The following is a 113,847-nucleotide window of genomic DNA, read 5'->3' as shown; positions in this document are numbered from 1 at the left end:
TCGGCAGCGCCTGTAGCGGGATCGTGGTTCCCGTAGGCGCTGCCACCGGCGGCGATCTTTTTCCCCGTTAACCTTAAGTTACAAAACCTCCCTGCGATTTGAGCTATACAGAGATGGCGCCGGATAGTGGCTATCTGCTGTCGCTCGCGCCTGCCAAATAAAAACAAGAAAAACCAAGGGAGACTTCCAGTGAAGAGCTTGCTCTATCCCGCCGTCTCGCTGATGAACCGCCTGAGCTTCGGCATGAAGTTCAGTCTGATCAGCGTGCTGTTCCTGGTGCCGATGCTGGTGACCAATTTCTATCTGGTGCGCGATTCCTACCGCGAATTCCAGGCCACCCGGATCGAACTGCAGAGCCTCGATCTGCTGGGCAGCAGCCTGACGCTGCGCCGCGATCTGGAAACCCTGAACAATCTGGTGCAGATCAACGTCACCCTCGGCCAGTCCGGCAAGGCCGGCAATGTCGAAGCCAGTATCGGCAGCCTCGAGCAGAGCGTGCTGGCGCGTCTGCAAGGATTGACGGCGATGACCGACGACCCGGAGCAGATCAAGGTGTTCGACGGCAAGCGCGACGAGATGATCGCAGCCTTCCAGACCCAGCAAGCGGAGAACTCCCTGCAAAGCAAAAGTGCGCTGATCGGCAAACTGCTGGGCAACGCGCAGATCTTCAGCCAGATCATCGTCAGCCAGGCCGGCCTGAGCCGCGACAACCAGGGCGACATGCGCCAGCTCAGCGAATTGATCACCAGCATCACCCCGGTGGTCACCCAGGCCCTCGGGGAAGGCCGGGCCATGGGTTCGTACTCGCTGGGGCAGGGGTTTCTCAACAGTTCCTCCAGCACCCGTTTCGACGAGTTGCTCGGCCAGATCGAAAAACTGCAGGCCGAATACGCGCTGAAACTGCACGATGCCCTCGAGTTGAGTGCCGCGGCGCGGCAATCGCTCAGCGCGCCGGCCGACGCCAGCAAGGCTTCGCTGAAGCAGGCCAGCGAATTGATCGAGGCGCAGGTGGTGATGGCCGAAACGCTGGAGGCGCCGTGGCAGGCGTTCTATGACCAGATGACCGGCCTGATGGACAAGACCTACCAGCTCAACGACGCCACGTTGCAGTTTCTCGACAACCAATTGCAGCAACGTCTGACCCAGAACCGCACGCACATGATCCTGCAGGCGGTGGCGCTGACGGTGGTGTTCGTGCTGATTTTCTACCTGTATGGCGGCTTCTACGCCTCGACCCGCACCACCCTCAAGCGCCTCGGCGCGATGATGGACAAGGTCGCGGCGGGTGACATGACGGTCAACTTCGTCGCGCAAAGTCGCGATGAGCTTGGCGAGTTGGGCGAGGTGTTCAACGGCACCGTGCGCAAAATCCACGACCTGATCGAGCGCGTCGGCGACACCGTCAGCGAGGTCGAGCGTCAGGCCGGGCAGGTGGAAAGCGTCTCGGCGCAGAGCAATCAGGCGGTCGCCGGGCAGCGTACGCAGATCGAACAGGTGGCGACGGCGATGAACCAGATGTCGGCAACGTCGCTGGAGGTCGCGCGCAGTGCGGCAGCGGCGGTCAGCAGCGCGCACAGCGTGAATGACGAAACCATCAGCGGGCGTGGCCTGGTCGAGTCGCAGCAGGGCAGTATCGCGGCGCTGGCCGGCGAGATCGATCAGTCGGTGCTGGTCATCAATCAGCTGGCCAGTGACAGCCAGGCGATCAGTCGCGTGCTGGAAGTGATCAAGAGCATCGCCGAGCAGACCAACCTGCTGGCGCTCAACGCGGCGATCGAAGCGGCACGGGCCGGTGAACAGGGGCGCGGTTTTGCCGTGGTGGCGGACGAAGTGCGCACCCTCGCCAAGCGCACCCAGCAATCGACCGAAGAAATCGAACAGATGATCGCCAGGCTGCAGGGCGGCGTCGGCGCGGCGGTGAAGGCCATGGGCGTCAGTCATCAGATGGCCAGCGGTACGGTCGGGCAGTCGGAAAAGGTCCAGCAAGCCCTGGAAAACATTCTCGGCGCCGTCGGCATGATCGTTGACCAGAATCAGCAGATTGCCGCCGCCGTGGAGCAGCAGACCGCCGTCGCCCACGACATCGACCAGAACATCGTCGAGATCAATCGCGCCGGCGAGCGCACCGCCCAGGGCGCGCACCAGACCGAAGATGCCAGCCGCGCCCTGTCGGCGCAGGTGGTGGAGCTCAAGCAGCTGATCAGCGCGTTCCGCGTCTGAGGTTGGCGCCAGGGGACCCGGGGGGCGTGCGTCCGCTCCCCGGGTCTCGCAGGCTTTATCTGCGCAGCTTGTAGTACTTCTTTACCGCCTTGTGTAAGCCAAGTCCTTATTTCCTGCGCGGACTGGAATTCTGCCTTCAATCAACCAAGATCCTTGTCACTCGATCGCTTGGAGGAGACCGCTCATGTCTGTCGCAACCCTGGGAATCCAGGGCCGCTGTGCCCACTGTCAGGCCACGCTGCTGCTCAAGCCCTGGCAACTCAACGCCATCGCGATCAACGAAGCGTTCACCTGCAGCCACTGCCAGAAAGCCTTGGAGCTGCGCTGCCCGCAGCAGATCAAACGCTTCAAGTCGCTCGATTCGCTGGCGCTGGTGCGCGCCAGTGCGATGGTCACGCTGTGCACCGCGTTGCTGGTGGCGTTGGTGATGGAGTGGATCGGGCTGATCAGTGTCACTGAGCAGTTGAATTTTTCCCTGATCGCGGTGTTCGGGTTTTTTGCCCTGATCGACCATGTGCGGCGGCGTCAGCATCTGACGCTGGTGCTGGAGGCCGCCCGCGTGCACGCGGACTGATTACCAGCCGAACACTGCGCAGCTGTTGGCCGTGCTCGCCGCCGCCAGTTGTTGTGGCGTTACCGCCATCAGTCCGGCGAGGGCCGTGCAGATCGCCGGCAAGTGTGCCGGGCTGTTGCGTTCGCCGGGGAACATCGCGGGCGCCATGTCCGGTGAATCGGTTTCCAGCACCACTGCTGTCAATGGCAGGTCGGCCAGCACGCGGTGCATGCGCAACGCCTGGGGCCAGGTCGGCGCACCGCCGAGGCCGAGCTTGAACCCCAGCCTGATGTATTCCCGCGCTTCCTCGCGACTGCCGGCAAAGGCATGGATGATCCCGGCGCGCTGGAGCTTGAAACGCTTGAGCGTGGCGATCACCGCCGCATGGCTGCGGCGCACGTGGATCAACGCGGGCAGCTGGAAGTCCGCCGCCAGTTGCAGCTGCGCCTCGAATAGCGCCTGCTGGCGCTCGCGGTCGAGGGTTTCGATGAAGTAGTCGAGGCCGATCTCGCCGACCGCGCACAATTGCCGATGGCCGCGCAGGCGTGTCAGCCAGTCGCCCAGGGTCTGCACATCCTGCGGGCGGTGCTGATCGAGGTAGACCGGGTGCAGGCCGAACGCTGCGTACAGGTCGGCATCGCTTTGTACCAGGTCCCACACGCGCTGCCAGTTGCCCTCATGCACCCCCAGCACCACCATCCGCCGTACCCCAAGGGCGCGGCTTTCGGCCAGCAACGCCGGGCGATCGGCGTCGAAGTCGGGAAAATCTAGGTGGGTGTGGCTGTCGATCAGTTCCACGACTCAGTCCCGATAGATACGCTGCTTGAAGGTCCGCGGGATGGCCTGTACGCCCGGCTGATAATCGGCCTGCTCGACGGCGGCCAGCGCCAGTTCCAGGGCCTTGTCGGCGATCAACTGGTGCTGCTGGGCCATGGCGTTGACCGGCAGCGGCAGGAAATCCAGCAACTGGGTGTCGCCGAATGTACCGAGGCGCAGCGGGCGCGACTTCAGCGGAAAATCATGCAGCGCATCGAATACGCCCTGCAGCAGCACGTAGGACGTCGTCACCAGGGCGTCGGGCAAATGCCCCAGGCGTTGCAGGAGTTCTTCCATCAACTGCTTGCCGCACTCGCGGCTGAACGACTCGGCGTGCTCGATCAGCACCTCGCCCTGGAAGCCGGCGAGCGCCTGCCTGAAGCCGGCGGCGCGCTCCTGGCTGATACTCAGTTCGGGTCGGGCGCCGAGCAGCACGATCTGCCGTGGCTGTGGTTCGAGCAGGCTTTCGGTCAGGTGCAGGCTGGCCTCGCGGTCGTCGCTGATCACCGAACAGAAATGCTCGGGTTCCATCACCCGGTCGATGGCGATGATCGGCAGGCCCTTGGCCTGCAACTGGCGGTAGCTGTCATCGCCGGCCGGCAGGCAACTGGCGACGATCAGCGCGTCGCAGCGGCGGGCGCGGAACAATTGCAGCAATTGCCGTTCGCTGTCCGGAGCATCGTCGGAGCTGGCGATCAGCAGTTGATAACCACGCGCCCGCGCGCCTTGTTCGAGCAGTTTGGCGATCCGCGCATAACTGGGGTTTTCCAGGTCCGGCAGGATGAAGCCGAGGGTCCGCGTGTGCCGGCTGCGCAGCCCGGCTGCCTGCGGATTGGGCGTAAAGCCGTGCAGGTCGACCACCGCGCGCACTCGCTCGACGGTCGCGTTGCTGATGCGCTGCTGTTCGGCCTTGCCGTTGATGACGTAGCTGGCGGTGGTCACGGACACTCCGGCCAACCGCGCGATATCACTGAGTTTCAACCGGGGTTTCCTTGTTTTTCGGCTGACATTTGCGCCAATCCTACCCGATTCGGGCAGGCGACCATTGTCGCAACGCAACCGACACGTTGCACTTCAAGAATGGGACATTATCGAGTAACGTGCCGAACAATCTAGATTAAACGTTTCAGCAGGCGTATTTTCTACGTTTTAGACGCTTTTTGCCGGTTCTGCCGTGAAACCGCCAAAACTGCCCCTGAAAAGGAAGCCGACAAGCGCCTAAGCTGCAACCATTCAAAACAATACCTGGCCCCTTCATGGGCCAAAAAGGAGATCGCATGCTCGAGCTCACTGTTGAGCAGATATCCATGGGCCAGACGGCTGTGGATAAACCCGCCGCCCTGCAATTGCTGGCTCATCACCTGGTCGCCGATGGCCTGGTGGCCGACGGATATCTCGCCGGGTTGCAGGCCCGGGAAGCCCAGGGCTCGACCTTTCTCGGTCAAGGTATTGCCATCCCCCACGGTACTCCGCAAACCCGCGACCAAGTGTTCGCCACCGGCGTGCGGCTGATGCAGTTTCCCGACGGCGTCGATTGGGGCGACGGCCAGATCGTCTATCTGGCGATCGGCATTGCCGCCAAATCCGACGAACACCTGCGGCTGTTGCAATTGCTGACCCGCGCCCTCGGCGAGACCGATCTCGGTCAGGCCCTGCGTCGCGCCAGTTCCCCCGAAGCGCTGCTGAAACTGCTGCAGGGCGCGCCTCAGGAACTGGCCCTGGATGCGCAGATGATCGGCCTCGGCGTTTCCGCCGACGATTTCGAAGAACTGGTCTGGCGTGGGGCACGGCTGCTGCGTCAGGCCGATTGCGTGAGCAACGGTTTCGCCGGGGTGTTGCAGCAGGTCGAAGCGCTGCCGCTCGGCGATGGTCTGTGGTGGCTGCACAGCGAGCAAACGGTGAAGCGCCCGGGCCTGGCTTTCGTCACCCCGGACAAACCGATGCGCTACCTCGGCCAGCCGCTCAGCGGTCTGTTTTGCCTGGCCAGCCTCGGCGAGGCGCATCAGGCGTTGCTCGAGCGTTTGTGCGCGCTGCTGATCGAAGGTCGCGGCCACGAACTGGGCCGCGCCACCAGCAGCCGCAAAGTCCTCGAAGTGCTGGGCGGCGAGCTGCCGGCGGACTGGCCGAGTGCGCGCATTGCCCTGGCCAACGCCCACGGCTTGCACGCGCGGCCGGCGAAGATCCTTGCGCAACTGGCGAAAAGTTTTGCCGGTGAAATCCGCGTGCGCATTGTCGACGGCCAGGACAGTGCGGTGTCGGTGAAGAGCCTGAGCAAGCTGCTCAGCCTCGGCGCGCGCCGCGGCCAGGTGCTGGAGCTGATTGCCGAACCGAGCATCGCCGCCGACGCCTTGCCGGCATTGCTCGCCGCGATCGAGGAAGGGCTCGGCGAAGAAGTCGAGCCGCTGCCCGCCGTCAGCGAATCGCGCGAAGCAGTCGCCGACATCGCCGAAGTCGTGATCGCCCCGGCCTCCGGCAGCCTGTTGCAGGCGATTGCCGCCGCACCGGGGATCGCCATCGGCCCGGCGCATATCCAGGTTCAGCAACATTTCGATTACCCGTTGCGCGGTGAATCCGCCGCCATCGAGCGCGAGCGCCTCAAGCAAGCGCTGGCCGACGTGCGCGGCGATATCCAGAACCTGATCGAGCGCAGCCAGGCCAAGGCGATCCGCGAGATCTTCATCACCCACCAGGAAATGCTCGACGACCCGGAACTCACCGACGAAGTCGACACTCGCCTCAAGCAGGGCGAGAGCGCCGAAGCGGCGTGGATGGCGGTGATCGAAGCCGCGGCGAAACAACAGGAGACGTTGCAGGACGCCTTGCTCGCCGAGCGCGCCGCCGACCTGCGTGATATCGGCCGCCGGGTGCTGGCGCAACTGTGCGGCGTGCAGTCGGCCAGTGAGCCGGAGCAACCGTACATTCTGGTGATGGATGAGGTCGGCCCGTCCGATGTGGCGCGGCTCGATCCGGTACGGGTGGCGGGGATTCTCACCGCCCGCGGCGGCGCCACCGCGCACAGCGCGATTGTCGCCCGTGCCCTGGGTATCCCGGCACTGGTGGGGGCGGGTGCTGCGGTGTTGCTGCTGGAACCGGGCACGCCGTTGCTGCTCGACGGCCAGCGCGGCCGCCTGCACGTCGACGCTGATGCTGCGACCCTGCAACGCGCCGCCGAAGAACGCGACAGCCGCGAGCAGCGTCTCAAGGCTGCCGCCGAACAACGTCATCAACCGGCGCACACCACGGACGGTCACGCCGTCGAGGTGTTCGCCAACATCGGTGAAAGCGCCGGGGTCAGCGCTGCAGTGGAGCAGGGCGCCGAAGGCATTGGCCTGTTGCGCACCGAACTGATTTTCATGGCTCACCCGCAGGCGCCGGACGAAGCGACTCAGGAAGCGGAATACCGCCTCGTCCTCGACGGTCTGGCCGGCCGGCCGCTGGTGGTGCGTACGCTGGATGTCGGCGGAGACAAGCCGCTGCCGTACTGGCCGATCGCCAAGGAAGAAAACCCGTTCCTCGGCGTGCGCGGCATTCGCCTGACCCTGCAGCGTCCGCAGATCATGGAAGCGCAGTTGCGCGCCTTGCTGCGCTCGGCGGACAACCGCCCGTTGCGGATCATGTTCCCGATGGTCGGCAGCGTCGAAGAGTGGCGTCAGGCCCGCGCCATGACCGAGCGTCTGCGCGTGGAGATCCCGGTCGCCGACCTGCAACTGGGGATCATGATCGAAGTGCCGTCCGCGGCATTGCTGGCGCCGGTGCTGGCCAGGGAAGTCGACTTCTTCAGCGTCGGCACCAACGACCTGACCCAGTACACCCTGGCCATCGACCGTGGTCACCCGACGCTGTCCGCCCAGGCGGACGGCCTGCACCCGGCGGTGCTGCAACTGATCGACATCACCGTGCGCGCGGCCCATGCCCATGGCAAATGGGTCGGCGTGTGCGGCGAGCTGGCGGCCGATCCACTGGCGGTGCCGGTGTTGGTCGGTCTCGGTGTGGATGAGCTGAGCATGTCCGGGCGCAGCATCGCCGAGGTCAAGGCACGCATCCGCGAACTCAGCCTGACTCAGGCGCAAACCCTTGCTCAACAAGCCCTCACCGTGGGCAGCGCCAATGAAGTGCGCGCATTAGTGGAGGCCCTGTAATGGCCAGGATTCTCACCCTGACCCTCAACCCGGCGCTGGACCTGACGGTGCAATTGCCGCGTCTGGATGCCGGGCAGGTCAATCGCAGCGACGAGATGCATACCCATGCAGCCGGCAAGGGCGTGAACGTCGCGCAGGTGCTGGCCGACCTCGGTCATCAACTGACGGTCAGCGGTTTTCTCGGCGCGGACAACCTGCAAGCGTTCGAAAGTCTGTTTGCCCGACGCGGTTTCGTCGACGCCTTCATCCGCGTACCGGGCGAAACCCGCAGCAACATCAAGATCGCCGAGCATGACGGCCGTATCACCGACATCAACGGCCCGGGGCCGGTGGTCGGGGCGGCGGCGCAGCAGGCGTTGCTCGAGCGCCTGCTGCAGATCGCCCCTGGGCATGACGCCGTGGTGGTCGCCGGCAGCCTGCCGCGCGGCGTCACGGCGCAGTGGTTGCGTGAGTTGCTCGAGCAATTGACCCAGCTCGGCCTGAAAGTCGCACTGGACACCAGTGGCGAGGCGCTGCGCGCTGCGCTGCAGGCCGGCCCGTGGCTGATCAAGCCGAACACCGAGGAGCTGGCCGACGCGCTCGGCTGCGCGGTGGTTTCCCAGGCAGCTCAAGCGCAGGCTGCCAGTCGGCTGCATGCGCAGGGCATCGAGCATGTGGTGATTTCCCAGGGCGCCGACGGGGTCAACTGGTTCAGCGTCGGCTCGGCGCTGCATGCCTCGCCGCCGAAGGTCAGCGTCGCCAGTACGGTCGGCGCTGGCGATTCGCTGCTGGCCGGCATGCTTCACGGCTTGCTCAGCGCCGATACGCCCGAGCAGACCCTGCGCACGGCCACGGCGATTGCCGCGCAAGCGGTGACGCAGATCGGTTTCGGCATTCACGACGCGGCGCAGCTGGCGTCGCTCGAACAGGGTGTGCGCGTGCGCCCCCTGACAGAACAATAAGAGGGTTTGTCATGAAGTTAGCCATTGTCACGGCCTGCCCGAACGGCATGGTCACCAGTGTGCTGTGCGCTCGCCTGCTGGATGCCGCGGCCCAGCGGCAGGGCTGGAGCACCAGCGTCGAAGTGGTGGATGCCGCGCATCCGGAACGCCAGTTGTCGGCCGCGACCATCGAAGCCGCGGAGTGGGTGTTGCTGGTGACCACCGGGTTGGTGGACATGAGCCGCTTCGTCGGCAAGCGGGTGTTCCAGATTGCTCCGGCGCAAGCCTTGCAGGATGTCGAGGACGTGTTGCGCCGTGGTGCCAGCGAGGCGCAGGTGTATGTCGCGAGTGAACCTGCCCCCGTGGTCGACAGCGCCCAGGTTCCGCGCCTGGTGGCGGTCACCGCGTGCCCGACCGGCGTTGCCCACACCTTCATGGCTGCCGAGGCCTTGCAGCAGGCCGCCAAGCGCCTGGGCTACGAGCTGCAGGTGGAAACCCAGGGCTCGGTCGGTGCGCGCAATCCGTTGAGCGCGACGGCGATTGCCGAGGCGGACGTGGTGCTGCTGGCGGCGGACATCGAAGTCGCCACCGAGCGTTTCGCCGGCAAGAAAATCTATCGCTGTGGCACCGGCGTCGCCCTCAAGCACGCCGAAGCCACGCTGCAAAAAGCCCTCGCCGAAGGCCAGCAGGAAAGCGCTGGCGGCGCCGGCAAGGTAACCGCCAAGCCAGAGAAAACCGGGGTCTACAAACACCTGCTGACCGGTGTGTCGTTCATGCTGCCGATGGTGGTGGCGGGCGGTCTGATGATCGCGCTGTCGTTCGTCTTCGGCATCACCGCGTTCAAGGAGGAGGGCACGCTGGCGGCGGCGCTGATGCAGATCGGCGGCGAAACCGCGTTCAAGCTGATGGTGCCGCTGCTGGCAGGTTACATCGCCTACTCGATCGCCGACCGTCCGGGCCTCGCGCCGGGGATGATCGGCGGCCTGCTGGCGAGCACCCTCGGTGCGGGGTTCATTGGCGGGATCGTCGCCGGGTTCATCGCCGGTTACGCAGCCAAGTTGATCAGTCGCTACGTGGCCCTGCCGCAGAGCCTCGAAGCGCTGAAACCGATCCTGATCATCCCGCTGTTCGCCAGCCTGATCACCGGTCTGGTGATGATCTACGTGGTCGGCAAACCGGTCGCCGGCATGCTCGCGGCGCTGACGCAGTTCCTCGACAGCATGGGCACCACCAACGCGATCCTGCTCGGTGTGCTGCTCGGCGGCATGATGTGCGTCGACCTCGGCGGGCCGATCAACAAGGCTGCGTATGCGTTCTCGGTCGGCCTGCTGGCGTCGCAGAGCTACGCGCCGATGGCGGCGACCATGGCGGCCGGCATGGTCCCGCCGATTGGCCTGGGGATCGCCACCTTCATCGCCCGGCGCAAGTTCGCCCAGACCGAGCGCGAGGCCGGCAAGGCCGCGCTGGTACTGGGGCTGTGCTTTATCTCCGAAGGGGCGATTCCGTTTGCCGCGAAAGACCCGCTGCGGGTGATTCCGGCGAGCATTGCCGGCGGCGCGCTGACCGGGGCGTTGTCGATGTACTTCGGTTGCAAGCTGATGGCGCCGCACGGTGGCCTGTTCGTGCTGGCGATTCCCAACGCGATCAACCATGCGCTGTTGTACCTGCTCGCCATCGTCGCCGGCAGTCTGCTGACAGCGTTGGTGTATGCGTTGGTCAAGCGTTCGGAAGCCGTGGAGCTGGCGCTGGAACCCGCGAAGGCGTGACACCGCGAAAACGTGTGGGAGCGAGCTTGCTCGCGAATGCGCTTTGACCTTCAACACCTGTGTTGACTGATCCGACGCTTTCGCGAGCAAGCTCGCTGCCACAGAAGATAGGTTGTCATCCCCGATTCATGATCGCGTGCTTAAGTTTTCCTTTTTGCAGGGAGAACAGCATGAGCGATTTCAACATCGGTCGGCGCCGGGTCATGCAAGTGGTCGGCGCCGGGCTGCTGATGCCGGGGCTGGCGCCGGCGGTGATCGCCTCGGTCAAGGATCGTCCGCAGCTCACCGATGGCGTGCAGTCCGGCGATCTGCTGGGGGATCGCGCGATGATCTGGAGTCGCAGCGATCGTCCCGCGCACATGGTGGTCGAGTGGGACACTCGCAGCCAGTTTCGCAATCCGCGTCGACTGACCTCGGCGCTGGCCGATGCGCGCAGCGACTTCACCGCCCGGGTCGAACTCCGCGGGCTGCCCGCCGATCAGGCGATTTTCTATCGCGTGTATTTCAAGGATGCGCAGACCGGCGTCGCCAGCGAGCCGTGGCTCGGGCACCTGCGTAGCGTGCCGAAGGCGCGGCGCGACATTCGTTTTGTGTGGAGTGGCGACACCGTCGGCCAGGGTTTCGGGATCAACCCGGACATCGGCGGCATGCGCATCTACGAAGCCATGCGCCTGCGCCTGCCGGACTTCTTTATCCACAGCGGCGACACCATCTACGCCGATGGCCCGGTGCCGGCGCAACTGACCACCGAGGGTGGCCGCGTGTGGCGCAACATCACCAGCGAAGCCAAGAGCAAGGTCGCCCAGACCCTGGACGATTACCGTGGCAATTATCGCTACAACCTGATGGACGAAAACATTCGCCGCTTCAACGCCGAGGTGCCGCAGATCTGGCAATGGGACGACCACGAAGTGGTCAACAACTGGTCGCCGGGCAAGCAGCTCGACGAGCGTTATCAGGAAAAGGATATCCACACCCTGGTCGGGCGTGCGCGCAAGGCCTGGCTGGAATATTCCCCCATGCGCCTGCAGGCCGCCGATGGTGGCGGGCGGATTTATCGCAAGCTCGGTTACGGGCCGCTGCTCGATGTATTCGTGCTCGACATGCGCAGTTATCGCGGCGCCAACGACGACAACCTGGGCGCGGCCAAACCGTTTCTGGGGCGTGAGCAACTGGATTGGCTCAAGCGTGGGTTGAAGCATTCCAGGGCGCAGTGGAAGGTGATCGCCGCCGACATGCCGATTGGCCTCGGTGTGCCGGATGGCGAGGTCAGTCCTGGCGTCGCGCGCTGGGAGGCCGTGGCCAATGGCGATCCCGGCCCGGCCCAGGGACGCGAGGTGGAAATCGCCGAGCTGCTGGGTTTCCTGCGGGCGCAGCAGGTGCGCAATTTCGTCTTCCTCACCGCAGACGTGCATTACTGCGCGGCGCATCACTACCACCCGGATCGCGCGGCCTTTCAGGATTTCGAGCCGTTCTGGGAGTTCGTCGCCGGGCCTTTGAATGCCGGCAGCTTCGGCCCCAATCCACTGGATAAGACCTTCGGCCCGCAGGTGGTATTCGAGAAGGCACCGGCGGTACAGAACGCCTCGCCGTTTGCCGGGTTTCAGTTCTTTGGCGAGGTGAATATCGATGGGCGCAGCGGCGAGATGAGTGTGGTGTTGCGCGATCTCAATGGCGTAGCGGTGTTCGAGCAGAAGCTGCAGCCGGTCTGAGCAGGCCGGCAAAACCAACAGCCCCTCACCCCAGCCCATCTGAAACGTCGGACCGCCCCCTTTTAGGCGGTCCGATGTTTCGGCAGGGTTAGGGTGAGGGGCTCTTTGGCGTCATCAATAAACGTCGCGACGGTAGCGGCCCTGCTCGATCAGGCGTTCCACTTCGGCTGCGCCGAGCACGTCGTTGAGCACCTGGTCCACCCCTGACGCCATGCCTTGCAAGCTGCCACAGATGTAGATCACCGCGCCGTCCGCCAGCCACTGCTTCAGCTCGGCGGCGGATTCGCGCAGAAGATCCTGCACGTAGATTTTCTGTGCCTGATCGCGCGAGAACGCCAGGTCCAGGCGCGCCAGATCGCCATTGATCAACCACTCCTCCAGCTTTGCGCGGCAGAGGAAGTCGTGCTCGCGGTTGCGTTCGCCGAACAGCAGCCAGTGCCGTTGCTGGCCATCGGCAATCCGCGCCTTGAGCAGACTGCGCAACCCGGCCAGGCCGGTGCCGTTACCCAGCAGGATCATCGGCACCGGCGCGTTGGGCAGGTGGAAGCCGCTGTTGCGGCGCACGCGCAGGCTGATGCTGCCGCCCACCGGTGCGTGTTCGGTCAGCCAGCCCGAGCCGATGCCGAGGCTGCCGTCGCTGTGCAGTTCCTGGCGCACGATCAGCTCCAGCACGCCGTCGGCGGCAATCGAGGCGATCGAGTATTCGCGCATCGCCAGCGGCACCATGGCATCGACCAGCGCCTGGGCATGCAGGCCGACCAGGTGGGCACGATGCTCCGGCAACTGACGGCTGGCCAGGGCCACTTCCAGCGGTTCCTGCAGGCCGTTGATCGTCACCGGTGTCTCGCCACGAATGCCGAGGCCGTCGAGGAAATGCTCGATGGCCCAGGCGCAGTTGCGCGGCAGCACTTCCACCAGGTCGCCGGCCAGCCAACTGCTGGTGCTCGGCGCCGTCAGGCCCAGCAGGTACACCGGCGAGCCACTGCTGTCGGGGTTCATCAGTTCACGCCGCCGCAGCGTCCAGTTGTCGTAGCTCGGCGCCTCCCACGTGTCGACCGGTGCCTGTCCGGTGAGCAGGCCGAGCTGGGTCTGCCAGTGACGCAGGGCGTACGGATCGCCGCTGTCGACTTCCACCGGGGCAAACAGGGTCTTGCCGCCGTGCTCGCCGAGCCACTGGTGCAGGCGCCGGGCGAAACCGCAGAAGTGCTGGTATTGCCGATCGCCAAGACCGAGCACCGCGTAGTTCAGGCTGTCGAGTCGTGACGCGCTGCTCAACACCTTGCGCTCGAAACCACGGGCGCTGTCCGGTGCTTCACCGTCGCCGAAGGTGCTGACCACGAACAGCGCATGGTGCGATTCACGCAGGTCCTGCGCGCTGACATTCGCCAGTGGCTGCACCTTCACCGGCAGGCCGGCCGCCTGCAACTGGCCGGCCGTCTGCCAGGCCAGTTGCTCGGCAAAACCGCTCTGGCTGGCGAAACCGATCAGCCACGCCGGTGCATCGCCGGCCGGTTGTTCGAGGCCCTGGCGGGCGTTCCTGATGTGCTGTTTCTTGCGGCGGCGATCGAGGTACAGCAGCCAGCCGGTAATGAAGAACAGCGGCATGCACAGCGCGGCGACGGTGACGATGATCCGTCCGGCCAGGCCGAAATAACTGCCGACGTGCAGCGCGTAGATGCTGGTCAGCAACTGCGCCTTGAAGCTCTTGTCGGCGTAGCGGTCGACCCGTTTGACGATACCGGTGGCCGGGTCGAGGGTAATCTGGTTCAACGCGCGATCATGTGGCGAGCTGTCGAGCAGGTAGAACACCGTCGCCGGTTGCCCGGCCACGGGCGGCATGCGGATGTTGTAGGCGGACAGGCCCGGGCCCGCCGCGCTGTAGATGCTGCTCCACATCGCCGCGTAATCGGCGCTCGGTGCCGGACCTTCCGGCGCCGGGCCGCGACCGCCGCGCACGCGTTCGTTCTGCGGCGCATCGGAGAGCAGGCGGGTCAGGCCTTTGTTGTACCACTCGTAGGACCACGACAACCCGGTCAACGCCAGCAGCAGGTACACCAGCAGGCACCAGGTACCGGCCACCGAGTGCAGGTCCCAGTTGAAACTGCGGCCCTTTTTCTGCCAGTCCAGGGTCAGCCACACGCGCCAGTTCTGCCACTGGCGCGGCCAGCGCAGGTACAGGCCGGACAGGCAGAAGAACAGCAGCATCAGGGTGCAGGCGCCGGTGATGTTGCGCCCGGTGTCGCCCATGGCGAGGAAACGGTGCAATTGCAGCATCAGGCCAAAGAAGTCCTGGCCGGTGGCATCGCCCATGAACTCGGCGGTGTACGGATCGAAGTAGCGCATTTCGCCGCGACGCTCGCCTTTGGGCGGCGTGAAGAACACCCGCGCGGCATTGCCACTGTCGGTCTCGACCCAGAGCATCGAGACTTTCTTGCCGGCCGCGGCTTCGATGCGCTCGACCAGTTCGGCGGGCGGCAGGACGCCGGCGACCTGTTTCTCCACCTGCAGCACCGACGGGTTGAGCGCGCGCAGGATTTCGTCCTGAAACGAATACGCAGCCCCGGTGATGCCCATCAGGGCCAGCACCAGGCCGGCGGTGATGCCAAAAAACCAGTGCAACTGGAACAGGGTTTTCTTCAACACGTCGCTCGCCTTGTCCGTACGAAAATTGTCATCACGGCGCGCATTATGCCGTGGGTTATCGAGAAGCGTTCTTTATTACGCACAAAAGCCCCGCTCAAATGAATGAACGGGGCCCGAGGCTTTCCTCTTCGATCAGAAGTGGAAGTTGGTGCTCAGCAATGCCGTACGGCCCGCCGCCTGGTTGGCGAAGTGAGTCGAGAAGGCCTTGTCGTAGTAGATCTCGTTGGTCAGGTTCTGCACGTTCAGTTGCAGGTCGACGTTCTTGCTCAGCTTGTAGGCGGCCATCGCGTCGTAACGCACATAGGAATCGACCATGGTGGTGTTGGCCACGCTGCCGAAAACGTCGTCGACATAGAACGCACCACCACCGATGGTCAGCTTCGGCGTGACCTGATAGGTCGTCCACAGGCTGGCGCTGTTTTTCGGCGTGTTGGGCAGCTCGTTGCCGTTGTTGGCCTTGTTGGCCGGCAGGTCACCACCGTCAACCTGTTCGCTGTCCATGTAGGCGTAACCGGCGAACACTTGCCACTTGTCGGTGATCTTGCCGCTGGCGGACAACTCGATACCTTGTACACGAGTCTTGCCGGCGTTTTCGTACGAGGTGGTATCAACCTGGACACGAGCGTTTTCTTTCTCGGTGCGGAAGATGTCGGCGGTCAGCGACAGGCGATCGTTCAGCAGATCCCACTTGGTACCGATTTCGTAGTTCTTGGTGGTTTCCGGCTCCATGTCGCTCTTGAGCAGGTTGCCGTTACGATCCGGCGTGCCGCCCAGCGGGTTGCCTTCCTGACCTTCACCCAGGGTGTTGCCCGGCGGTGTGGCGGAGGTGGCATAGGACGCATAGATGCTGCCGTTTTCCGCCGGCTTGTAGACGATGCCGAACTGACCGGTGACGAACTCGCTGGTGTCCGAACCTCTGGAGGTGGTGGTGCCAGCGTTGGTGTAAGTCTTGTAGCCGGTTTCGAAGTGGTCGTAACGCAAGCCCATGTTCACCAGCCATTGCTCGGACAGCTCCAGGGTGTCGAACGCATACAGCGCGTAGGTATCGGACTGGGTGTCGGTGCCGGCGTAGTTGCGCGAGATCGCGCCGTTCCACGGATCGTTCGGGTTCGGGTTTGCCAGCGAGGTGCAGTTGTAGCCGCTCGAGGCGCCGATCATCGACGGTGTGCAGTTGGTGGTCGCGGCGCTGGTGCGCGGCGTGGTGTCGGTGTTGACGTTGTACGAAGATTTGCTGCTTTCCTCGCGGGTGTACTCGACACCGGTGGAGAAGCTGTTCTTGAAACCGCCGAGGTAGAAGGTGCCGAACAGGTCGGTCTGGTTGGTGGTGGTTTCGGTGTTGCTCACCCGCGTGTTCGCACGACGCCACACTGTGCCGTTGTTGACGTTGCCTTTGCTGTCGTCCGGCTGGGTCAGGATGTAGTCCTGCATGCTGGTGCCGTGACGCAGGGTGTTCTTGATGGTCAGCGAGTCGCTCAGGTCATGCTCGATGGCGAAGGTCGCGGTGTCGGTACGGCCCTTGCGGAAGTCGCGATCCAGACCGTAGAAGTTGCTGTGATCGCCGCCGGCGTACGGCTTGTCCGGGTTGGACTTGGTGCGCGCAGCCGAACCACCGGCAGGAATCGTGTAAGGGATGCCCGAATCCGGCGTGTCATTGCTTTCGAGATGGTAGTAATCGAGGTTGACGCGGGTGTCGGTGCCCAGGCCGAAGGCCAGGGACGGCGCGATGCCCCAACGGTCGTAGTCGACCTTGTCGCGACCGGCGACGTTGCTCTCGTGGCTCATCAGGTTGAGACGGCCAGCGGCGGTGTCGCTGAACTGGTAGTTGCCATCCATCGTGTAACGCTGGGTCTGGTCGGAGCCCCAGGTGAAGCCACCGTCGAACGAGTTGCCCAGGTGCGCTTTCTTGCTCACCAGGTTGATGCTGCCGCCAGCTGCGCCGCGACCGCCGATGGCCGAGTTCGGGCCCTTGCTGACTTCGATGTTTTCCACGGCGAAGATTTCGCGGCTCTGCGAACCGGTGTCGCGCACGCCGTCGAGGTAAGTGTCGCCCTGGGCGTCGAAGCCGCGGATGAACGGCCGGTCGCCCTGCGGGTTGCCACCCTCACCGGCACCGAAGGTGATGCCTGGCACGGTGCGCAGCGCGTCCTGCATGTTCAGGGCGCCGGTGTCTTTGAGCACTTGTTGCGGAATGACGGTGACCGAGCGCGGGGTGTCGACCAGCGGCGCGGTGTACTTGGGCGAGGAGGCTTTCTCGACCTGGTAGGACGTCGAGTCCTGGGCTTCGCCGGTGATGGCGGTGGCGTCCAGGGCGATGGCATTGCCGGAGGCTTTGCTGTCGGTCTTTTCAGCGGCGAACACCATGTGGCCTGCGGAGCCGGCGGTGATGGCCATGCCGATTGCAGAGGCGAGCAGACGTGGTGAACTGACCGGCAATTGTACGGGTTGACGTGACATTGGATTCCCCTCCCCAAGGATTTGAGGTCGCGGAATATAGGGTAAACAGGTATTCGTATCAATTGCGAAACATTGCTATCTGCATTGAATTTACATTCTTTACAATTTGTCCTTACGGTTTTTGCCGTTTCATTCGTCACGCGGGTTTTACACAGTCAATAAGAATCAATACCATTGCCGCCTCTTTGCCATCAGGTGACTTTGCCATGCTGCTGCACATTCCCGCGCTGTTCGAGAAAGACGAAGTGCAGCGCATCCGCCAGGCGCTGGAGCAGGCTGACTGGGCCGATGGCAAGATCACCGCCGGCTATCAATCGGCCAAGGCCAAGCACAATCTGCAACTGCCGGAAGGTCATCCGCTGGCCAAGGAAATCGGTGCGGCGATGCTCGAACGGCTGTGGAACAACCCGCTGTTCATGTCCGCCGCGCTGCCGCACAAGGTGTTCCCGCCGTTGCTCAACTGCTACACGGCGGGCGGCAGTTTCGATTTCCACGTCGACAACGCCGTGCGCCAGCCCAAGGGCAGCATCGAGCGGGTGCGCACCGATCTGTCGGCCACGCTGTTTTTCAGCGAGCCCGAGGATTACGACGGCGGCGAACTGGAGATCCAGGACACCTTCGGCACCCAGCGGGTGAAACTGCCCGCCGGCGATATGGTGCTGTACCCCGGCACCAGCCTGCACAAAGTCAACGCGGTCACCCGTGGCGCGCGTTATGCCTCGTTCTTCTGGACGCAGAGCCTGGTGCGCGAAGACAGCCAGCGTGCCTTGCTATTCGAGATGGACGGGGCGATTCAGCAACTGACGCAAGACCTGCCGGATCACCCTTCGCTGATCCGCCTCACCGGCACCTATCACAACCTGCTGCGGCGCTGGGTCGAGGTATGAGTTTCCAACTGCGTCGCGAGGAAGTCCTCAGCGTCGAGCAACTTCGCGCCATGCTCGCAGAAAGCCCCGCGCGCGCGGCCCAGGCGATTCTGCTGGCGGCGGGTGAGGGCGAAATCGAAGCGCAGGCGTTGCTTGGACAGATCCTGCTCGACGGCCACGGCATCGCCCAGGATCAACCGCTGGCGCTGCGCTGGTTCGGCATCGCGGCCGGGCGCGGGCATCGGATGGCGCGCAACATGCTCGGACGTTGTCATGAACATGGCTGGGGATGCGCGGCGGATGCCTCGCGTGCTGCCGAGCATTATCGAGTCGCCGCCGAGGCAGGGCTGGACTGGGCGATGTACAACCTGGCCAATCTGCTGGCGACCGGGCGCGGGGTGGCGGTGGATCATCGGCAGGCGCTGGCGCTGTATCGGCGCGCGGCTGAATCGGGCCATGCGAAGTCGATGAACCTGCTGGGGCGCTATCTGGAAGAAGGGCAGGCGTGCCCGGCGGATCCGGTCGCGGCGCGTCAGTGGTATCGGCGTTCGGCCGAGGGCGGCGACTTTCGTGGGCAGTTCAGTTTTGCGGCGGTGTTGGCGGCCGAGGGACGGATTGATGAGGCCGTCGATTGGCTTGAAAAAGCCCTTGTCGGCGGCAACCTGAATTTCCTGCGGGTGGCGAGTCAAACACTGCTCAGTGCGGCAGATTGCAGAATTCAGGGGATGGCATGCAGATATCAGCTTCGCGCCGATGAGTTAAGCCACACTGCATAGACCCCTGTGGGAGCGGGCTTGCTCGCGAAGGCGTTGTGTCAGTTATCATCCGCACTTGCCCACCGAATTCGTGAGCAAGCGCTGCCACAATGGATTGCATCGACATATAAAAAAGCCCATGACTCGTCATGGGCTTTTTGCGTTACGGCCGCAGCATTTACACGTAGAACGACTTCAGCGGCGGGAAGCCATTGAACTCGACGGCGCTGTAGCTGGTGGTGTATGCACCGGTCGACAGCCAGTACAGGCGATCACCGATCGCCAGGTTCAGCGGCAGGCCGTACTTGTAGTTCTCGTACATGATGTCGGCGCTGTCGCAGGTCGGACCGGCGATCACTACTTCTTCCATCTCGCCTTTCTTCTCGGTCCAGATCGGGAACTTGATCGCTTCGTCCATGGTTTCGATCAGGCCGGAGAACTTGCCCACGTCGGTGTACACCCAGCGCTCGACCGCGGTGCGCGATTTGCGCGCGACCAGCACCACTTCACTGACCAGGATGCCGGCGTTGGCGATCAGCGAACGGCCCGGCTCGAGGATGATTTCCGGCAGGTCGTCACCGAAGTCTTCCTTGAGGAAACGGATGATTTCCTCGGCATAGGTTTCCAGGCTGTTGGTGCGGGTGATGTAGTTGGCCGGGAAGCCACCGCCCATGTTGATCAGCTTGAGGTGGATGCCGTCTTCTTCCTTCAGGCGCTCGAAGATCACTTTGACCTTGGCGATCGCCGCGTCCCAGACGCTGATGTCGCGCTGCTGCGAACCGACGTGGAACGAGATGCCGTACGGTACCAGGCCCAGGTCACGGGCGAGGATCAGCAGGTCCATGGCCATGTCGGTCTGGCAGCCGAACTTGCGCGACAGTGGCCAGTCGGCAGTGGTCGAGCCTTCGGTGAGGATGCGCACGTAGACTTTGGCGCCCGGTGCCGCCTTGGCGATGTTGCGCAGGTCGGCTTCCGAGTCGGTGGCGAACAGGCGCACGCCCTTCTCGTAGAAGTAGCGGATGTCCTTGGATTTCTTGATGGTGTTGCCGTAGCTGATCTGATCCGGGCTGACGCCACGGCTGAGGACTTTGTCCAGCTCATAGATCGAGGCGATGTCGAAGCTCGAGCCCTTTTCTTTGAGCAGGTCGATGATCTCGACGGCCGGGTTGGCCTTGACCGCGTAGTAGACCTTGGCGAATTCGAAACCGGCGCGCAGGTCATCGTAGGCCTGGGCGATCATCGCAGTGTCGATCACCACGAACGGGGTTTCCTGTTTGTCGGCGAACGCCTTCATTTTCTGAAAGGTGTCGCGCGCGAAATAATCTTCGACCTGGATCGACATACTTGGGAGCTCCTATGGGCAAACTCGTAAAAACAATGGGTGCAAATGAACGTCCTCCGTATCCCCACTTTGGTTCGCCTACTTCCCAAGGCATGTCGCCGAAAGCAAAAAGGCCATGGGCGGCGGCGCTGCCCTTGGCCTTGCTGTCTCGTCGTCAGTACTTGAGCCGGATGGATCGTTTCCAGCATGGACGTTCGGCGCGAACTTTAGGGCGTGAGGGGCGCGAGATCAACTAAAAATGTCGCGTTTTTGCACGCTTCCGTCGTGCGGTAGCGTTCAGTCACTGATGTAACCGACCGACATGACAGGCTGATGTTCCCCCAGCCGAGATTTTGCCGGTGAGTGGCCGCGCCACTGCGCTGAAATAACTGCACGCTTTTTAATTTCGAATCAGTATCGAGAAGCCCCTGCGGACTGTAATTTCTGACAGGTGCCAAGCAGCGGACGGCTGATTAAGGTAATCCTGGTGGCGAATCCTGGAAGTTGCAGACCATAGGCCCGATTGAACGTGATCGCGTTGCGCAGACGCATCGCTTGTTCATCGCGGCCTGGGCCGGGCTTTGCCTTTTTTTCAGGTAAAGCCGAACGCTCGGGAGTCAAAGGCGATGAACAGATGGTTGATGTTATTGATTGCGTTACTGGTATCCGGCTGTGCAACTGAGCAAGCGCCGCCGCCCGTACTATCGTCCGTCGAGTCCGCGGCACCCAGGCACAAGCTCAACGCCAGCGGGCCGGAAGTCGCCGGGTACCTGACGGAAACCTATAACAACACCATCGCCATGTGCCGGGCCAACCCGGGCGCGCCGCCGTTCCTGTGCAGCGGTGTGTTGTTGCGGGCGACCCAGCATTCCACGCAGTTCCATTTCTGGAATCCCAATCCGACGTCCACTGGGGTTTCTTTTTCCTATTTGCGCAAAGATGCCAAGTTCAGCAAGTTGGTATTCGGTTACAACAATGGCTTCATCTTTCATCCGTACTTCTATGCCCCTGACGGAACGCTTGAACCGGAAATCCTCTGTTTCTTTCCGGTCGATGGCGCAACCACTTCTCGCGACAACAAGGGCTGCGGGCAATCGGCAGGCGTGCCCAGCAGCGTGCCGTGTCAGTCCCAGGGAATAACGACAGCCGCGCAATACCTGGTCCACTACAACCAGCAACCGGGGAAATATGGAAATCTGTGTGGATTCGATGTGCGCGACGTGTTGAATCAGGGCGCGACCACGGCTTTCAACGAAGGGCTCAAGGCCCAGGGGCAGGGCGGCGCGTTTGCCTTCTCCACGCAGAACGAATTCCGTCTGGAGAAGTGGGGCCAGGATCTGGGCAAAGTGCTGCCGATCGAAGCGGTGTTCTACATCAATGACACCGGCAAGACTGCCGCGCAGTATGACCAGGTGGATTTCAAGACGCAGACCGGCCTGTGGATTCCGGCCATTCGCATCACCTTGCCGAAAACCACCGCGGAGGAGGTGAAGTTCGAATTCATCGCCGCCGACCAGGGCGTGGCTTCCTGAACGCAGACGGGCGGTGCCCTGGCAGGCACCGCCCGTGGGTTATCGCGCCCGGATCAGGCCAGGGCCGTTTCCGCTGGCGAGACGATGCTGGTCTTCATCCCGCGCGAGCGCCCCGAACTCAGGTACGCCGCGATCGACTCCTGCGTCACCTCGCCGAGGAACACCCGCTCGGCATCCATCACCGGCAACCACGCTCGATTGAACTCGTACATGCGCGACAGCAGGATGCGCAAGTGCTCGTCGTACGCCGCCGTGGCGTTGAACTCGCGCAGGTACTGCGCGCAGGTGCCGACCTGGCGATGCAGGTCGCGCCGGCGCACATAACCCAGCGCCTTGTTCGCGCCGTCGGTGACGACGACGTAGCGGCGGTCATGTTCGTCCATCAATTCCAGGGCATCGGCCACCGGGGTTTCCGGACTCACCGACGGCGCGTTATCCGCCGCGTCTTCGGCCTTCACCAGCAGCAGGCGTTTGAGGGTGCTGTCCTGGCCGACGAAGTTGCTGACGAAGTCGTCCGCGGGGTGCGCGAGCAGGGTGTCCGGGTGATCGATCTGCAGCAGTTTGCCGGCGCGGAAAATCGCGATCTTGTCGCCGAGCTTGATCGCTTCGTCGATGTCGTGGCTGACCATGATCACGGTCTTGTTCAGCGCCCGCTGCATCTCGAAGAACTCGTTCTGGATCATCTCGCGGTTGATCGGATCGACCGCACCGAACGGCTCGTCCATCAACAGCAGCGGCGCATCGGCGGCCAAAGCGCGGATCACGCCGATACGCTGTTGCTGGCCACCGGACAGCTCGCGCGGATAACGGTGCAGATACTGCTTGGGCTCGAGCTTGATCATGCTCATCAGCTCGCGGGCGCGGTCGTGGCATTTCTGTTTGTCCCAGCCGAGCAGTTTCGGCACCACGACGATGTTCTCTTCGATGGTCATGTTGGGGAACAGGCCGATCTGCTGGATCACGTAGCCGATGTTGCGACGCAGGGTCACTTCGTCGAGGTCGGTGGTGTCTTCGCCGTTGATCAGGATCTTGCCCGAGGTCGGTTTGATCAGGCGGTTGATCATTTTCAGCGTGGTGCTTTTGCCACAGCCCGATGGCCCGAGGAACACACAGATTTCGCCTTCATTGACGGTCAGGCTCACCGAGTCCACGGCTTTGACATCTTTGCCGTTGCTTTGGAACGTTTTGCTGAGGTTTTGAAGTTCGATCATTTGAGCAGTCCTTTTGGAGTCAACGAGCGTTGCAGCCATTGCAGAATCAGGTCAGCGAAAATCGCCAGGAGACTGACCAGCAGTGCGCCGACGATGAGCATCGACATGTCACTGCGGCTGATGGAAGCGAGGATCAACACGCCGAGGCCGCCGGCGCCGATGGTGGCGGCGATGGTCATCACACCGATGTTCATCACCACCGCGGTGCGCACGCCGGCGAGGATCACTGGCACCGCAATGGGCAGCTCGACCATGCGCAGGCGCTGGCCGAAGGTCATGCCGATGCCGCGCGCGGCTTCGCGGATACCCGGCTCGACGCCGGTCAGCGCCAGGTAGGTGTTGCGCATGATCGGCAACAGTGAATAAAGGAACACCGCGGTGATCGCCGGCATTGGCCCCAGGCCCTGGCCGAACTTGGAGTAGAACGGCAGCAGCAGGCCGAACAGGGCAATCGACGGTACGGTCAGCAGCACCGTGGCACTGGCCTGCAACGGTCCGGCAAGGCTGGGGAAGCGCGTCATCAGGATGCCCAGCGGCACACCGATGAGGATCGCCAGACTGACGGCGATGCCGACCAGGGTGATGTGCTGCCAGGTCAGGTGCATCACCTGCTGCCAGTCGAGATGGGAAAAGGCGTTCAGAAATTCCATGACTTCTCCTCTCTTAATTCAGTGGGTGCTGGCGCAGGAAGTCGGCAGCGACTTTCGACGGGCTCTCGTGATCGACGTCGACCCGCGCATTGAGCTGGCGCATGGTTTCGTCGTCGAACAGTTCGGCCAGCGGCTTGAGCTGTTCAGCCAGTTGCGGGTGCGCGTCGAGATAGGCCTGACGCACCACCGGCGCGGCGGTGTAGTCGGGGAAATAGTGCTTGTCGTCCGCCAGCAACTTGAGGCCGAAGGCATTCAGGCGGCCGTCGGTGGTGTAGACCAGACCGGCGAACACCTGACCGTTGCGCAGCGCGGTGTAGACCAGGCCGGCATCCATCTGGCGGATGTTCTCGCGGGTCAGGTTCATGTCGTACAGCTTGACCATACCGTCGAGACCGTCGGAGCGGTTGGCGAACTCGGTGTCGAGCGCCACCAGGTGGTTGGTCTGCGCTTCATCGCGCAGCACCTTGTTCAGGTCGCTGATGCTGTTGATCTGCGGATACGCCTCGGCAACTTTTTTCGGTAGGGCGAGGGCGTAGGTGTTGCTGAATTTCGACGGGGTCAGCCAGACCAGGCCTTTTTTCGCGTCGAGTTCTTTCACCCGGGCGTAGGACTGTTGGCTGTCGAGTTTCTCGGTGACATGGTTGTAGGCCACCAGCGACACGCCGGTGTATTCCCAGAGCATGTCCAGTTGCCCGCTTTCGTGGGCGCTGCGGGCGAGGTTGCTGCCCAGGCCGCCGGTGATCTGCGCGTCGTAGCCTTTGCTGCGCAGGTATTGCGCGGTGATTTCGGCGAGCAGGGTCTGTTCGGTGAACACCCGGGCGCCGAGGCGGATGAGCGGTTTTTCCGCGGCTTGCGCCAATCCTGCGAACAGCAGAGCGCTACTCAGGAGCAGGCCCGAGATCAAGCTGAGTCGTTTCATAAATATTCCTTCGCAAGAGCCTTAAGACGGGCGCAGACCGCGTTCCAGCCAGAGACGGCTGGCGAGGGTGACCACGCCATCGAGCAGCAGAGCCAGCAGCGCGGTGCACGCGGCGCCGAGCAGCAGTTGCGGCTGATTGTTCAGGGCGATGCCGGGGAAGATCAGGCTGCCGAGGCTGTTGGCGCCGATCAGGAAGGCCAGCGGCGCGGTGCCGACGTTGATCGCCAGGGCCACACGCACGCCACCGACGATGATCGGTACGGCGTTGGGCAGTTCGACTTTCCACAGCACCTGGCGCGGGGTCATGCCGATGCCGACGGCCGCCTCTTTGAGCGAACCCTGGACGTTTTTCAGGCCTTCATAGGTGTTGCGCACAATCGGCAAAAGCGAGGCGAGGAACAAAGCGAAGATCGCCGGACCGCTGCCGATGCCGAGAATCCCCAGGGCAATCGCGAGCACGGCCAGCGGCGGTACGGTGTTGCCGATATTGAAGATCTGCATGAAGCGTTCGGCGCGGCCGACCATGGTCGGGCGGCTGAGGAAGATACCGGCGGGGATACCCACGACAAGGGCGGCCAGCATTGAAGCGAGGACGAGAATCAGATGAGCTTGCAGGTAAAACAACAAATCGTCGCGGTAGTGTTCGATCGTGTTGATGCCGATCCAGTGGACCAGCAGGGCCAGGAGCGCGATGACCACCGCACCTCCCATCAGCCCTTTGCCATAGCGGATAGCCACAGGCGGACTCCTTTTCTTGTAGTCGGCGCACGCTGTCCCGAGTGGCATGCCAAGCCTTGGCTGCCGGGAATGAGCGTTCGCGAGAAGCAGCTCCCTCAGCACCGGCAACAAGCGGTCTGAAAGCGAGCCATGAGCGCAGCCTCGTCAGGCTAACTTGCTGATTTTTCAGCCCCTGACGAAATAGCGTGACAGGGGATGGACGTCTCCGGGCTTTAAAAGGTTCCCATCTGCGGCAGCAGTTGGCCACCCTTAATGTGCTCAACGGTTCGGTTATTGCCTCGAGTTGGGCTATAATCGCGGCCCTTTTTTGAATCACCGCCAGGCGATTTCCCATGACCAACCAGGCCGCCGAAGTCGCGAAACGCCGCACTTTCGCCATTATTTCCCACCCCGATGCCGGTAAAACCACGATCACCGAAAAGCTCCTGTTGATGGGCAAGGCGATTGCGGTGGCCGGTACGGTGAAATCCCGTAAATCCGATCGCCATGCGACATCCGACTGGATGGAGATGGAGAAGCAGCGGGGTATTTCCATTACCACGTCGGTCATGCAGTTCCCGTATCGCGAACACATGATCAACCTGCTCGACACTCCGGGTCACGAAGACTTCTCCGAAGACACCTACCGCACCCTGACCGCGGTGGACTCGGCGCTGATGGTGCTCGACGGCGGTAAGGGTGTAGAACCACGGACCATCGCCCTGATGGACGTCTGCCGTCTGCGTGACACGCCGATCGTCAGCTTCATCAACAAACTCGACCGTGACATCCGCGACCCGATCGAACTGCTCGACGAGATCGAGGCGGTGCTGAAGATCAAGGCCGCGCCGATCACCTGGCCGATCGGTTGCTACCGCGACTTCAAGGGTGTGTACCACCTGGCCGACGACTACATCATTGTCTACACCGCCGGTCACGGTCACGAACGCACCGAAACCAAGATCATCGAAAAACTCGACTCCGACGAGGCGCGCGCGCACCTGGGCGATGAGTACGAGCGTTTCCTCGAACAGCTTGAGCTGGTGCAGGGCGCCTGCCACGAGTTCAACCAGCAGGAGTTCATCGACGGTCAGCTGACCCCGGTGTTCTTCGGTACCGCGCTGGGCAACTTCGGGGTCGATCACGTCCTCGACGCCGTAGTCGACTGGGCCCCGCGTCCGCTGCCACGGGTGGCCAACGAGCGTACCGTGGAGCCGGTGGAAGAGAAGTTCTCCGGCTTCATCTTCAAGATCCAGGCAAACATGGACCCGAAACACCGCGACCGCATCGCCTTCATGCGTATCTGCTCCGGCAAGTACGAGAAAGGCATGAAGATGCGCCACGTGCGGACTGGCAAGGACGTGCGCATCGGCGACGCCCTGACCTTCTTCTCTTCCGAGCGCGAGCAACTGGAAGAGGCCTACGCCGGCGACATCATCGGTCTGCACAACCACGGCACGATCCAGATCGGCGACACCTTCAGTGAAGGCGAAACCCTCGGTTTCACCGGCATCCCGCACTTCGCCCCGGAGCTGTTCCGCCGTGTGCGTCTGCGCGACCCGCTGAAATCCAAGCAACTGCGCCAGGGCCTGCAACAGCTCGCCGAAGAAGGCGCGACCCAGGTGTTCTTCCCCGAACGCAGCAACGACATCATCCTCGGCGCCGTCGGTGTGCTGCAGTTCGATGTGGTCGCCAGCCGCCTCAAAGAGGAATACAAGGTCGAGTGCTCGTACGAGCCGATCACCGTGTACTCCGCGCGCTGGATCGAATGCAGCGACAACAAGAAGCTTGAGGAATTCTCCAACAAGGCGGTGGAAAACCTCGCGCTGGACGGCGGCGGTCACCTGACCTACCTCGCGCCGACCCGGGTCAACCTGGCGCTGATGGAAGAGCGCTGGCCGGACGTGAAATTCCGTGCGACCCGCGAGCATCACTGATTCCCGCGCAATAAAAAAAACGAAGCTTCGGCTTCGTTTTTTTTTGAGCTTTTTCGGCATAACCGTTATCGCCAACCATTCTGTACTTTCGTGGCAATTAGCGGACGCCGTCAGCGTCCTAACTGGTGAGCCCGGCTGATCGCAACTAGATTTGACTGAGCGCCAGTCAGGCATTTGTGTTTCATCTGCAGAAGGATGCAATCGCTATGAAGAACAGGTTGCTACGGATGTTGCTGTTGTTGAAAGTGATGGTGATGCTGTCCCTCGGCACCGCGACGGCCTGGGCCGAGTGCGAGGATCACGATACCCAGGCCTCCAGCGGGCAGGTGGGGCACAGCGCGCTGATGCTGGCCAAGTCCGAGTCCGAGCCGGGCGATCAGGATCAGGGCGGTAGCGCCAACGATGATGACTCGACCACCGACGAACCGGACACCGACGATCCGGACGACGAAGGCGACAGCCAGACGTAGATCGCCGGCAAAAGAAAACCCCTTCTGCCTCGACTGATGCGCAATCGAGGTGGAAGGGGTTGGGTCAACTCACAACAACCCGCCCCGGCAACAGGGCGGGTTTTTTCATGCCGCGCCGTCGAGGAACTGCTCGGCGTAGTGGCACGCCACCTGACGATTGTCGAGCGGGCGCAGGGCCGGCTCTTCGGTACTGCAACGCGCGGTCGCATACGGGCAGCGCTTGTGGAACGCGCAGCCCGGTGGCGGGTTCAACGGGTTGGGCAGCTCGCCGACGATCTTGATTTTCGGCTTGTCCGGATCCGGATGGATGGTCGGCGTCGCCGACAGCAGCGCCTGGGTGTATGGGTGCAGAGGACGGGTATAGATGTCCTCTTTCGGGCCCATTTCCACCGGCCGGCCGAGGTACATCACCAGCACCGAATCGGCGACATGCCGCACCACCGCGAGGTTGTGCGAGATGAACACGTAGGCGGTGTTGAATTCCTGCTGCAGGTCCATGAACAGGTTCAGCACCTGCGCCTGGATCGACACGTCCAGCGCCGAGGTCGGTTCGTCCGCCACCAGCACTTTCGGTTGCAGCATCATCGCCCGGGCCAGGGCGATACGCTGGCGCTGACCGCCGGAGAACATGTGCGGATAACGCTGGTAGTGCTCGGGACGCAAGCCGACCTGCTTCATCATCGCCTGGACTTTCTCGCGCCGTTCGGTGGCCGACAGGTTGGTGTTGATCAGCAATGGCTCGGCCAGTTGATCGCCGATCTTCTGCCGCGGGTTCAACGACGCGTACGGGCTCTGGAACACCATCTGCACGTCTTTGCGCAGTTGCTTGCGCTGCGCCTTGTCGGCGCCGGCGACTTCCTGGCCGGCGATTTTCAGCGAGCCGGACGACGGCTCCTCGATCAGGGTCAGGGCGCGGGCCAGGGTGGACTTGCCGCAGCCCGATTCACCGACGACGGCGAGGGTCTTGCCGGCTTCCAGTTCGAACGACACGCCGTTGAGGGCGCGCACGGTCGCGTGGCCCTTGAACAGGCCCCGGGAGACTTCGTAGTGACGGGTCAGGTCGCGGGCGGTAAGTACGACGGCCATTACGCCACCTCCTGGTTCAGCGGGTAGAAGCAGCGGGCGAGGCTGTTGCTTTTCGGGTCAAGGCTCGGACGCTGCGCGCGGCAGTTGTCCTGCACATACGGGCAGCGCGGCGACAGCAGGCAACCCTGCGGCCGGTCGTAGCGCCCCGGAACGATGCCGGGCAGCGTTGCCAGGCGCTCGGCGCCCAGACTGTGCTCGGGGATCGCCTTGAGCAGCGCTTCGCTGTACGGATGCGCGGGGATGTCGAACAGTTGCGGCACCTGGCCGACTTCAACCGCCTGGCCGGCGTACATCACGCACACGCGCTGGGCGGTTTCGGCGACGACGGCGAGGTCGTGGGTGATCAGCACCAGGCCCATGTTCTGCTCTTTCTGCAACGCCAGCAGCAGGTCCATGATCTGCGCCTGGATCGTTACGTCCAGCGCCGTGGTCGGTTCGTCGGCGATCAGCAGTTTCGGCTCGCCGGCAATCGCCATGGCAATCGCAACGCGCTGGCTCATACCGCCGGAGAGTTGATGCGGGTAGGCGTCCATACGGCTGGCGGCGCCCGGGATTTCGACTTTTTCCAGCAGCTCGATGGCGCGTTTGCGCGCTTGCTTGCCGGACATTTTCAGGTGCAGGCGCAGCACTTCTTCGATCTGGAAACCGACCGTGTAGCTCGGGTTGAGCGCGGTCATCGGGTCCTGGAAGACCATCGCCAGGTCTTTGCCGACGATCTGCCGGCGCTGGCGGTTGCTCAGCTTGAGCATGTTCTTGCCATCGAAGCTCAGGGCGTCGGCGGTGACGATCCCCGGGTGCTCGATCAGGCCCATCAGCGCCATCATGGTCACCGATTTGCCCGAACCGGACTCGCCGACGATGGCCAGGACTTCGCCTTTGTCGACTTTCAGGTCGAGACCGTCGACCACCGGCACGGCGGTCTTGTCGCCGAAACGAACGTTGAGATTCTTGATTTCTAGCAGTGACATGGGAATCTCCTCAGGCGGCGTTCTTGAGTTTCGGGTCCAGCGCATCGCGCAGGCCGTCGCCCATCAGGTTGATTGCCAGCACGCTGAGCAAAATGGTCAGGCCAGGCAGGCTCACCACCCACCAGGCGCGTTCGATGTAGTCGCGGGCCGAGGCCAGCATGGTGCCCCACTCAGGGGTTGGCGGCTGGACGCCGAGGCCGAGGAAGCCCAGGGCGGCGGCGTCGAGGATCGCCGAGGAGAAGCTCAGGGTCGCCTGCACGATCAGCGGCGCCATGCAGTTGGGCAGCACGGTGATGAACATCAGGCGCGGCAGGCCGGCACCGGCCAGGCGCGCGGCGGTCACGTAGTCGCGGTTCAGCTCGCCCATCACGGCAGCCCGGGTCAGGCGCACGTAGGATGGCAGCGATACCACGGCAATGGCGATCACGGTGTTGATCAGGCCAGGGCCGAGGATGGCGACGATCGCCACGGCCAGCAGCAGCGACGGCAGGGCCAGCATGATGTCCATCAGACGCATGATGGTCGGGCCGACGACTTTCGGGAAGAAACCGGCGAACAGGCCCAGCAGAATGCCCGGGATCAGCGACATCACCACCGACGACAGGCCGATCAGCAGCGACAGGCGCGAGCCCTGGATCAGTCGCGACAGCAGGTCGCGACCCAGCTCATCGGTGCCGAGCAGGAATTGCATCTGCCCGCCTTCCAGCCACGCCGGCGGCGTCAGCAGGAAGTCACGGTATTGCTCGCTCGGGCTATGCGGGGCGACCCACGGCGCGAAGATCGCGCAGAAGATCACCAGCAGCATGAACAGCAGGCCGGCGACGGCGCCCTTGTTCTTCGAGAAGGCTTGCCAGAACTCTTTGTACGGCGACGGGTACAGCAGGCTTTGATCCACGGCGGACGTGGCGTTGACTACTGAGGATGTTGGAGTGCTCATGGGTATTGACCTCAGCGCTGATGACGGATGCGTGGGTTGGCAAAGCCGTAGAGGATGTCCACCACGAAGTTGACCAGAATCACCAGGCAGGCGATTAACAGGATGCCGTTTTGTACGACCGGGTAGTCGCGGGCGCCGATGGCTTCGATCAGCCACTTGCCGATGCCCGGCCAGGAGAAGATGGTTTCGGTCAGGACCGCACCGGCCAGCAGGGTGCCGACTTGCAGGCCGACCACGGTCAGCACCGGAATCAGCGCGTTGCGCAGGCCATGCACGAACACCACGCGCGACGGCGACAGGCCCTTGGCCTTGGCAGTGCGGATGTAGTCTTCACGCAGCACTTCGAGCATCGACGAACGGGTCATCCGCGCGATCACCGCCAGCGGAATGGTGCCGAGCACGATGGCCGGCAGGATCAGGTGATGCAGGGCGTCGAGGAACGCGCCGACGTCATCGGCCAGCAGCGTGTCGATCAGCATGAAGCCGGTGCGCGGCTCGATGTCGTAGAGCAGGTCGATCCGCCCGGATACCGGCGTCCAGCCCAGGCTCACCGAGAAGAACATGATCAGTATCAGGCCCCACCAAAAGATCGGCATCGAGTACCCCGCCAGGGAGATACCCATCACCCCATGGTCGAACAGGGATCCTCGCTTGAGTGCCGCGATCACCCCGGCCAGCAGGCCGAGGATGCCGGCGAACAGCAGGGCGGCCATGGACAGTTCCAGGGTCGCCGGGAAGAGGGAGGTGAACTCGGTCCAGACGCTCTCGCGAGTCCGCAGGGATTCGCCGAGGTCGCCGTGGGCCAGTTTGCCGATGTAGTCCAGGTACTGGGCATACAGCGGCTTGTTCAGACCTAGGCGTTCCATTGCCTGAGCGTGCATTTCGGGGTCGACCCGGCGTTCGCCCATCATCACTTCCACGGGGTCGCCGGGAATCATGCGAATCAACGCGAAGGTCAGCAAGGTGATGCCGAAAAACGTGGGGATCAACAACCCCAGTCGGCGGGCAATAAAACTAAACATCTTGTGTGGTACCTCATCAGCCGGTTAGGCGTGCCCGGCCTGCCTGGGGTCAGGAAGGCCGGGAGTTTCTTATCTACTTCACCTGGGTGGTGGCGAAGTTATTGGTGGTCAGAGGGCTGATGTAATAACCCTCTACGTTGTTGCGCATTGCGGTGAACATGCGGGTGTGGGCCATGGTGATCCACGGTTGGTCCTGATTAAACAGCACCTGAGCCTGCTCGTAGAGCCTGGCGCGTTCGGCCGGATCTACTTTAGCCCGTGCTTCGTCGAGCAGCGCCTGGAATTTCTCGTTGCACCAGCGCGCGTAGTTTTCGCCGTTCCTGGCGGCCTCGCAACTGAGCATAGGCGTCAGGAAGTTATCCGGGTCGCCGTTGTCGCCCGCCCATCCGGCCGACACCATATCGTGTTCGCCGGCCTTGGCGCGCTTGAGCATCTCGCCCCATTCCATCACGCGGATGTCGATCTTGATCCCGACTTTCGCCAGGTCGGCCTGCATCATCTGCGCGCCGAGCATCGGGTTGGGGTTGGTCGGGCCGCCGCCGTTGCGGGTGAACAGGGTGAACACGGTACCTTCCGGCACTCCGGCTTCCTTGAGCAGCGCACGTGCCTTGTCGAGGTCGCGGGGCGGGTTTTTCAGCGTGTGGTTGTAGCCCAGCAGGGTGGCCGGGTACGGGTTGACCGCGACACTGGCGTTGCCCGCGCCGAACAAGGCGTTGACGTAGGCTTCCTTGTCGAAGGCGATGTCGATCGCCTTGCGCACGCGGACATCGCTGAGGTACTTGTGCTGGGTGTTCATGGCGACGTACGAGACGGTCATCGCATCCAGCTCGTCGACCTTCAGCTTGCTGTCTTTCTTGATGCTCGGGATGTCATCCGGTTTCGGATACAGCGCCACTTGGCATTCGTTGGCCTTGAGCTTCTGCAGGCGCACGTTGTTGTCGATGGTGATGGCCAGGATCAGCGCGTCGGCCGGCGGCTTGCCACGGAAGTAGTCCGGGTTGGCCTTGAAGCGCACCTGGGCATCCTTGGCGTAGCGCTGGAAGACGAACGGGCCGGTGCCGACCGGTTTGTTGTTGAGGTCGCCGGTCTTGCCGGCCTTGAGCAACTGGTCGGCGTACTCGGCCGAGTAGATCGAGGAGAACGCCATGGCGATGTCGGCCAGGAACGGCGCTTCGCGACGGGTCAGGGTGAACTTGACCGTGTTGTCGTCGACTTTCTCGACGCTCTTGAGCAGTTCCTTGAAGCCCATGCTTTCAAAGTACGGGAAGCCCACGCTCGACAGCTTGTGCCACGGGTGATTCGGGTCCAGCTGACGCTGGAAGCTCCAGACCACGTCGTCGGCGTTCATGTCGCGGGTCGGCTTGAAGTATTCGGTGGTGTGAAACTTGACGCCCTTGCGCAGGTGGAACGTGTAGGTCAGGCCGTCGTCGCTGATGTCCCAGGATTCGGCCAGTGCCGGTACCACCTCGGTGGTGCCGGGCTTGAAGTCCGCCAGACGGTTGAAGACCGTTTCAGCCGTCGCATCGGCTGTGACTGCAGTCGTGTACTGGGTGATATCGAAGCCTTCCGGACTGGCTTCGGTGCAGACCACCAAGGGTTTGGCCGAGACGCCGATGGCGGCACTCAGCAACGCGGCAGCCACGGCCGCACGTAGGGGAAGCATTTTCATCAAGAACCCTCTGCAATCGGTTGAAGACAAACAGCCGAACGGCCGACTCGTCACTGAGTCAGCCGTCGGCCGGCGTTATTACAGGATGTTGAACGGGATGGTGGTGACCAGGCGGAACTCGTTGATGTTGCCGTCAGCCTGGTGCTCGCTCGCACGGTGAGTGGTGTAGGTCGCGCGAATGGCGGTGGCCTTGAGCGGGCCGCTCTGGACCGCGTAGGACGCGCCCACGCCGTATTCGTAGTGGCTTTCGCCGTCCATCAGGCTCAGGTCGCCGCGCTTGGCGCCCGGATCGGTGTAGGCCGTGCCGGTGTAGTGAGTACCGTCGATGCCCCAGCCGCGGGCCTGGTAGATGTTGAACTTCAGGCCCGGCACGCCGTACTCGGCCATGTTGATGCCGTAGGCGATCTGGAAGGACTTCTCGTTCGGACCGTTGAAGTCCGACAGCAGGGAGTTGGCCAGGTAGATGCCGTTGGTTTCGTGCAGGTAGTCGAAGTACTCGTTACCGTTCACTTGCTGGTAGGAGAAGGTCAGGCTGTGCGCCTGGTGGGTCAGGCCGAACGACAGCGAGTAGGTATCGTTGTCGATGTTGCCCATCAACTTCTTGCCTTCGTCGACGGTCTTGTAATAGTTCAGGCCGGTGGTCAGGCTCAGGACCTGGCTGTCACCCAGTTCGTGGGTGCCGCCGAAGTAGTACTGGTTCCAGAAGTCTTCGACGTTGGCGACGTAGAGGCTGGTTTTCAGGCTCTTGAGCGGCTGGTAGTTGACGCCGGCGGTGTAGACCTTGTCGGTCTCCACGCCTGTGGCCGAGTACTCGGAGCGGAACTTCGACAGGCTCTGTTCGGTACGTGGCGAAACGCGGTCGAAACCGGCCAGGTCGAACGACAGGTTGTTGAATTCTTCACTGTGCAGGCTGATCCCTTCGAAGCTCGAAGGCAGCGGACGGTTGCCGATGACATCGACGATCGGCGTGCTGAAGTTCTGGCGGCCGGCGGTCAGGGTGGTGTTCGACACGCGGAACTTGACGTTGGCCAGGCCCAGTTTGCTCCACTGGTCGACGGCGTCGCCGTCGGAGTGCGCCAGGGTACGGTTGGAGCCGCCGGCGATGTCCTTGCGGTCGCGGTCGAGCACGATGGCGTTGTAGGCGGCGACTTCAGTGCTGACGCCAACGGTGCCCTGGGTGAAGCCCGAGGTGTAGTTGACGATGGTGCCCTGAACCCAGTTGATCCGACGCGGGGTCGGTGTCTTGACCACTGGCGAGGTGTTCTTGTCGCTGTTTTTCACGTAGCTGAAACGGTCGTCGCGACGCTTCAGTTCGTTGGCGTACCAGTTACGCGTGGTGCCGCCCAGGCTTTGTCCATCGATAAAGCCTTTGGCCTCGCTTTGGGCGCTGCTGCCGGCCAGAGTGGTCGGGACGAATTCCTGGCTGGCGTTCTCAGCGTAGGCGGTCGCGGTGATGCTGCTAATGGCCAGGGCCAGTATCGCGGTGCTGCTCAGTTTCATGGGTGAAGCTCCTTTACTTTCTTTTTATACCGGTCTTTTTTTGGTCGTCCGGCTATTTGGTTTAGAACTCATTCACACATCGCAAACGTTTGCAAAATGCCGGTTTGGCGAATTTCGGCAAAGCGCTTGCGTGAGGGGATAGACAGCTCCCCTCAGCGTTGCGGCTAATCGGTTGGGTTAATCGATGCTGACACCCGAGAATACGTTGCGGCCGAAGGGGCTCACCTTGAACCCTTCGACCCTGGCGCTCAGCGGCTGGTTGACCGTCGAGTGGGCGACAGGCGTGATCGGCACTTGCTGCTTGAGCAACTGCTGGGCCTGTTGGTAGAGCGCGGTGCGCTGGTCGCGGTCGGTGACGACCTTGGCCTGCTTGATCAGCTTGTCGTAAGCTGGGTCGCACCACATGGAGTAGTTGTTGCCGCCAATGGCGTCGCAGCTGTACAGCGTGCCGAGCCAGTTGTCCGGATCACCGTTGTCACCGGTCCAGCCGATCAGGCTGATGTCGTGCTCGCCGTTCTTGGTGCGCTTGATGTACTCGCCCCATTCGTAGCTGACGATTTTCACTTTCAGGCCGATCTTGGCCCAGTCGGCCTGCAGCATTTCGGCCATCAGTTTGGCGTTGGGGTTGTACGGGCGCTGCACCGGCATCGCCCACAGGGTGATCTCGGTGCCTTCCTTGACGCCGGCAGCCTTGAGCAGCTCGCGGGCCTTTTCCGGGTTGTAGGCGGCGTCCTTGATGCTCTCGTCGTAGGACCACTGGGTCGGCGGCATGGCGTTGACCGCCAGTTGCCCGGCCCCTTGGTAGACGGCGTTGAGAATGCCTTGTTTGTTCACCGCCATGTCCAGCGCCTGGCGCACTTCGAGCTGGTCGAACGGTTTGTGACGGACGTTGTAGGCGATGTAGCCGAGGTTGAACCCCGGCTTGGAGATCAGCTGCAGTTTCGGATCGGACTTCAGTGCGTCGACATCGGCCGGACGTGGGTGCAGGGTGACCTGGCACTCGTTGGCCTTGAGCTTCTGCACCCGCACCGAGGCGTCGGTGTTGATGGCGAAAATCAGGTTCTTCAGCTTGACCCGGCTCGGGTCCCAGTAATGCGGGTTGCCGGTGTAGCGAATGTTCGAGTCTTTCTGGTAGCTCTTGAACACGAACGGCCCGGTGCCGATCGGTTTCTGATTGATGTCGCTGGGCTTGCCTTCGGCCAGCAGCTGGTCGGCGTACTCGGCGGACAGGATGGCGGCGAAGCTCATGGCGAGGTTCTGGATGAACGCGGCGTCGACGCTGTTGAGCGTCATGACCACGGTCAGCGGCCCGGTCTTTTCGACCTTGGCAATGTTCTTGTTCAGGCTCATCCCGTTGAAATACGGAAATTCGGTCGGGTAGGCCTTACGGAAGGGCTGTTGCGCATCGAGCATGCGGTTAAACGTGAACAGCACGTCGTCGGCGTTGAAGTCGCGCGTAGGCTTGAAGTACGGCGTTGTATGAAATTTCACCCCTTCACGCAGGTGAAAGGTGTACGTGAGGCCATCCTCGGAAATATCCCAACTGGTTGCCAGACCCGGTACGACACTGGTCGCGCCTTTTTCGAATTCCACCAGCCGGTTGTACAGCGGCTCGGCGGCATCGTTGTCGGTCGCCGTGGTGTATTGCGCGGTATCGAAGCCCGCCGGGCTGCCTTCGGAGCAGAACACCAGGCTGTTGCCGGCGGCGTAGCTGGCGGACGATGCGGCCAACAGGCCGGCGCCCAGCAATGCGGAAAAAATCAAGGTATGGCGCATGACGCTCCCTCTTTTTGTCGTGTTAATCGATGCGCCGCGGTCCCATCCAGGGACGTGGTGGCTGCATCGAGCTCAAACCAATACGGACAGCAAAACCGTCAGCCCGCGCAGTCACTGGTCAGAACCTGACGGTAGGGGCCGCAGGTCTGGCAGTAAATGCGTTGAGTCCTAAAGACTCGTAGGAAAAGGCAACACGTCCTAACCCGCCCAGGTAAGACCTGGAGGAAAAGGATGTAGGCAAATTCCTAGCCGATCGGCAGAAAAAAACAGCGGCGACGCTGAAAACGTCGCCGCTGCCTGTTTTACTTGCTGACGCTGACGCCGTAGAAGGAGTTCAGGCCGAATGGGCTGATCTTGAAATCCTGCACGTTGGCGCGCATGGGTTGATACACCGTCGAGTGAGCGATAGGTGTCATGGGGACTGCATCTTTGAGGACGTGTTGCGCCTCTTTGTAGAGTTCGGTGCGCTTGGCCTGATCGGTGGTGCGCTTGGCTTCCTTGACGAGGCCGTCGAACTTCTTGTCGCACCATTTGGAGAAGTTGTTGCCACTCAGCGAGTCGCAACCGAACAGCACGTTGAGCCAGTTGTCCGGGTCACCGTTGTCACCGCTCCAGCCAATGATCATGGCCTGGTTCTCGCCACCTTTGGAGCGCTTGATGTACTCGCCCCACTCGTAACTGGTGATCTTCACGTTCAGACCGATCTTCTTCCAGTCGGACTGGAGCATTTCTGCCATCAGCTTGGCGTTCGGGTTGTACGGACGCTGCACCGGCATGGCCCACAGCACGATCTCGGTACCTTCCTTGACGCCAGCTTCCTTGAGCAGCTCCTTGGCTTTCTCAGGGTCGTACTTGGCATCCTTGATGGTGGTGTCGTAGGACCACTGGGTCGGCGGCATGGCGTTGACGGCCAGTTGGCCCGCGCCCTGGTAAACCGAGTCGATGATCTGTGGCTTGTTCACCGCCATGTCCAGCGCCTGGCGCACCTTGAGGTTGGCCAGCGGGTTCGGCTCGTTGCTGCCCTTGACCTTGTCCATCACGTTGTAGGCGATGTAGCCCAGGTTGAAACCGGCCTGGTCAGGCATCTTCAACGCAGGATCGGCTTTCAGTGCGGCGAGGTCGGCCGGACGCGGGAACAGGGTGACCTGGCACTCGTTCTTTTTCAGCTTCTGGATGCGCACCGACGGGTCGGTGGTGATGGCGAAGATCAGGTTGTCGATCTTCACGTCGTCCGGCTTCCAGTAATCCTTGTTGCCGGTGTAACGGATGTTCGAGTCTTTCTGGTAGCTCTTGAACACGAACGGACCAGTGCCGATCGGCTTCTGGTTGATGTCGGCAGCCTTGCCTTCCTTGAGCAGCTGGGCAGCGTACTCGGCAGACTGCACCGAAGCGAAGCTCATGGCCATGTTCTGGATGAACGCGGCGTCGACTTCTTTCAGCGTGAACTTGACGGTGTGGTCGTCGACTTTATCGATCTTGGTGATGTTGGTGTCCATCCCCATGTCGGTGAAGTACGGGAATTCGGTCGGGTACGCCTTACGGAACGGGTCATCCTTGTTGATCATGCGATTGAAGGTGAACAGCACGTCGTCGGCGTTGAACTCACGAGTCGGCTTGAAATACGGGGTGGTGTGGAACTTGACGCCTTCACGCAGGTGGAAGGTGTAGGTCAGGCCATCCGGAGAAATGTCCCAGCTGGTCGCCAGCCCAGGAATCACGGCGGTGCCGCCACGCTCGAACTGGGTCAGACGGTTGAACATGGTTTCGGCAGAGGCGTCGAAGTCGGTTCCGGTGGTGTACTGGCCTGGGTCGAAACCGGCCGGGCTGCCTTCGGAGCAGAACACCAGGTTAGTCGCAGCGGTGGCGAAAGGTGCGGAGGCTAACAAGCCTGCGCCGACTAAAAACGGAATGACCGCGTGTTTAAGCATGTTGGCCTCATGATTTGTTGTCATTTTTTAATAGTGAGGTACGACCTCGTGAGTCGTGCCTGCGGATACTTATGCAGGGCCCATACCCAATGCAAGATCCAGAGCGACCGCCAGCCTCAAACGGTGGCACGAACGTACCTTAATGTCGCATCTGTATAACTTCTGACGCATTTGACCGTTTGCGGGTGGTTTTTACGGTGCAAATGGAGCCCCAAAACGGTGCGTCGGTCACGATGTGCGCGCCGCCTTGGGGCCTGGTGTTACTTATTTATACCCACGCCGTAGAAGGGGGTTAGACCGAACGGGCTGATGCGGAAGTCGCTGACTTCCTTGCGCATCGGCTGGAACACCGTGGAGTTGGCAATCGGGGTGATCGGCACCTGCTGTTTAAGGATCAGTTGCGCCTGTTGATACAGTTTTACCCGCTCTGCCTTGTCAGTGGACACCTTGGCCTGCTGCACCCGTTTGTCGTAATCGGGATTGCACCATTTGGCGTAGTTGCTGCCTTTCACCGCCGCGCAGCTGTAGAGCACGCCGAGCCAGTTGTCCGGGTCGCCGTTGTCACCGGTCCAGCCATAGATCATCGCGTCGTGTTCGCCGTTTTTCGCGCGCTTGATGTACTCGCCCCATTCATAGCTGACGATGTTGGCCTTGATGCCGATCTTCTCCCAGTCCTGCTGAATCATCTGCGCCGACATGCGCGCATTCGGGTTGGAAGCACGCTGCACGGTCATGGCCCAGAGGTTGATGGTTGTACCCGGCGCAACCCCAGCCTCCTTGAGTAGCGCCTTGGCTTTCACCGGGTCGTAGGGGGCGTCCTTGATATTCGGATCGTACGACCATTGCGCCGGCGGCAAGGCGTTTTGCGCCAGTTGCCCGGCACTCTGGTAAACGGCCTTGATGATCGCCGGTTTATCGATGGCCATGTCCAGGGCTTGGCGCACCTTGAGCTGGTCCAGCGGCGGATGGGTGGTGTTGTAGGCGAGGAAGCCCAGGTTGAACCCGGCCTGCTTCAACACCCGCAGATTCGGGTCTTTTTCCATCACGTCGATATCCGCCGGGCGCGGATAGCCACTGACCTGGCACTCGCCGGCCTTGAGCTTCTGCAGACGCACCGCGGCATCGGGGGTGATCGAGAACACCAGGTTGTCGATTTTGACGTCCTCGGGTTTCCAGTAGGCCGTGTTCGCCACGTAGCGGATCTGCGCGTCCTTCTGGTAACGCTTGAACACAAACGGGCCGGTGCCGACCGGTTTCTGGTTGAGGTCGGCGGCCTTGCCTTCCTTGAGCAGCTGCGCGGCGTACTCGGCCGACTGCACCGAGGCGAAACTCATCGCGAGGTTCTGCACGAACGCGGCGTCGACGTTGTTCAGGTTGAAGCGCACCGTGTGCTCGTCGAGTTTTTCCACCGATTTGATCGTGGTGTTCAGGCCCATGTCGGTGAAGTACGGCGACTCGGCGGGATAGGCCTTGCGGAAGGCGTTTTCCGGGTCGAGCAGGCGCTGGAAGGTGAACAGCACGTCGTCGGCGTTGAAGTCGCGGGTTGGGGTGAAGTATTCGGTGGTGTGGAATTTCACCCCTTGGCGCAGGTGGAAGGTGTACTGCAGGCCGTCGCTGGAGACGTCCCAGGTGGTCGCCAGGCCCGGTTCGATGTCGGTGCCGCCGCGCTTGAACTGGGTCAGGCGGTTGAAGACGGTTTCCGCCGAAGCGTCGAAATCGGTGCCGCTGGTGTACTGGCTGGGGTCGAAGCCGGCCGGGCTGGCTTCGGAGCAGTAGACCAGGGTGGTGGCGGCGTTGGCGATGGGGGCCAGGGTGCTGAGGGCGAAGGCGATGAACAGTGGCTTGAGGGTGAATCGATCCATGGAGTCCCCGGGGAGAGTGGAGGTGGCTGTTGCTGGAGGTTAGCGGGATTGCAGCGGCCTGCGGAAATATCGATTTTCTCGGGCGCGCGTCTATCTCGGTATATCCAGCGAGGGCAGCGGTCCGGTGACACGCAATCCAGGCAGAAAAAAACCGGCGATCGATGACCAATCGCCGGTTTTTCATTCAGCCCGATTCAGCTCACTGCATCAGCACTTCAATCGAGCCATCGGCCGTCATGCTGACCTGGCTGGTGCCCGCTTCGACCTCGGGCGTCACCGGGGCCGCGTCCATGCCGGCGGCTTTCATCATCATCGGCGCGCGCAGGTACGGTTGTGGATAACCGTTGCTGTTGAGGTTCAGATTGACGATTTTGTAGCCCTTGCCGCCGAGGGCGTCGGTGGCCAGTTGGGCTCGGGCCTTGAAGGCGGTCACGGCTTCCTTGAGCAGCGCGTCTTCGCTGGATTTGCGGGTCGGATCAGCAATGGCGAAATCCATGCCGCCCATTTTCAGGTCGCCGAGCAGCTCGCCGGTGAGCTTGGACAGCGCGGCGAAGTCAGCGCTTTCCAGGCGCAGTTCGGCACGTTCGCGCCAGCCGGTGATCTTCTGGCCCTTGGTGTCGTAGATCGGGTAGCTGTTGCGGCTGCCCTGGCGCAGGGTGATGTCCTTGACCTGCTTGGCCTGGGCCAGCGCCTTGTTCAGGGTGGTACTGACATCGGCGGCGAGTTTGGCCGGGTCGGTGTTCTGTTCTTCGGTGTACAGGGTCACGATCATCAGGTCGCGGGCCACTTCCTGGCTGACTTCGGCGCGCAGGGAAATCTGGTTGTAGTTCAGCGCATCGGCGGCCAGGGCCGGAAGGCTGGCGACGCTGCCGACGGTCAGGGCGAGAAGGGCGGCGCTGCGGCGGAATGTGTGCATGAAGGCTCCTTGATGAGGGCGCAGGTGATGATTCGGCGGCCTGCGTGAAACCATCAGACTCTAGCTTCTGCCCTCCGGTTCGCCCAGTTACAACTTCTATACAGACCGGCGCAGTATCGGCGTTTTTTATCGAGGGAGCACCTGTCAGTTCTGACAGTAGAAATGCGCCGGCACCTGGTTGAGCATGGTCGTCAGCCAGTCGCCACGGCTTTGCCGCTCGGTGACTGTGCTCGATGCACTGACCACTCCTACGAGGACATCGCCATGAACGCTCAAGAGAAAAATGAAGCGAAAGCCCAGGGTTACAACGTGTTCCAGACGTCCGGATACGCCGACGCGCAATGGTGGGGCGTCTACAAGGACGGCACGTCCCTGGAGGTCAAGTTCGGCACTGAGGACGAGGCATGGAACTACGTGCAGACCCTCAAGAGCGCCGACGGCTACAACCACTGAGTCACTTGCCGCGCGTGACGGTCGCACGGCCGGCGCAGGCGCGGCGTCGATGAAGCGGATAAACCGGCGCTCGGCCCCTCGATCGCCGGTTTTTTCCCGGCAAGCGGATCATCCCCCACAACGCCAGGGAAGCTGGCGCAACGGCGTGCTTATAGCCGCACGCGGACATTGCGCCATGTGGTCGTTTGCCGCACTTTCGCCTCTCAGGCGCGCGGCTTGGTTATACTCCGTGCGATCCGCCTGGAGCGCTCATCAGGAGAGCTCATGCTCGCCCCCGTACAACTGACTTCCGCCACTCGCCAGAACCTCTGGCGGCTGACGTTCATTCGCACCTTGGTACTGGCCGCCCAGGCCGGTTCCGTGGGCCTGGCCTACTGGCTGAATCTGTTGCCGTTGCCCTGGGTGCAACTGGTGATGACCCTCGGCTGTTCGATTCTGCTCTGTGTGTTCACCGCCGTGCGCCTGCGCACATCGTGGCCGGTGACCGAGCTGGAATACGCGCTGCAACTGGCCTGCGATCTGGTTATCCACAGTGCCTTGCTGTATTTCTCCGGCGGTTCGACCAACCCGTTCGTGTCCTATTACCTGGTGCCGTTGACCATTGCCGCGGTGACGTTGCCATGGCGTTATTCAGTGGTGCTCTCGGGCATTGCACTGGCTTTGTACACCCTGATGCTGACGCACTTCTATCCGCTGGAAACCCTGCCGGTGGCGCGCGAAAACCTGCAGATCTACGGCATGTGGCTGAGCTTTGCCCTCGCCGCGGCGGTGATTACGTTCTTCGCCGCGCGGATGGCCGAAGAGTTGCGTCGTCAGGAAGAGTTGCGCGCGATCCGCCGCGAGGAAGGCCTGCGCGATCAGCAATTGCTTGCGGTCGCCACCCAGGCGGCCGGTGCGGCGCACGAACTCGGCACGCCGCTGGCGACCATGAGTGTGTTGCTCAAGGAGATGCAGCAGGATCATCCCGACCCGTCGCTGCAGGATGATCTGAAGGTGCTGCAGGATCAGGTCAAGTTGTGCAAGGAAACCCTGCAGCAACTGGTGCGCGCCGCCGAAGCCAACCGGCGCCTGGCGGTGGAAATGCAGGACGTCACCGTCTGGCTCGACGAAGCCCTCAACCGCTGGCACCTGATGCGCCCCGAGGCCAGTTACCGCTTCCAGCGGCTCGGCCAGGGCCCGGTGCCACGCATGGCACCGCCGCCGGACCTGACCCAGGCGCTGTTGAATCTGCTCAACAACGCTGCCGACGCCTGCCCAGAGAATCTCCAGGTGACCCTGGACTGGACCGCCGAAGACCTGACCATCAGCATTCGCGACCACGGCGCCGGTGTGCCGCTGGCGATTGCCGAACAGATCGGCAAACCGTTTTTTACCACCAAGGGCAAAGGTTTCGGCCTGGGCCTGTTTTTGAGCAAGGCCAGCGTGACACGCGCCGGCGGCTCAGTGAAACTCTATAGTCATGAGGAAGGCGGCACGCTCACCGAGCTGCGCCTGCCCCACGGCGCCCGAGGAGACCAACATGAGTGACGAAATCCAAGTCGAAGGCGAAGAACTGCCGCATTTGCTGCTGGTCGACGACGACGCGACCTTCACCCGGGTAATGGCCCGCGCCATGGCCCGCCGCGGCTTTCGTGTCAGCACCGCCGGTTCCGCCGAAGAGGGCCTGGCGCTGGCCCAGGCCGACCTGCCGGACTATGCCGCGCTCGACCTGAAAATGGACGGCGACTCCGGCCTGGTGCTGTTGCCGAAACTGCTGGAGCTGGATCCGGAAATGCGCGTAGTGATCCTCACCGGTTACTCGAGCATCGCCACCGCGGTCGAAGCGATCAAGCGTGGCGCCTGCAACTACCTGTGCAAACCGGCCGACGCCGACGATGTACTGGCCGCGTTGCTCTCCGAACACGCCGACCTCGACAGCCTGGTGCCGGAAAACCCGATGTCGGTGGATCGCCTGCAATGGGAGCACATCCAGCGCGTGCTCACCGAGCACGAAGGCAACATTTCCGCCACCGCCCGCGCCCTGGGCATGCATCGCCGTACCCTGCAGCGCAAATTGCAGAAGCGCCCGGTGCGTCGCTGAACCTGCGCTGAACGGCCATCGCCAGCCCTCGCGATAAAGCGCACCGATCATCTATGATCGGTGCGTGTCTGTTTTTTTCTTTATCGAGCCTTATCCATGAATCAGAACGCTGAATATTCCGCGGTCAACGATGCTGTGCGCGGGCAGTTTTTTCGCAAAGTGTGGGCGATCATCACGCCTTATTGGCGCAGTGAAGAGAAGGTCAAGGCCTGGACGCTGCTGATTGCCGTGATCGCGCTCTCGTTGCTCAGCGTGGGCATCTCCGTGTGGTTCAACACCTGGTACAAGGATTTCTACAACGCGCTGCAGAAGAAAGATGAAGCGGCGTTCTGGCAACTGATCCTGTATTTCTGCGCGATTGCCGCGGTGGCGATCGTCGGTGCGGTGTATCGGCTCTACCTGACCCAGATGCTGACGATCCGCTGGCGGGCCTGGCTCACCGAAAAGCACTTTTCCCGTTGGCTCGCCGACAAGAATTACTACCAGCTGGAGCAGGGCGGCTACACCGATAACCCGGACCAGCGGATTTCCGAAGACCTCAACAACTTCACCTCCAACACCCTCGAACTGGGGATCGGCCTGCTGCGCAATATCGTCAGCCTGGTGTCGTTCTCGATCATTCTGTGGGGCGTGTCGGGCAGCATCGAAGTCTACGGCATCACCATTCCCGGCTACATGTTCTGGTGTGTGCTGGTTTACGCGGTGGTGGGCAGTTGGCTGACGCATTTGATCGGTCGTCGTCTGATCGGCCTCAACAACCAACAACAACGCTTCGAAGCCGACCTGCGTTTTTCCATGGTGCGGATTCGCGAGAACGCCGAGAGCATCGCCTTGTACAACGGCGAGCCGAACGAAAATCGCCGCCTGAGCGCGCGCTTCGGCAATGTCTGGCATAACTTCTGGGACATCATGAAAGTGTCCAAGCGCCTGACATTCTTCACCGCCGGTTACAGCCAGGCCGCCATTATCTTCCCGTTCATCGTCGCCTCGCCGCGTTATCTGGCCGGCAAGATCGAGCTGGGTGAGCTGATGCAGATCAGCTCGGCATTCGGCAATGTCCAGGAAAGCTTCAGCTGGTTCATCAGTGCCTACCAGAGCCTCGCTTCCTGGCGCGCCACCTGTGATCGTCTGCTGAGTTTCCGTCAGGCCATGGCCGACAATGAACAGCGCAAACCGGCCATCGATGTGCAGAATCAGGGCAGCGAGTTGCACGTGCACGACCTGGGTCTGGATCTGGCCGATGGCCGTCATCTGCTGACCAGCGCCGACATGACCGTCGAGGCCGGTGAGCGGGTGATGCTCAGCGGCCGCTCCGGCAGCGGCAAGTCGACGTTGCTGCGGGCGATGGGGCACCTGTGGCCGGCGGGCCACGGCAACATCCGCTTGCCGGCGGCACGCTATCTGTTCCTGCCGCAGAAGCCCTACCTGCCGATTGGCACCTTGCGCGAAGCCTTGAGTTATCCACAGCCGGCTGACGTCTACGCGCCGGAACGTTATGCGCAAGTGCTGGAAACCTGTCGCCTGCCGCATCTGGTGGCGCGGCTGGACGAGGCCAACCACTGGCAGCGCATGCTCTCGCCGGGTGAGCAGCAGCGATTGGCCTTCGCCCGGGCGCTGCTGTACGCGCCGCAATGGCTGTACATGGACGAGGCCACCTCGGCGATGGACGAAGAAGACGAAGCGACGCTGTACCAGGCGCTGATCGATCAGTTGCCCGGCCTGAGCATCGTCAGCGTCGGCCATCGCAGCAGCCTCAAGCGCTTCCATCCGCGCCATGTACGGATCGACAACGGGCACCTGGTCGAGCAGACCGTGACGGCCTGACCCGCGCAAACCGCCTGCTGGCACTGCCGTTGCTCTGCGCCGTTTGCAGACCACGGCAGCACCCGCAGGAGTCTGCCGGCCAGTGATCGTACAACCCGCTTGCGCTATGATGCCCATCAAGCCGAATTTTCGAGACAAGATGCAGACCATGGAAAACCCGATCGACACTCCGCGCCTCCCTCGCAAGCGCCGCAGCCTGGCCCAGGAACTGGTGACGGTGCTGACCGAGCAGATCCGCGACGGCTTGCTCAAGCGTGGCGACAAGTTGCCCACCGAGTCGGCGATCATGGACGCCCAGGGCGTCAGCCGCACGGTGGTGCGCGAGGCGATCTCCCGTCTGCAAGCCGCCGGCCAGGTGGAAACCCGTCACGGCATCGGCACGTTTGTCCTCGACACGCCAAGCCCGAGCGGTTTTCGGATCGATCCGGCGACCGTGGTCACCCTGCGTGACGTACTGGCGATCCTCGAGTTCCGCATCAGCCTGGAGGTCGAATCCGCCGGCCTCGCCGCGCAACGGCGCAGCGCCGAGCAACTGGCGGCGATGCGCGCCGCCCTCGATGCGCTGAACGAAAGCGTTGCCCATGCCAGCGATGCGGTGGCCTCGGACTTCCAGTTTCACCTGCACATCGCCCTGGCCACCGGCAACCGCTATTTCACCGACATCATGACCCACCTGGGCACCAGCATCATTCCGCGTACCCGACTGAATTCCGCGCGCCTGGCCCATGATGACCAACAGCACTACATGAATCGCCTCAGCCGCGAGCACGAAGAAATCTACGATGCAATCGCCCGTCAGGACGCCGATGCCGCTCGCGCGGCCATGCGCCTGCACCTGACCAACAGCCGCGAACGCCTGCGCCAGGCCCACGAAGAGGCTCAGGCGCAGGGCTGAAGATCAGGCCTCGACCGTCAGCAGCAGGGGTTCGGAACAGGGCTCCAGGCTGGATTCATCGGCGAACTTGTAGCGCAGCTCCACGCTGCGGTTCAGGTACTTTTCCAGCGCTTCCCTGGGGATGCTCAGCTCAATGGCGGTCAGACTGACCATGTCGTCGAGCAGGTCATTCCATACCCCGGTCGGCTCCGCCAGGCCGCGCCACTCCGGCTCGTCGGGGTCGCTGCCGAGGATCGGGTAGACGTCCCAGTTCGCCGGGGTGTCAGGGGCGTCGGGCACCTTGAGAATCAGATCGTCGCCGAGGCTGGCAAGGCTGACGGTGGCGCTTGCCGGCGGGTGATCGGGGCCGTGCGCGAGGGTAGGTGGGGCAAAGGTCATGTGTCGCTCTCCGTGCGAGTTGAGCCGTGATCCGTTCACGGCGGTTGTGCACAGTAAAAGCGTTTGCGGCGCTCTGCCGGAAATGTTCATTTCCAGAGTTTTCGAGCCCCCGAGGTCGCTGCCGTCATTGACGACAGCGCCTACAGGGGTGTGTCAGTTGTCCTGCAATATCGAGCGATCCACTCTTACTGCCAGTTGGCTATGAGCGGGTTTGGCATCGAACGTCGCGTAGCCCTGTTCATCGACGGTCGCCCGAGCGATCGCCACGCCGTTGGCCAGCAGTTGCAGCGGCGCGCCCTGCAGTGATTGGCCCGAGGCCAGTTGCAATTTCAATGTGATGGTCATGGTGGCTGTCCTCAGTTGACGTTGCCGGTCGGGTGGTAGTCCTTGAGCAGCAGATAAGTGCTCCAGCCCCACCAGTCGTCGACGGTGGCGCTGTCATTGAGGTTGTTGACGTCCTTGCGGCGCAACACCTTGCCGCCCTCGACGCGGAACAGCGGCGAGAAGTTGCTGCCCGAGTCCAGCACGGCAGTCAGATCCGGCAACCGCTGCAGGGCGGCAAACGTCGTTGGCGCGGGTACGTTGCCGCTGAGGTAGGCGGCGAACACTTCGTCCGCCGAGGCCTGCACCGCTTGATTGACCAGACGGCGATTGTCGGCATCGCTGCTTTCGAAATAGCGCTTGTCACCGTACGCACGCCATTGCTCGCCCTGCACATTGCGCACCTTGAGGCCGAAGCGGCTGTCCTCGTCGTGCATGAAACGGGTGAGCAGCGAGCCCAGGTCACTCGGGGTTACGACCGCCGCCATGGCCTTGCGCGGCACCCGCAGGTGGCCGGAGGAAAACAGGTCGGTGAGGTAGTGATCGGCGAACGCGTTCATCGCGTAGGCGCGCTCCAGTTGTTGCTGATCCTCTGTGGCGCCGGCGGCGGCCGCGGTTTGCAGCGCAGCGGTGTGCCCGGCGATGTACGCCAGCCTGGCCCACTCGGCAAAATGGTCGGCGTTGTTTGCCGCCAGTTTCAGGTAGCGCCCGAGCGGGAACAGCGCCGAAACGAAACTGCCGCCTCCGGTGAGGGTGTTCCACTCCTCGGACAACGTATCTCCCAGTGCGTCATAGGCTTCATGCGCTGGTCTGCCGTCCTTGATCGCCTGCCGGACGGCGTCGATCTCCTTTTGCATGACCGCAAGGATCTGCGGCGCTTCGGCCTTCGCCGCCGGCAATACCGCAAGGGAATCGAACGCGGCCTGGAACCGTTGCAGGCGCTCGGCCGGTGTCGCGCCTTCATTGATCGGCCGATCCACCACGCCGTAGAAGTCGCCCCCCAGCGCCAGCACCTGGCCGTAGGTCAGGGCCAGGCCGTTGGGCAGGTGCAACGCTGCGTTCTGGGCGAGGACTGGCGCGGCGTTGGCGACGAAACGCAGCAGTGTGGCGTCGCCGATCGCCGTGTGTTCGGCCCCTTCGAAGCGCAGTTGCGGCTTGCCTTTGAGGGCGGTGCCGGGGAGAGCAGCGAGCGGTGCGACATCGCTGTGCGAGTCGGCGATGTGCAGCAACAACTGCGGGTTGGCGCTGCTGAAGGCAATACCGTTGCGGGTGAACAGGTCATCAAAACGGGCGACGTGCGGCTTGGGTTTTTCCTGGGGTTTTGCAGGCAGTCCGGACATTTCTTTCTCCTTGATATGTCGTCGGTCGATTTTTATTTAACTGTATGCATATACAGTTAAAGCGAGCCTAGACCAGAAATTTCCTACGTCAAGAAAGAATCTTGTCCGACAAAAAGTGCCAGCCAACGATGAAATGCAGTTGACGGTTGTCTTTTAAGTTGTACGATGACCTACAACTTCAGCGAGCGCTGAACGGTCTACTCACAATATTGCTACCCAGGGTGTTCGAATAATGAATCCACAAGAACTGAAGTCCATCCTTTCCGCCGGCCTGCTGTCCTTCCCGGTCACCGATTTCAATGCCCAGGGCGATTTCCACCGCGCCGGCTACATCAAGCGCCTGGAGTGGCTGGCCCCGTACGGTGCTTCGGCGCTGTTCGCCGCCGGTGGCACCGGTGAGTTCTTCTCCCTCGCTGCCAGCGAATATTCGGAAATCATCAAGACCGCCGTCGACACCTGCGCCAGCAGCGTGCCGATCCTCGCCGGTGTCGGTGGTTCGACCCGCCAGGCCATCGAATACGCGCAGGAAGCCGAACGCCTGGGTGCCAAAGGCCTGTTGCTGCTGCCGCACTACCTGACCGAAGCCAGCCAGGACGGCGTTGCCGCCCACGTCGAGGCCGTGTGCAAATCGGTGAATATCGGTGTGGTGGTCTACAACCGCAACGTCTGCCGCCTCAACGCGCCGCTGCTGGAACGCCTGGCCGAGCGCTGCCCGAACCTGATCGGCTACAAGGATGGTCTGGGCGATATCGAGCTGATGGTGTCGATCCGTCGTCGCCTCGGCGATCGCTTCAGCTACCTCGGCGGCCTGCCGACCGCTGAAGTCTATGCGGCGGCCTACAAGGCCCTGGGCGTGCCGGTGTACTCCTCGGCGGTGTTCAACTTCATCCCGAAAACCGCGATGGACTTCTACCACGCGATTGCCCGTGAAGATCACGCCACCGTCGGCAAGATCATCGACGATTTCTTCCTGCCGTACCTCGACATCCGCAATCGCAAGGCCGGTTACGCCGTGAGCATCGTCAAGGCAGGCGCCAAGATCGCCGGCTATGACGCCGGCCCGGTACGGGCACCGCTGACCGACCTGACCGCTGAAGAATACGAAATGCTCGCCGCGCTGATCGACAAGCAAGGCGCGCAATAACCCGTTCCTGCCGAGGCCGCTGAGCGATCAGCGGCTTTTTGCGTGAAGTCTTCCAGTTTTCGAGGGCAGTCCTGTGGCCAATGCACAGCGTTACGACAACTACATCAATGGCGAATGGGTCGCCGGCGCCGATTACTCGGCCAACATCAACCCGTCCGAACTCAGCGACACCATCGGCGACTACGCCAAGGCTGACCTGGCGCAGGTCAACGCCGCCATCGACGCCGCGCGCGCCGCGTTCCCGGCCTGGTCGACGTCGGGCATCCAGGCCCGTCACGACGCACTGGATAAAGTCGGTACGGAAATCCTCGCCCGTCGCGAGGAACTCGGCACGCTGCTGGCCCGGGAAGAGGGCAAGACCCTGCCGGAAGCCATCGGTGAGGTGACGCGCGCCGGCAACATCTTCAAGTTCTTCGCCGGTGAATGCCTGCGTCTGTCCGGCGATTACGTGCCGTCGGTGCGCCCCGGCGTCAACGTTGAAGTCACCCGCGAAGCCCTGGGCGTCGTCGGCCTGATCACTCCATGGAATTTCCCGATTGCCATTCCGTCGTGGAAAATCGCCCCGGCCCTGGCCTACGGCAACTGCGTGGTACTGAAACCGGCGGATCTGGTCCCGGGCTGCGCCTGGGCCCTGGCCGAAATCATTTCCCGCGCAGGCTTCCCGGCCGGCGTGTTCAACCTGGTGATGGGCAGCGGTCGGGTGGTGGGCGAAGCACTGGTCAACAGCCCGAAAGTCGACGGTATCAGTTTCACCGGTTCGGTCGGCGTCGGCCGGCAGATCGCGGTCAGTTGCGTGTCGCGCCAGGCCAAGGTGCAGCTGGAAATGGGCGGCAAGAACCCGCAGATCATTCTCGACGACGCCGACCTCAAGCAAGCGGTCGAGCTGTCGGTACAGAGCGCGTTCTACTCCACCGGGCAGCGTTGCACCGCGTCCAGCCGCCTGATCGTCACCGCCGGCATTCACGACAAATTCGTCGCGGCGATGGCCGAGCGCATGCAGTCGATCAAGGTCGGTCACGCGCTGAAGGCCGGCACCGATATCGGCCCGGTGGTGTCCCAGGCGCAGCTCGAACAGGATATGAAATACATCGACATCGGCCAGTCCGAAGGTGCCCGCCTGGTCAGCGGCGGGGGGCTGGTGACCTGCGACACCGAGGGCTACTTCCTCGCGCCGACGCTGTTTGCCGACAGCGAAGCGTCGATGCGCATCAGCCGCGAAGAGATCTTCGGCCCGGTGGCGAACATCGTCCGCGTCGCCGATTACGACGCTGCGCTGGCCATGGCCAATGACACCGAATTCGGTCTGTCAGCGGGGATCGCCACCACGTCGCTGAAGTACGCCAACCACTTCAAGCGGCATTCCCAGGCCGGGATGGTCATGGTCAACCTGCCGACCGCCGGCGTCGATTATCACGTTCCGTTCGGTGGCCGTAAGGGTTCATCCTATGGCTCACGTGAGCAAGGCCGCTATGCGCAAGAGTTCTACACCGTGGTGAAAACCGCCTACATCGGTTCCTGATACACGCAATACCTGTGGGAGCTGGCTTGCCAGCGATGCGGACGACGCGATAGGTCGTCGTACCGCGGTGATGCCATCGCTGGCAAGCCAGCTCCCACGAAAGACAGACCAAAGAAGATTCACCCGCGCATAAAAATAATCAGTGGGAGTACATCTACATGCAATCGTCCAAGCCGACTCACGTCCGCTATTTGATCCTGCTCATGCTGTTTCTGGTGACCACGATCAACTACGCCGACCGCGCGACCATCGCCATCGCCGGTTCCAGCCTGCAAAAAGACCTCGGGATCGACGCCGTCACCCTCGGTTATATCTTCTCCGCCTTCGGTTGGGCCTACGTTGCCGGGCAGATTCCCGGTGGCTGGCTGCTCGATCGCTTCGGTTCGAAAAAAGTCTATGCCCTGAGCATCTTCACCTGGTCGCTGTTCACCGTGCTGCAAGGCTTCGTCGGTGAGTTCGGCATGTCCACGGCCATCGTTGCGTTGTTCATGCTGCGCTTCCTGGTGGGCCTGGCCGAAGCGCCGTCGTTCCCCGGCAACGCACGCATCGTCGCAGCCTGGTTCCCCACGGCTGAACGCGGCACTGCATCGGCGATTTTCAACTCGGCGCAATACTTCGCCACCGTGCTGTTCGCTCCGCTGATGGGCTGGATCGTGTTCACCTTCGGCTGGGAGCACGTGTTCATCGTCATGGGCATTCTCGGCATCGTCTTCTCGCTGGTCTGGCTCAAGGTTATCCACAGCCCGCGCCAGCATCCGATGGCCAACGAGGCGGAAGTGCAATTCATCGCCGACAACGGCGGCATGGTCGACATGGACCAGAAGCAAGGCAAGAAGGCCGACGGTCCGAAGTGGGACTACATTCGCCAGCTGCTGACCAACCGCATGATGCTCGGCGTGTACCTGGGTCAGTACTGCATCAACGGCATCACCTATTTCTTCCTGACCTGGTTCCCGGTGTACCTGGTGCAGGAGCGCGGCATGACCATTCTCAAGGCCGGTTTCATTGCCTCGCTACCGGCGATCTGCGGTTTCATCGGTGGTGTGCTCGGCGGGGTGATTTCCGATTACCTGCTGCGCAAGGGGCACTCGCTGACCTTCGCCCGCAAGGCCCCGATCATTGCCGGCCTGCTGGTATCCAGCAGCATCGTCGCCTGCAACTATGTGGACGTGGAATGGATGGTGGTCGGCTTCATGGCCCTGGCGTTCTTCGGCAAAGGCGTGGGCGCGCTGGGCTGGGCCGTGGTTTCCGACACCTCGCCGAAACAGATCGCCGGCCTGAGCGGGGGCCTGTTCAATACTTTCGGCAACATCGCTTCGATCACCACGCCGATCGTGATTGGCTACATCATCAGCTCCACCGGTTCGTTCAAGTGGGCGCTGGTGTTCGTCGGCGCCAACGCGCTGGTGGCGGTGTTCAGCTACCTGGTGATCGTCGGCCCGATCAAGCGTGTGGTGCTCAAAGAGCCGCCAACCCACGGTGGTTCTGAAATCACCGGCAAATTGTCTCAAGCGCATTCCTGAGGAGCGGCGTCATGCAGTTGATTGAACATTCCGACTCGCCGCGCTACATCCGCCTGCACGAGCGGGACAATGTAGTGATTGTGGTCAACGACCAGGGCGTGCCGGCGGGCACCGCGTTCGCCGACGGCCTGGTCACCGTGGATTTCGTGCCGCAGAGCCACAAGGTCACCCTCGAGGACATTCCCGAGGGCGGCGAGGTGATCCGCTACGGCCAGACCATCGGCTACGCGTTGCAGCCGATTCCCCGCGGCAGTTGGGTCAAGGAAGATCAACTGCGCATGCCGACCGCGCCGCCGCTGGACAGCCTGCCGCTGGCCACCGCCGTGCCGGCCGCGCAAGCGCCGCTGGAGGGGTTCACCTTCGAGGGTTACCGCAACGCCGACGGCACTGTCGGCACGCGCAACATCCTCGGCATCACCACGACCGTGCAATGCGTCACCGGGGTGCTGGATCACGCGGTAAAGCGGATCAAGGAGGAGCTGTTGCCGAAGTACCCGAACGTCGATGACGTGGTGGCGTTGACCCACAGCTACGGCTGCGGCGTGGCGATCACCGCCACCGATGCCTACATTCCGATCCGCACCGTGCGCAATCTGGCGCGCAACCCGAACCTGGGTGGCGAGGCACTGGTGATCAGCCTCGGCTGCGAAAAACTGCAGGCCGGGCAGGTGATGCACGAGGACGATGCCTCGGTGGATCTCAGCGAGCCGTGGCTGTATCGCTTGCAGGACTCCAGTCACGGTTTCACCGAGATGATCGAGCAGATCATGGAGCTGGCGGAAATCCGCTTGAAGAAACTCGATCAGCGCCGTCGCGAAACCGTGCCGGCGTCGGAGCTGATCCTCGGCATGCAGTGCGGCGGCAGCGATGCGTTTTCCGGTATCACCGCAAACCCGGCGCTGGGGTATGCCTCAGATCTGCTGCTGCGCGCGGGGGCGACGGTGATGTTTTCCGAAGTCACCGAAGTGCGTGACGCGATTTACCTGCTGACCTCCCGGGCCCAGAGCAAAACCGTCGCCGAGGAACTGGTGCGCGAGATGGACTGGTACGACCGCTACCTGGCCAAGGGCGAGGCGGATCGCAGCGCCAACACCACGCCGGGCAACAAGAAGGGCGGGTTGTCGAACATTGTCGAGAAATCCCTGGGCTCGATCGTCAAGTCCGGCAGCAGCGCAATCAACGGCGTGCTCGGCCCGGGTGAACGTTTCAAGCAGAAAGGCCTGATCTTCTGTGCGACGCCGGCCAGCGACTTTGTCTGCGGCACCTTGCAACTGGCGGCGGGGATGAACCTGCACGTGTTCACCACCGGCCGCGGCACACCGTACGGCCTGGCGATGGCGCCGGTGGTCAAGGTCTCGACCCGTACCGAACTGGCGCAGCGCTGGCCGGATTTGATTGATATCGACGCAGGACGGATTGCCACTGGCCGCGCGACCATCGAGGAGCTGGGTTGGGAGCTATTCCACTATTACCTGGATGTCGCCAGCGGCAAACAGCAGACCTGGGCGGAGAAGCACAAGCTGCATAACGACATTACCCTGTTCAATCCGGCGCCGATTACCTAAGACTGTGGCGAGGGAGCCTGCTCCCGCTGGACTGCGTAGCAGTCCCATCTTTCGGGGCCGCTTCGCGACCCAGCGGGAGCAAGCTCCCTCGCCACAAATGATCGTTACCACACATCTTCGCGAGCAGGCTCGCTCCCACAGGAGTCTGCTTTGTTGCACACATTGTGTGCACACCAGAGATCCCTGTGGGAGCGAGCCTGCTCGCGAAGGCGATGGGACAGGCGCCGAAGGATCAGGTGGCTTATCATTAGTCCCCTGACGACGCTCATCTCCAAGGCTCCCCGGCATGCTGGCAATCTTCCTCGAAACCCTGAACATCACCGCGCCGGTGTTTGCCATGCTGTTTCTCGGGGTGCTGCTCAAGCGCATCGACTGGATCAACGACAACTTCATCCACACGGCCTCGTCGCTGGTGTTCAACGTCACCATGCCGGCGCTGCTGTTTCTCGGCATCCTGCACGCCGACCTGCACGCTGCGCTGCAACCGGCGCTGCTGATCTACTTTGCCGTCGCCACCCTGGTCAGTTTTGCCGTGGCCTGGGGCTGGGCGATTGTTCGTTGCCCGCGCGAAGATCGCGGCATCTACACCCAGGGCGCGTTTCGCGGCAACAACGGCGTGATCGGCCTGGCGCTGGCCGCGAGCATGTATGGCGACTACGGGATCTCCCTCGGGGCGATTCTCGCGGCGCTGGTGATCCTGTTCTACAACACCCTGTCGACCATCGTCCTGGCGGTGTACAGCCCGGTGATCAAGTCCGATCCATGGAGCATCTGCAAAAGCGTGTTCAGCAATCCGCTGATCATCAGCGTGATCGCGGCGGCGCCGTTTGCCTGGTTCAAGATCGGTTTGCCGGGGTGGCTGGAAACGTCCGGCCAGTACCTGGCACAGACCACGCTGCCGCTGGCACTGATCTGCATCGGCGGCACGCTGTCGCTGGCGGCCCTGCGCAAGAGCGGCAGCATGGCGCTCAGTTCCAGTCTGGTGAAGATGATCGGTCTGCCGGTGCTGGCAACCTTCGGGGCGTGGTTGTGCGGGTTTCGCGGCGCGGAACTGGGGATTCTGTTCCTGTACTTCGGCAGCCCGACCGCCGCCGCCAGTTTTGTCATGGCGCGCGCGGCGCAGGGCAACCATGAACTGGCGGCAGCGATCATCGTACTGACGACGCTGATGGCGGCGGTGACCACCAACGTCGGGATCTTTCTGTTGCAGTGGGGCGGGTGGATCTGACTGAGCGATTTTCAGTGGCTGAACAGGCCTCTTCGCGAGCAGGCTCGCTCCCACATTGCAGCGCATTTCAAATGTGGGAGCGAGCTTGCTCGCGAAGGCGTCAGTTCAGTCACTCAGGCTTTTGGTAGCTGTCGATCACTTCCTGTGCCGCGCGAAACGCATCGATGGCCGCCGGCACGCCGGCGTACACCGCGCAGTGCAGCAGTGCTTCACGGATCTCCTCGACCGTGCAGCCGTTGTTCAGCGCGCCGCGCACGTGGCCCTTCAACTCTTGCGGGCATTTGAGCGCAGTCAGTGCGGCGAGGGTAATCAGGCTGCGGGTCTTCAGCGGCAAGCCTTCGCGGTTCCACACGCCGCCCCAGGCGTGCTCGTTGACGAAGTCCTGCAACGGCTGGGTGAATTCGCTGGCGTTGCCCAAGGCGCGATCAACGAATGCATCGCCCATTACCTGACGGCGGATCTCGACCCCGGTTTTCTTCGCATCGGTCACGGTACATCCCTCTTGTGGTGTTGGCGGCGCCAGGCGCGTACGGACGTGAACAACAGCAACGCCAGCAGCGTCGGCAGCACATAAAACAGCATCAGCCGTTCGAGCTTGCCGGCCAGCGGCATCCCCGTGGTAAACGACACCACGTGCAGGCCGTAGGCCAGGTACAGGCCGAGCAGCAACAGACCTTCGGCGCGGGTCACGCGGTAGCCGGAATAGAACACCGGCAGGCACAGGGCGGCGACGCCGAGCATCACCGGCAGATCGAAATCCAGCGCGTTCGGCGACACCGACAGCGGCGTCGGCGCGATCAGCGCGGTGACGCCCAGCACGCCGAGCAGGTTGAACAGGTTGGCGCCGATCACGTTGCCCACGGCGATGTCGCGTTGTCCGCGCACGGCGGCGATCAGCGAGGTGGCCAGTTCCGGCAGCGAGGTGCCGACCGCAACCACGGTCAGGCCGATCACCCGTTCGGAGAAGCCCAGGTCCGTCGCCACCACCACGGCGGCGCCCAGCAGCAGATGGCCGGCGAACACCAGCAGCGCCAGGCCGACGACGATCATCAGCAGATTGCTGGCCCACGGCGCCCGTGGGTCCTGCGCCTGTTCGGAATGCGGACGCGTCGAATGCCGTGACTGGCGCAGCAACAGGCCCAGATACAGACCCAGGGCGGCGAGCAGCAGGACGCCGTCGAAACGGCTGATTTCCTCGTTCCAGGCGAACACGAAGACCAGCAGGCTGGCGCCGATCATCAGCGGAATGTCGAGGCGCACCAGTTGCCGTGAAACCCGCAGCGGAATGATCAGCGCCGACAGGCCGAGGGTCACCAGGATGTTGAAAATGCTGCTGCCGATCACGCTGCCGACAGCGATGTCCGGCGTGTGCGCTTGCGCGGCTTGCAGGCTGACGGCCATTTGCGGCGCGCTGCTGCCGAAGGCGACCACGGTCAGGCCGATAATCAGCGGCCGTACATGCAGGCGCGCCGCCAGGCGCACGGCGCCGCGCACCATCAGTTCGGCGCCGAGGATCAGCAGGATCAGGCCGCTGAGCAATTCGATCAGGCTGATCAGGGGTAAATCGTTCAGGCCAAAAATGGTCGCGCTCCGTCAGTCGTCGAGGGCCTGCACGCGCACCCGTGCGGTCCCGCTGCGCAGCATGCCGAGCTGCTCGGCCGCCGCCCGCGAGACATCGATCAGGCGCCCACGGGTGTGCGGCCCGCGGTCGTTGATGCGAACCACGACGGATTCATCGTTTTTCAGGTTGGTGATCTTCACCCGGGTGCCGAAGGGCAACTGGCGGTGGGCGGCGGTCAGGGAATGCTGGTTGAACGCTTCGCCGCTGGCGGTGCGTTTACCATGGTGTTTGGCTCCGTAATAGGAGGCGACGCCGGTCTGGTCGTAACCGTGCGGGTCGATGACATCGGTGCTGGCGCAACCGGCCAGTAGCGAGAGCAGGGCGCAGGCGCCGAGCAGACGTTTCATTCGAAAGTTCCCAAATAACAATGTGGGAGCGAGCTTGCTCGCGAAGAGGCCGTCACATTCAGCATTAATGTTGAATGTCACGATGCCTTCGCGGGCAAGTCGGAGCGCCGAATCGCCACTCCCACAGGGAATGGAGCCAGGCTTTGGATCTGGCTCCATTGTGGTCAGCCTTCGAGCTTGCTTTTCAGCAGTTCGTTCACTTGCTGCGGGTTGGCCTTGCCCTTGGAGGCTTTCATGGCCTGGCCGACGAAGAAACCGAACATCTTGCCGCGCTTGGCTTCATCCGCGGCACGGTATTGCTCGACCTGCTCGGCGTTGGCCGCGAGCATTTCATCCAGTACCGCCGAGATCGCGCCGGTGTCGGTGACTTGCTTGAGGCCGCGCTTGTCGATGATCTCGTCCGCGCTGCCTTCGCCGTTGGCCATCGCTTCGAACACCACTTTGGCGATCTTGCCGGAGATGGTGTTGTCCTTGATGCGCAGCAGCATGCCGCCCAGTTGCTCGGCGGAAACCGGCGAATCCTCGATGTCCAGGTTCTGCTTGTTGAGCAGGCTGCCCAACTCGACCATCACCCAGTTCGCCGCCAGCTTGGCGTCGCCGCCAATGCTCGCGACTTTCTCGAAGTAATCCGCCTGCTCACGACTGGTGGCCAGCACGTTGGCGTCGTAGGCCGACAGACCGAACTGGCTCTGGAAACGCTCGCGCTTCTGCGGTGGCAGTTCCGGCAGGGTAGCGCGCACGTCATTGAGGAACGTGTCTTCGATGACCACAGGCAGCAGGTCCGGGTCGGGGAAGTAACGGTAGTCGTTGGCTTCCTCCTTGGAGCGCATCGGCCGGGTTTCATCCTTGTTCGGATCGTACAGACGAGTCTGCTGGACGACTTTGCCGCCGTCTTCGATCAGGTCGATCTGGCGCTGGATCTCGGAGTTGATCGCCTTCTCGATGAAGCGGAACGAGTTGACGTTCTTGATCTCGCAGCGCGTGCCGAACTCGGCCTGGCCTTTCGGCCGGATCGACACGTTGCAGTCGCAACGCAGCGAGCCCTCGGCCATGTTGCCGTCGCAGATGCCCAGGTAACGCACCAGCGCGTGGATCGCCTTGACGTAGGCCACGGCTTCCTTGGCGCTGCGCATGTCCGGCTCGGAAACGATTTCCAGCAGCGGCGTGCCGGCCCGGTTCAGGTCGATGCCGGTGGCACCGCTGAATTCTTCGTGCAGGCTCTTGCCGGCGTCTTCTTCCAGGTGCGCGCGGGTGATGCCGACGCGTTTGACCGTGCCGTCTTCCAGGGCGATGTCCAGGTGGCCCTTGCCGACGATCGGCAATTCCATCTGGCTGATCTGGTAACCCTTCGGCAGGTCCGGGTAGAAGTAGTTTTTCCGCGCGAACACGTTGTGCTGGCCGATCTCGGCGTCAATCGCCAGACCGAACATCACCGCCATGCGCACCGCTTCCTGGTTGAGCACCGGCAACACGCCGGGCATGCCCAGGTCGATCAGGCTGGCCTGGGTGTTCGGCTCGGAGCCGAACTGGGTGGAACTACCGGAAAAGATTTTCGACCGGGTAGTGAGCTGAGTGTGAATCTCCAGCCCGATCACGACTTCCCATTGCATGTGTGTCTCCTCAGAAGCCGGTTGGGGTGCGAGTGTGCCAGTCAGTGTTCAACTGATACTGGTGCGCAACATTGAGCAAACGGCCTTCCTGGAAGTACGGCGCGAGCAGCTGTACGCCAACCGGCAGACCGTCGACGAAACCGGCCGGCATCGACAGGCCCGGCAGGCCGGCGAGGTTGGCGGTGATGGTGTAGACGTCTTCCAGGTAGGCAGCGACCGGGTCGCTGTTCTTGGCGCCGAGTTTCCACGCCGGGTTCGGCGTGGTCGGGCCGAGGATGATGTCGACCTCATTGAAGGCCGCCATGAAGTCGTTCTTCACCAGGCGCCGGATCTTCTGCGCTTTGAGGTAGTAGGCGTCGTAGTAGCCGGCGGACAGCGCGTAGGCACCGACCATGATCCGGCGCTGCACTTCGGCGCCGAAGCCTTCGCCACGGGAGCGCTTGTACAGGTCTTCGAGGTTCTTCGGATCCGCACAGCGATGGCCGAAACGCACGCCGTCGAAGCGCGACAGGTTCGACGAGGCTTCCGCCGGGGCGATCACGTAGTACGCCGGAATCGCGTGCTGCATGTTTGGCAGGCTGATTTCCTTGATCACCGCGCCGAGCTTCTGCAGCTCCTGCACGCTGTTGTGGATCAGCTCGGCAATGCGCGGGTCGAGGCCGGCACCGAAGTATTCCTTCGGCACGCCGATGCGCAGGCCCTGCAGCGAGCCGTTGAGGCCGGCGGCGTAGTCCGGCACCGGCTCATCGATGCTGGTGGAGTCGTTCGGATCGAACCCGGCCATGCCTTGCAGCAAAATCGCGCAGTCTTCGGCAGTGCGGGCCAGCGGGCCACCCTGGTCGAGGCTGGAGGCGTAAGCGATCATGCCCCAGCGCGAAACGCGACCGTAGGTCGGTTTCAGGCCGGTGAGGTTGGTGAACGCCGCCGGCTGACGGATCGAGCCGCCGGTGTCGGTGGCCGTCGCGGCCGGCAACAGACGAGCGGCTACCGCGGCAGCCGAACCACCGGACGAACCGCCCGGCACGTGTTCCAGGTTCCACGGGTTTTTCACCGCGCCATACCAGCTCGACTCGTTGGCCGAACCCATGGCGAATTCGTCCATGTTGGTCTTGCCCAGGGTCACGGCGCCGGCGGCAGCCAGTTTCGCGACGACGGTGGCGTCGTACGGGGCCTTGAAATTGTCGAGCATCTTCGAGCCGCAGCTGGTGCGGATGCCCTGGGTGCAGAACAGGTCCTTGTGGGCGATCGGCGCGCCGAGCAGGGCGCCGCTTTCACCGTTGGCACGGCGCGCGTCGGCGGCTTTCGCCTGCTCGAGGGCCAGCTCTTCGGTAAGGCTGATGAAGCTGTTGAGCTGCGGATCGAGCTGGGTAATGCGCGTCAGCAGGACTTTGGTCAGCTCTTCGGAGGAAAACTTCTTGTCGGCGAGACCGCGGGCGATCTCGGCCAGAGTCATTTGATGCATTGCAGGCTCTTTCCCTTTAGTCGATGACTTTCGGAACCAGATACAGGCCGTTTTCGACCGCTGGTGCGATGGACTGATAGGCCTCGCGATGATTGCTTTCGGTCACGACGTCGGCGCGCAGGCGCTGACTGGCTTCCAGCGGGTGGGCCAGCGGCTCGATACCGTCGGTATTTACAGCCTGCATTTCGTCGACCAGCCCGAGAATGCTGTTGAGGGCCGAAGTGATGTGTGGAAGATCGGCGTCATTGAGGCCAAGGCTGGCCAGATGAGCGATTTTTTCCACGTCGGAGCGTTCTAGCGCCATCGGGATTCTCCAGTGGAAAACAGGACGGACCGCGTCCGTGTGTTAGATTGTCGGAACACTACCGCACTTCTACGGTCATAAGGCCGCGATTGTGGGGCTTGGTGCACAGAAAAGCGGCCAATTTAACATATTGGCGCCTTGCCCAAAATCCCTGTCGTTGTTAGAGTTTGCCGCACTTTTTTACCCACGCGTTGCCTAGGGTCCCTTTCCCATGTTCAAGAAACTGCGTGGCATGTTTTCCAGCGATCTTTCCATTGACCTGGGCACTGCCAACACCCTTATTTACGTGCGCGAGCGCGGTATCGTCCTGAATGAGCCATCGGTTGTGGCCATTCGGACACACGGTAACCAGAAAAGTGTCGTCGCTGTCGGCACCGAGGCCAAGCGCATGCTCGGCCGTACGCCGGGCAACATTGCCGCCATTCGTCCGATGAAGGACGGCGTGATCGCTGACTTCAGCGTCTGCGAAAAGATGCTGCAGTACTTTATCAACAAGGTTCACGAAAACAGCTTCCTGCAGCCCAGCCCTCGTGTGCTGATCTGCGTTCCATGCAAGTCCACCCAGGTCGAGCGTCGCGCCATCCGTGAATCGGCCCTCGGTGCCGGTGCCCGTGAAGTGTTCCTGATCGAAGAGCCGATGGCCGCTGCGATCGGTGCCGGCCTGCCGGTCGAAGAAGCGCGCGGCTCGATGGTCGTGGATATCGGTGGTGGTACCACTGAAATCGCCCTGATCTCCCTGAACGGCGTGGTCTATGCCGAATCCGTACGCGTTGGCGGCGACCGTTTCGACGAAGCGATCATCACCTACGTGCGCCGCAACTACGGCAGCCTGATCGGCGAGTCCACCGCCGAGCGCATCAAACAGGAAATCGGTACCGCCTACCCGGGCGGCGAAGTTCGCGAAGTCGACGTGCGCGGCCGCAACCTGGCCGAAGGCGTGCCACGTGCATTCACCCTGAACTCCAACGAAGTGCTGGAAGCTCTGCAAGAGTCCCTGGCCACGATCGTTCAGGCAGTGAAAAGCGCCCTGGAGCAATCGCCGCCGGAACTGGCTTCCGACATCGCCGAACGTGGCCTGGTGCTGACCGGTGGTGGTGCGCTGCTGCGTGACCTCGACAAGCTGCTGGCCCAGGAAACCGGTCTGCCGGTGATCGTCGCCGAAGATCCGCTGACTTGCGTTGCTCGCGGCGGTGGCCGTGCATTGGAAATGATGGATAAACACACCATGGACCTGCTCTCGAGCGAATAAGTCGCCGAGTGCAATACGTGGGTGAGCGCGCAGGCAGCACTTTGCAGTGCTGCCTGTTGGCGTTTATCTTCTGTCAGTCTTCATCCAGGCCGGTTTGATGCCGTATGAATAAACAGAACATTTGCCTGGGAGGAGCGGCTTATTAAACCGCTTTTCGCCAAGGGCCCTTCATTGGGCGTCCGCCTGCTGGTGCTGGCCGTGCTGTCGGTTGCGCTGATGGTGGTCGATGCCCGTTTCAGTCTGCTCAAGCCCGCACGCAGCCAGATGTCGCTGGTGCTGATGGACGCCTACTGGATCACCGATCTGCCCGGACGGCTGTGGGAAGGTGTCGCGAGCCAGTTCGGCAGCCGCACCGAGCTTGTCGCCGAAAACGAAAAACTCAAGACCGAAAACCTGCTGCTGCAGGGGCGCCTGCAGAAGCTTGCCGCCCTGACCGAGCAGAACGTGCGGCTGCGCGAGTTGCTCAATTCCTCCGCGCTGGTCAACGAAAAGGTCGAAGTGGCCGAGTTGATCGGCATGGACCCCAACCCGTTCACTCATCGCATCATCATCAACAAGGGTGAGCGTGATGGCGTGGTCCTCGGCCAGCCGGTGCTCGATGCCCGCGGCCTGATGGGCCAGGTGGTCGAGTTGATGCCGTACACCTCGCGTGTCCTGCTGCTGACCGACACGACCCACAGCATTCCCGTGCAGGTCAACCGCAACGGCCTGCGGGCGATTGCCAGCGGCACCGGTAATCCGGAGCGCCTCGAGCTGCGCCACGTCGCCGACACGGCGGACATCAAGGAAGGCGATCTGCTGGTCAGCTCCGGTCTTGGCCAGCGCTTCCCGGCGGGCTACCCGGTGGCCACGGTCAAGGAAGTGATCCACGATTCCGGCCAGCCATTCGCCATTGTCCGTGCCGTACCGACCGCCGCGCTGAACCGCAGCCGCTACCTGTTGCTGGTGTTCAGCGACAACCGTACCGCTGAAGAACGCGCCAACGACGCGGCCCAGGCCCAGGAAAACCTCGATGCCCAGGGCGGCGGCCCGGTGATTCCGGCGACCGTACCGAAAACCGTGACGGCCCCGGCCGCCGCGGCCACTCCGGCAGCCCCTGCGGCTACCGCGGCGCCCGCAGCGACCACGCCAGCCAAACCGGTGAGCAAACCGCCGGCCACCGCGAGCAAACCGCCCGCCGCGCCGGCAGCGAGCAAACCGCCGGCTGCGCAGCCTGCCGCTGCCCGGCCAGCCGCCAAACCACCGGTCACAGCCCCTGCCGCCACTGGAGGACGAGAATAATGGTCGGTGTCAAAGCCTCCCGAAATGGCTGGATCGTCTGGCTGACGTTTGCCATCGGCATGCTGCTCAGCGTTTCGCCGCTGCCGCAGTTCATGGAAATCCTCCGTCCGCTGTGGCTGGCGCTGCTCCTGGCGTTCTGGGCGCTGTACATGCCGCAGATGGTCGGCATGGTCACCGCGTTCTGCCTGGGCCTGGCCGAGGACGTGCTGTATGGCACGTTGCTGGGGCAGAACGCCTTGATCCTGACCCTGATCACGTTCCTCGTGCTGTCGTTGCAGCAGCGCCTGCGGATGTTCCCGATGTGGCAGCAGAGCCTGGTGATCCTGGTGATCTTCGGCCTCGCCCAGTTGGTCCAATTGTGGCTCAGCGCCCTGACCGGCAACCGCCAGCCGACGCTGGCCCTGGTGCTGCCGGCTCTGGTCAGTGCCTTGCTCTGGCCATGGGTCAGCTTCGCTTTGCGTGGATTGCGCCGGCGCTACAAAATCAATTGATTCGGTCAGGCATGGGCCCGCACCGGTGCCATGAGGCAGGGCACTCAACAGGGAGATGTTTGGATGAAGTCGCTTTACCTCGCCTCGGGCTCGCCGCGTCGGCGTGAGTTGCTCACGCAGATCGGCGTGCCGTTCACCGCCATCAGTGCGGACATCGATGAAACCCCGCTATCCCATGAATCGCCATCGGCCTATGTCGAACGCCTTGCGCGTGGCAAGGCCGAGGCCGGGCGGCGCACGCTCGCCGGCGACGTCGCGGCTTGCGTGCTGGGGGCCGATACCGCTGTGGTGCTCGAGGGCAAAATTCTCGGCAAACCGGTGGACGAAGCCGACGCATGCGCCATGCTGATGATGTTGTCCGGCAAGGAACATGAAGTGCTGACCGCGATTGCCGTGCTCGACAGCGACCGTTGCGAGTCGCGCGTGGTGCGCAGTCTGGTGCGCTTTCGCCCGATCAGCCGCGAGGAAGCCGCGGCCTACTGGGCCAGCGGCGAACCCCGGGACAAGGCGGGCGGTTATGGCATTCAAGGCCTTGGTGCGGTATTTGTCGCCGGCCTCAACGGCAGTTATTCGGCCGTAGTCGGGTTGCCGGTGTGCGAAACCGCAGAACTGCTCGGCCATTTCGGCATACCCTGTTGGCAAACCCTGAACGCGCAGTAAGCGGCGTCCGGAACAAGATGCGGCCATTATCGTGAACATGCCTGAACGAGACCCTGCCATGAGTGAAGAGATTCTGATCAACATCACGCCGATGGAATCGCGCGTGGCGGTGGTCGAAAACGGTGTGCTGCAAGAAGTGCACGTCGAACGCACGCAAAAACGCGGGATCGTCGGCAACATCTACAAAGGCAAGGTGGTACGGGTGTTGCCGGGCATGCAGGCGGCCTTCATCGACATCGGCCTGGATCGCGCAGCCTTCATCCATGCCTCGGAAATCTCCCTGCGCGAAGGCCCGGCGGTGGAAAGCATCAGCGCGCTGGTGCACGAAGGCCAGAGCCTGGTGGTGCAAGTCACCAAGGACCCGATCGGCTCCAAGGGCGCGCGCCTGACCACGCAACTGTCGATTCCCTCACGCTATCTGGTGTACATGCCGCGCACCGCGCACGTCGGTATTTCCCTGAAGATCGAAGACGAAGCCGAACGCGAGCGCCTCAAGCAGGTGGTCAGCGACTGCGTGGCGAAAGAGGGCATCAAGGAGGCGGGCGGCTTTATTCTGCGCACGGCCGCCGAAGGGGCCGGCGCCGATGAGATCCTCATGGACATCCGCTACCTGCGGCGCCTGTGGGATCAGATCAGCGAACAGATCAAGACCATCGGCGCGCCGAGCGTAATCTACGAAGACCTCGGCCTGGCCCTGCGCACCCTGCGCGACCTGGTCAGCCCGAAGATCGAGAAGATCCGCATCGACTCGCGGGAAACCTTCCAGAAAACCACGCAGTTCGTCGCCGAACTGATGCCGGAAATCGCCGATCGTCTGGAACATTACCCGGGCGAACGGCCGATCTTCGATCTGTACGGCGTCGAGGACGAAATCCAGAAAGCCCTCGAGCGCAAGGTGCCGCTCAAGTCCGGCGGTTATCTGGTGGTGGACCCGGCCGAAGCCATGACCACCATCGACGTGAACACCGGCGCCTTCGTCGGCCATCGCAACCTCGAAGAAACCATCTTCAAGACCAACCTCGAGGCGGCCACCGCGATCGCCCGGCAACTGCGCCTGCGCAACCTCGGCGGGATCATCATCATCGACTTCATCGACATGGAGGACGAAGAGCACCAGCGCCAGGTGCTGCGCACTCTGGAGAAGCAGCTCGAGCGCGATCACGCCAAGACCAACATCATCGGCATCACCGAGCTGGGCCTGGTGCAGATGACCCGCAAGCGCACCCGTGAAAGTCTCGAGCAAGTGCTCTGCGAACCCTGCAGCAGCTGCCAGGGACGCGGCAAACTGAAAACTGCCGAAACCATCTGTTACGAGATTTTCCGCGAGATCCTCCGGGAGGCGCGGGCCTATCAGGCCGAAGGTTATCGCGTGCTGGCCAACCAGAAAGTGGTCGACCGCCTGCTCGATGAAGAATCCGGTAACGTCGCCGAGCTTGAAGGTTTCATCGGTCGCACCATACGTTTTCAGGTAGAAACCATGTATTCCCAGGAACAATACGACGTGGTGCTGCTCTGAAACGCTGCTACGCATCTTTCCTGAAACAGCTGGCCTCAGCGTTTCGCCGTATTTTCGCCATGGGAGCCATCTGACATGGAACGTCTGACACGCATTTTGGCCGCACTGACCCGCTGGGGTCTGGGCCTGTGCGCGTTGGTTCTGGTGTTGATGGCGTTGTACGTCAGCCTCGGCCGGGAACTCACGCCGCTGGTGGCCGAATACCGCGCCGAAGTCGAGGACAAGGCCAGCACGGCCCTCGGCATGCCGTTGCAGATCGGCGAGCTGGAAGGCAACTGGCACGGCTTCGCGCCGATTCTGCTGGCCCACGATGTGATGGTCGGCAGTGGCGCCAATGCGTTGCGCCTGGATCGGGTGCGCGTGGTGCCGGATCTGTGGGCCAGCCTGCTGGCCCGCGAAGTGCGCATCGCCCACCTCGAACTCAACGGCCTGAAGATCAGCCTCAAGGAAGGCACGGATGGTCATTGGTCGCTGGAGGGCCTGCCCGTGCAGCAGGACCAGCCGCTGGACCCCGAGCAGCTGTTCAATCGCATGCAGATGGTTCAGCAACTGTCGGTGCTCGACAGCCAGGTCACCTTGCAGCCGCAGGACCAGGCGCCGCTGACCCTGACGTATGTCGGCCTCAACCTCAAGACCGGCTCCAGTCGCCAGCGCCTCGACGCACGCCTGACCCTGCCCGACGGCCAGCCGGTGGCGCTGAGCCTGCGCACGCGGATTCGCCCCAGCCAGCTGCCGGACAGCAGCGTCGAGGGCTATGTCAGCCTGCCGCAGAGCGACTGGTCGAAATGGTTGCCCGAGCGGCTGACCCAGCAATGGAATTTCTCCCGGATCAAGGCCGGTGGCGAGCTGTGGGTCAACTGGAGCGAGGGCGCCCTGCAAAGTGCCGCGGTCCGTCTGAACGCGCCGCAACTGATCGGCGCCTACGCCGAACGCAAGCCGATCCAGATCAACAACCTGGCGCTTAACGGTTACTTCCAGCGAGGTGCCGAGGGGGCCATCGTCACCCTCGATTCCCTGGCGATGAACTTCGCCGAAACCCGTTGGGAATCACGCCTGCAAATCAAGCAGACTGCCGCCGGCGAGAACGACGAACGCTGGCACCTGCAGGCCGATCGCCTCGACCTGACGCCGCTCACTCCGTTGCTCAACGCGCTGGGTCCGTTGCCGGAAAGTGTTGCCACCGTCATCGACCATCTGAAAGTCACTGGCGGCCTGCGCAATGTGCTGCTGGATTTTCGCCCCAACGCCAGCGATGGCAGCAAATTCGGCTTCGCGGCCAATCTGGACAATGTCGGTTTCGATGCCTATCACGGCGCCCCGGCAGCCCGTAACGTCAGCGGCAGCCTGAGTGGCAACCTCGACGGCGGCGAGCTGCGCCTGGACAGCAAGGATTTCGTCCTGCACCTCGATCCGATCTTCGCCAAGCCGTGGCAATACATCCAGGCCAACGCCCGGTTGACCTGGAAGCTCGACAAGGAAGGCTTCACCCTGATTGCGCCGTACCTCAAGGTGCTCGGCGAAGAGGGCAGGATTGCCGGCGACTTCCTGATCCGCCTGCATTTCGACCACAGCCAGGAAGACTACATGGACCTGCGGGTCGGCCTGGTCGATGGCGATGGCCGCTACACCGCCAAGTACCTGCCCGAAGTCTTGAGCCCGGCCCTCGACGAGTGGCTGCGCACGGCGATTCTCAAGGGCGCGGTCGACCAGGGTTTCTTCCAGTATCAGGGCTCGCTGAACAAGAATGCCGGGGAGGCGGATCGCAGCATCAGCCTGTTCTTCAAGGTGCATGATGCCGAACTGGCGTTCCAGCCAGGCTGGCCGCATGTGAGCAAGGTCGACGGTGACGTGTTCATCGAAGACAGCGGCGTACGGATCGTTGCCAGCAAGGGCCAATTGCTCGACACACAAGTCAGCGACGTGTTCGTCAACATTCCCCACGTGCCGAGCGGGCAGCATACGCATATGTTCCTCGACGGCGCCTTTGCCGGCGGCCTGGGCGACGGGCTGAAGATTCTCCAGGAAGCGCCGATCGGCACCGGCGAAACCTTCGCCGGCTGGGAAGGCGCGGGTGACCTGCAGGGCAAGCTGAAACTGGATATCCCGCTGGACAAGGGCGGCGACCAGCCGAAAATCCTCGTCGACTTCAAGACCGCCAACGCGCGCTTGAAACTGGCCGAGCCGAAACTGGAACTGAGTCAGCTCAAGGGCGATTTCCGCTTCGACAGCGCCAAGGGCCTGAGCGGGCAGAACATCAGTGCGCGGGCCTTCGACAAACCGGTCACGGCGCAGATCTTCGCCGACGGCAGCCCTGGCAAGCTCAAGACCCGGGTCGCGGCGTCGGGGCAAGTCGAGGTGAAGAAGCTCACCGACTGGCTGGGCGTGACGCAGCCATTGCCGGTGTCCGGGACGATTCCCTATCAACTGCAACTGAACCTCGATGGCACGGACAGCCAGTTGCTGGTCAGCTCCAACCTCAAGGGTGTTGCCGTGGACCTGCCGGCGCCGTTCGGCATGGCGGCGGATGTCGGCCGCGACACGGTATTCCGCATGACCCTGCAAGGGCCGGAGCGGCGCTACTGGGTCAATTACGATCAACTGGCCAACTTCACGTTCGCGGCGCCGCCGAGCAGCTTCGCCGATGGCCGCGGCGAGTTGTTCCTCGGCGCTGGCGAAGCGGTGCTGCCCGGCAACAAGGGCCTGCGCATCCGCGGCGAGCTGTCGGAGCTGGACGTCAAACCCTGGCAGGACCTGGTCGACAAGTATGCCGGGCAGGATGCCGGCAGCAGTGCCAAGCAACTGTTGAGCAGTGCCGATTTCAAGATCGGCAAGCTGACGGCGTTCGGCACCACCCTGGATCAGGCCGCGGTGCAACTCAATCGCAAGCCCGGCGCATGGGCCCTGGCCCTCGACAGCCAGCAAGCCAAGGGCAACGTAGGCCTGCCCGACGCCAAGGGCGCGCCGATTGCGGTGAATCTGCAATACGTGCGCTTGCCCGCGCCGGACCCGACGGTGCAGGCCGATGAAAATTCACCCGATCCGCTGGCTTCCGTCGACCCGACGAAAATCCCTGCGCTGGACATCACCATCAATCAGCTGTTCCAGGGCCAGGACCTGGTCGGCGGCTGGTCGCTGAAAGTCCGGCCGACGCCCAAGGGCATCGCCCTGAACAATCTCGACCTCGGCCTCAAGGGCATCCTCTTGCAGGGCAACGGCGGCTGGGAAGGGGCACCGGGTGCCACCAGCAGTTGGTACAAGGGCCGGATCGGCGGCAAGAATCTCGCCGACGTGCTCAAGGGCTGGGGTTTCGCGCCGAGCGTGACCAGCGAAGAATTCCACATGGACGTCGACGGCCGCTGGCCGGGTTCGCCGGCGTGGCTGGCGACCAAGCGCTTCTCCGGCACCCTCGACGCATCGCTGAACAAGGGCCAGTTCGTCGAAGTCGAGGGCGGCGCGCAAGCGCTGCGGGTGTTCGGCCTGCTCAATTTCAACTCGATCGGCCGGCGTCTGCGCCTGGACTTCTCCGATCTGTTCGGCAAAGGCCTGAGCTATGACCGCGTCAAAGGCCTGCTGGTGGCGACCAACGGTGTCTACGTCACTCGTGAACCGATCGTGCTGACCGGGCCGTCGAGCAACCTCGAGCTCAACGGCACCCTCGACCTGGTCGGCGATCAGGTCGATGCCAGGTTGCTGGTGACCTTGCCGGTGACCAATAACCTGCCGATCGCTGCGCTGATCGTCGGCGCACCGGCCGTCGGCGGCGCGCTGTTCCTGATCGACAAGCTGATCGGCGACCGCGTGGCCCGCTTCGCCAGCGTCAAGTACACCGTCAAGGGGCCATGGAAAGAGCCGAAAATCACCTTCGACAAGCCTTTTTGAACAGCCAGGCCCTGAAGCGATGGAGTAGCATGGTCGCCTACCTCTTGCGGAGCGCGCCATGTCTTTAGCGGTGATTCAAATGGTCAGCCAGAGCGACGTGCTGGCCAATCTGCGCGATGCCCGGCGTTTGCTCGAGCAAGCGGCCGCCGGCGGCGCACAACTGGCGGTGCTGCCGGAAAACTTCGCCGCGATGGGCCGTCGCGACATCGCCGATATCGGCCGCGCCGAAGCACTCGGCACCGGCCCGATCTTGCCCTGGTTGAAACAGACCGCCCGCGACCTCAGGTTATGGATTGTGGCGGGCACGTTGCCGTTGCCGCCGGTCGACCAGCCGACGGCGAAGTCCAATGCCTGCTCGCTGCTGGTCAACTCATCCGGCGAAATCGTTGCGCGTTATGACAAGCTGCATCTGTTCGATGTCGATGTGGCGGACAATCGCGGCCGTTATCGCGAATCCGATGACTATGCTTATGGCAATGGCGTCGTGGTCGCGGACACGCCGGTCGGCAAGCTGGGCCTGACCGTGTGCTACGACCTGCGTTTCCCGGAGCTTTACAGCGAATTGCGCGCCGCCGGGGCCGAGCTGATCACCGCGCCGTCGGCTTTCACCGCCGTGACCGGTGCGGCGCATTGGGATGTGCTGATCCGCGCGCGCGCCATCGAGACCCAGTGTTATGTGCTGGCGGCAGCCCAGGGCGGCACTCATCCGGGGCCGCGGGAAACCTACGGTCATGCGGCGATTGTCGATCCGTGGGGCCGCGTGCTGACGCAACAGGACCAAGGTGAGGCCGTGCTGCTGGCCGAGCGCGATAGCAGCGAACAGGCGTCCATCCGGACGCGCATGCCGGTGACCCGTCATCGGCGGTTTTTTTCGCAGGGCGCACAGCGACCTGCTTCAGAACACGAATTTAAGGCGTAGAACCTATGAGCGAGTTGTTGTCCTCAGTCAGTGATCACCTGTTGGCGCCCGGCGGCGTGACGATCGAGAGCCTGCAAGGCGTGCTCGGCGACCTGGCAGGCCCGGGCATCGACGCGGCCGACCTGTATTTCCAGGGGCAGATTTCCGAGTCCTGGGCGCTGGAAGACGGCATCGTCAAGGAAGGCAGCTTCAACCTCGACCAGGGCGTCGGCGTGCGTGCGCAGTCCGGTGAGAAAACCGGTTTTGCCTACAGCAATGCGATCACCCTCGAAGCCCTTGGCGCCGCGGCCCGTGCCGCGCGTTCGATTTCCCGTGCCGGGCAGAACGGCAAGGTGCAGGCGTTCACCCGCCAGGACGTCGCCCAACTGTATGCGCCGGACAACCCGCTGGAAGTCCTCAGCCGCGCCGAAAAAGTCGAGCTGCTCAAGCGTATCGACGTCGCCACCCGTGCCCTCGATCCACGGATCCAGCAGGTCAGCGTGAGCATGGCCGGGGTCTGGGAGCGGATTCTGGTGGCGTCCACCGACGGTGGCCTGGCGGCCGATGTGCGGCCGCTGGTGCGTTTCAACGTCAGCGTCATCGTCGAGCAGAATGGCCGTCGCGAGCGTGGCGGGCATGGCGGCGGCGGGCGTACCGACTACCGTTATTTCCTCGCCGAAGACCGCGCCATGAGCTACGCCCGCGAAGCGCTGCGCCAGGCGCTGGTGAACCTCGAAGCGATTCCGGCACCGGCCGGCACCTTGCCGGTCGTGCTTGGTTCGGGCTGGTCCGGCGTGCTGCTGCACGAGGCGGTCGGCCACGGCTTGGAAGGCGACTTCAATCGCAAAGGCAGCTCCGCCTACAGCGGGCGCATGGGCGAAATGGTTGCCTCCAAGCTGTGCACCATCGTCGATGACGGCACGTTGAGTGGTCGTCGCGGCTCGCTGAGCGTCGACGACGAAGGCACCCCGACCGAGTGCACCACGCTGATCGAGAACGGCGTGCTCAAGGGCTACATGCAGGACAAGCTCAACGCGCGGTTGATGGGCGTGGCGCGCACCGGCAACGGTCGCCGCGAATCCTATGCGCACCTGCCGATGCCGCGCATGACCAACACCTACATGCTCGGCGGTCAAAGCGATCCGGCGGAAATCATCGCGTCGGTGAAGAAGGGCATCTACTGCGCCAACCTCGGCGGCGGTCAGGTCGACATCACCAGCGGCAAGTTCGTGTTCTCCACCAGCGAGGCGTACCTGATCGAGGACGGCAAGATCACCGCGCCGGTCAAGGGCGCGACGTTGATCGGCAACGGCCCCGAGGCGATGAGCCGGGTGTCGATGGTCGGTAACGATCTGGCGCTGGACAGCGGTGTAGGCACATGCGGCAAGGACGGGCAATCGGTGCCGGTGGGTGTCGGTCAGCCGACACTGAAGATCGATGCGATTACCGTGGGTGGCACGGGCGCATAAGAAGGGATGGAGCTTCGGGTGGCGCGCAGAGCGGCCACCCGGTGGCGAATATCAGCGCAGACCGCGTTGAGTCTCGTCCAGCTCACGGATGTACTTGAAGATTTTACGGCTCGAGGCAGGAGGCTTGTTTTGCGCAACCTCATGCTGGGCCTGACGGATCAGGGAGCGCAGTTGCTGGCGGTCGGCGTCCGGGTACTCGACGACGAATTTCTCCAGCACGGCATCGTCGCCGCCGATCAGGCGATCACGCCAGCGCTCGAGATTGTGGAAACGCTCGTTGTACTGACGGGTGGAGGCATCGAGTTGATCGAGCAGCAGCAGGATCGCCGCCGTGTCCTGGTCGCGCATCAGTTTGCCGATGAACTGCAGGTGGCGTTTACGCGCGATATTCGCGGTGTGCTTCGGCGCATCGGCCAGCGCCCGACGCATGGCGTCGGTCAATGGCAGTTTTGCCAGCAGATCAGGCTTGAGTGTTGTCAGGCGCTCGCCAAGGTCAACCAGAGCATGCAGCTCGCGTTTGACCTGGGATTTGCTTTTTTCTCCCGTATCGAGGGAGTCGTCGTAAGAATCAACCATGGTGGCAGTCCGCAAAGAAACGCCGCCATGATAACCAGTCGGGGGCCGCTTGTCCGGCCCGGTCGCCAGAAGACCCCCGCCGAAAGCAGAATTTGAGTGGAGATGAGCATGAGTGCAGTTGATAGCGTCGGCCCACAGGCATTGCCGGCACTGCAGGAACAGGTCGAGCAGATCATCGCCGAAGCCAAGCGTCAGGGTGCCAGTGCCTGTGAAGTGGCGGTGTCGCTGGAGCAGGGCCTGTCGACTTCGGTGCGTCAGCGCGAAGTCGAAACCGTCGAATTCAATCGCGACCAGGGTTTCGGCATCACCCTGTACGTCGGTCAGCGCAAGGGTTCGGCCAGCACCTCGGCCACCGGGCCGGAGGCCATTCGCGAAACCGTCGCGGCTGCCCTGGCCATCGCCAGGCACACCTCCGAAGATGAAGCTTCCGGGCTCGCCGATGCCGCGTTGATGGCGCGCGATGTGCAGGATTTCGACCTGTTCCACGAATGGGACATCACTCCCGAGCAAGCCATTGAAAAGGCTTTGCTCTGCGAAGCGGCGGCGTTCGACGCCGATGCGCGGATCAAGAATGCCGATGGCACCACCCTGAGCACCCATCAGGGTTGCCGCGTGTACGGCAACAGCCACGGTTTCATCGGCGGCTATGCCTCCACCCGGCACAGTCTGAGCTGTGTGATGATCGCCGAAGCCGACGGCCAGATGCAGCGCGACTACTGGTATGACGTCAATCGCCAGGGCAGCCTGCTGGCCGATCCTGTCAGTATTGGCCAGCGTGCTGCGCAACGGGCCGCGAGCCGACTGGGCGCGCGGCCGGTGCCGACCTGCGAAGTGCCGGTGCTGTTTTCCGCCGAGCTGGCGGGGGGCCTGTTCGGCAGTTTCCTCTCGGCGGTGTCCGGCGGCAGCCTGTATCGCAAATCGTCGTTCCTCGAGGGCACACTGGGGCAGAAGCTGTTTCCGGAATGGCTGACCATCGACGAACGCCCGCATTTGATGCGCGCCATGGGCAGTGCGTCCTACGACGGCGATGGCCTGGCCACCTACGCCAAACCGTTCGTCGAAAAGGGTGAATTGGTGTCGTACATCCTCGGCACCTATTCCGGGCGCAAGCTCGGCATGCCGAGTACGGCCAACGCCGGCGGCGTGCATAACCTGTTCGTCACCCATGGCGACGAAGACCAGGCCGCGCTGCTGCGGCGCATGGGCCGCGGGCTGCTGGTCACCGAGCTGATGGGCCATGGCCTGAACATGGTCACTGGCGATTATTCGCGCGGGGCGGCGGGGTTCTGGGTTGAGAACGGCGAGATCCAGTTCGCCGTGCAGGAAGTGACCATCGCCGGCAACATGCGCGACATGTTCAAACAGATCGTCGCGGTCGGTAATGACCTGGAGCTGCGCAGCAACATTCGCACGGGCTCCGTGCTGATCGAGCGGATGACTGTCGCCGGCAGTTAAGTCCCCGACGGCAACACAAAAGGCGCGCCACCCCATCGGGTGGCGCGCCTTTTTTCTTGGCTCCGCACAAACCCCTGTGGGAGCGAGCTTGCTCGCGAACGCGTCGTGTCAGTCGCCGCCGCGGTCGGCTGTTAAATAGCTTTCGCGAGCAGGCTCGCTCCCACCATGGAGTCTGTGTAAATGGCTGCTCTTGTTTTGGTTATCATTATCATCTAATAATAAATCTCATTATCGAATGAGCCCAGGATCATGAGTTCTGCCTTGCACGAGCAGCCTTACCTCGAAAACTGGCGCTGGATGAGTCGCCAGATCCGCTGCGCGATGGATCCCGACGAACCGCGCCTGATCGAACATTACCTGGCCGAAGGCCGGTATCTGGCCTGCTGTACGGCGACATCGCCCTGGACCGTCGCTGAAACCTCCCTGCGCCTGCTGCTCGACACCGCCACCGACATCGCCTTGCCGTGGCACTGGCGCAGCTTCTGCCTCGATCAGGCCTGGCGCCCGCTGCGGGAAATGGAGCGCCTGGCGCTGTGCAAATGCCGCCTCAAGCGCTGGCAAAGCTACACCTGGCAGCTGGCGACCTGCGAGTTGCAACCCTCGATTCCTCTCATTGAACTAGTCCAAGGATTTACCGATGACCCAGATACGTATTGAGCGCGACAGCATGGGCGAGTTGCAGGTGCCGGTGAACGCTCTCTACGGCGCGCAGACCCAGCGTGCCGTGGATAACTTCCCGATCAGCGGCAAGCCGATGCCGACCCCATTCATTCGCGCCCTGATCCTGGCGAAGGCCGCCGCCGCCCGCGCCAATGTCGAACTGAACCAGCTCAGCGCCGCCCAGGGCAAAGCGATCAGCGATGCTGCCCAGGGCCTGCTCGAAGGCGACTTCATGCAGCATTTCCCGGTGGACATCTTCCAGACCGGCTCCGGCACCAGCTCCAACATGAACGCCAACGAAGTGATCGCCACCCTGGCCAGCCGTCTGCTCGGTGAGCCGGTCAACCCCAACGATCACGTCAACTGCGGCCAGAGCAGCAACGACATCATTCCGACCACCATTCACGTCAGCGCCGCGCTGGCCTTGCATGAGCAACTGTTGCCGGCGCTGTTGCACCTGGTGCAGGTGATCGAGCACAAGGCCGCGCAAGTGCACCATCACGTCAAGACTGGCCGCACCCACCTGATGGATGCGATGCCGGTACGCATGAGTCAGGTGCTCAATGGCTGGGCGCAGCAGCTCAAGGCCAACATCGGCCATCTGCAGAGTCTGCTGCCGAGCCTGCAGTCGCTGGCCCAGGGCGGCACGGCGGTGGGCACCGGGATCAATGCGCACGCGCAATTCGCCACGTGCTTCAGCCGGCACCTCAGCCAGTTGACCCAGGTGCAATTCACCCCGGGCAAGGACCTGTTCGCCCTGATCGGCTCGCAGGACACCGCTGTCGCCGTTTCCGGCCAGCTCAAGGCCACCGCGGTGTCGCTGATGAAAATTGCCAATGACCTGCGCTGGATGAACTCCGGCCCGCTCGCCGGTCTCGGTGAAATCGAGCTGCAAGGCCTGCAACCGGGTTCGTCGATCATGCCGGGCAAGGTCAATCCGGTCATTCCGGAAGCCACCGCGATGGTCGCCGCACAAGTGATCGGCAACGATTCGGTGATCACCATCGCCGGTCAGTCCGGCAATTTCGAACTCAATGTGATGCTGCCGATCATCGCTGCCAACCTGCTGAGCAGCATCGAATTGCTGGCCAACGCCAGCCGCCTGCTCGGTGACAAAGCCATCGCCACGTTCAAGGTCAACGAGGTGCGGCTCAAGGAAGCGCTGGCGCGCAACCCGATCCTGGTTACCGCGCTCAACCCGATCATCGGCTACCAGAAAGCCGCCGAAATCGCCAAGCAGGCCTACAGCCAGGGCCGTCCGGTGATCGACGTCGCGCTGGAGCACACCGATCTGTCGCGCAGCCAGCTGGAAGAGTTGCTCAATCCCGAGAAACTCACCGCCGGCGGCGTGTAACCACCGCAACCGCTTTGGAGGCTCACCATGGAGCACTGGAAACGCACGATCGAACGGGCCAATCGCTGCTTCATGCTGGGCGAGCTGATCGATGCCCGCGAGGCCTATCTGCAAGCCCTGGCGTTGGCGCAGGTGTTGTTCGAGCGCTGGGCCGATGCCGACGAAGCGGTGGCGGCCTGCGTCATTTCCCACCACAACCTGGCCGATCTGCACCTGCGTCTGAACCAGCCGGAGGAGAGCGCCGAGTACCTGTGCGCGATTCATCAGCGGCTGCTGCAGACCATGCAGGACGAGCGCCTGCGTCCGGCCCTGCGCGAAGCGGCGCTGCGCCAGAGCAGCAAGACCTACGTCGAACTGCTGAATTTCATCAGCGAGCACGGCGAATACCCGCGCACCCAGCGCCTGCTGCACCCGGATACCGGCAATGCACGCCGCGCGCCCGCCCCTCATCACCATGGAGTCCACTGAAAATGGCTTTTACCTTGCCCGCCTTGCCTTACGCCTACGATGCCCTCGAACCGCATATCGATGCGCAGACCATGGAGATCCATTACACCAAGCACCACCAGACCTACATCAACAACCTCAACGCCGCAGTCGAAGGCACCGAGTACGCCGAATGGCCGGTAGAGAAGCTGGTCGCCAGTGTCCAGCAGTTGCCGGAAAAACTCCGCGCGGCGGTGATCAATCAGGGCGGTGGCCACGCCAACCATTCGCTGTTCTGGGAAGTCATGGTGCCCAATGGTGGCGGCAAACCGGACGGCGCACTGGCCAGGGCCATCGATGAACAACTGGGTGGTCTCGACAGTTTCAAGGAGGCCTTCACCAAAGCCGCGCTGACTCGTTTCGGTAGCGGCTGGGCCTGGCTCAGCGTCACCCCGGACAAGAAACTGGTGGTGGAGAGCAGTGGCAACCAGGACAGCCCGCTGATGAACGGCAATACGCCGATCCTCGGTCTCGACGTGTGGGAGCACGCCTACTACCTGCGTTATCAGAACCGTCGCCCGGAATACATCAGTGCGTTCTACAACGTGATCAATTGGCCTGAAGTTGCTGCGCGTTATCAGGCCGCGCTGGTTTGAGTCTTCTATAAAAACAATTCAAGGCTGACTATGGGCACTGAAACGCTGGCGATCGGAAGTAGGCGTATGTTTCGTTACGCGTTGGGATCGCTGTTGCTGTTGGCGGGCATGACCTTGCTGGTCACCCATGGACTGCAATGGCTGGACCTGCAGCCGCGCTTGTCGCGGGCGTTGCAGGGTGGCGCGATCTGCGCCCTCGGCACGGCGCTCGGCGCGGTGCCGGTGCTGGTCATCCGCCGGATGCCGCAGGCGCTCAGCGATACGTTGCTGGGGTTTGGTGGCGGGGTGATGCTGGCGGCGACGGCGTTCTCGCTGATCGTGCCGGGCATTGCCGCTGCCGAGAGCCTGGGCCTGACGCCGTGGGCGGCCAGTGGCCTGATCTGCTTCGGCATCCTCTTGGGGGCATTGGGCCTGTACCTGGTGGATCGCCGGGTGTCGGGCGCGTCGCCGGAGTTGCTCGTCGGCAGCGTCGAACAGCCGCTGATACCGCCGCGTATCTGGTTGTTCGTGTTCGCCATCGTTGCCCATAACATTCCCGAAGGCATGGCCGTCGGCGTGTCGGCGGGGGGCGGCATGCCGGATGCAGACAGCCTGGCCATGGGCATTGCGTTGCAGGATGTGCCGGAAGGTCTGGTGATTGCGCTGGTTCTGGCCGGGGCAGGCATGTCGCGCTTCAAGGCGTTCCTGATCGGCGCGGCGTCAGGGTTGGTCGAACCGGTGTTCGCGCTGCTGTGTGCCTGGCTGGTGAGTCTGGCCGAGCTGTTGCTGCCGTTGGGACTGGCGCTGGCGGCGGGGGCGATGCTGTTGGTGGTGACCCACGAAGTGATTCCCGAATCACGGCGCCATGGTCACGACAAGCTGGCGAGCCTTGGGCTGTTGATCGGTTTCTGTCTGATGATGGTGATGGATACCGCGTTGGGCTGAAAAAAAGGATCGCAGCCTGTTGCAGGCTGCGATCCTTCAATCCATTCGATCAACCGCCTTCATCGAAGTAGTTGTTGATCAACGTCACCAGTGCATCCATGGCTTCCTGCTCCTGGTGGCCTTCTGTACTCAAGTAGATCTTCGTACCCTTGCCGGCGGCGAGCATCATCATCGCCATGATGCTTTTGCCGTCCACCGTGGTTTCCGGGGTGCGGCCCACTCTGATCGTGCAATCCGGAAACTGCCCGGCGACGCCGACGAATTTTGCCGATGCGCGGGCATGCAGGCCCAGCTTGTTGATGATTTCGATTTCCCGTGCAGGCATCGCGGTGTGAATCCTTTAGCTGAGGTCGCGGTGGCGAACCTGGACGTTCTTCAGGGTTTTCTGCAGCGCCTGGCCCAGACGTTCGGTCAGGTAGACGGAGCGGTGATGCCCGCCGGTGCAGCCGATGGCAATGGTGACATAGGCACGGTTGCTGGCGGCGAAACGCGGCAGCCATTTGTGCAGGTACGTATAAATGTCCTGGTACATCTCTTCGACATCCGGTTGCGCGGCCAGATAGTCGGCAACCGGCTGATCGAGGCCGGATTGCTCGCGCAGCTCCGGTTTCCAATAAGGGTTCGGCAGGCAGCGTACGTCGAAAACCAGATCGGCATCCACCGGCATGCCGCGTTTGAAACCGAACGACTCCACCAGAAATGCAGTGCCTGGTTCCGGCTGATTGAGCAGGCGCAACTTGATGGTATCGCGCAGCTGGTACAGGTTCAGGCTGGTGGTGTTGACCTTGAGGTCGGCCAGGTCGGCAATCGGGCCGAGCAGGGCGGTTTCATCGTTGATGGCTTCGGCCAGCGAACGATTGGCGTTGCTCAGCGGATGGCGGCGACGGGTTTCCGAGAAACGCTTGAGCAGGGTTTCCTCATCGGCGTCGAGGTACAGCACGTCGCACTGGATGTGACGGCTGCGGACTTCTTCGAGCAGCTCGGGAAACCGCGACAGATGGCTGGGCAGGTTGCGCGCATCGATCGACACCGCCACCAGCGGCTGCGACAGCTCGGTGTGGATCAGCGCGCGTTCGGCCAGCTCCGGCAGCAAGCCTGCCGGCAGGTTGTCGATGCAGTAGTAGCCGTTGTCCTCGAGGACATCCAGGGCGGTGCTCTTACCCGAGCCGGAACGGCCACTGACAATGATCAAGCGCATGGTTAAGGCCTGTTCTGCTCTTCCAGTACGACCTGGTACAGGGCTTCATTGCTGGGCGCGCTGCGCAGTCGGTCGCGCACGTCCTTGCGGTCAAGCATGCTGGCGATCTGACGGAGCAGCTCCAGGTGCGCGTCCGTGGCCGCTTCCGGTACCAGCAGGACGAACAACAGGTCGACGGGCGCGCCGTCGATCGCGTCGAAGTCGATGGGGGCATCAAGGTGCATCAGGGCGCTGATGGGCGCTTCGCAGCCCTTGAGGCGGCAGTGGGGGATGGCGATGCCGTTGCCAAAACCGGTCGAGCCGAGTTTTTCACGGGCGATCAGGGCCTCGAAGACATCTTGCATCTCCAGATCCGGCACTTCGCGGGCGATCAGGTTGGCAATCTGTTCGAGGGCTTTCTTTTTGCTGCCGCCCGGCACGTTCACCAGGGAACGGCCGGGGGTCAGGATACTTTCAAGTCGGATCATGGGTTGGGGGTGTTAACGACCGGTTGCGCCCTGTAGGAGGCTCTGGGTCTTTTCCTTATGCTTTTTGAGTTGGCGATCCAGCTTGTCGGTCAGCAGGTCGATGGCGGCATACATGTCGTCATGCTCGGCATTGGCAACCACTTCTCCGCCGGGGATATGCAGCGTGGCTTCGATTTTCTGTTTCAGCTTCTCGACATTCAATATGACTTGAACATTGGTGATCTTGTCGAAATGCCGCTCCAATCGGTTGAGTTTCTCGCCGATGTAGGTGCGCAGAGGTTCGGTCACTTCCAGTTGGTGTCCACTGATGTTGACTTGCATACAGCTTCTCCTTCGTTGCCAGTGCATAAAGCGGTAGACCCGATGATCTACCACTGGAACGCTGTAACGTGGCTTACATCAACCGCTTGCGTTCGCTCGAAGGCGCGATCCCGAGGGATTCGCGGTACTTGGCGACGGTGCGGCGAGCCACCTGAATGCCTTGTGCCTCCAGTAAACCAGCGATCTTGCTGTCACTCAACGGCTTTTTCTGATTTTCCGCCGCGACCAGTTTCTTGATGATCGCGCGGATCGCCGTGGACGAGCATTCGCCGCCTTCGGAGGTGCTGACGTGGCTGGAGAAAAAGTATTTCAGCTCATAAATGCCCCGTGGGGTATGCATGAATTTCTGCGTGGTCACCCGGGAAATCGTCGATTCGTGCATGCCCACCGCTTCGGCGATGTCATGCAGCACCAGCGGCTTCATCGCTTCGTCGCCGTACTCCAGGAAGCCGCGCTGATGCTCGACGATCTGGGTGGCAACTTTCATCAGGGTTTCGTTGCGGCTTTGCAGGCTCTTGATGAACCAGCGCGCTTCCTGCAGCTGATTGCGCATGAAGGTGTTGTCGGCGCTGGTGTCGGCGCGGCGCACGAAACCGGCATATTGCGCGTTGACGCGCAGGCGCGGCACGGATTCCTGGTTCAGCTCGACCAGCCAGCGCTCGTTGTCCTTGCGCACGATGACGTCAGGCACCACGTACTCGGCTTCGGTGGACTCGATCTGCGAGCCCGGACGCGGGTTGAGGCTCTGCACCAGCTCGATGACCTGGCGCAGTTCGTCTTCCTTGAGCTTCATGCGCCGCATCAGCTGGCTGTAGTCGCGGCTGCCGAGCAGATCGATGAAGTCCGTGACCAGGCGTTTGGCTTCGGCCAGCCAAGGGGTCTTGGCCGGCAGCTGGCGCAATTGCAGCAGCAGGCATTCGCCGAGGTTGCGGGCGCCGATACCGGCCGGTTCGAATTGCTGAATGCGGTGCAGGACGGCTTCGATCTCGTCGAGTTCGATATCCAGCTCGGGATCGAAGGCGTCGAGGATTTCCTCGAGGGTCTCGTCGAGATAGCCCTGGTTGTTGATGCAGTCGATCAGGGTCACGGCGATCAGCCGATCGGTGTCGGACATCGGCGCCAGGTTCAGCTGCCACAGCAGGTGGCTTTGCAGGCTCTCGCCGGCGGAGGTGCGGGTGGTGAAGTCCCACTCGTCATCGTCGCTGCTTGGCAGGCTGCTGGCGCTGGTCTGGTAGACGTCTTCCCAGGCGGTATCGACCGGCAGTTCGTTGGGGATGCGTTCGTTCCACTCGCCGTCCTCGAGGTTGTCCACCGTGGGGGCGGTTTCCTGGTAGGAAGGTTCCTGGATCTCGGTGTTGGGCTTGTGTTCGACGTTGTCGGCCAGTGGATCGGAGTTGTCGAAGTCGTCGCCGTCTTCCTGGCGTTCGAGCATCGGGTTGGATTCCAGGGCCTCCTGGATTTCCTGTTGCAGATCCAGGGTCGACAATTGGAGCAGGCGGATGGCCTGTTGCAGCTGCGGTGTCATCGTCAGCTGCTGGCCCATTCTCAAGACTAGCGATGGTTTCATGGCAGGGGCTTAACACCTTATTCGCCGGCGCACATGCGCCATCCACTACAGGGCGCCGAAGCGCCAAACTTAAGCAAATTATATGCCTGAAACTGAAGTGTTTGCCTAGACCGCTGTAACAATAAAAACCAAGAAAACCTGGTTGACGTATCGCTCCAGTCATTGCTGAGAATCTTTGGAGCGACGTGTTTGCCTAGACCGCTGTAACAATAAAAACCAAGAAAACCTGGTTGACGTATCGCTCCAGTCATTGCTGAGAATCTTTGGAGCGACGTGTTTGCCTAGACCGCTGTAGCAATAAAAACCAAGAAAACTGAGTTGACGATTGGCTTCGCCCCGGCAGTGAGCAAGGTGAGGCCGCAGCGGCGTCTGCACAAGTGGCAGACGCCACGCGTCTTACAGGCGGAACTCGTGACCCAGATACACTTCCTTCACCAGATCGTTGGCGAGGATGGTCGCGGCGTCGCCTTCGGCGATCAACTGGCCGTCGTTGACGATGTACGCCGTTTCACAGATATCCAGCGTCTCGCGGACGTTGTGGTCGGTGATCAGCACACCGATGCCCTTGGCCTTGAGGTGATGGATGATCTGCTTGATGTCGCCGACCGAAATCGGGTCGACACCGGCGAACGGTTCGTCGAGCAGGATGAATTTCGGTGCGGTGGCCAGCGCGCGGGCGATTTCCACCCGGCGGCGTTCACCACCGGACAGGCTCATGCCGAGGTTGTCGCGGATGTGGCTGATGTGGAATTCCTGCAGCAGGCTTTCCAGCTCCTTGCGACGACCGGCCTTGTCGAGCTCCTTGCGGGTCTCGAGGATGGCCATGATGTTATCGGCCACCGACAGCTTGCGGAAGATCGAGGCTTCCTGCGGCAGATAGCCGATACCGGCCTTGGCGCGGCCGTGCATCGGCTGGTGGCTGACATCGAGGTCATCGATCAGCACGCGCCCCTGATCGGCCTGCACCAGGCCGACGATCATGTAGAAGCAGGTGGTCTTGCCGGCGCCGTTCGGACCGAGCAGGCCGACGATCTGCCCGCTGTCGATCGACAGGCTGACGTCACGCACGACCTGGCGGCTTTTATAGGCCTTGGCCAGGTGCTGAGCTTTCAGAGTTGCCATTACTGGGTTTTCTCGTCGGTTTTCTTCTTCGGCTGGATCACCATGTCGATGCGCGGACGCGCTTCGGTGACCTTGCTGCCGGTGGCACGACCGGCGCTGGCCAGTTTTTTCACCGTGTCATAGACGATCTTCTCGCCCTGAGTGGTGTTGTTGTCCTTGTCGACAACCTTGGCCTTGTCGATCAGCACGACGCGATTCTGCGCAGCGTGGTACTGAATGGTGACGCCCCAGCCCTGTACAGGCTTGGTGTCGCCCTGGGTCTGCAGCTGCTCGAAGTAGGCGAGGTTGCCCACCGAGGTGACCACGTCGATGTCGCCGGTCTGGGTGCGGGTGATCGTCACCTTGTTGCCGGTGACCTTCATCGAGCCTTGGGTGATGATGACGTCGCCGGTGTAGGTGGCCACGCCATTCTTGTCGTCCAGCTGGGCGTCGTCGGCCTGGATGCGGATAGGCTGCTGCTGATCGTTCGGCAGAGCCCAGGCGCTCACGCTTCCCAGTGCTGCGCCCAGACTGAGCAAAATAGGGAGGGTTTTAACGAGCCTCATACTGTCCTCTTACGTTCGATAGCAGGTGTATCCTGCTTTCCTTCAAATACGCTTTCATGCCCACGCCAGTCGATACACCGCCAGCGCCGTCGATTCTAACGGGTTGCTGGGTCTGCGCATATTGTTCCTGCGGGAACACTGTCATGCGCGTGGAGGTAATCAGGGTGTCGCGGTTCTTTTCGTCGGTGCGCTTGACGCGTACCGAGTCGATCAGCTCGACCTCGGTGCCGCCGGAGTTGACCTCGCCGCGCTCGCTGGTCACGTGCCACGGAAAGTCAGTGCCCCGGAACATGTTGAGGTCGGGTTTGGTCACCAGGGTGATGTCGGTGGCCTTGACGTGCTCGGCCTTTTCCGAGGTCATTTCGTACTGCACCCGGCCGTCCTCGAGGTATTGCAGGGTGTGCGTGTTGGTGGCGTACCAGTCGATCGGGCTCTCTTCGGCCGACACCGGTGGCTTGTCGCGGAAGCGTTCCGGGCTGATGTTCCAGTAGCCGACCGCGGCGAAAATCGCGGCGATACAGCCGAACAACAATACATTGCGAACTTTTTTGCTGAACATGGTTTGGCTCACAGGTACGCGGCGTTGGCCGCATCGAGGCGGTCCTGGGCGCGCAGGATCAATTCGCAGAATTCACGGGCGGCACCTTCGCCGCCACGGGCACGGGTAACGCCATGGGCGTGTTCGCGCACGAAATCGGCGGCGTTGGCCACGGCCATGCCCAGGCCTACACGGCGGATCACCGGCAGGTCGGGCAGGTCGTCACCGAGGTAGGCGACCTGTTCATAGCTTAGGCCCAGTTGCTGCAGAAGACCGTCGAGCACCACCAGTTTATCCTCGCGGCCCTGAAACAGGTGCGGGATCCCGAGGTTTTTGGCGCGGCGCTCGACCACCGGGGTCTTGCGGCCACTGATGATGGCGGTCTGCACGCCGGCGTTCATCAGCATCTTGATGCCCTGGCCGTCCAGCGTGTTGAAGGTCTTGAATTCGCTGCCGTCTTCGAGGAAGTACAGGCGGCCGTCGGTGAGGACGCCGTCGACGTCGAAAACCGCCAGTTTGATCGCTTTGCCGCGTTGCAGCAGGTCGGTGCTCATTTACATGACTCCTGCGCGCAGCAGGTCGGAGAGGTTGAAGGCGCCGATCGGGCGGTCTTCCTCGTCGACGACTACCAGCGCGTTGATTCGGTGGTCTTCCATGATTTTCAGGGCCTCGGCGGCGAGCATTTCGGCGCGGGCGGTCTTGCCGTGTACGGTCATCACCTGATCGATGGTGGCGCTGTGCACGTCGATGCTGCGATCGAGGGTGCGGCGCAGGTCGCCGTCGGTGAAGATCCCGGCAAGCTTGCCGTCGGCTTCGAGGATCACGGTCATGCCCAGGCCCTTGCGGGTCATTTCCATCAGCGCATCCTTGAGCAGGGTGCCACGTTGCACCTGTGGCAGCTCCTGGCCGGCGTGCATGACGTTTTCCACTTTCAACAGCAGGCGACGGCCCAGTGCGCCGCCCGGGTGGGAAAAGGCGAAATCTTCGGCGGTGAAGCCGCGTGCTTCCAGCAGCGCCACGGCCAGGGCGTCGCCCATGACCAGTGCGGCAGTGGTGGAAGAGGTCGGGGCCAGGTTCAGCGGACAGGCTTCATGCTCGACATGCACGTTGAGATTGACTTCGGCAGCCTTGGCCAGCGGCGATTGCGGGTTGCCCGTCAGGCTGATGAGCTGGATGCCCAGGCGCTTGATCAGTGGCAGCAGGGTCACGATTTCATTGGTCGAACCGGAGTTCGACAGGGCCAGGATCACGTCGTCGCGGGTGATCATGCCCATGTCGCCGTGGCTGGCTTCCGCCGGGTGGACGAAAAATGCCGGGGTGCCGGTGCTGGCCAGGGTGGCGGCGATCTTGTTGCCGACGTGCCCGGACTTGCCCATGCCGACCACGACCACACGGCCCTTGCTGGCCAGAATCATCTCGCAAGCGCGTACGAAATCGGCGTCGATATGGGGCAACAAGCCTTGAACGGCTTCCACTTCGAGGCGGATGGTGCGTTGTGCCGATTGAATCAGGTCGCTGGATTGGCTCATGTCAGAAATCGTATAGCCCGATGAAAAGGCGGCGATTATAGCGGTTATGTTGAAAAGCCTCACGCTAGTTCGTCGTGCTTTGTCATTAACAGTTACCAAAACCTCCTAAATAAGGACGCATGTCTGTCATATCGCCGAATGCCGCGGGGCCAGCCCTTGGGCGCTTGGCCTTTGCAGTGATATAGTTCGCCGCCAGTTCGGCCTGCCCGGGATGTAAGTGCTTTCCTTCAGAAAGCCAGGCGTCCGAGTGAGAGGCTGCATCGCAAGGAGTTTAGATGAGTGCCGATAACGCCTACGCGGTCGAGCTGAAGGGAGTCTCCTTCAAGCGCGGTTCGCGGAGCATTTTCAATAACGTCGATATTCGCATCCCGCGGGGCAAGGTCACCGGCATCATGGGACCTTCCGGGTGCGGCAAGACTACGCTGCTGCGCCTGATGGGCGCCCAGCTGCGACCTTCGCAGGGCGAGGTCTGGGTCAACGGCCAGAACCTGCCGAAGCTGTCGCGCAGCGATCTGTTCGATGCGCGCAAGCACATGGGCGTGCTGTTCCAGAGCGGCGCGCTGTTCACCGATCTCGATGTCTTCGAGAACGTGGCGTTTCCCCTGCGTGTCCACACCCAGCTGCCGGAAGAAATGATCCGCGACATCGTCCTGCTCAAATTGCAGGCGGTCGGCCTGCGCGGCGCCATCGAGCTGATGCCGGACGAGCTGTCCGGTGGCATGAAGCGCCGCGTCGCCCTGGCCCGGGCGATCGCCCTCGACCCGCAGATCCTCATGTACGACGAGCCCTTCGTCGGCCAGGACCCGATCGCCATGGGCGTTCTGGTGCGCCTGATCCGCCTGCTCAACGATGCGCTGGGGATCACCAGCATCGTGGTTTCCCACGATCTGGCGGAAACCGCGAGCATCGCCGATTACATTTATGTGGTTGGCGACGGCCAGGTACTGGGGCAGGGCACGCCGGACGAGTTGATGAACTCGACCGAGCCGCGCATCCGTCAGTTCATGACCGGCGACCCTGACGGTCCGGTTCCGTATCACTTTCCAGCGACGGATTACCGCGCAGATCTTCTGGGGAAGCGTCGCTGATGCGCAGAATTTCATTGATAGAACGCGTGCGCCGCTTCGGCCACGCCGCGATCGACGCCATTGCCGTGTTCGGTCGCTCGACCCTGTTCCTGTTTCACGCCTTGCTCGGGCGCGGTGGCATCGGCGGCGGTTTCGGCCTGCTGGTCAAGCAGCTGCACTCGGTCGGCGTGATGTCGCTGGTGATCATCGTCGTGTCCGGTGTTTTCATCGGCATGGTGCTGGCGCTGCAGGGTTTCAACATCCTGTCGAGCTACGGTTCGGAGCAGGCGGTCGGTCAGATGGTCGCCCTGACGCTGTTGCGTGAACTCGGTCCGGTGGTGACGGCATTGCTGTTCGCCGGGCGCGCCGGTTCGGCGCTGACGGCGGAAATCGGCAACATGAAATCCACCGAACAGTTGTCCAGCCTGGAAATGATCGGGGTCGACCCGCTCAAGTACATCATTGCCCCGCGCCTGTGGGCCGGTTTCATTTCCCTGCCGGTGCTGGCGATGATCTTCAGCGTCGTCGGTATCTGGGGCGGCTCGTGGGTGGCAGTCGACTGGCTGGGAGTCTATGAAGGTTCCTACTGGTCGAACATGCAGAACAGCGTCAACTTCGCCGACGATGTGCTCAACGGCATCATCAAGAGCGTGGTTTTTGCCTTTGTCGTGACCTGGATCGCCGTATTCCAAGGCTATGACTGCGAACCCACTTCCGAGGGGATCAGTCGTGCCACTACCAAGACCGTGGTATATGCCTCGCTGGCAGTGCTCGGCCTGGACTTTATTCTGACCGCTTTGATGTTTGGAGATTTCTGATGCAAAACCGCACCCTGGAAATCGGTGTCGGCCTGTTCCTGCTGGCAGGGATCCTGGCTTTGCTGCTGCTTGCGTTGCGGGTCAGTGGCCTGTCTCCGACTTCGACCACCGATACCTATAAACTTTATGCCTACTTCGACAATATTGCCGGTTTGACGGTCAGAGCCAAGGTGACCATGGCCGGTGTGACCATCGGCAAGGTCACGGCGATCGATCTGGACCGCGACAGCTTCACCGGTCGGGTGACCCTGCAGGTGGATAAAAAGGTCGACAATCTGCCGACCGACTCCACAGCGTCTATCCTGACCGCTGGTCTGCTGGGCGAGAAGTACATCGGTATCAGCGTGGGCGGGGAAGACACCCGGCTCAAGGATGGTGGAACCATCCACGACACGCAGTCGTCTCTGGTACTGGAAGACCTGATCGGTAAATTCCTGCTCAATACCGTTAGCAAAGACGCCAAATGAGGAGCTTTTGAATGATCTCTACCTTGCGACGTGGCCTGTTGGTGTTGCTCGCGACACTGCCGCTGATGGCTAACGCCGTGGCAGCGCAGTCGGCGCATGATCTGGTTCAGGACACCACCAACCGGATGCTTGCCGATCTGTCGGCCAACAAAGAGAAGTACAAACAGGACCCGCAGGATTTCTACACCGCGCTGAACACGATCGTGGGCCCCGTGGTGGATGCCGAAGGCATTTCCAAGAGCATCATGACGGTCAAGTATTCGCGCAAGGCCACCCCGGCGCAGATGCAGGCCTTCCAGGAAAACTTCAAGAAAGGCCTGTTCCAGTTCTACGGCAACGCCTTGCTCGAGTACAACAACCAGGGCATCACCGTTGATCCGGCCAAGGACGAATCGGGCGACCGCACCAGCGTCGGCATGACCGTCAAGGGCAACAACGGCGCGGTCTACCCGGTGCAGTACACCCTGGAAAAGATCAACGGCGAGTGGAAACTGCGCAACGTGATCATCAATGGCATCAACATCGGCAAGCTGTTCCGTGATCAGTTCGCCGACGCCATGCAGCGCAATGGCAACGATCTGGACAAGACCATCAACGGTTGGGCGGGCGAGGTCGCGAAGGCCAAGGCGGCTACCGAAGAGAAGTCAGCGCAATGAATGAGGCGGCGGTGCGTATGAGTGATGTCGACGAGCTGTTGCTCAGCGGAGTGCTGGATTACCGCACCGGGCCTGACCTGCGCAAGGAAGGCCAGGCGCTGATCAAGTCCAGCAAGGCCGCTTCGCTCGTGATCGACTGCTCGGCCGTGGTGAAGTCCAGCAGTGTCGGCTTGTCGCTGCTGCTGTGCTTCATGCGTGATGCGCAGGCGGCCGGCAAGGCCGTGAGCGTGCGGGCGATGCCCGAAGACATGCGTGAAATCGCTCAGGTCAGCGAACTGACCGAGCTGTTGGCGCACCCCTGAACCCGCATCGACAAGCAAGCCCCCCGTCAGAGTCCTGCCAAGCGGGGTTCGCAGGCGCGGGGCTTTTTTGTATGATGTCCGACCCGCGCGCACAGGGCGCCGATTGAGGTTGAGCATGCAGGCCGTAGAAGTGAAGAGCTTCCTTGAAGGGAAGCTGCCAGGAACGCAGGTGGAAGTCGAAGGCGAAGGCTGCAATTTCCAGCTGAACGTGATTAGCGATGAACTGGCGGCTTTAAGCCCGGTCAAGCGTCAGCAGAGCATCTATGCCCATTTGAACCCATGGATCGCCGATGGCAGCATCCACGCGGTCACTATGAAATTTTTCAGCAGCGCGGCCTGGGCCGAGCGCACCTGAGCCCTAGGGCGTCGAGATTCTTATGGATAAATTGATTATTACCGGTGGCGTTCGTCTTGATGGCGAAATCCGCATCTCCGGGGCAAAGAACTCTGCCCTGCCGATCCTGGCCGCCACGCTGCTGTGCGATGGCCCGGTGACCGTCGGCAACCTGCCGCACCTGCACGACATCACTACCATGATCGAGCTGTTCGGTCGCATGGGCATCGAGCCGGTGATCGACGAGAAACTCAGCGTCGAAATCGATCCGCGCACCATCAAGACCCTGATCGCGCCGTACGAGCTGGTGAAAACCATGCGTGCCTCGATCCTGGTACTGGGCCCGATGGTCGCGCGCTTCGGTGAAGCCGAAGTCGCCCTGCCTGGCGGTTGCGCCATCGGTTCGCGTCCGGTCGACCTGCACATCCGCGGTCTGGAAGCCATGGGCGCGGTCATCGACGTCGAAGGCGGCTACATCAAGGCCAAGGCGCCTGAAGGCGGCCTGCGCGGTGCGCACTTCTTCTTCGACACCGTCAGCGTGACCGGTACCGAGAACATCATGATGGCCGCTGCCCTGGCCAAGGGTCGCAGCGTACTGCAGAACGCCGCGCGCGAGCCGGAAGTCGTCGACCTGGCGAACTTCCTCAACGCCATGGGCGCCAAGGTGTCCGGTGCCGGTACCGACACCATCACCATCGACGGCGTCGAGCGCCTGGGTTCGACCTTCTTCAAGGTCATGCCAGACCGTATCGAGACCGGCACCTACCTGGTCGCTGCGGCGGTCACCGGTGGCCGCGTCAAGGTCAAGGACACCGATCCGACCATCCTCGAGGCGGTGCTGGAAAAACTCCGTGAAGCCGGCGCAGAAATCACCACCGGTGAAGACTGGATCGAGCTGAACATGCACGGCAAGCGCCCGAAAGCGGTCAACGTGCGCACGGCGCCGTACCCGGCGTTCCCGACGGACATGCAAGCGCAGTTCATCTCGCTCAACGCCATTGCCGAAGGCACCGGCGCGGTGATCGAGACGATCTTCGAAAACCGCTTCATGCACGTTTACGAACTGCACCGCATGGGCGCCAAGATCCAGGTCGAAGGCAACACGGCCATCGTTACCGGTACCGAAGTGCTCAAGGGCGCGCCTGTCATGGCGACCGACCTGCGTGCGTCGGCCAGCCTGGTGATCTCGGCCCTGGTGGCCGAAGGCGACACCCTGATCGATCGCATCTACCACATAGATCGTGGTTACGAGTGCATCGAGGAAAAACTGCAGATGCTGGGCGCCAAGATCCGTCGCGTGCCGGGCTAGTCGCAGCCAACGGGACACAGGGAGGTGTCCACTGAATTCGTTTCGAGTCGAGCCGGTCTCCGGCTCGATGTGTGTCCGGCGCCGATTGCGACCGGACATGAGTACCTTGATAAGGACTGACGTTAGCCATGTTGACCATCGCATTGTCCAAGGGCCGTATCCTTGACGACACGCTGCCGCTTCTCGCCGAAGCGGGCATCGTGCCGACCGAGAATCCGGACAAGAGCCGCAAGCTGATCATCCCGACGACCCAGGACGACGTACGCCTGCTGATCGTGCGTGCCACCGACGTGCCGACCTATGTCGAGCATGGCGCGGCCGACCTCGGCGTCGCCGGCAAGGATGTGCTGATGGAGTACACCGGCCAGGGCCTGTACGAGCCGCTGGACCTGCAGATCGCCCAGTGCAAGCTGATGACCGCCGGCAAGGTCGGCGCGGCCGAACCCAAGGGCCGCCTGCGGGTGGCGACCAAGTTCGTCAATGTCGCCAAGCGCTACTACGCCGAGCAGGGCCGTCAGGTCGACATCATCAAGCTGTACGGCTCGATGGAGCTGGCACCGCTGATCGGCCTGGCCGACAAGATCATCGACGTGGTCGACACCGGCAACACCCTGCGCGCCAACGGCCTCGAGCCCCAGGAACTGATCGCCACGATCAGCTCGCGCCTGGTGGTCAACAAGGCTTCGATGAAGATGCAACACGCCCGAATCCAGGCGTTGATCGATACCCTGCGCAAGGCAGTGGAATCGCGACACCGCGGCTGATGTCCCTGCGCGACCTTGAGTCGCGCCCGTCTATCCGCCTCATAGCCAGAATCTCAGGTGCCCAAGCGGAAACGACTGCTAAGTTAGGGCGCCTGAGTTTTTGCCATTCCTATGAGGCTCTCGCTATGACCGCACCGACTGCAATTCGCCGACTCAACGCTGCTGACCCGGATTTCGCGCATCATCTGGATCATCTGCTGAGCTGGGAAAGTGTGTCTGACGACTCGGTCAATCAGCGCGTGCTGGACATCATCAAGGCTGTGCGCGAACGCGGCGACGCGGCGCTGGTCGAGTTCACCCAGAAGTTCGACGGCCTCGAAGTAGCTTCCATGGCCGACCTGATCCTGCCGCGCGAGCGCCTCGAGCTGGCCCTGACCCGCATTACCGTACCCCAGCGCGAAGCCCTGGAAAGAGCCGCCGCGCGCGTGCGCAGCTACCACGAAAAGCAGAAGCAGGACTCCTGGAGCTACACCGAAGCCGACGGCACCGTGCTCGGCCAGAAGGTCACCCCGCTGGACCGCGCCGGCCTGTACGTGCCGGGTGGCAAGGCGTCGTACCCGTCCTCGGTGTTGATGAACGCGATTCCGGCCAAGGTCGCCGGTGTGACCGAAGTGGTCATGGTGGTGCCGACCCCGCGCGGTGAAGTCAACGAACTGGTGCTGGCCGCCGCCTGCATCGCCGGCGTCGACCGGGTCTTCACCATCGGCGGCGCGCAAGCGGTCGCTGCGCTGGCCTACGGCACCGAAAGCGTGCCGCAGGTGGACAAAGTGGTCGGCCCGGGCAACATTTACGTGGCCACCGCCAAGCGCCACGTGTTCGGCCAGGTCGGCATCGACATGATCGCCGGCCCGTCGGAAATCCTCGTTGTGTGTGATGGCCAGACCGATCCGGACTGGATCGCCATGGACCTGTTCTCTCAGGCCGAGCACGACGAAGACGCCCAGGCGATCCTGGTCAGCCCGGACGCCGAGTTCCTCGACAAGGTCGCCGCCAGCATCGACAAGCTGCTGCCGACCATGGACCGCGCGACCATCATCGAAACCTCGATCAATGGCCGTGGCGCACTGATTCAGGTGCAGGACATGGCCCAGGCCATCGAAGTCGCCAATCGCATCGCGCCGGAACACCTGGAACTGTCAGTCGCCGACCCGCAGGCCTGGTTGCCGCAGATCCGTCACGCCGGCGCGATCTTCATGGGTCGCCACACCTCCGAAGCGCTGGGCGATTACTGCGCCGGTCCCAACCACGTCCTGCCGACCTCCGGCACCGCGCGGTTCTCCTCGCCGCTGGGGGTGTATGACTTCCAGAAACGTTCGTCGATCATCTTCTGCTCCGAGGCCGGTGCCTCCGAACTGGGCAAGACCGCGTCCGTACTGGCCCGTGGCGAATCGCTGAGTGCTCACGCGCGCAGCGCCGAATACCGCATCAAAGACGACGTGAAGGGGAACTGAACATGAGTAAATTCTGGAGCCCGTTCGTCAAGGATCTGGTGCCCTACGTGCCGGGCGAGCAGCCGAAGCTGACCCGCCTGGTCAAGCTCAACACCAACGAAAACCCGTATGGCCCGTCGCCGAAAGCCCTGGCGGCGATGCAGACCGAGCTCAACGACAACCTGCGCCTGTACCCGGACCCGAACAGCGACCTGCTGAAAAACGCGGTCGCCAGCTATTACGGCGTGCAGAGCAACCAGGTGTTTCTCGGCAACGGTTCCGACGAGGTGCTGGCCCACGTGTTTCACGGTTTGTTGCAACACGACAAGCCGCTGCTGTTCCCGGACATCAGCTACAGTTTCTATCCGGTTTATTGCGGGCTGTATGGCATCCAGTTCGAGGCGGTGCCGCTGGACGCGCAGTTCCGCATCAATCCGGCGGACTATGCCAGGCCGAACGGCGGGATCATTTTCCCCAACCCGAACGCACCGACCGGTTGCCTGCTGGCGCTGGAGGCGGTCGAGCAAATCCTCAAGGCCAGCCCGGACTCGGTGGTCGTGGTCGACGAGGCCTACATCGACTTTGGGGGCGAAACCGCGATCAGCCTGGTGGATCGTTATCCGAACCTGCTGGTGACCCAGACCCTGTCCAAGTCGCGTTCGCTGGCCGGGCTGCGGGTCGGCCTGGCGGTAGGGCACCCGGACCTGATCGAGGCGCTGGAGCGGATCAAGAACAGCTTCAACTCCTATCCGCTCGATCGTCTGGCCAATGTCGGCGCCGCGGCGGCGTTCGAGGATCGCGAGTACTTCGCCAAGACCTGCCGGCTGGTGATCGAAAGCCGCGAGTGGGTGGTCGCGCAATTGCAGGCCAAGGGCTTTGAAGTGCTGCCGTCGGCAGCGAACTTCATTTTCGCCCGCCATCCGCAGCACGACGCAGCAGGGCTGGCCGCCAGGTTGCGCGAGCAAGGGGTGATCGTGCGCCACTTCAAGCAGCAGCGGATTGCCCAGTTCCTGCGTATCTCCATCGGTACGCCGGAGCAGAATCAGGCGCTGATCGACGGGCTCGGCGCGTTGTAATGATTGAACGGCACAGTTCCCGATGGTGTATCGGGGGCTGTGCCGTTGACGTTACTGCAGCCGTTTTTCCGCCTTGAACGTTATGTTGGCCGTGCTGTTGTCATCGAAGACCATATGGATCACGGCATCGATCGAGCGGTAGGCACTGGCGAACGTCCCGGTAATGCTGCCTGTCCTCGGCCGATGCGCCTTGCCTTCATAGATCAAGGCCCATTCGAAGTGGTGCGCAGAATCGCCTCGTTGATACTGCTGCTGGAAGCTCGAGGGTGGCGTGCCCTCCAGCAGGCTGACGACAAACGCATCGTTGTCCGATCCCCCTTTTGTGCCGGAGGCCTGCTGCAAGTAACTGGCAGTGAGCAGGCCGCGATTGAACACCACGATCGGTGAGCGCAACGTAGTGCCCTGCCATTCAATGAGGGCTTCGCCCTTGTCGAATTTCGGCGTGGATTCGAAATCGTATTCGCGTTGAGCTTTCATGCGGTTCCCTTCCCGATAAGTACAACGACCCGCCGGCAGGTGGGCCGACGCGTGAGTTCATGCCCCCCAGCCTACGGGCGTTAGTCTCGAGCCGGCACTGTCAGAACTGACAGTGCGTTAGAGCATGTCGAAATAAGCGAAGGGCAGATTGCTTGCTGAAAGTTCGAGAGCGAACCCGTGGCCTTATTCGTGATGCGGTTCGCCAAGGAACGTCAGCGAGCTGAACAAGCCGCGGCTATTGACGTCTGCGCTGTCCCTCACCGGCACCTCCACCTGCGCGGCAATCACATTCAAGCCTTCATTGCGCACCAGCACCTGCGCCCGGCCATCCTGGTCGGTCTCGGTGCTGAGGGTGTTCGGCGCGCTGCGATAGTCGCCGATCAACTTCACGCCGGCCGCCGGTTTGCCATCGAGCGTGACCCGCACCGGCAGCGACTTCCCCGGTCCGACGGTGAGCGGGTCGACCTCCGGCAGGATCAGCAAACGGATCTGCGCAAGTGGAGGCAGCTTCGCCCCGGGCTGATAGATCGCCAGGCTGTACTTGAAGGTTTCGGTCGCCTCGATAGCGCCGGGCACCTTGCTGCGCCCTTCATTGATCCACCGCTTGTCAGCGGTCTGCGACCACATGCCGTTGTTCAGCGCCACGGCCATGATGGCCGGCGGTTTCAACGGTTGCAGGCGGGCATGATCGGCCAGGCGCTGGACACTGACCGGAATCATCTTGCCCGCGGCATCGTAGGCCCAGGCGCCGCTGATTTTCTGCGCCTTGAAAGCATTGTCCTCGGCGCCGTGGCCGTAGATCACTTCGATGTTGCCGCGCCGCTGTTCGGTCCACAGGCCGTGGGCCGAGGCTTGGCTGGCGAACAGTGCCGCGAGGAGCAGGAGGGTTTTGCCGTGGTGCATGCTGACGTCCTTTTACAGGTTGAGGGTGAGGCTGACGGTGAAGTTGCGCGGCTCGCCGGGGCTGACCCAGTAATTGCTGTAGGCGCGCTCGTAATACTTTTCGTCGAACAGGTTGTTCAGATTGAGGCCGACGGTGACCTGGTCGCTGGCCTTGTAATGGGCCAGCAGGTCGACGGTGTGGTAGGCGGGCAATTCGAAATGGCTGCCGGCCTCGCCGGAACGGTCGCCGACGTAGGTGAATGCCGCGCCAACGTCGGAACCGCGCCAGTGGCCATCCTGGAACTCGTAGACTCCCAGCAGGCTGCCACTGTGCTTGGCGACACCCAGGATGCGGCTGCCGGCAGGGATCACGGCGTCGCCCTTGGTCACCTCGGCATCGATGTAGGCGAAGGCGCCGATCACGCGCACGGCGTCGCTCACCTGGCCGCTGACCTGTAGATCGAAACCACGGCTGCGGGCCTTGCCCATGGCGCGGTTGGTGTCGGTACTCGGGTCGAGGGCGAGGACGTTTTCCTTGTCGATATGGAAGAAGGCGAGGGTGCTGCTCAGGCGATTGTCGAACAGCTCGTGCTTGATCCCGACTTCGTAGCCGACGCCTTCTTCGGGGTTGAAGGACTTGCCGCTCGCGTCGAGGCCGTTGTTCGGTTTGAACGATGTCGAGGCGTTGGCGAACAGGCCGGTGTCCGGCGTCAGTTGATAGAGCAGGCCGGCGCGCTGGGTCAGGGCGTCGTGGGTCTGGCGGCTGCTGGCGTTGCGGCTGTAATCGTCGATGCGTTGCGCGAAATGCTCGAAACGCGCGCCGAGCATGCCGCGCAGCTTGTCGCTGAAGACGATCTGGTCCTGCAGGTTCAGCGCCTGGCTTTCGACGTGCTCGAAGAAGTCACTGCCCGAACGCGCGCCGTCGGGTTTCGCCTGACCGTACACCGGGTGGTAGATATCGATGGCGTAGGGGCCGCCGGCGACAGTGGTGACGCGCTCGTTCTTGCGGTAGTTCTCGTACTCGCTGCCGAGCAGCAGTTCGTGTTGCCAGTTGCCGAGGTCGAACAGGCCGCGCAATTCCAGTTGGGTGATGCTGTCGTGCCAGTTGTTGTCGCGCTCGCGATAACGCCGGTTGACGCTGTGGCCGTCGGCGTTGAGTGGCCGCGCCTCGGAGGCGAAGCCCCACAGCTTGCCTTCCTTGTAATGACTGGCCAGGCGCAGTTTCCAGCTGTCGTTGAGGTGATGTTCGAGGGAGGCCTGAAGCAGGTTGTTGTGATTGTCGATGTCGCCATCATTGGGTTCACCGAGGAATGTGCGGCGCGAAACACCGCTCCAGGTGTTGTTCGGCGCGACGATGCCGCGGTCGAACGTGGCGCTGTGGCGAACGAACTCGCTTTCCACCAGCAGTTGGGTGTCGGGATTCAGCCGCCAGCTGAAGGAGGGCGCGACGAACACGCGCTGGTTGCTGACGTGGTCGCGAAAACTGTGGTTGTCCTCGACCGCAAGGTTGATCCGCGACAGCACGTCGCCCTGTTCGTCGAGCGGGGTGTTGACGTCCAGCGCCGTGCGATAGCGATCCCAACTGCCGGCGCTGGTCTGCAGGGTGGTGAAGGCTTCGGCTTGCGGTTTCTTGGTGACGAGGTTCACCGTACCGCCGGGATCGCCGCGGCCGTAGAGGCTGGCGGCCGGGCCCTTGAGCACTTCGATGCGCTCGATATTGGCCGCGTCCGGAGTGCTCGGGTAGCCGCGGTTGGCGCTGAAACCGTCCTTGTAGAACTCCGAGGTGGTGAAGCCGCGCACGCTGTATTCGTAGAGGGTCAGGCCACCGAAGTTGTTCTGCTTCGAGACGCCACCGGCGAAATCCAGCGCGCGCTCGACGCTGCTGCTGCCCAGATCCTTGAGCACGCTGGCCGGCACCACGCTGATCGCCTGCGGGATATCGCGGATCGCGGTGTCGGTTTTGGTGGCGCTGGACGAGCGGGTCGCCCGGTAGCCGTTGACCGGTCCGGTGGGCGATTCGTAGTCGGAGGTGACGCTGATCGCGTCGAGTTCGAGGGGCAGCGGTTCTTCGGCGAACACCGGATCGCCGAGCAAGCCAAGGGGCAGGCCCAGCGTCAGTCCGAGCAGCGAGGCCTTTTTTCGAGACGACATGTTATGTTGTTCCAATGGATTAATTGAAACAATATAACATGCCTGTTGAGAATGTCTGCTATTCGCGCCGCTGGCGCGAACAGCGTCTTACTCGGGTTTTTCCTGCACCGGGGCCGGCGGTGGACGCAGGCCGATTTCCGCGGTGAGTTTCAACTCCTTGCCGTTACGCATGACCTGAATCGTCACTTTGTCGGTCGGCTTGATCCGCGCCACCTGGTTCATCGAACGGCGGCCATCGCCGGCCGGTTCGCCATCGATGCTGAGGATCACATCGCCCAGTTGCAGGCCGGCTTTTTGCGCCGGGCCATCGCGGAAGATCCCGGCCACGACGATGCCCGGGCGCCCGGACAGACCGAACGACTCCGCCAGCTCCTGGGTCAGCGGTTGCACTTCGATGCCGAGCCAGCCACGAATCACCTGGCCGTGTTCGATGATCGATTTCATCACTTCCATCGCCAGTTTGACCGGGATGGCAAATCCGATGCCCTGCGAACCGCCGGATTTGGAGAAGATCGCGGTGTTGATCCCGGTGAGGTTGCCGTTGGCGTCGACCAGTGCGCCACCGGAGTTGCCCGGGTTGATTGCCGCGTCGGTCTGGATGAAGTCTTCGTAGTTGTTCAGGCCCAACTGGTTGCGCCCGGTGGCGCTGATGATGCCCATGGTCACGGTCTGGCCGACGCCGAACGGGTTGCCGATGGCCAGCGCAACGTCGCCGATGCGGATGTTGTCGGAACGCCCGACAGTGATCGCCGGCAGGTTTTTCAGATCGATCTTCAGTACCGCGAGGTCGGTCTCCGGGTCGCTGCCGATCACCCGGGCCAGGGTTTCGCGACCGTCCTTGAGCGCCACGACGATCTGGTCGGCGCCGCTGGTCACGTGGTTGTTGGTCAGGATGTAGCCTTCCGGGCTCATGATCACGCCGGAACCGAGGCTCGATTCCATGCGCTTCTGCTTCGGCGAGTTGTCACCGAAAAAGCGCCGGAACTGCGGATCCTCGAACAACGGGTGGCTCGGCTTGTTGATGACTTTGGTGGTGTACAGGTTGACCACCGACGGTGCGGCGATGGTCACGGCATCGGCATAGGACACCGGCCCCTGTTGCACGCTGGTGGTCTGCGGGGCCTGTTGCAGGTTGACGTCGAGGCTCGGTAGCCCGACCCACTCGGGGTAACGCTGAATAATCAACAGAGCGATAAGCACACCGGCCAGCAGCGGCCAGCCAAAAAAACGCAGCGCCTTGAACATTAAGCACGTCCTGGAAAGGTTGCAGGCGGGGTCAGACCGCCCATAATGACGCGCATTATACGAGGCCGCGCGCGCCTCTGAACGGGATATTTAGGAGTCTTTCATGGCCGTCGCCCTGAGCACCCTGGTCGAAGAAGCCGACCGTTACCTCGGCAGTGCCAGAATTGCCGATTATTGCCCCAATGGCCTGCAGGTCGAGGGGCGCCCGCAGGTCATGCGCATCGTCAGCGGCGTCACCGCCAGCCAGGCGTTGCTCGATGCCGCGGTCGCAGCCGAGGCCGATCTGGTCCTGGTGCATCACGGTTATTTCTGGAAAGGCGAGAACCCGTGCATCACCGGCATGAAGCAGCGGCGCCTGAAAACCCTGCTCAAGCACGATATCAGTCTGCTGGCCTACCACCTGCCGCTGGACCTGCACCCGGACGTCGGCAACAACGTGCAACTGGCCCGTCAACTCGATATCACCGTCGAAGGCCCGCTGGATCCGGACAACCTGAAGATTGTTGGCCTGGTCGGCTCGTTGAACGAACCGATGACGCCCCGCGACTTCGCTCGTCGCGTGCAGGAAGTCATGGGCCGCGAGCCGCTGCTGATCGAAGGCAGCGCGATGATCCGCCGGGTCGGCTGGTGCACCGGCGGTGGCCAGGGCTACATCGATGATGCAATAGCGGCAGGGGTCGACCTGTACCTCAGTGGCGAGGCTTCCGAGCAGACGTTCCACAGCGCCCGCGAAAACGACATCAGCTTCATCGCTGCCGGTCACCACGCCACCGAGCGTTATGGCGTGCAGGCGCTGGGTGATTACCTGGCCAAACGCTTTGCCCTCGAACACATCTTCATCGATTGCCCGAACCCGATCTGAATCCAGTAGAAATCCTATGAGAGCGCGCCTGCTCGCGAAGCGGTGGCACCTTGATTACAGAGGTGCCTTACACAGCGCTTTCGCGAGCAGGCTCGCGCCCACCGGCGATCTGCACAGCCGAACTGGTGGGCATATTCATATACCCTTTCGATCTAGTTGGCGTCCTGATTAGAAGAGGTCGCTGTGCTAGGATTCCCCGCTCGAACACGGCCCGCTGGCCGTTCATAAGAAAGCTTTCGTGAGTAGCCATGGTCGACAAACTGACGCATCTGAAACAGCTGGAGGCGGAAAGCATCCACATCATCCGCGAGGTGGCCGCCGAGTTCGACAACCCGGTGATGCTGTACTCCATCGGTAAAGACTCCGCCGTGATGCTGCACCTGGCACGCAAGGCGTTCTTCCCGGGCAAACTGCCGTTTCCGGTGATGCACGTCGACACCCGGTGGAAATTCCAGGAAATGTACAAGTTCCGCGACAAGATGGTCGAAGAGCTTGGCCTGGACCTGATCACCCACGTCAACCCGGACGGCGTGGCGCAGGGCATCAACCCGTTCACCCACGGCAGCGCCAAACACACCGACATCATGAAGACCGAGGGCCTCAAGCAGGCGCTCGACAAACATGGTTTCGACGCCGCGTTCGGCGGTGCCCGTCGCGATGAAGAGAAGTCCCGCGCCAAGGAGCGCGTCTACTCGTTCCGCGACAGCAAGCACCGCTGGGATCCGAAAAACCAGCGTCCGGAGCTGTGGAACGTCTACAACGGCAAGGTCAACAAGGGCGAATCGATTCGTGTGTTCCCGTTGTCGAACTGGACCGAGCTGGACATCTGGCAGTACATCTACCTCGAAGGCATCCCGATCGTGCCGCTGTACTTCGCCGCCGAGCGCGAAGTGATCGAGAAGAACGGCACGCTGATCATGATCGACGACGAGCGCATCCTCGAGCACCTGTCCGATGAGGAGAAGGCGCGCATCGTCAAAAAGAAAGTGCGTTTCCGTACCCTTGGCTGCTACCCGTTGACGGGCGCGGTGGAGTCCGAGGCCGAAAGCCTCACGGACATCATTCAGGAAATGCTCCTGACGCGAACTTCCGAGCGCCAGGGCCGGGTCATCGACCACGATGGCGCAGGCTCGATGGAAGACAAGAAACGTCAGGGTTACTTTTAAGCTTCGAGTTACAAGCGGCAAGCTGCAAGTTGAAGGCGGTATGCGTAACTTTGCGGTCTGGCGCTTGCGGCCGGTTGCTGCGAGCCGGAGTCGGATGACTTGTAATGGATTTCGAGAAGCTGATTGTCTGGCAGCGAAGCAAATGTCTGGCAGTGGGGATTTTCAGAGAGTTTGCGCAACGCGGGGATTTTGGCTTCAAGGATCAAATTACCCGCTCTGCACTGTCAGTGCCTTGCAATATCGCTGAAGGCATGGAACGTCGGAGTTCAAGAGAGAAGGTTCAATTTCTCTGGATCGCCAAGGCCTCCTGTGCAGAGTTGCGAACCCAAGTCCTGATAGGCCGAGATATCGCTTACATCGCAGATCCGCTGGCTGAAAATTGGATTATGGAAACCCGCGAGCTTTCTCGAATGCTGGGCGGGTTGATCAACAAAATTTCTGACTAGCTGTACGCCGACAAGCTTGCCGCTTGAAGCTTACAGCTCGGAGCTTGAATGCAATGAGTCACGCATCTGATTTGATCAGCGAGGACATCCTCGCCTACCTGGGCCAGCACGAACGTAAAGAGCTGCTGCGCTTTTTGACCTGCGGTAACGTCGATGACGGCAAGAGCACCCTGATCGGGCGCCTGCTGCACGACTCGAAGATGATCTACGAAGATCACCTCGAAGCCATCACCCGCGATTCGAAAAAAGTCGGCACCACCGGCGACGACATCGACCTGGCTTTGCTGGTCGACGGCCTGCAGGCCGAGCGTGAGCAGGGCATCACCATCGATGTCGCCTACCGCTATTTCTCTACCGCCAAGCGCAAATTCATCATTGCCGATACCCCCGGCCATGAGCAGTACACCCGCAACATGGCCACCGGTGCGTCCACCTGTGATCTGGCGATCATCCTGGTCGACGCCCGTTACGGCGTGCAGACCCAGACCCGTCGCCACAGCTTCATCGCCTCGTTGCTGGGCATCAAGCACATCGTCGTCGCCATCAACAAGATGGACCTCAAGGACTTCGACCAGGGCGTGTTCGAGTCGATCAAGGCCGACTACCTGAAGTTTGCCGAAGGCTTGAAGATGAAGCCGACCAGCATGCACTTCGTGCCGATGTCGGCCCTCAAGGGCGACAACGTGGTGAACAAGTCCGAGCGCTCGCCGTGGTACACCGGCCAGTCGCTGATGGAAATCCTCGAGACCGTGGAAGTGGCGGGCGACCGCAACTTCACCGATCTGCGCTTCCCGGTGCAGTACGTCAACCGTCCGAACCTGAACTTCCGCGGTTTCGCCGGCACCCTGGCCAGCGGCATCGTGCACAAGGGCGACGAAGTCGTGGTGCTGCCGTCGGGCAAGAGCAGCCGGGTCAAATCCATCGTCACCTTCGAGGGTGAGCTGGAGCACGCCGGTCCGGGTCAGGCGGTGACGCTGACCATGGAAGACGAGATCGACATCTCCCGCGGCGACCTGCTGGTGCATGCCGACAATGTGCCGCCGGTCACCGACAGCTTCGAAGCGATGCTGGTGTGGATGGCCGAGGAGCCGATGCTCCCGGGCAAGAAATACGACATCAAGCGTGCTACCAGTTACGTGCCGGGCTCGATTGCCAGCATCGTCAACAAGGTCGACGTCAACACCCTCGAAGAAGGCCCGGCGAGCGCTTTGCAGCTCAACGAAATCGGCAAGGTGAAGATCGCGCTCGACGCGCCGATCGCCCTCGACGGTTACGACAGCAACCGCACCACCGGCGCGTTCATCATCATCGATCGCCTGACCAACGGCACCGTCGGCGCCGGCATGATCGTTGCCCCGCCTGTGGCTCAGGGCACGGCCACGCACCACGGCAAACTGGCGCACGTCGCCACTGAAGAACGCGCGCAACGCTTCGGTCAGCAACCGGCAACCGTGCTGTTCAGCGGCCTGTCGGGCGCGGGCAAGAGCACGCTGGCCTATGCGGTCGAGCGCAAGCTGTTCGACATGGGCCGGGCGGTGTTCGTGCTCGATGGTCAGAATCTGCGTCACGACCTGAACAAAGGGCTGCCGCAGGATCGTGCCGGTCGTACCGAGAACTGGCGGCGTGCTGCGCATGTGGCGCGTCAGTTCAACGAGGCGGGTCTGTTGACCCTGGCGGCGTTTGTTGCGCCGAGTGCTGAAGGTCGTGAGCAGGCCAAGGATCTGATCGGCAAGGAGCGTCTGCTGACGGTTTATGTGCAGGCTTCGCCGGCGGTGTGTGCCGAGCGTGATCCGCAGGGCTTGTATGCTGCGGGTGGCGATAATATTCCGGGTGAGTCGTTCCCGTATGACGTTCCGCTGAATGCTGATCTGGTGATCGACACGCAGTCACTGTCGCTGGAAGAGAGCGTCAAGCAGGTGTTGGATCTGCTGCGCAAGCGTGGCGCGATTTAAGCGTTAGCTGGAAATGAAAGGCCCGCGGATGAGTGATCATCGGCGGGCTTTTTTATTGTGGGTAATTTGGTTTTCGGCGATGGCGGCTTTTGGGCCGACCATGCTCTTGGGGTTTTGGGTGTATATCCGTTGCTGCGGTAACGGCGACTTAGGGTTTCGCCCTTACGGCGAGTCACCTTTTCCAAACGCCGAAAAGGTAACCGAAAAGGCTTGCCCCAACGTACGGCCCTCGCCGTGGCTCGGGTTCCTTCGCTGCGGGGCTCATCCGGGCGCATCGCCTCCGGTTTGCTTCGCTGCACCTCCTCTCGATGTGTTCGACTGCGTCGAACGGTCGCTGCGCTCCCACCCCCGGATAACCCCCTCCACTCAGCCTGCCGACGGGGCCTGTGGATCAAGATCAAGAGCCGCAGCCGAGCTTGCGCTCATCCTGTTGAGTGGTGGGAAGCGGATGTGCTCCGCTTTTGCTCTTCTGTGGGCGCTGCGGTGCGACGATTCGACTTGCTCGCGATGGCGGCCTGACAGCCGACCAACCTCTAGCTGAATACACCGTGTGCAACCTGTGGGAGCGAGCCTGCTCGCGAAGGCGGCCTGACAGCCGATCAATCTCCAGCTGAATACACCGGGTTCAAACTGTGGGAGCGAGCCTGCTCGCGAAGACGACCTGACAGCCGACCAATCTCCAGCTGAATACACCGGGTTCAAACTGTGGGAGCGGGCTTGCCCGCGAAGGCGACCTGACAGCCGACCAACCTCCAGCTGAATACACCGTGTTCAAACTGTGGGAGCGGGCTCGCCCGCGAAGGCGGCCTGACAGCCGACCAACCTCCAGCTGAATACACCGTGTGCAACCTGTGGGAGCGAGCCTGCTCGCGAAGGCGACCTGACAGCCGACCAATCTCTAGCTGAATTCACCGTGTGCAAACTGTGGGAGCGGGCTTGCCCGCGAAGGCGGCCTGACAGCCGATCAATCTCCAGCTGAATACACCGGGTTCAAACTGTGGGAACGGGCTTGCTCGCGAAGGCGGAATGTCATTCACCAACGATTTGGCTGATCAACCGCTTTCGCGAGCAGGCGCGCTTCTGCAGGAGGTCAGCGGCGCTCTGGATATTCGCGGTGCATCTGTTCCAGCAGTGCGTCCTTGTCCTGCCACAGCTGGTTGATCCAGCCCTGGAATTGCAGGCGATATTCGCCGTCCTGGTCGTAGTTCTTGCCGATGAATGACGGAGGAATCTGCAGCTCTTCAAAGTGCACCACCACGTCGCGCACGTTGCCGCACAGCAGATCCCAGAAACCCGGACGCCCGCCGGGATAGTGGATGGTCACGTTGACGATCGACTCCAGTTGCTCACCCATCGCGTCCAGCACAAAGGCAATGCCACCCGCCTTGGGCTTGAGCAGGTATTTGAACGGCGATTGCTGCTGCGCATGTTTGCCTTCGGTGAAGCGCGTGCCTTCGACGAAGTTGAAAATCCCCACCGGGTTGTCGCGAAATTTCGCGCAGGTTTTGCGCGTGGTTTCGAGGTCTTTGCCTTTCTTCTCCGGGTGCTTTTCCAGGTAGGCCTTGGAGTAGCGCTTCATGAACGGAAAGCCCAGCGCCCACCAGGCCAGACCAATCACCGGGACCCAGATCAGCTCCTGCTTGAGGAAGAATTTCAGCGGCTGGATGCGCCGGTTGAGCACGTACTGCAGAACCAGGATGTCGACCCAGCTCTGGTGGTTGCTGGTGATCAGGTACGAGTGCTGATAGTCCAGGCCCTGCAGGCCGCTGATGTGCCAGCGGGTGCGCCGCACCAGGTTCATCCAGCCCTTGTTGTTGCTGATCCAGGCTTCGTGGGTGTGGCTCATCAGCCAGCGTGAGGCACGCCGGGCGAGGTCGAACGGCAGCACCTTGATCAGCGCCACGCAGAACAGGAACGAGCACAGCAGAATCGTGTTGAGTGCCAGCAGCAGCGCGGCGATCACGCCGCGCAGTGGGGCGGGGAGGAAGTCCAGCATTTACACATCCATAGGTCGGTTGGCGGCCTGAATCGCAGTCAGGGCGATGGTGTAGACGATGTCATCGACCTGCGCGCCGCGCGGCAAATCGTTCACCGGTTTGCGCAGGCCTTGCAGCATCGGCCCGAGGCTGACGCAGTCGGCACTGCGTTGCACGGCTTTGTGGGTGGTGTTGCCGGTGTTCAGGTCGGGGAATACGAACACCGTGGCGCGACCGGCCACCGGGCTGTTCGGCGCCAGTTGCCGGGCCACGGTTTCGTTGGCGGCGGCGTCGTACTGCAACGGCCCGTCGATCAGCAGCGAGTGCTGTTGTTCGTGGGCGAGCAGGGTCGCCTCGCGGACTTTCTCGACTTCCTCGCCGGTGGCCGATTCGCCGCTGGAGTAGCTGATCATCGCCACCCGCGGGGTGATGCCGAACGCGGCCGCCGAGTCAGCGCTCTGCAGGGCGATTTCGGCCAGCTCGCTGGCGCTCGGGTGCGGGTTCATCACGCAGTCGCCGTAGACCAGCACTTCTTCGGGAAAGAGCATGAAGAACACCGACGACACCAGCGTGCAGCCCGGTGCGGTCTTGATCAGTTGCAGGGCCGGGCGGATGGTGTTGGCGGTGGTGTTGATCACGCCGGAGACCAGACCGTCGACCTCATCCAGCGCCAGCATCATGGTGCCGATCACCACGGTGTCTTCCAGTTGCTGCTCGGCCATCGGCGCGTTGAGGCTCTTGCTCTTGCGCAGCGCCACCATCGGCTCGACGTAGCGCTCGCGGATCAGGTCCGGATCGAGGATTTCCAGCCCCGGCGGCAACTCGATGCCCTGGGCGCGGGCCACGGCTTCGACGTCCGCCGGTTTCGCCAGCAGCACGCACCGGGCGATGCCACGCTCCTGGCAGATCGCCGCGGCTTGCACGGTGAACGGCTCGCTGCCTTCGGGGAGGACGATGCGTTTGTTCGCCGCTTGCGCGCGCTGGATCAATTGATAGCGGAACACGGCCGGCGACAGGCGCATTTCCCGCGGTGTGCCGCAGCGCTGGTGCAGCCAGTTGGCGTCGAGGTGGCTGGCGACGAAATCGGTGATGATCTCCGCACGTTCGCGGTCATCGATGGGGATTTCCTTGTTCAGGCCATTGAGCTGGTTGGCGGTGTCGTAGGAGCCGGTGCTCACCGACAGCACCGGCAGGCCGGCCTGCAGCGCGCCCCGGCAGAGGTCCATGATGCGCGGATCGGGCAGGGTGTCACTGGTCAGCAACAGGCCGGCCAGCGGTACACCGTTCATCGCCGCGAGGCTGACGGCGAGGATGATGTCGTCGCGATCGCCCGGGGTCACCACCAGCACGCCGGGCTTGAGCAGCTCGACGGTGTTGCGCATGGTGCGCGCGCAAATGATGATTTTGGTCATGCGCCGGGTTTCGTAGTCGCCGGCATTGAGCACCTGCGCGCCCATCAGGTCGGCGACGTCGCGGGTGCGCGGCGCGTTGAGTTCGGGCTGGAACGGAATGCAGCCGAGCAGGCGGAAATCGCCGCTGCGCAGCAACGGCGAATGTTCCTTCAGACGCGTGGCGAAGGCGTCCATGCTCTCATCGGTCTTGACCTTGTTGAGGATCACGCCGAGCACTTTCGGGTCTTTCGGGCCACCGAACAATTGCGCCTGCAGTTCGACGCGACCGGACAGTTCGGTGAGCACTTCGTTTTCCGGCGCCGAGACCAGAATCACTTCGGCGTCGAGGCTTTTCGCCAGGTGCAGATTGACCCGCGCGGCGTAGCTGGCGCTGCGGGTCGGCACCATGCCTTCGACGATCAGCACGTCCTTGCCGATGGCGGCCTGCTGGTAAAGGGTGATGATTTCTTCGAGCAGCTCGTCGAGCTGGCCGTCGCCGAGCATCCGCTCGACATGCGCCAGGCCCAGTGGCTGCGGCGGTTTCAGGCCGTGGGTGCGGGCAACCAGTTCGGTCGAGCGCTCAGGGCCGGTGTCGCCCGGGTGCGGCTGGGCAATCGGCTTGAAGAAGCCGACCTTCAGCCCGGCCCGTTCCAGCGTACGCACCAGCCCGAGGCTGATGGAGGTCAGACCCACGCCAAAGTCGGTGGGGGCAATAAAAAAAGTTTGCATGCGGATTCTCTAAGGGTGCATGGCAATGGCGATCGTCTATCGCTGACGATCTGCCGCAATTCAGTCGCCAAGGTTAGCGCTAACCGAGGCCTGTGCGCACCAACCGCAGGCAAAGGGTTGGCCTATTTTTTCAATACGTTGCGCCGGGTCCAGGACCCATGCCCGCGACTGCCAGGGCGGCAGGTGGCGCAGGTGCTGGGTGTGCCCGCAGGACAGCTCGGCGACCCAGTGCGCGTCCTCGTCCTGGTGAAAACCGCTGATCGTGATCGGCTCGGATCGATCCCGTCTGTCCGGGTTGTGTTCGCTTTCGGGCAAATCCTTGTTTAGACTTGTCCGTTCTTCATTCTTATGCAAAAGGTCTCGCCCCATGCTGATCGCCGCCAATAAGGCTGTCTCCATCGACTATACCCTGACCAACGACGCTGGTGAGGTCATCGACAGCTCCGCCGGCGGCGCTCCGCTGGTCTACCTGCATGGCGCAGGCAACATCATTCCGGGCCTGGAAAAAGCCCTGGAAGGTAAAACCTCCGGTGACGAACTGACCGTTGCCGTTGAACCGGAAGACGCCTACGGCGAGTACTCGGCCGAACTGGTCAGCACCCTGAGCCGCAGCATGTTCGAAGGTGTCGACGAGCTGGAAGTCGGCATGCAGTTCCACGCTTCGGCGCCGGACGGCCAGATGCAGATCGTCACCATCCGTGACCTCGACGGCGACGACGTGACCGTCGACGGCAACCACCCGCTGGCCGGCCAGCGCCTGAACTTCCAGGTCAAGGTCGTTGCCATTCGTGACGCCAGCCAGGAAGAAATCGCTCATGGCCACGTCCATGGCGAAGGTGGCCATCACCACTGATTTCTGCGCTAAGCTCAGAGAACTGGAGAGGCGCCCGAGGGCGCCTTTTTAGTCCGCGGCTGTCCTTGGTAGTCTCGCCAAGTGGCTGTTTCGAGTAGAACACGGGAATCTGGAGTTCGTCATGAGTGCTTTTCACGACCTTAAGTTGACAGCCCTGGATGGTCAGGAGCTACCGCTGGCACCCTTCAAGGGCCAAGTCGTGCTGGTGGTCAACGTCGCCTCCAAATGCGGCTTGACCCCACAGTACGCGGCGCTGGAAAACCTCTATCAGCAGTACAAAGGCAAAGGCTTCAGCGTGCTGGGCCTGCCGTGCAACCAGTTTGCCGGGCAGGAACCGGGTTCCGAGCAGGAAATCCAGGAATTCTGCAGCCTGAACTACGGGGTGAGTTTCCCGTTGTCGAGCAAGCTCGAAGTCAACGGCCATGAGCGCCATCAGCTCTATCGGCTGCTGGCGGGCGAGGGCGCGGAATTCCCCGGTGACATCACCTGGAACTTCGAGAAATTCCTCCTCGGCAAGGACGGCCGGGTCCTGGCCAGATTCTCGCCGCGCACCGCGCCGGACGATCCGACCGTGATTGCCGCGATCGAAAAAGCGCTGGGCTGAACAGCCACAGCAAAAGATCGCAGCCTGCGCCAGCACCTACCCGATCATGTGTAGGCGTTGGCGCAGGCTGCGATCTTTTTTGCTTCTGCTCTTCTGATCCTTGATCACTCAAATCAATAGTGCTGTTCAGGGCTCGCGATCCTTCATATTATCGCCGTCATAAAGTCATTTCCTGTGGAGCCCCTCAATGCCGGTCCAAGCCTTGTTCAAACCGTTCCGCCTCGGTGCCCTCGAACTGCCGACCCGGGTGGTCATGGCGCCGATGACCCGCTCGTTCTCGCCGGGTGGCGTGCCCAATTCGAAAGTCATCGAGTACTACCGCCGGCGCGCGGCAGCCGGTGTCGGCCTGATCATCACCGAGGGCACCACGGTCGGCCACAAGGCGTCCAACGGCTATCCCAACGTGCCGCATTTCTACGGTGAAGCGGCACTGGCCGGGTGGAAGAAAGTGGTCGATGCGGTGCATGCCGAAGGCGGCAAGATCGTTCCGCAACTCTGGCACGTCGGCAGCGTGCGCCGCATTGGCACCGAGCCGGACGCCAGCGTGCCGGGTTACGGTCCGTCGGAAAAACTCAAGGATGGTCAGGTCGTGGTTCACGGCATGAGCAAACAGGACATTCAGGACGTGATCGCCGCGTTCGCCCAGGCGGCGAAAGATGCCCAGAGCATCGGCATGGATGGCGTGGAAATCCACGGCGCCCACGGCTATCTGATCGATCAGTTCTTCTGGGAAGGCAGCAACCAGCGCACCGACGAGTACGGTGGCAGCCTGGCCAACCGTTCGCGTTTCGCCATCGAGCTGATCCAGGCCGTGCGTGCGGCGGTCGGCGAAGGCTTCCCGATCATTTTCCGCTTCTCGCAATGGAAGCAGCAGGACTACACCGCGCGCCTGGTGCAGAGCCCGCAGGCCCTGGGTGAATTCCTCAAGCCGCTGTCCGACGCCGGCGTGGACATTTTCCACTGCTCGACGCGCCGTTTCTGGGAGCCGGAGTTCGACGGTTCCGAGCTGAACCTGGCCGGCTGGACGCGCAAGCTGACCGGCAAGCCGACCATCACCGTCGGCAGCGTCGGCCTGGATGGCGAGTTCCTGCAATTCATGGTCAACACCGACAAGGTCGCGCAACCGGCCAGCCTGGAGAAACTGCTGGAGCGCCTGAACAACGACGAGTTCGACCTGGTGGCGGTGGGCCGTGCGCTGCTGGTGGATCCGGACTGGGCGCAGAAGGTTCGTGAAGGCCGCGAGCAGGACATCCTGCCGTTCAGCCGCGAGGCGTTGATGACGCTGGTTTAAGCGGCGTCCTTGTTGACCCCTTCGCGAGCAGGCTCGCTCCCACAGGTTCTCGGGTGTTCACGCAATCTGTGATCACCGCGGAACCCTTGTGGGAGCGAGCCTGCTCGCGAAGGCGGCTTCAAAACCAGCAAACATCTAAGGCAAGGTCTGCGCATTCGGCACGACCTGCTCCCCGACGCACGCGCCCCGCAAGTGACCTTCAAGTTCACCCCTTCGCGAGCAGGCTCGCTCCCACAGTTCTCGGGTGCTCACTCAATCTGTGATCACCGCAGAGCCCTTGTGGGAGCGAGCTTGCTCGAAGGCGGCTTCAGAACCCGCAAACATCTAAGGCAATGTCTGCGCATTCGGCACGACTTGCTCCCCGACGCACGCGCCCCGCAAGTGACTTTCAAACTGCTCGATGATCGTCGCCCAGCCTTGGCGACTGGCATGCTGGCGGGCGTTGAGGCGCACGCAGCGCAGGGTTTCCTGCTCCTCCAGCAACCACGCCGCGGCATCGCAAAATGCCTGTTCATCGCCGGGCATCGCCAGCACGCCGTTGTAGCCGTGGCGGATATGCTGCGCCGCAGCCGCCTGATCGTAGGCGACCACGCCAAGGCCCGAGGCCAGTGCTTCCAGCACCACGTTGCCAAAGGTCTCGGTAAGGCTTGGAAAGAGGAAAATATCCCCCGACGCATAGTGCGCCGCCAGCGCTTCACCTCGCTGCGAACCGCAGAAAATCGCCTCGGGCAGCTCCTTTTCCAGGAGCACCCGTTGCGGCCCGTCGCCGACCACGATCAGTTTCAGATGGCGTTGCGGATAGGTGTCGCGCAGTTTCTCGAAGGTGCGCTTGAGCAGGCCGAGGTTTTTCTCCGGGGCCAGCCGTCCTACATGAATCACCGCAATGTCCTGCTCGCCCAGCTCCCATTGCTCACGCAAGGCGTTTAAACGTTTGGCCGGATTGAATAGCTGACTGTCGACACCTCGCGACAGCAGCGCCAGGCGCTCGAAATGCCGGCGCTCCAGTTCCAGGCGCTGGCTCACGCTGGGCACCAGGGTCAGCGCCGAGCGATTGTGAAACCAGCGCAGGTAATGCGTGAGCAGGCGCGTGACAAAACCGAGGCCGTACTGGTTGGTGTATTGCTGGAAATTGGTGTGAAACCCGCTGACCACGGCAATGCCCAGGCGTCGCGCCGCCCGCAGGGCCGACAGCCCGAGCGGGCCTTCGGTGGCGATGTACAGCACATCCGGGCGCTGGCGTTTCCAGCGCCGCAGCAGCTTGTGCATCGACGATTGGCCCCATTGCAGCCCGGGATACCCCGGCAGCGGCCAGCCGCGGCAGAGCAGCAGGCCGGCATCGTCGCAGCGCTGCGGATCGTCACCCTGGCGCGGCCGCACCAGTTCCACCTGATGGCCGCGCGCGCGCAAGCCGTCGCACAAGCGGCCGAGGGTATTGGCCACCCCGTTGATTTCCGGTGGGAAGGTTTCGCTGATCAGAGTGATATGCAGAGCTGTCGTCATGACCTCAGTGTCGGCTGAGGCCATGTCGCGCTTGTGACGATCGGATGATGGATTTGTGAAGGGCGGTTGCGGCCGGCCTAGCGTTGGGTCACGAGGTTTTCAGCGCCGCGCTCGCGTACCCAGAACAGGGTCGCCCCGGCCACGGCGGCGGGCATCATCAGGATGTTCACCACCGGGATCAGCAGCACCAGGTAGACGATGCCGCCGAAACTCATGCTCTGCCAGCGCTTCTGCCGCAGCCAGGCGAGCATTTCGTTCCAGCCCAGCTTGTGGTTGTCCGCCGGGTAGTCGATGTACTGGATTGCCATCATCCACACGCCGAACAACAGCCACAGCGGCGCCGCCACGATGTTCACCACCGGAATGAACGACAGGATGAACAGGCCGATCGCCCGGGGCAGGAAGTAGCCGAGCTTGCGCATTTCCCGACTCAGGGTGCGCGGGATCATGGCGATCAGTTCGCCCCAGCTGAAGGCCGGGAAGTCATCGGTGCCGCGCACCACCACCTCGACCTTCTCCGCGAGGAAGCCGTTGAACGGTGCGGCGATGACGTTGGCCAGCATGGTGAAGGTGAAAAACACCATCAGCGCCACCAGCACCACGAACAGCGGCCACAGGATGTAGCTGAGAAAGCCCAGCCAGTCAGGCAGCGACGGCATCAGGCTGTCGACCCAAAGGCTGAACTGATGGCCGGCCAGATAGATCAGGCCGACGAACAGCACCAGGTTGATCGCCAGTGGCAGCAGCACGAACAGGCGCAGGCCTGGGCTGAGAACCAGTTTCAGGCCTTCGCGCAGGTATTGCGGGCCGGACAGGACAGGTGCGGGCATGAGGTGCTCCGAGCAAGGGAAAACGCGCCGACCTTACCGGCTTTGCCGAGGCGGCGAAAGCGTGGCAGACGCATCGACATTCACTGTAACAAAGACGCTCATCTCGTCAGGGCGTGCGCATAGAGACCACCTATGAGCTGGATTGTTAAACCGTATTTCCTTAATCTTGCCCCCCTCGATACGCTGCACCCAACTTTTTACAGGACTGTCGAGTTCATGCCTTCCCCAAGGTTATCCACAGTCCTTTTTTATTCCGCCGGCAGTCCGGCGTCCGCGCCAGAGATCTTGGCCGGTCAACAGGAGCAGGTTCATGTCTGAAGTCCGTCATTCGCGAGTGATCATCCTCGGTTCCGGCCCTGCCGGTTACAGCGCTGCGGTGTACGCGGCCCGCGCCAACCTCAAGCCACTGCTGATCACCGGCATGCAGGCCGGTGGTCAACTGACCACCACCACCGAAGTCGACAACTGGCCGGGCGACGTCCACGGCCTGACCGGTCCGGTGCTGATGGAGCGCATGCGCGAACACGCCGAGCGCTTTGAAACCGAGATCGTCTTCGATCACATCAACGCGGTCGACTTCGCGTCCAAGCCGTACAGCCTGACCGGCGACAGCGGCACCTACACCTGCGACGCCCTGATCATCGCCACCGGCGCCAGCGCTCGTTACCTGGGCCTGCCGTCGGAAGAAGCGTTCATGGGCAAAGGCGTTTCGGCCTGCGCGACCTGCGACGGTTTCTTCTATCGCAACAAGCCGGTTGCCGTGGTCGGTGGCGGTAATACCGCGGTCGAAGAAGCCCTGTACCTGGCCAACATCGCCAGCAAGGTGACCCTGATCCACCGTCGCGAAACCTTCCGCGCCGAGAAGATCCTGATCGACAAGCTCAACGCCCGCGTCGCCGAAGGCAAGATCGAGCTGAAACTGAACGCCACCCTCGACGAAGTGCTGGGTGACAACATGGGTGTCACCGGTGCGCGCCTGAAGAACAACGACGGCAGCAGCGACGAAATCAAGGTTGACGGCGTGTTCATCGCCATCGGCCACACCCCGAACACTTCTCTGTTCGAAGGTCAGCTGGAATTGAAGGACGGCTACCTGGTGGTTCAGGGCGGCCGTGAAGGCAACGCCACCGCGACCAGCGTCGAAGGCATCTTCGCCGCCGGCGACGTGGCCGACCACGTGTACCGCCAGGCCATTACTTCGGCTGGCGCCGGGTGCATGGCGGCACTGGACACCGAGCGTTACCTGGACGGTCTGCAGAACGCTTCGTTCTAAATCGCAGACAGAAAAAAACCGGCCGATTGGCCGGTTTTTTTATACCCGCGGTTTCAACTACGCCGCACAACCCTGTGGGAACTTGCTCGCGAAGGCGGTTTGTCAGTCGACATTTGTGTTGAATGTCAGTCCGTATTCGCGAGCAGGCTCGCTCCCACAGGGGGTGGGTATTGCTGTAGAGATCAGCGGCGGGTCAGCGGCTGTGCTTCGAACTTCACACCGGCCAGGCCGTGCTGGATCAGCGCACGGATATTGCCGTGATCGCTGCCCTCGGGCGTCGCTACCACCGAACGGTAGTGTTCGCCGAATGCCAGCAGTGCCTCTTCATCGCTCAGG

The 113,847-nt window shown here is 62.4% G+C and carries 101 protein-coding genes and 1 pseudogene (1 of these 102 only partly in view); 53 read left to right on the top strand and 49 right to left on the bottom strand.

Annotated elements, in window-relative coordinates; genetic code table 11:
* Window positions 1-189: 189 nt before the first annotated feature.
* The gene (locus tag QRN70_RS11670; RefSeq protein ID WP_285417825.1) at window positions 190-2,220 is read left to right on the top strand and encodes a methyl-accepting chemotaxis protein; all 2,031 of its coding nucleotides are present in this window, start codon (window positions 190-192) and stop codon (window positions 2,218-2,220) included.
* A gap of 184 nt (window positions 2,221-2,404) precedes the next feature.
* Window positions 2,405-2,794 carry a hypothetical protein gene (locus QRN70_RS11665; RefSeq protein ID WP_285417823.1) on the top strand — a complete coding sequence of 130 codons (390 nt, stop codon included), beginning with the start codon at window positions 2,405-2,407 and terminating at the stop codon, window positions 2,792-2,794.
* Here QRN70_RS11665 and QRN70_RS11660 read toward each other — a convergent pair whose 3' ends face one another.
* Together QRN70_RS11660 and cra are read right to left on the bottom strand one after the other, a co-directional pair.
* A complete protein-coding gene (locus tag QRN70_RS11660; protein WP_285417821.1) occupies window positions 2,795-3,571 on the bottom strand; it encodes a TatD family hydrolase in 777 nt (258 codons plus the stop codon).
* Between the two features lie 3 nt (window positions 3,572-3,574).
* Window positions 3,575-4,570, bottom strand: a complete 996-nt coding sequence (gene cra / locus QRN70_RS11655) for a catabolite repressor/activator (protein ID WP_285417820.1) — start codon at window positions 4,568-4,570, stop codon at window positions 3,575-3,577.
* A 296-nt stretch (window positions 4,571-4,866) separates the two neighbouring features.
* Between cra and ptsP the strand changes: the two genes are divergently transcribed.
* From ptsP to QRN70_RS11635, 4 genes are all read left to right on the top strand, one after another.
* A complete protein-coding gene (gene ptsP / locus QRN70_RS11650; RefSeq protein ID WP_285417819.1) occupies window positions 4,867-7,728 on the top strand; it encodes a phosphoenolpyruvate--protein phosphotransferase in 2,862 nt (953 codons plus the stop codon).
* Window positions 7,728-8,669, top strand: a complete 942-nt coding sequence (pfkB, locus tag QRN70_RS11645) for a 1-phosphofructokinase (RefSeq protein ID WP_285417818.1) — start codon at window positions 7,728-7,730, stop codon at window positions 8,667-8,669. Before ptsP ends, pfkB begins: the two co-directional genes overlap by 1 nt.
* Window positions 8,670-8,680: 11 nt before the next feature.
* A complete protein-coding gene (locus QRN70_RS11640) occupies window positions 8,681-10,414 on the top strand; it encodes a PTS fructose-like transporter subunit IIB (protein WP_285417817.1) in 1,734 nt (577 codons plus the stop codon).
* Between the two features lie 170 nt (window positions 10,415-10,584).
* A complete protein-coding gene (locus QRN70_RS11635; RefSeq protein WP_285417815.1) occupies window positions 10,585-12,126 on the top strand; it encodes an alkaline phosphatase D family protein in 1,542 nt (513 codons plus the stop codon).
* Window positions 12,127-12,240: 114 nt separating this feature from the next.
* Here QRN70_RS11635 and QRN70_RS11630 read toward each other — a convergent pair whose 3' ends face one another.
* On the bottom strand, window positions 12,241-14,769 hold the full coding sequence (locus QRN70_RS11630) for a PepSY domain-containing protein (protein ID WP_285417813.1): 2,529 nt from the start codon (window positions 14,767-14,769) through the stop codon (window positions 12,241-12,243).
* A 132-nt stretch (window positions 14,770-14,901) separates the two neighbouring features.
* On the bottom strand, window positions 14,902-17,223 hold the full coding sequence (locus QRN70_RS11625; protein ID WP_285417811.1) for a TonB-dependent receptor: 2,322 nt from the start codon (window positions 17,221-17,223) through the stop codon (window positions 14,902-14,904).
* Between the two features lie 206 nt (window positions 17,224-17,429).
* On the opposite strand from QRN70_RS11625, the gene QRN70_RS11620 reads away from it, so the two are divergent.
* Entirely contained in the window at window positions 17,430-18,110 is a 681-nt protein-coding gene (locus tag QRN70_RS11620; RefSeq protein WP_285417810.1) for a Fe2+-dependent dioxygenase, read from the top strand.
* The gene (locus QRN70_RS11615) at window positions 18,107-18,865 is read left to right on the top strand and encodes a tetratricopeptide repeat protein (protein WP_285417808.1); all 759 of its coding nucleotides are present in this window, start codon (window positions 18,107-18,109) and stop codon (window positions 18,863-18,865) included. The genes QRN70_RS11620 and QRN70_RS11615 overlap by 4 nt, the downstream gene beginning before the upstream one ends.
* A 157-nt stretch (window positions 18,866-19,022) precedes the next feature.
* Here QRN70_RS11615 and QRN70_RS11610 read toward each other — a convergent pair whose 3' ends face one another.
* Window positions 19,023-20,186, bottom strand: coding sequence for a type III PLP-dependent enzyme (locus QRN70_RS11610; RefSeq protein WP_285417806.1), 1,164 nt, complete (start codon window positions 20,184-20,186; stop codon window positions 19,023-19,025).
* Window positions 20,187-20,791: 605 nt separating this feature from the next.
* On the opposite strand from QRN70_RS11610, the gene QRN70_RS11605 reads away from it, so the two are divergent.
* Complete coding sequence (locus QRN70_RS11605) at window positions 20,792-21,697, top strand: hypothetical protein (protein ID WP_285417805.1); 906 nt, start codon at window positions 20,792-20,794, stop codon at window positions 21,695-21,697.
* Window positions 21,698-21,750: 53 nt separating this feature from the next.
* Here QRN70_RS11605 and QRN70_RS11600 read toward each other — a convergent pair whose 3' ends face one another.
* The 4 genes from QRN70_RS11600 to QRN70_RS11585 are packed head-to-tail and all read right to left on the bottom strand — an operon-like array spanning window position 21,751 to window position 25,188.
* Window positions 21,751-22,908, bottom strand: coding sequence for an osmoprotectant ABC transporter ATP-binding protein OsmV (locus QRN70_RS11600; RefSeq protein ID WP_285417804.1), 1,158 nt, complete (start codon window positions 22,906-22,908; stop codon window positions 21,751-21,753).
* On the bottom strand, window positions 22,905-23,558 hold the full coding sequence (locus tag QRN70_RS11595; RefSeq protein ID WP_007953690.1) for an ABC transporter permease: 654 nt from the start codon (window positions 23,556-23,558) through the stop codon (window positions 22,905-22,907). The genes QRN70_RS11600 and QRN70_RS11595 overlap by 4 nt, the downstream gene beginning before the upstream one ends.
* A gap of 13 nt (window positions 23,559-23,571) precedes the next feature.
* Entirely contained in the window at window positions 23,572-24,477 is a 906-nt protein-coding gene (locus tag QRN70_RS11590) for a glycine betaine ABC transporter substrate-binding protein (protein WP_285417803.1), read from the bottom strand.
* A 21-nt stretch (window positions 24,478-24,498) separates the two neighbouring features.
* Complete coding sequence (locus QRN70_RS11585) at window positions 24,499-25,188, bottom strand: ABC transporter permease (RefSeq protein WP_172667905.1); 690 nt, start codon at window positions 25,186-25,188, stop codon at window positions 24,499-24,501.
* A gap of 359 nt (window positions 25,189-25,547) precedes the next feature.
* Between QRN70_RS11585 and QRN70_RS11580 the strand changes: the two genes are divergently transcribed.
* Together QRN70_RS11580 and QRN70_RS11575 are read left to right on the top strand one after the other, a co-directional pair.
* Window positions 25,548-27,131 (top strand): peptide chain release factor 3, encoded by a 1,584-nt coding sequence (locus QRN70_RS11580; protein ID WP_285417801.1) that lies wholly within the window; start codon window positions 25,548-25,550, stop codon window positions 27,129-27,131.
* A gap of 206 nt (window positions 27,132-27,337) precedes the next feature.
* Complete coding sequence (locus QRN70_RS11575) at window positions 27,338-27,601, top strand: hypothetical protein (RefSeq protein ID WP_285417800.1); 264 nt, start codon at window positions 27,338-27,340, stop codon at window positions 27,599-27,601.
* Between the two features lie 105 nt (window positions 27,602-27,706).
* On the opposite strand, the gene QRN70_RS11570 is transcribed toward QRN70_RS11575, so the two are convergent.
* The 10 genes from QRN70_RS11570 to QRN70_RS11525 all read right to left on the bottom strand — a co-directional run bounded on the left by QRN70_RS11570 (window position 27,707) and on the right by QRN70_RS11525 (window position 41,265).
* Window positions 27,707-28,687, bottom strand: coding sequence for a peptide ABC transporter ATP-binding protein (locus QRN70_RS11570; protein ID WP_285417799.1), 981 nt, complete (start codon window positions 28,685-28,687; stop codon window positions 27,707-27,709).
* The gene (locus QRN70_RS11565) at window positions 28,687-29,655 is read right to left on the bottom strand and encodes an ABC transporter ATP-binding protein (protein ID WP_285417797.1); all 969 of its coding nucleotides are present in this window, start codon (window positions 29,653-29,655) and stop codon (window positions 28,687-28,689) included. The genes QRN70_RS11570 and QRN70_RS11565 overlap by 1 nt, the downstream gene beginning before the upstream one ends.
* 10 nt (window positions 29,656-29,665) lie before the next feature.
* Window positions 29,666-30,592 (bottom strand): ABC transporter permease subunit, encoded by a 927-nt coding sequence (locus QRN70_RS11560; protein WP_285417796.1) that lies wholly within the window; start codon window positions 30,590-30,592, stop codon window positions 29,666-29,668.
* 11 nt (window positions 30,593-30,603) lie between these two features.
* The gene (locus tag QRN70_RS11555; protein WP_285417795.1) at window positions 30,604-31,614 is read right to left on the bottom strand and encodes an ABC transporter permease subunit; all 1,011 of its coding nucleotides are present in this window, start codon (window positions 31,612-31,614) and stop codon (window positions 30,604-30,606) included.
* A gap of 73 nt (window positions 31,615-31,687) precedes the next feature.
* On the bottom strand, window positions 31,688-33,283 hold the full coding sequence (locus QRN70_RS11550) for an ABC transporter substrate-binding protein (protein WP_285417794.1): 1,596 nt from the start codon (window positions 33,281-33,283) through the stop codon (window positions 31,688-31,690).
* Window positions 33,284-33,361: 78 nt separating this feature from the next.
* Window positions 33,362-34,783, bottom strand: coding sequence for an OprD family porin (locus QRN70_RS11545; RefSeq protein ID WP_285417793.1), 1,422 nt, complete (start codon window positions 34,781-34,783; stop codon window positions 33,362-33,364).
* A 177-nt stretch (window positions 34,784-34,960) separates the two neighbouring features.
* Complete coding sequence (locus QRN70_RS11540; RefSeq protein ID WP_285417792.1) at window positions 34,961-36,559, bottom strand: ABC transporter substrate-binding protein; 1,599 nt, start codon at window positions 36,557-36,559, stop codon at window positions 34,961-34,963.
* Between the two features lie 302 nt (window positions 36,560-36,861).
* Window positions 36,862-38,487, bottom strand: a complete 1,626-nt coding sequence (locus QRN70_RS11535) for an ABC transporter substrate-binding protein (protein ID WP_285417791.1) — start codon at window positions 38,485-38,487, stop codon at window positions 36,862-36,864.
* Window positions 38,488-38,747: 260 nt separating this feature from the next.
* Complete coding sequence (locus QRN70_RS11530) at window positions 38,748-40,349, bottom strand: ABC transporter substrate-binding protein (RefSeq protein ID WP_285417789.1); 1,602 nt, start codon at window positions 40,347-40,349, stop codon at window positions 38,748-38,750.
* Window positions 40,350-40,548: 199 nt separating this feature from the next.
* The gene (locus tag QRN70_RS11525) at window positions 40,549-41,265 is read right to left on the bottom strand and encodes an SIMPL domain-containing protein (protein ID WP_285417788.1); all 717 of its coding nucleotides are present in this window, start codon (window positions 41,263-41,265) and stop codon (window positions 40,549-40,551) included.
* 264 nt (window positions 41,266-41,529) lie between these two features.
* On the opposite strand from QRN70_RS11525, the gene QRN70_RS11520 reads away from it, so the two are divergent.
* The 5 genes from QRN70_RS11520 (at window position 41,530) to QRN70_RS11500 (ending at window position 46,517) form a co-directional block, all read left to right on the top strand.
* Window positions 41,530-41,718, top strand: coding sequence for a hypothetical protein (locus QRN70_RS11520; protein WP_285417786.1), 189 nt, complete (start codon window positions 41,530-41,532; stop codon window positions 41,716-41,718).
* 264 nt (window positions 41,719-41,982) lie between these two features.
* The gene (locus tag QRN70_RS11515) at window positions 41,983-43,245 is read left to right on the top strand and encodes an ATP-binding protein (RefSeq protein WP_285417785.1); all 1,263 of its coding nucleotides are present in this window, start codon (window positions 41,983-41,985) and stop codon (window positions 43,243-43,245) included.
* A complete protein-coding gene (locus QRN70_RS11510; RefSeq protein WP_285417783.1) occupies window positions 43,238-43,798 on the top strand; it encodes a response regulator transcription factor in 561 nt (186 codons plus the stop codon). The genes QRN70_RS11515 and QRN70_RS11510 overlap by 8 nt, the downstream gene beginning before the upstream one ends.
* A 96-nt stretch (window positions 43,799-43,894) precedes the next feature.
* Window positions 43,895-45,622: an ABC transporter ATP-binding protein/permease gene (locus QRN70_RS11505; RefSeq protein ID WP_285417782.1), complete on the top strand. Its 1,728-nt coding sequence runs from the start codon at window positions 43,895-43,897 to the stop codon at window positions 45,620-45,622.
* A gap of 148 nt (window positions 45,623-45,770) precedes the next feature.
* Window positions 45,771-46,517, top strand: a complete 747-nt coding sequence (locus QRN70_RS11500; RefSeq protein ID WP_285417780.1) for a FadR/GntR family transcriptional regulator — start codon at window positions 45,771-45,773, stop codon at window positions 46,515-46,517.
* A gap of 3 nt (window positions 46,518-46,520) precedes the next feature.
* Here the strand turns inward: QRN70_RS11500 and QRN70_RS11495 are convergent, their stop codons facing one another.
* From QRN70_RS11495 to QRN70_RS11485, 3 genes are all read right to left on the bottom strand, one after another.
* Window positions 46,521-46,895 (bottom strand): hypothetical protein, encoded by a 375-nt coding sequence (locus QRN70_RS11495; RefSeq protein ID WP_285417778.1) that lies wholly within the window; start codon window positions 46,893-46,895, stop codon window positions 46,521-46,523.
* A 153-nt stretch (window positions 46,896-47,048) separates the two neighbouring features.
* Window positions 47,049-47,240 (bottom strand): hypothetical protein, encoded by a 192-nt coding sequence (locus QRN70_RS11490; RefSeq protein WP_285417777.1) that lies wholly within the window; start codon window positions 47,238-47,240, stop codon window positions 47,049-47,051.
* Window positions 47,241-47,251: 11 nt separating this feature from the next.
* Window positions 47,252-48,556, bottom strand: a complete 1,305-nt coding sequence (locus QRN70_RS11485; protein ID WP_285417776.1) for a phospholipase — start codon at window positions 48,554-48,556, stop codon at window positions 47,252-47,254.
* Between the two features lie 232 nt (window positions 48,557-48,788).
* Here QRN70_RS11485 and kdgD point away from each other — a divergent pair, with 232 nt between their 5' ends.
* From kdgD to QRN70_RS11460, 5 genes and pseudogenes are all read left to right on the top strand, one after another.
* Window positions 48,789-49,700 (top strand): 5-dehydro-4-deoxyglucarate dehydratase, encoded by a 912-nt coding sequence (gene kdgD / locus QRN70_RS11480; protein ID WP_285417775.1) that lies wholly within the window; start codon window positions 48,789-48,791, stop codon window positions 49,698-49,700.
* 73 nt (window positions 49,701-49,773) lie between these two features.
* Entirely contained in the window at window positions 49,774-51,219 is a 1,446-nt protein-coding gene (locus QRN70_RS11475) for an aldehyde dehydrogenase family protein (protein WP_285417773.1), read from the top strand.
* A gap of 146 nt (window positions 51,220-51,365) precedes the next feature.
* A pseudogene (locus QRN70_RS11470) lies at window positions 51,366-52,742 on the top strand (MFS transporter); the annotation flags it as partial.
* Window positions 52,743-52,753: 11 nt separating this feature from the next.
* Window positions 52,754-54,307 (top strand): galactarate dehydratase, encoded by a 1,554-nt coding sequence (gene garD / locus QRN70_RS11465; protein ID WP_285417770.1) that lies wholly within the window; start codon window positions 52,754-52,756, stop codon window positions 54,305-54,307.
* Window positions 54,308-54,593: 286 nt separating this feature from the next.
* Window positions 54,594-55,535 carry an AEC family transporter gene (locus tag QRN70_RS11460; RefSeq protein WP_285417768.1) on the top strand — a complete coding sequence of 314 codons (942 nt, stop codon included), beginning with the start codon at window positions 54,594-54,596 and terminating at the stop codon, window positions 55,533-55,535.
* Window positions 55,536-55,644: 109 nt separating this feature from the next.
* Here the strand turns inward: QRN70_RS11460 and QRN70_RS11455 are convergent, their stop codons facing one another.
* The 6 genes from QRN70_RS11455 to gatC all read right to left on the bottom strand — a co-directional run bounded on the left by QRN70_RS11455 (window position 55,645) and on the right by gatC (window position 60,879).
* On the bottom strand, window positions 55,645-55,980 hold the full coding sequence (locus QRN70_RS11455) for a carboxymuconolactone decarboxylase family protein (protein WP_502941573.1): 336 nt from the start codon (window positions 55,978-55,980) through the stop codon (window positions 55,645-55,647).
* 41 nt (window positions 55,981-56,021) lie between these two features.
* On the bottom strand, window positions 56,022-57,083 hold the full coding sequence (locus tag QRN70_RS11450) for a calcium/sodium antiporter (RefSeq protein ID WP_285418081.1): 1,062 nt from the start codon (window positions 57,081-57,083) through the stop codon (window positions 56,022-56,024).
* 45 nt (window positions 57,084-57,128) lie between these two features.
* A complete protein-coding gene (locus QRN70_RS11445; protein ID WP_285417766.1) occupies window positions 57,129-57,503 on the bottom strand; it encodes a septal ring lytic transglycosylase RlpA family protein in 375 nt (124 codons plus the stop codon).
* 164 nt (window positions 57,504-57,667) lie between these two features.
* Window positions 57,668-59,113 (bottom strand): Asp-tRNA(Asn)/Glu-tRNA(Gln) amidotransferase subunit GatB, encoded by a 1,446-nt coding sequence (gene gatB, locus QRN70_RS11440; protein WP_285417764.1) that lies wholly within the window; start codon window positions 59,111-59,113, stop codon window positions 57,668-57,670.
* Between the two features lie 10 nt (window positions 59,114-59,123).
* Window positions 59,124-60,575 carry an Asp-tRNA(Asn)/Glu-tRNA(Gln) amidotransferase subunit GatA gene (gene gatA, locus QRN70_RS11435; protein WP_285417762.1) on the bottom strand — a complete coding sequence of 484 codons (1,452 nt, stop codon included), beginning with the start codon at window positions 60,573-60,575 and terminating at the stop codon, window positions 59,124-59,126.
* A 16-nt stretch (window positions 60,576-60,591) separates the two neighbouring features.
* Window positions 60,592-60,879 carry an Asp-tRNA(Asn)/Glu-tRNA(Gln) amidotransferase subunit GatC gene (gatC, locus tag QRN70_RS11430; RefSeq protein WP_019691880.1) on the bottom strand — a complete coding sequence of 96 codons (288 nt, stop codon included), beginning with the start codon at window positions 60,877-60,879 and terminating at the stop codon, window positions 60,592-60,594.
* Window positions 60,880-61,090: 211 nt separating this feature from the next.
* On the opposite strand from gatC, the gene mreB reads away from it, so the two are divergent.
* The 8 genes from mreB to tldD all read left to right on the top strand — a co-directional run bounded on the left by mreB (window position 61,091) and on the right by tldD (window position 72,322).
* Window positions 61,091-62,128 carry a rod shape-determining protein MreB gene (gene mreB, locus QRN70_RS11425; protein ID WP_002555108.1) on the top strand — a complete coding sequence of 346 codons (1,038 nt, stop codon included), beginning with the start codon at window positions 61,091-61,093 and terminating at the stop codon, window positions 62,126-62,128.
* 141 nt (window positions 62,129-62,269) lie between these two features.
* Complete coding sequence (mreC, locus tag QRN70_RS11420) at window positions 62,270-63,409, top strand: rod shape-determining protein MreC (protein WP_285418079.1); 1,140 nt, start codon at window positions 62,270-62,272, stop codon at window positions 63,407-63,409.
* A complete protein-coding gene (gene mreD / locus QRN70_RS11415) occupies window positions 63,409-63,900 on the top strand; it encodes a rod shape-determining protein MreD (RefSeq protein WP_285417761.1) in 492 nt (163 codons plus the stop codon). Before mreC ends, mreD begins: the two co-directional genes overlap by 1 nt.
* 63 nt (window positions 63,901-63,963) lie before the next feature.
* Entirely contained in the window at window positions 63,964-64,560 is a 597-nt protein-coding gene (locus QRN70_RS11410) for a Maf family protein (protein WP_285417759.1), read from the top strand.
* A gap of 58 nt (window positions 64,561-64,618) precedes the next feature.
* Window positions 64,619-66,076 (top strand): ribonuclease G, encoded by a 1,458-nt coding sequence (gene rng, locus QRN70_RS11405; protein WP_285417757.1) that lies wholly within the window; start codon window positions 64,619-64,621, stop codon window positions 66,074-66,076.
* Window positions 66,077-66,151: 75 nt separating this feature from the next.
* Window positions 66,152-69,955 carry a YhdP family protein gene (locus QRN70_RS11400; RefSeq protein WP_285417755.1) on the top strand — a complete coding sequence of 1,268 codons (3,804 nt, stop codon included), beginning with the start codon at window positions 66,152-66,154 and terminating at the stop codon, window positions 69,953-69,955.
* A 58-nt stretch (window positions 69,956-70,013) separates the two neighbouring features.
* The gene (locus QRN70_RS11395; RefSeq protein ID WP_285417754.1) at window positions 70,014-70,874 is read left to right on the top strand and encodes a carbon-nitrogen hydrolase family protein; all 861 of its coding nucleotides are present in this window, start codon (window positions 70,014-70,016) and stop codon (window positions 70,872-70,874) included.
* 5 nt (window positions 70,875-70,879) lie between these two features.
* Entirely contained in the window at window positions 70,880-72,322 is a 1,443-nt protein-coding gene (gene tldD, locus QRN70_RS11390) for a metalloprotease TldD (protein ID WP_285417752.1), read from the top strand.
* Window positions 72,323-72,373: 51 nt separating this feature from the next.
* On the opposite strand, the gene yjgA is transcribed toward tldD, so the two are convergent.
* Window positions 72,374-72,898, bottom strand: coding sequence for a ribosome biogenesis factor YjgA (gene yjgA, locus QRN70_RS11385; protein ID WP_285417750.1), 525 nt, complete (start codon window positions 72,896-72,898; stop codon window positions 72,374-72,376).
* Window positions 72,899-73,006: 108 nt separating this feature from the next.
* Here yjgA and pmbA point away from each other — a divergent pair, with 108 nt between their 5' ends.
* The 6 genes from pmbA to QRN70_RS11355 all read left to right on the top strand — a co-directional run bounded on the left by pmbA (window position 73,007) and on the right by QRN70_RS11355 (window position 78,373).
* Window positions 73,007-74,353 carry a metalloprotease PmbA gene (gene pmbA / locus QRN70_RS11380; RefSeq protein ID WP_502941562.1) on the top strand — a complete coding sequence of 449 codons (1,347 nt, stop codon included), beginning with the start codon at window positions 73,007-73,009 and terminating at the stop codon, window positions 74,351-74,353.
* A gap of 249 nt (window positions 74,354-74,602) precedes the next feature.
* Window positions 74,603-75,010: a FagA protein gene (locus QRN70_RS11375; protein ID WP_285417746.1), complete on the top strand. Its 408-nt coding sequence runs from the start codon at window positions 74,603-74,605 to the stop codon at window positions 75,008-75,010.
* Window positions 74,991-76,367 carry a class II fumarate hydratase gene (locus QRN70_RS11370; RefSeq protein ID WP_285417744.1) on the top strand — a complete coding sequence of 459 codons (1,377 nt, stop codon included), beginning with the start codon at window positions 74,991-74,993 and terminating at the stop codon, window positions 76,365-76,367. Before QRN70_RS11375 ends, QRN70_RS11370 begins: the two co-directional genes overlap by 20 nt.
* A gap of 27 nt (window positions 76,368-76,394) precedes the next feature.
* Window positions 76,395-76,835, top strand: a complete 441-nt coding sequence (locus QRN70_RS11365; RefSeq protein ID WP_007953590.1) for a DUF2753 family protein — start codon at window positions 76,395-76,397, stop codon at window positions 76,833-76,835.
* Window positions 76,836-76,837: 2 nt separating this feature from the next.
* Window positions 76,838-77,449, top strand: a complete 612-nt coding sequence (locus QRN70_RS11360) for a superoxide dismutase (RefSeq protein WP_285417742.1) — start codon at window positions 76,838-76,840, stop codon at window positions 77,447-77,449.
* A gap of 30 nt (window positions 77,450-77,479) precedes the next feature.
* The gene (locus tag QRN70_RS11355; protein WP_285417740.1) at window positions 77,480-78,373 is read left to right on the top strand and encodes a ZIP family metal transporter; all 894 of its coding nucleotides are present in this window, start codon (window positions 77,480-77,482) and stop codon (window positions 78,371-78,373) included.
* 49 nt (window positions 78,374-78,422) lie between these two features.
* Here QRN70_RS11355 and QRN70_RS11350 read toward each other — a convergent pair whose 3' ends face one another.
* The 10 genes from QRN70_RS11350 to QRN70_RS11305 form a co-directional block, all read right to left on the bottom strand.
* A complete protein-coding gene (locus QRN70_RS11350) occupies window positions 78,423-78,698 on the bottom strand; it encodes an HPr family phosphocarrier protein (RefSeq protein ID WP_285417738.1) in 276 nt (91 codons plus the stop codon).
* A gap of 15 nt (window positions 78,699-78,713) precedes the next feature.
* A complete protein-coding gene (rapZ, locus tag QRN70_RS11345; protein WP_285417736.1) occupies window positions 78,714-79,571 on the bottom strand; it encodes an RNase adapter RapZ in 858 nt (285 codons plus the stop codon).
* Window positions 79,572-79,573: 2 nt separating this feature from the next.
* Window positions 79,574-80,038, bottom strand: a complete 465-nt coding sequence (gene ptsN, locus QRN70_RS11340) for a PTS IIA-like nitrogen regulatory protein PtsN (RefSeq protein WP_007953580.1) — start codon at window positions 80,036-80,038, stop codon at window positions 79,574-79,576.
* 12 nt (window positions 80,039-80,050) lie between these two features.
* Window positions 80,051-80,359: a ribosome hibernation-promoting factor, HPF/YfiA family gene (gene hpf, locus QRN70_RS11335; RefSeq protein WP_285417734.1), complete on the bottom strand. Its 309-nt coding sequence runs from the start codon at window positions 80,357-80,359 to the stop codon at window positions 80,051-80,053.
* 73 nt (window positions 80,360-80,432) lie between these two features.
* The gene (locus tag QRN70_RS11330; RefSeq protein ID WP_285417732.1) at window positions 80,433-81,926 is read right to left on the bottom strand and encodes an RNA polymerase factor sigma-54; all 1,494 of its coding nucleotides are present in this window, start codon (window positions 81,924-81,926) and stop codon (window positions 80,433-80,435) included.
* A gap of 396 nt (window positions 81,927-82,322) precedes the next feature.
* Window positions 82,323-83,048 (bottom strand): LPS export ABC transporter ATP-binding protein, encoded by a 726-nt coding sequence (gene lptB / locus QRN70_RS11325; protein WP_108591414.1) that lies wholly within the window; start codon window positions 83,046-83,048, stop codon window positions 82,323-82,325.
* Entirely contained in the window at window positions 83,048-83,593 is a 546-nt protein-coding gene (gene lptA, locus QRN70_RS11320) for a lipopolysaccharide transport periplasmic protein LptA (RefSeq protein WP_285417731.1), read from the bottom strand. Before lptA ends, lptB begins: the two co-directional genes overlap by 1 nt.
* Window positions 83,580-84,152, bottom strand: coding sequence for an LPS export ABC transporter periplasmic protein LptC (gene lptC / locus QRN70_RS11315; protein ID WP_285417729.1), 573 nt, complete (start codon window positions 84,150-84,152; stop codon window positions 83,580-83,582). The genes lptA and lptC overlap by 14 nt, the downstream gene beginning before the upstream one ends.
* Window positions 84,153-84,160: 8 nt before the next feature.
* Window positions 84,161-84,685 carry a KdsC family phosphatase gene (locus tag QRN70_RS11310; protein WP_285417727.1) on the bottom strand — a complete coding sequence of 175 codons (525 nt, stop codon included), beginning with the start codon at window positions 84,683-84,685 and terminating at the stop codon, window positions 84,161-84,163.
* A complete protein-coding gene (locus QRN70_RS11305; protein ID WP_285417726.1) occupies window positions 84,686-85,660 on the bottom strand; it encodes a KpsF/GutQ family sugar-phosphate isomerase in 975 nt (324 codons plus the stop codon).
* Between the two features lie 275 nt (window positions 85,661-85,935).
* On the opposite strand from QRN70_RS11305, the gene QRN70_RS11300 reads away from it, so the two are divergent.
* The 10 genes from QRN70_RS11300 to hisC all read left to right on the top strand — a co-directional run bounded on the left by QRN70_RS11300 (window position 85,936) and on the right by hisC (window position 93,883).
* Complete coding sequence (locus tag QRN70_RS11300; protein ID WP_285417725.1) at window positions 85,936-86,748, top strand: ATP-binding cassette domain-containing protein; 813 nt, start codon at window positions 85,936-85,938, stop codon at window positions 86,746-86,748.
* Complete coding sequence (mlaE, locus tag QRN70_RS11295) at window positions 86,748-87,545, top strand: lipid asymmetry maintenance ABC transporter permease subunit MlaE (protein ID WP_285417724.1); 798 nt, start codon at window positions 86,748-86,750, stop codon at window positions 87,543-87,545. Before QRN70_RS11300 ends, mlaE begins: the two co-directional genes overlap by 1 nt.
* On the top strand, window positions 87,545-88,012 hold the full coding sequence (gene mlaD, locus QRN70_RS11290) for an outer membrane lipid asymmetry maintenance protein MlaD (protein ID WP_007967220.1): 468 nt from the start codon (window positions 87,545-87,547) through the stop codon (window positions 88,010-88,012). Before mlaE ends, mlaD begins: the two co-directional genes overlap by 1 nt.
* A gap of 11 nt (window positions 88,013-88,023) precedes the next feature.
* Entirely contained in the window at window positions 88,024-88,668 is a 645-nt protein-coding gene (locus QRN70_RS11285; RefSeq protein ID WP_285417723.1) for an MlaC/ttg2D family ABC transporter substrate-binding protein, read from the top strand.
* Entirely contained in the window at window positions 88,665-88,970 is a 306-nt protein-coding gene (locus QRN70_RS11280; protein WP_285417722.1) for an STAS domain-containing protein, read from the top strand. Before QRN70_RS11285 ends, QRN70_RS11280 begins: the two co-directional genes overlap by 4 nt.
* A gap of 115 nt (window positions 88,971-89,085) precedes the next feature.
* The gene (locus tag QRN70_RS11275; RefSeq protein ID WP_007953556.1) at window positions 89,086-89,325 is read left to right on the top strand and encodes a BolA family protein; all 240 of its coding nucleotides are present in this window, start codon (window positions 89,086-89,088) and stop codon (window positions 89,323-89,325) included.
* 22 nt (window positions 89,326-89,347) lie between these two features.
* Window positions 89,348-90,613: a UDP-N-acetylglucosamine 1-carboxyvinyltransferase gene (gene murA, locus QRN70_RS11270; protein ID WP_285417721.1), complete on the top strand. Its 1,266-nt coding sequence runs from the start codon at window positions 89,348-89,350 to the stop codon at window positions 90,611-90,613.
* A 128-nt stretch (window positions 90,614-90,741) separates the two neighbouring features.
* Complete coding sequence (hisG, locus tag QRN70_RS11265; protein ID WP_285417720.1) at window positions 90,742-91,377, top strand: ATP phosphoribosyltransferase; 636 nt, start codon at window positions 90,742-90,744, stop codon at window positions 91,375-91,377.
* Between the two features lie 125 nt (window positions 91,378-91,502).
* Complete coding sequence (hisD, locus tag QRN70_RS11260; protein WP_285417719.1) at window positions 91,503-92,828, top strand: histidinol dehydrogenase; 1,326 nt, start codon at window positions 91,503-91,505, stop codon at window positions 92,826-92,828.
* A gap of 2 nt (window positions 92,829-92,830) precedes the next feature.
* Entirely contained in the window at window positions 92,831-93,883 is a 1,053-nt protein-coding gene (gene hisC, locus QRN70_RS11255; protein ID WP_285417718.1) for a histidinol-phosphate transaminase, read from the top strand.
* Window positions 93,884-93,934: 51 nt separating this feature from the next.
* Here hisC and QRN70_RS11250 read toward each other — a convergent pair whose 3' ends face one another.
* From QRN70_RS11250 to algW, 4 genes are all read right to left on the bottom strand, one after another.
* Window positions 93,935-94,360, bottom strand: a complete 426-nt coding sequence (locus QRN70_RS11250; RefSeq protein WP_285417717.1) for a hypothetical protein — start codon at window positions 94,358-94,360, stop codon at window positions 93,935-93,937.
* 183 nt (window positions 94,361-94,543) lie between these two features.
* Complete coding sequence (locus QRN70_RS11245; RefSeq protein ID WP_285417716.1) at window positions 94,544-95,263, bottom strand: DUF4198 domain-containing protein; 720 nt, start codon at window positions 95,261-95,263, stop codon at window positions 94,544-94,546.
* A gap of 12 nt (window positions 95,264-95,275) precedes the next feature.
* The gene (locus QRN70_RS11240; protein WP_285417715.1) at window positions 95,276-97,393 is read right to left on the bottom strand and encodes a TonB-dependent siderophore receptor; all 2,118 of its coding nucleotides are present in this window, start codon (window positions 97,391-97,393) and stop codon (window positions 95,276-95,278) included.
* Between the two features lie 87 nt (window positions 97,394-97,480).
* On the bottom strand, window positions 97,481-98,638 hold the full coding sequence (gene algW, locus QRN70_RS11235) for a Do family serine endopeptidase AlgW (RefSeq protein WP_285417714.1): 1,158 nt from the start codon (window positions 98,636-98,638) through the stop codon (window positions 97,481-97,483).
* A gap of 103 nt (window positions 98,639-98,741) precedes the next feature.
* Here algW and QRN70_RS11230 point away from each other — a divergent pair, with 103 nt between their 5' ends.
* The 4 genes from QRN70_RS11230 (at window position 98,742) to cysN (ending at window position 103,064) form a co-directional block, all read left to right on the top strand.
* On the top strand, window positions 98,742-99,500 hold the full coding sequence (locus tag QRN70_RS11230) for a Nif3-like dinuclear metal center hexameric protein (protein WP_285417713.1): 759 nt from the start codon (window positions 98,742-98,744) through the stop codon (window positions 99,498-99,500).
* A 248-nt stretch (window positions 99,501-99,748) separates the two neighbouring features.
* Window positions 99,749-100,666: a sulfate adenylyltransferase subunit CysD gene (cysD, locus tag QRN70_RS11225; RefSeq protein ID WP_285417712.1), complete on the top strand. Its 918-nt coding sequence runs from the start codon at window positions 99,749-99,751 to the stop codon at window positions 100,664-100,666.
* 104 nt (window positions 100,667-100,770) lie between these two features.
* On the top strand, window positions 100,771-101,112 hold the full coding sequence (locus QRN70_RS11220; protein WP_285417711.1) for a four helix bundle protein: 342 nt from the start codon (window positions 100,771-100,773) through the stop codon (window positions 101,110-101,112).
* Window positions 101,113-101,165: 53 nt separating this feature from the next.
* Window positions 101,166-103,064, top strand: coding sequence for a sulfate adenylyltransferase subunit CysN (cysN, locus tag QRN70_RS11215; RefSeq protein WP_285417710.1), 1,899 nt, complete (start codon window positions 101,166-101,168; stop codon window positions 103,062-103,064).
* A gap of 1,090 nt (window positions 103,065-104,154) precedes the next feature.
* On the opposite strand, the gene yihG is transcribed toward cysN, so the two are convergent.
* The 3 genes from yihG to QRN70_RS11200 are packed head-to-tail and all read right to left on the bottom strand — an operon-like array spanning window position 104,155 to window position 107,529.
* Complete coding sequence (yihG, locus tag QRN70_RS11210; protein WP_285417709.1) at window positions 104,155-105,060, bottom strand: 1-acylglycerol-3-phosphate O-acyltransferase, YihG family; 906 nt, start codon at window positions 105,058-105,060, stop codon at window positions 104,155-104,157.
* Window positions 105,061-107,160, bottom strand: a complete 2,100-nt coding sequence (gene pta, locus QRN70_RS11205; RefSeq protein ID WP_285417708.1) for a phosphate acetyltransferase — start codon at window positions 107,158-107,160, stop codon at window positions 105,061-105,063.
* Between the two features lie 60 nt (window positions 107,161-107,220).
* A complete protein-coding gene (locus tag QRN70_RS11200) occupies window positions 107,221-107,529 on the bottom strand; it encodes a DUF3565 domain-containing protein (protein WP_285418077.1) in 309 nt (102 codons plus the stop codon).
* Here QRN70_RS11200 and QRN70_RS11195 point away from each other — a divergent pair.
* The 3 genes from QRN70_RS11195 (at window position 107,528) to QRN70_RS11185 (ending at window position 109,908) form a co-directional block, all read left to right on the top strand.
* Window positions 107,528-108,013, top strand: coding sequence for an FKBP-type peptidyl-prolyl cis-trans isomerase (locus QRN70_RS11195; RefSeq protein ID WP_285417707.1), 486 nt, complete (start codon window positions 107,528-107,530; stop codon window positions 108,011-108,013). The genes QRN70_RS11200 and QRN70_RS11195 overlap by 2 nt on opposite strands.
* Window positions 108,014-108,134: 121 nt before the next feature.
* Complete coding sequence (locus QRN70_RS11190) at window positions 108,135-108,617, top strand: glutathione peroxidase (protein WP_285417706.1); 483 nt, start codon at window positions 108,135-108,137, stop codon at window positions 108,615-108,617.
* A 187-nt stretch (window positions 108,618-108,804) separates the two neighbouring features.
* Window positions 108,805-109,908, top strand: coding sequence for an NADH:flavin oxidoreductase (locus QRN70_RS11185; protein WP_285417705.1), 1,104 nt, complete (start codon window positions 108,805-108,807; stop codon window positions 109,906-109,908).
* Between the two features lie 324 nt (window positions 109,909-110,232).
* On the opposite strand, the gene QRN70_RS11180 is transcribed toward QRN70_RS11185, so the two are convergent.
* Window positions 110,233-111,432, bottom strand: a complete 1,200-nt coding sequence (locus QRN70_RS11180) for a glycosyltransferase family 4 protein (RefSeq protein ID WP_285417704.1) — start codon at window positions 111,430-111,432, stop codon at window positions 110,233-110,235.
* A gap of 53 nt (window positions 111,433-111,485) precedes the next feature.
* On the bottom strand, window positions 111,486-112,238 hold the full coding sequence (gene cysZ, locus QRN70_RS11175; RefSeq protein ID WP_285417703.1) for a sulfate transporter CysZ: 753 nt from the start codon (window positions 112,236-112,238) through the stop codon (window positions 111,486-111,488).
* Between the two features lie 310 nt (window positions 112,239-112,548).
* Between cysZ and trxB the strand changes: the two genes are divergently transcribed.
* Window positions 112,549-113,511 carry a thioredoxin-disulfide reductase gene (gene trxB, locus QRN70_RS11170; protein ID WP_085698483.1) on the top strand — a complete coding sequence of 321 codons (963 nt, stop codon included), beginning with the start codon at window positions 112,549-112,551 and terminating at the stop codon, window positions 113,509-113,511.
* Between the two features lie 182 nt (window positions 113,512-113,693).
* Here trxB and QRN70_RS11165 read toward each other — a convergent pair whose 3' ends face one another.
* Window positions 113,694-113,847: the 3' end of a HopJ type III effector protein gene (locus QRN70_RS11165; protein WP_011332495.1), read on the bottom strand. The gene runs 185 nt beyond the window's last position; the window shows 154 of its 339 coding nt (coding positions 186-339); its start codon lies beyond the right edge, outside the window — the gene reads right to left on this strand; it ends in the stop codon at window positions 113,694-113,696.

It is taken from the genome of Pseudomonas sp. efr-133-TYG-5, from assembly GCF_030209175.1.
GTDB lineage: Bacteria > Pseudomonadota > Gammaproteobacteria > Pseudomonadales > Pseudomonadaceae > Aquipseudomonas.
Note: the sequence above shows the minus strand (reverse complement) of the source record. Positions and strands in the feature narration are given on the sequence as shown.

Excerpts from the sequence above, each read along its gene's own strand:
- QRN70_RS11355 (WP_285417740.1), top strand. The coding sequence starts at position 77,480 with ATGGGCACTGAAACGCTGGCGATCGGAAGTAGGCGTATGTTTCGTTAC.
- lptA (WP_285417731.1), bottom strand. The coding sequence starts at position 83,593 with ATGAGGCTCGTTAAAACCCTCCCTATTTTGCTCAGTCTGGGCGCAGCA.
- QRN70_RS11375 (WP_285417746.1), top strand. The coding sequence starts at position 74,603 with ATGAGTTCTGCCTTGCACGAGCAGCCTTACCTCGAAAACTGGCGCTGG.
- QRN70_RS11615 (WP_285417808.1), top strand. The coding sequence starts at position 18,107 with ATGAGTTTCCAACTGCGTCGCGAGGAAGTCCTCAGCGTCGAGCAACTT.
- pta (WP_285417708.1), bottom strand. The coding sequence starts at position 107,160 with ATGCAAACTTTTTTTATTGCCCCCACCGACTTTGGCGTGGGTCTGACC.
- QRN70_RS11555 (WP_285417795.1), bottom strand. The coding sequence starts at position 31,614 with ATGTTTAGTTTTATTGCCCGCCGACTGGGGTTGTTGATCCCCACGTTT.
- QRN70_RS11640 (WP_285417817.1), top strand. The coding sequence starts at position 8,681 with ATGAAGTTAGCCATTGTCACGGCCTGCCCGAACGGCATGGTCACCAGT.
- QRN70_RS11510 (WP_285417783.1), top strand. The coding sequence starts at position 43,238 with ATGAGTGACGAAATCCAAGTCGAAGGCGAAGAACTGCCGCATTTGCTG.
- QRN70_RS11490 (WP_285417777.1), bottom strand. The coding sequence starts at position 47,240 with ATGACCATCACATTGAAATTGCAACTGGCCTCGGGCCAATCACTGCAG.
- rng (WP_285417757.1), top strand. The coding sequence starts at position 64,619 with ATGAGTGAAGAGATTCTGATCAACATCACGCCGATGGAATCGCGCGTG.
- QRN70_RS11195 (WP_285417707.1), top strand. The coding sequence starts at position 107,528 with ATGCTGATCGCCGCCAATAAGGCTGTCTCCATCGACTATACCCTGACC.
- cysD (WP_285417712.1), top strand. The coding sequence starts at position 99,749 with ATGGTCGACAAACTGACGCATCTGAAACAGCTGGAGGCGGAAAGCATC.
- QRN70_RS11525 (WP_285417788.1), bottom strand. The coding sequence starts at position 41,265 with ATGCACACATTCCGCCGCAGCGCCGCCCTTCTCGCCCTGACCGTCGGC.
- cysN (WP_285417710.1), top strand. The coding sequence starts at position 101,166 with ATGAGTCACGCATCTGATTTGATCAGCGAGGACATCCTCGCCTACCTG.
- hpf (WP_285417734.1), bottom strand. The coding sequence starts at position 80,359 with ATGCAAGTCAACATCAGTGGACACCAACTGGAAGTGACCGAACCTCTG.
- QRN70_RS11530 (WP_285417789.1), bottom strand. The coding sequence starts at position 40,349 with ATGGATCGATTCACCCTCAAGCCACTGTTCATCGCCTTCGCCCTCAGC.
- mlaD (WP_007967220.1), top strand. The coding sequence starts at position 87,545 with ATGCAAAACCGCACCCTGGAAATCGGTGTCGGCCTGTTCCTGCTGGCA.
- QRN70_RS11540 (WP_285417792.1), bottom strand. The coding sequence starts at position 36,559 with ATGCGCCATACCTTGATTTTTTCCGCATTGCTGGGCGCCGGCCTGTTG.
- QRN70_RS11565 (WP_285417797.1), bottom strand. The coding sequence starts at position 29,655 with ATGTCACTGCTAGAAATCAAGAATCTCAACGTTCGTTTCGGCGACAAG.
- QRN70_RS11250 (WP_285417717.1), bottom strand. The coding sequence starts at position 94,360 with ATGAAAGCTCAACGCGAATACGATTTCGAATCCACGCCGAAATTCGAC.
- QRN70_RS11635 (WP_285417815.1), top strand. The coding sequence starts at position 10,585 with ATGAGCGATTTCAACATCGGTCGGCGCCGGGTCATGCAAGTGGTCGGC.
- gatB (WP_285417764.1), bottom strand. The coding sequence starts at position 59,113 with ATGCAATGGGAAGTCGTGATCGGGCTGGAGATTCACACTCAGCTCACT.
- algW (WP_285417714.1), bottom strand. The coding sequence starts at position 98,638 with ATGTTCAAGGCGCTGCGTTTTTTTGGCTGGCCGCTGCTGGCCGGTGTG.
- QRN70_RS11370 (WP_285417744.1), top strand. The coding sequence starts at position 74,991 with ATGACCCAGATACGTATTGAGCGCGACAGCATGGGCGAGTTGCAGGTG.
- QRN70_RS11595 (WP_007953690.1), bottom strand. The coding sequence starts at position 23,558 with ATGGAATTTCTGAACGCCTTTTCCCATCTCGACTGGCAGCAGGTGATG.
- QRN70_RS11230 (WP_285417713.1), top strand. The coding sequence starts at position 98,742 with ATGGCCGTCGCCCTGAGCACCCTGGTCGAAGAAGCCGACCGTTACCTC.
- QRN70_RS11560 (WP_285417796.1), bottom strand. The coding sequence starts at position 30,592 with ATGAGCACTCCAACATCCTCAGTAGTCAACGCCACGTCCGCCGTGGAT.
- hisD (WP_285417719.1), top strand. The coding sequence starts at position 91,503 with ATGACCGCACCGACTGCAATTCGCCGACTCAACGCTGCTGACCCGGAT.
- pmbA (WP_502941562.1), top strand. The coding sequence starts at position 73,007 with ATGAGTGCAGTTGATAGCGTCGGCCCACAGGCATTGCCGGCACTGCAG.
- QRN70_RS11665 (WP_285417823.1), top strand. The coding sequence starts at position 2,405 with ATGTCTGTCGCAACCCTGGGAATCCAGGGCCGCTGTGCCCACTGTCAG.
- QRN70_RS11605 (WP_285417805.1), top strand. The coding sequence starts at position 20,792 with ATGAACAGATGGTTGATGTTATTGATTGCGTTACTGGTATCCGGCTGT.
- murA (WP_285417721.1), top strand. The coding sequence starts at position 89,348 with ATGGATAAATTGATTATTACCGGTGGCGTTCGTCTTGATGGCGAAATC.
- QRN70_RS11600 (WP_285417804.1), bottom strand. The coding sequence starts at position 22,908 with ATGATCGAACTTCAAAACCTCAGCAAAACGTTCCAAAGCAACGGCAAA.
- cysZ (WP_285417703.1), bottom strand. The coding sequence starts at position 112,238 with ATGCCCGCACCTGTCCTGTCCGGCCCGCAATACCTGCGCGAAGGCCTG.
- QRN70_RS11585 (WP_172667905.1), bottom strand. The coding sequence starts at position 25,188 with ATGGGAGGTGCGGTGGTCATCGCGCTCCTGGCCCTGCTGGTCCACTGG.
- QRN70_RS11305 (WP_285417726.1), bottom strand. The coding sequence starts at position 85,660 with ATGAGCCAATCCAGCGACCTGATTCAATCGGCACAACGCACCATCCGC.
- lptB (WP_108591414.1), bottom strand. The coding sequence starts at position 83,048 with ATGGCAACTCTGAAAGCTCAGCACCTGGCCAAGGCCTATAAAAGCCGC.
- QRN70_RS11285 (WP_285417723.1), top strand. The coding sequence starts at position 88,024 with ATGATCTCTACCTTGCGACGTGGCCTGTTGGTGTTGCTCGCGACACTG.
- hisG (WP_285417720.1), top strand. The coding sequence starts at position 90,742 with ATGTTGACCATCGCATTGTCCAAGGGCCGTATCCTTGACGACACGCTG.
- QRN70_RS11550 (WP_285417794.1), bottom strand. The coding sequence starts at position 33,283 with ATGAAAATGCTTCCCCTACGTGCGGCCGTGGCTGCCGCGTTGCTGAGT.
- mlaE (WP_285417724.1), top strand. The coding sequence starts at position 86,748 with ATGCGCAGAATTTCATTGATAGAACGCGTGCGCCGCTTCGGCCACGCC.
- QRN70_RS11185 (WP_285417705.1), top strand. The coding sequence starts at position 108,805 with ATGCCGGTCCAAGCCTTGTTCAAACCGTTCCGCCTCGGTGCCCTCGAA.
- QRN70_RS11625 (WP_285417811.1), bottom strand. The coding sequence starts at position 17,223 with ATGTCACGTCAACCCGTACAATTGCCGGTCAGTTCACCACGTCTGCTC.
- QRN70_RS11535 (WP_285417791.1), bottom strand. The coding sequence starts at position 38,487 with ATGCTTAAACACGCGGTCATTCCGTTTTTAGTCGGCGCAGGCTTGTTA.
- QRN70_RS11220 (WP_285417711.1), top strand. The coding sequence starts at position 100,771 with ATGGATTTCGAGAAGCTGATTGTCTGGCAGCGAAGCAAATGTCTGGCA.
- QRN70_RS11570 (WP_285417799.1), bottom strand. The coding sequence starts at position 28,687 with ATGGCCGTCGTACTTACCGCCCGCGACCTGACCCGTCACTACGAAGTC.
- QRN70_RS11365 (WP_007953590.1), top strand. The coding sequence starts at position 76,395 with ATGGAGCACTGGAAACGCACGATCGAACGGGCCAATCGCTGCTTCATG.
- QRN70_RS11620 (WP_285417810.1), top strand. The coding sequence starts at position 17,430 with ATGCTGCTGCACATTCCCGCGCTGTTCGAGAAAGACGAAGTGCAGCGC.
- hisC (WP_285417718.1), top strand. The coding sequence starts at position 92,831 with ATGAGTAAATTCTGGAGCCCGTTCGTCAAGGATCTGGTGCCCTACGTG.
- QRN70_RS11500 (WP_285417780.1), top strand. The coding sequence starts at position 45,771 with ATGGAAAACCCGATCGACACTCCGCGCCTCCCTCGCAAGCGCCGCAGC.
- QRN70_RS11575 (WP_285417800.1), top strand. The coding sequence starts at position 27,338 with ATGAAGAACAGGTTGCTACGGATGTTGCTGTTGTTGAAAGTGATGGTG.
- QRN70_RS11200 (WP_285418077.1), bottom strand. The coding sequence starts at position 107,529 with ATGGGGCGAGACCTTTTGCATAAGAATGAAGAACGGACAAGTCTAAAC.
- rapZ (WP_285417736.1), bottom strand. The coding sequence starts at position 79,571 with ATGCGCTTGATCATTGTCAGTGGCCGTTCCGGCTCGGGTAAGAGCACC.
- QRN70_RS11350 (WP_285417738.1), bottom strand. The coding sequence starts at position 78,698 with ATGCCTGCACGGGAAATCGAAATCATCAACAAGCTGGGCCTGCATGCC.
- QRN70_RS11360 (WP_285417742.1), top strand. The coding sequence starts at position 76,838 with ATGGCTTTTACCTTGCCCGCCTTGCCTTACGCCTACGATGCCCTCGAA.
- garD (WP_285417770.1), top strand. The coding sequence starts at position 52,754 with ATGCAGTTGATTGAACATTCCGACTCGCCGCGCTACATCCGCCTGCAC.
- ptsP (WP_285417819.1), top strand. The coding sequence starts at position 4,867 with ATGCTCGAGCTCACTGTTGAGCAGATATCCATGGGCCAGACGGCTGTG.
- QRN70_RS11460 (WP_285417768.1), top strand. The coding sequence starts at position 54,594 with ATGCTGGCAATCTTCCTCGAAACCCTGAACATCACCGCGCCGGTGTTT.
- QRN70_RS11180 (WP_285417704.1), bottom strand. The coding sequence starts at position 111,432 with ATGGCCTCAGCCGACACTGAGGTCATGACGACAGCTCTGCATATCACT.
- QRN70_RS11445 (WP_285417766.1), bottom strand. The coding sequence starts at position 57,503 with ATGAAACGTCTGCTCGGCGCCTGCGCCCTGCTCTCGCTACTGGCCGGT.
- QRN70_RS11245 (WP_285417716.1), bottom strand. The coding sequence starts at position 95,263 with ATGCACCACGGCAAAACCCTCCTGCTCCTCGCGGCACTGTTCGCCAGC.
- QRN70_RS11610 (WP_285417806.1), bottom strand. The coding sequence starts at position 20,186 with ATGTCGATCCAGGTCGAAGATTATTTCGCGCGCGACACCTTTCAGAAA.
- QRN70_RS11485 (WP_285417776.1), bottom strand. The coding sequence starts at position 48,556 with ATGTCCGGACTGCCTGCAAAACCCCAGGAAAAACCCAAGCCGCACGTC.
- QRN70_RS11240 (WP_285417715.1), bottom strand. The coding sequence starts at position 97,393 with ATGTCGTCTCGAAAAAAGGCCTCGCTGCTCGGACTGACGCTGGGCCTG.
- tldD (WP_285417752.1), top strand. The coding sequence starts at position 70,880 with ATGAGCGAGTTGTTGTCCTCAGTCAGTGATCACCTGTTGGCGCCCGGC.
- gatC (WP_019691880.1), bottom strand. The coding sequence starts at position 60,879 with ATGGCGCTAGAACGCTCCGACGTGGAAAAAATCGCTCATCTGGCCAGC.
- QRN70_RS11580 (WP_285417801.1), top strand. The coding sequence starts at position 25,548 with ATGACCAACCAGGCCGCCGAAGTCGCGAAACGCCGCACTTTCGCCATT.
- QRN70_RS11395 (WP_285417754.1), top strand. The coding sequence starts at position 70,014 with ATGTCTTTAGCGGTGATTCAAATGGTCAGCCAGAGCGACGTGCTGGCC.
- QRN70_RS11400 (WP_285417755.1), top strand. The coding sequence starts at position 66,152 with ATGGAACGTCTGACACGCATTTTGGCCGCACTGACCCGCTGGGGTCTG.
- QRN70_RS11410 (WP_285417759.1), top strand. The coding sequence starts at position 63,964 with ATGAAGTCGCTTTACCTCGCCTCGGGCTCGCCGCGTCGGCGTGAGTTG.
- QRN70_RS11280 (WP_285417722.1), top strand. The coding sequence starts at position 88,665 with ATGAATGAGGCGGCGGTGCGTATGAGTGATGTCGACGAGCTGTTGCTC.
- QRN70_RS11545 (WP_285417793.1), bottom strand. The coding sequence starts at position 34,783 with ATGAAACTGAGCAGCACCGCGATACTGGCCCTGGCCATTAGCAGCATC.
- QRN70_RS11310 (WP_285417727.1), bottom strand. The coding sequence starts at position 84,685 with ATGAGCACCGACCTGCTGCAACGCGGCAAAGCGATCAAACTGGCGGTT.
- QRN70_RS11300 (WP_285417725.1), top strand. The coding sequence starts at position 85,936 with ATGAGTGCCGATAACGCCTACGCGGTCGAGCTGAAGGGAGTCTCCTTC.
- lptC (WP_285417729.1), bottom strand. The coding sequence starts at position 84,152 with ATGTTCAGCAAAAAAGTTCGCAATGTATTGTTGTTCGGCTGTATCGCC.
- QRN70_RS11520 (WP_285417786.1), top strand. The coding sequence starts at position 41,530 with ATGAACGCTCAAGAGAAAAATGAAGCGAAAGCCCAGGGTTACAACGTG.
- trxB (WP_085698483.1), top strand. The coding sequence starts at position 112,549 with ATGTCTGAAGTCCGTCATTCGCGAGTGATCATCCTCGGTTCCGGCCCT.
- pfkB (WP_285417818.1), top strand. The coding sequence starts at position 7,728 with ATGGCCAGGATTCTCACCCTGACCCTCAACCCGGCGCTGGACCTGACG.
- QRN70_RS11455 (WP_502941573.1), bottom strand. The coding sequence starts at position 55,980 with ATGGGCGATGCATTCGTTGATCGCGCCTTGGGCAACGCCAGCGAATTC.
- gatA (WP_285417762.1), bottom strand. The coding sequence starts at position 60,575 with ATGCATCAAATGACTCTGGCCGAGATCGCCCGCGGTCTCGCCGACAAG.
- QRN70_RS11275 (WP_007953556.1), top strand. The coding sequence starts at position 89,086 with ATGCAGGCCGTAGAAGTGAAGAGCTTCCTTGAAGGGAAGCTGCCAGGA.
- ptsN (WP_007953580.1), bottom strand. The coding sequence starts at position 80,038 with ATGATCCGACTTGAAAGTATCCTGACCCCCGGCCGTTCCCTGGTGAAC.
- QRN70_RS11330 (WP_285417732.1), bottom strand. The coding sequence starts at position 81,926 with ATGAAACCATCGCTAGTCTTGAGAATGGGCCAGCAGCTGACGATGACA.
- QRN70_RS11190 (WP_285417706.1), top strand. The coding sequence starts at position 108,135 with ATGAGTGCTTTTCACGACCTTAAGTTGACAGCCCTGGATGGTCAGGAG.
- QRN70_RS11495 (WP_285417778.1), bottom strand. The coding sequence starts at position 46,895 with ATGACCTTTGCCCCACCTACCCTCGCGCACGGCCCCGATCACCCGCCG.
- QRN70_RS11590 (WP_285417803.1), bottom strand. The coding sequence starts at position 24,477 with ATGAAACGACTCAGCTTGATCTCGGGCCTGCTCCTGAGTAGCGCTCTG.
- QRN70_RS11505 (WP_285417782.1), top strand. The coding sequence starts at position 43,895 with ATGAATCAGAACGCTGAATATTCCGCGGTCAACGATGCTGTGCGCGGG.
- yihG (WP_285417709.1), bottom strand. The coding sequence starts at position 105,060 with ATGCTGGACTTCCTCCCCGCCCCACTGCGCGGCGTGATCGCCGCGCTG.
- QRN70_RS11515 (WP_285417785.1), top strand. The coding sequence starts at position 41,983 with ATGCTCGCCCCCGTACAACTGACTTCCGCCACTCGCCAGAACCTCTGG.
- yjgA (WP_285417750.1), bottom strand. The coding sequence starts at position 72,898 with ATGGTTGATTCTTACGACGACTCCCTCGATACGGGAGAAAAAAGCAAA.
- mreD (WP_285417761.1), top strand. The coding sequence starts at position 63,409 with ATGGTCGGTGTCAAAGCCTCCCGAAATGGCTGGATCGTCTGGCTGACG.
- mreB (WP_002555108.1), top strand. The coding sequence starts at position 61,091 with ATGTTCAAGAAACTGCGTGGCATGTTTTCCAGCGATCTTTCCATTGAC.
- kdgD (WP_285417775.1), top strand. The coding sequence starts at position 48,789 with ATGAATCCACAAGAACTGAAGTCCATCCTTTCCGCCGGCCTGCTGTCC.